We start from the raw sequence: 115343 nt of genomic DNA on the forward strand, positions 1-115343 counted from the left end.
CCTCCCGTTTCACATAGCCGGGTCAGCATGAGACGAATCGCGCCCATCCAAACCGGTTTGGATAATCCGAATAGTCTTCATGATTGACGCTATGTCAATCAGTGATGTTGCAAATAGACGAAATTCTGTGCATCCTACGTTTCGGCTTGCCCCACTACAGCAAAGCCGCTGGACAAATTTGAAACCGGTTTGGCGACCCTTATGAAGCTAAGAGAACTCTCAACCCATCTGGGACTTTCGCCCACAACCGTTTCTCGGGCATTGGCCGGTTATCCCGAAGTCAGCGCCAAAACCCGTGCCCGTGTGGAAGCCGCAGCAGCGCAACACGGGTATCAGCCTGACAAACGGGCAAGGGCTCTGGCGACAGGCCGTTCTTTTGCGATCGGACATATCCTTTCCAGTCATCACAAAGAGGAGCTGGTAAACCCGATTTCCGGCGATTTTATTGGTGGCATTACAGAACGAAGTGCCGATTTCGGCTACAGCCTGTCCCTTACCATCGTTAAACCAGACCAGGAAACAACGACATTTCGTAAGATGAAATCTGAAGGGGCCGTTGACGGTATTGTCCTACAGTTGCCACGTAAGAATGATAGCAGGATCGCCTTGATGCAGGAAATTGGCATGCCTTTTGTCATGCATGGACGCGCAACGGGCATCGTGGCCCCCTACCCTTGGGTTGATGTAAACAATACCCGCGCCTTCCACCGCGCAACCACATTTCTGATAGATCTGGGCCATCGCCATATTGCGCTGATCAATGGTGACGAGACAGTGGACTACGCCGTTCGCCGTCGCGCTGGCTATCATACCGCCTTGTCTGCCGCAGATATCGCGATGGATACAGCCATGATGACAAGCGGGCCTATGACCGAAGAAAACGGTCACGCGGCGGTTAGCATGATGTTGAAAAATGCGGTTCCGCCCACCGCTCTGGTCGTTTCATCCATCACACAAGCCATCGGCGCACGGCGTGCAATTCAGGAAGCCGGGCTTGTCATGGGGCGCGACATATCGATCGTCGCTTATGACGACGATCTGTCTTATCTGGGCAACCGACAGGAAGTACCCGTTTTTACCGCCGTAAGATCATCTGTCAGAGAGGCAGGCAAGACGATCGCGGAAATGCTGATCCACCAAATAGAATCCCCGCAAGGCGAAATACGTGACCGATTGCTTGAGGCCGAATTGGTCGTCGGTACATCCACCGGACCAGCCCCACAACGCGCTTAGGATTAAGGGGTGTATCCCCTTGACGCAAGTAATGTGAATTGCTACCTATGATGCATGGAAAAGAGCAAATCAGCATCCCCCGACTTTAGTGTTCGCGACTTCTTTAAGCGCTTTCCTGATGATGAAGCCTGCCTTGAGCATATCTTCAACGTCCGCTTTGGTGAGCGTCACGTATGCCGCGCTTGTGGTGTTGAAAGCAGCTTTCACCGCATGGGTGAGCGCCGCGCATGGGCATGTGCCTCATGTGGCGATCACGTCTACCCAACAGCAGGCACTATCTTTCAGGATACGCGCACACCGCTTCAATCATGGTTCTACGCAATCTATCTGTTCGTTTCGACACGTCACGGCGTTTCCGGCAAAGAACTCCAGCGCCAACTGGGCGTGACTTACAAAACCGCATGGCGGATCGGCAACAAAATCCGCGAGCAGATGAGCAAGCACGACGCTCAGGCGATCCTGTCAGGTCACGTTGAGATTGACGAAGCTTATGTTGGGGGCAAGCGTGGCCGTGGTACTGCTGGCAAAACTATCGTCATGGGGTTCAAACAGCGCGGCGGCAATCTTGTGACTGAGATTATCCCGAATGTGAAAATGAACACGCTGCGCGAGCAAACGCTCAAGCACGTTGAGGCTGGCACAACAGTTTCAACGGACGAACTGCTTTCCTATGGCTTACTGAAAATGGAAGGCTACACTCACGTTGCTGTTAAGCACGGTCAAAAGCAGTGGGCGATATATGACTATGAGACGCAGCAGCTTCACCACACAAACCACGTGGAAAGCTTCTGGCGTCACTTCAAGCACTCGATTCGCGGGACGCACGTTTCAATTTCGCAAAAGTGGATGAAGCGCTATTTGGATGAATTCACTTTTCGGGCGAACCACCGGAATGAGGTGAACCTGATGCTTGATCGTCTTGTAGCGGCGTTTTGATAACAGTTGAGGCGGTTTCATCAAAAGCCGCCTCGCTGATCGGAGCAACTCCACGAGTCTCTTCTTGCGCGATAAACTCTTGTAATCGCCCACTTTCTATAGCTTCTGATAAAGATAACACGCTGGAATCACTCCTAGAATCTTGACTTGAAACCGATTGTAGCATAGAAGCACCGACACCAGTCAACGGTATGGACCCGCGACTGGTGTCTGCTCTTATCCCTTATGGAAGGGGACAGGGTGGTGTCATATCCCCCAACGGGGCTGCACATTACGGGTGCTTCGAAGTCTCCCCGTAATCTGGATACTCTCTAAGGGCATATCGCCTCCAGAAAGTCTCCCCGCAGCTTCCAGTGCGGGGTCTGGCCTGCGGCGCGCAGGAAATTCAGAAGCCCCAATTGGCGCTTCTATCGTTTGAAGAGGCTGCAACCTCTCCGGTGAACCGTTGAAACCCTGATCAGAGATGGTCAGGGTTTTCATTCTACAGCCCTCAATTTAGGCTTATCTTCAGGACCGGATTTTGCATCAAGGAGGCGATCACGGTTGGCAAAATAAGTCTTCCAGCTTGAGGGATATGGCCTCCTCGCCAGAAAGTCCTTCCTGCGGTTGGCCAGCGATTGCAAGCCAATTGGCTCCTCACCATCCCTTTCAAAAAGTTTGCAAATCTCTTCATACACTTCAGGAATTTTACGGCCTTCGTCTGCCACTAGACGTGTTGCCAGCAACCACATCTCTTCAGTGATTTTTGGTGGCTTGCCGTAGTGCGCGCCCCGCGCTTGCGTTTGCGCAATGCCTTTCTTCATATTCTCTTTGTGCATCTTCGCGTCACGGGCGTTTGCGCCATCAACGGCGCGCTCAAATTTCTGCGCTTCAGATTCGGAATACCACTCGCGCAAACCCCATTCACCCATACCGGTATGGATGATGTCACCTAGCTTCGTGCTTCGACGCCTCAAGGCAGTGATAACTGTATTGCGCGGGCTTTGTGATTCCGGAACTACGCCATGCAATTCCATTGCGTCCAATATCTGGTTGACAGTCATAGGTTCTCGGCGGGGCTGCAAGCTAAGTACTTTGTGGACAACCGCTGGGTACGCTAGGCCTTCGAAGCCTTCAGAAACGCCTGACGATGCCGTATCGGCGCTTGCGGAATCGTCAACGCCGCCTAGCGCAAACGATCCAAAGCCCTCCAAGGCCTCTTTCCTGGCGTTAATCGCCGCATCCAACTGCGATAGCCTTTGACGCGCGAAATCAGCAAACGCATCACGCTCACTCACCATCTGCTGCAAAATTCCATCACTTGAAGGACTGCTCATCGCCCGATTCCTATTGGCTTTGAACCCTACTTAGCGACTCATTTTAAGGCGTGCAAGAGGTTTTTACTTTTGCCTTTTTGCCTCAAGGTGATGCACCCACCACATAACCCTTGGATAGCGAACCCCAATGTATTGATTATTATAGGGTAAAACAAACAATCTAATATAAAGCTACCTTCAGTAAACTTGCGTCAAGGGGATACATCTCGGAAATTATGTCTCTATGATGATGAACCGCCACTTTTGTTTAACCTTCGCGCCGATCCCAACGAACGCATCAATCGGGCCGATGACCCAGCTTGCGCCGACGTTCTGCAGGACCGCATGGGCCGGCTAACCTGCAACTGGGATCCCGCAAAGATCGCTGCACGGATGCAGGCGCGCCGGGTTGAAAAGGACTTGTTGGCCAACTGGGCTCGGCGGACCCGACCCGAAGAAACCTATATTTGGCAGTTTCCCCCAGGCACGAACCAAATCGAATAGCGACGGTTAGCCTCGCCCTTTTTATTCCCATCAGGACCCGGCGCTATGGTTGGAAAAGCGTGACAGCTTGCCGCACCGCAGAATTTTCTTTAGTGAGTGCCGCACACAATTGGGGAATCGCATGTATCGCGTCTGGAACTTCGTCACCAACTATTCAATTTTGTTGATTCTTGGTGCTCTGATCGCCCTGATTTGGGCCAATATTGACGCCACAAGCTACCATCACTTCGTCGAGTTTGAGATCTTTCACCATTCTATTGTGGGGCATGCTCATTATGATGCGAATGGTCAGGTGGAATATCGCAGCCTGACGCTGCATTATCTGGTTAATGACGTGCTGATGGCCTTCTTTTTTGCGATTGCCGCCAAAGAGGTCTGGGAAGCCGTCATTCTGAAAAATGGCTCACTACGCGGGAAAAAAGCGGCGACACCGCTTGTGGCCACGCTGGGCGGTATGATCGGCCCAATTTCGGTCTACTTAGGGATTGCGTATTTCCTTGGCTCTGACACCTATGACGCGGTGGCCAATGGCTGGGCGATCCCAACGGCCACGGATATCGCATTCAGCTATCTGGTTGGACGTCTGGTTTTTGGCGCCGGTCATCCGGCTGTGCGTTTTTTGCTGCTGCTGGCCATCGCAGATGACGCTGCAGGTTTGATCATCCTTGCCATTTTCTACCCTTCTGGCGAATTGCAACCGCAATGGCTGCTTTTGTCGGTCGGTGCGGCCATCGCCGTATTTTACCTGTTCAATAGGCTCCCCCGCCAGCTTGACCGCGGCAATCAGGACCGTCCAAAGTCCACATGGGTGCGCCAGAAGCTGTCTTTCTGGCCCTATCTGATCGCCGGTTGCCTCAGCTGGTTTGGTTTCCAAGAGGCGGGCATTCACCCCGCACTGGGTCTTTTGCCGATTGTGCCAACGATCCCACATGCGGACCGCGCGTTTGGTATCTTTGCAGAAGCCGAACAATATCTCACGGATCTGCTGAACCATATCGAACACAAGCTAAAGCACTTTGTTGAAGTCATTCTTTTCTTTTTCGGCCTTCTGAATGCCGGCGTTGAGTTTTCGTCCATCGGTTCGCCAACATGGTTGGTCCTGGCCGGTCTGATTATCGGGAAGCCTTTCGGTGTCTTACTGTTTGGATGGTTTGCGGCCAAACCGCTAGGGCTCGGGTTGCCAGCAGGTATGCGCGTGATCGACCTGTTCGTTATCGGCTGCGTTGCTGCGATTGGCTTTACCGTATCGCTGTTCATCGCCGCCGTCGCCTTCGATGCCAATACAATGTTAGGCGAAATCGGCGTACAGGATGCCGCGAAAATGGGTGCTCTCCTAAGCTTCTTCGCCGCTGTCTTGTCAATTGTCGCAGGCAAGCTGACCCGGGTCCAAAAGCAGCATAACTGACCTGCTGCAGGGCAAATCACGCTATAATCATGCCGTATTTTTTCGGTATTGGCCTATAAACAGCTATTTATGGTAGGGTATTAACCATTACCTGCCATAAGCGCGGTGAAGTGGGTGCGAGGTAAGAACAGGTCAGATGCTGGAATTCGCGGAAGTCAGCAAATCGTTTTGGACCGGCACGCAGCGCAAGGTGATCCTTGATCGCGTTTCTTTTCGCGTGGAGATTGGAAATTCGCTGGGCATTCTCGCCCCAAATGGCACCGGCAAGACCACGTTGATCAACATGATGGCCGGACTTGAAAAGCCTGACGAAGGTACGATCACGCGTAAAAGCAAAATATCCTTTCCCTTAGGCTTTATGGGCGGCGTGATTGCCAAGCTAAGTGCGGTCGAAAACAGCCGTTATATCGCCCGTCTGTATGGTTTGGACCCCGACTATGTTGAGGCATTCTGCCGTTGGCTATGCGACATCGAAGAATATTTCGAAATGCCCGTGGGCACCTATTCCAGCGGGATGCGGCAGCGGTTTTCCTTTGCGCTGCTGCTTGCGCTTGATTTTGATATCTACCTGATCGACGAAGGCATGCCTGGCGCGACGGATGTTGAATTCAACCGCAAAGCGGGGGAAATATTGCGTGATCGCCTGGAAAGGACCACCGTGATCATCGTATCGCATCAGGCCGCCACGCTGGAACGATTTGCCCGCTCAGCGGCCGTATTGCGCAATGGACAATTGCATATGTTTGACACCTTGGAAGAAGCGAAGCAGCTCTATGACTACGAAACCCAGGGTTAAAAAGTTCCGCATCAGACGCGGAAATGCGAGCGAGACGCCACAGGTCTCGGAAAGTGCGCCCAAGTCGCCGTCACGTCCTGAAATGCTCGAGGCGATCAGCAAAGAGGGGCTGACAGGCCGCCAATTGCGCATGGCCCGCCGCGTCGCCCAGAAAAACGGGCTTGAGGTTTCGTCTGATTTTGATGCCGTTCTCAAACTGCGCGAGGCGGGGATCGACCCGTTTCAACGCAACTCCGTGCTGGAACTGGTCAAACCGGGCGAAGTAAAGCCAACTGCCCGCGTCCAATTGCCAGAAACCACGGATGATGCGGCCAAGGTGCTGGCGCCTGTTGGCCAGCCGCGCAAACCTGGCACGCATGTTTCCGAAATTCGGCGCATTCAACGCGAAATCGCGCAGCGCCGCCGCCGTAAACTAGCGCTTTTGTTCACGCGCCTTTCGATCTTTGTGTTTTTGCCAACATTCCTGATGGGCTGGTATTTCTACACGATGGCGACCCCAATGTATGCCACCAAATCCGAAATCGTGATCCAACAGGCCCAATCCCAAGGCGCGCAAGCCGGCGGGCTCAGCACCTTGTTTCAGGGCACATCGATAGCGACCCAGCAAGACAGTATCGCCGTGCAGTCTTACCTGGCCTCGCGCGAGGCGATGTTGCGCCTGGATGCGGATCACGGGTTCAAGGCGCATTTCAGCGACCCGAACATCGACGCGGTCCAGCGCCTTCCTGAAGGGGCAACAAATGAGGACGCATTCGATCTTTATACCGATCATGTCCGGATCAGCTATGACCCTAGCGAAGGCATCATTCGGATGGAGGTGATCGCCGTCGATGCGGACAAAAGCTATGATTTTTCACAAGCTCTTATCGGTTACGCCGAAGAGCAGGTTGATCAATTGACCAGCCGTCTGCGAACCGACCAGATGCGCGGTGCCTTGGCAAGTTACGAAGACGCCCAACGCCGCCGTGAAGAGGCCTTGGCGACCTGGTTGGCGATCCAGCAAGAGACCGAGCAAATTGACCCAGTGCGCGAGACATCCGCGCAGCTTAGCCGCATCAGCACTTTGCAGGCCGACCGTGACCGGCTTGAGGGGATTTTACGCGCCCGCCTGAACGCCGAAGTGCCCAGTGAAGTACAGGTACAGTCGTTGCGCGATCAAATCGCGATTATCGACACACAGATTGATCAGCTGCGGCAGGAAATGATTGGTGTCGAAGACGGGCAGCTTTCGCTTGCGGCCCGCAACACAGAGCTACGCATGGCCGAAGAAAACTATAACTTCCAGACCATCATGGTTCAGCAGGCGCTGACCCAGATGGAAACAGCACGGATCGAAGCGAACCGGCAGGTGCGCTACCTGTCCCAAAGCGTCCGGCCGATCGCCCCCGATGAGGCGACCTATCCACGGGCCTTTGAGAATACGCTTTTATCCTTTCTTATATTTTCGGGAATATATCTGATGATCTCTTTGACCGCCTCCATCCTACGCGAACAGGTAAGCTCTTAATGCATGAAATCGATATCGGCGCCCTGCGCGTCAGCAATGACAACCCGCTTTTGTTGATTGCCGGGCCTTGCCAGCTGGAAAGCATGGATCACGCCCAAATGATCGCGGGCCGGATGGCTGAGATTTGTGCGACCCATGGCGCGCAATTCATATTCAAAGGCAGCTACGACAAGGCCAATCGCACCTCGATCGGCGGCAAGCGCGGCCTGGGGATGGATGAGGGCCTAAAAGTCATGCAGGGGATCAAAGACAGTATCGGATGCCCGGTACTGACAGATGTGCATGCGCCCGAACAATGCAAAACCGTGGCCGAAATCTGTGACGTCATGCAAATCCCGGCATTCCTATGCCGCCAAACCGATCTGCTTCTGGCCGCTGGCGAAACGGGGGCTGTCATCAACATCAAAAAGGGCCAGTTCCTCGCCCCGTGGGACATGCCCAATGTCGTTGCAAAGATCGAAAGCACCGGAAATAAGCGCATTCTTCTGACAGAACGCGGCGCCTCTTTTGGATATAATACGCTAGTTGCCGATATGCGATCTTTGCCGACTATGGCGAAAACAGGCTATCCGGTCGTGATGGATGCAACCCATTCAGTACAGCAGCCAGGCGGACAGGGCGGATCATCCGGCGGACAACGGGAATTTGCACCGGTGATGGCCCGTGCTGCGGTCTCTCTTGGCATTGCTGCAGTGTTTATCGAAACACATGAGGCGCCTGATACCGCACCATCAGACGGACCAAATATGATCCCGCTCGATCAAATGGACGCCCTTGTCAAAAGCCTGATGGGCTTTGATGCATTGGCCAAAGCCGATCCATTGCGGGTCTGACATTCGGGGGTTTTCCTAACGCAGACATCGCCCTAGGATCGGCAAAACTGCTTGTTTAGGTCCTATTTCATGCGCTGCTTTGTCTTCCTGTTGTCGCTTATCCTCGCCTTTTCTGCCCCCGCGATGGCGCAAGAGGCAACCGGGACCATCGCTACCGAAAACTCCACCGCACAAGATGCCGCAATTGCGATCCGTATGCGGGACATCTTAGCCGCGCTGGGCGGCTACGGCGATGTGACCGTCATGGTAAACGAAGGTGTCGTCACGTTGCGCGGCACCACCACTTCGACCACAGACGCTCTCGCGCTTGATGCCCTCGCCGCACGAATCGAAGGGGTGGTTGCCGTACGCAACCAGGTGAGCGAAACAACCGACCTTGCGGAACGGCTGGACCCGGCGCTTGACCGCTTCCGCGCGCGCTTCGATCAATTCATTCTTTTTCTGCCGTTGGCCTTGATCGCCGCAACCGTCTTTGCAGTGATCGTCTTTATTGGCTTCGCGATTGCGCGGATGCGCAGGCCATGGGAACGGTTGGCGCCCAATCAGTTCATCGCCGAAATCTACAGACAGTTGGTGCGCATCGCCTTCGTAATCTTTGGCATTGTCATCGCCTTGGACATTCTGAACGCGACCGCTTTGCTTGGCACGATCCTAGGCGCGGCGGGGATTATCGGCCTGGCATTGGGGTTCGCTGTCCGGGACACAGTTGAGAATTTCATCGCATCGGTCATGCTGTCATTTCGCCAACCCTTTCGCCCCAATGACACAGTGGAAATCAACGGAGACCAAGGCAAGGTGATCCGTCTAACCAGCCGAGCTACGATTCTGTTGTCTTTTGATGGAAACCATATCCGCATCCCCAACGCGACCGTCTTCAAAAGCCGCATCATCAACTATAGCCAAAACGTCGAGCGGCGTTTCAAATTCAGCATCGTCATAGACCGTGACGCGGATTTGCAGGCAACACGGAACCTTGTCGAAAACACCGTTCAAGCCTTGCCCTTTATTTTGACAGAACCAGCAGCACAAACATGGATCGAAAACCTTCATGCAGCTGGTGTTGAGCTCGTCGTCACCGGTTGGATCGACCAGAATGAAACCTCTCCGGTCCGGGCAAAAGGCGAGGCGCTGCGTCAGGTCAAACTGGCCATCCAAGGCGCAGGAGTCAGTATTCCAGATGCCACACAATCCATCCTGCTTACCCGTGATATCGTCCGGCCTGACCCTGTAGAAAGCACGAAAGTTGATGCAGTTGATGCAAGTGAGGACGCGTCGCTTGAGCGGATTGTCTCTGCCGAACGCGATATGGATATGACCGAAGACCTGTTACGCGAAGACGGCCTGAAGGAATGAGCGATTTCTTTGTAATCAGGGCTTGAAACACTGGCCCCTTCGCAGTATTCAGCGCCTCGCTGCTGGGATGTAGCCAAGTGGTAAGGCAACTGTTTTTGGTACAGTGTACCGTAGGTTCGAATCCTACCATCCCAGCCAGTATTTCCTCTTTTGTGCCGTCCGGCGTGAATCGCAACTTGTCCGGCGAGACTTGTAACTTTTGGCGGGTAATCAATCACACAAACGAGCCAGAGCCTCAAATGTTCAAGCCGATCTGATGTCCCATTTTATGTGACAACGGACAGGCGGCTTGTTTTTGATGTTGCCTTATCATGAATATCTGTTTCATTTTAGGAAAGTCAGTGGGGATTCGTTTGGCGAAGATTTGTTGAGTGCCCGTTGTCTGCAGTATCGATATTGAATGGACCATTAATGCGGTATTCTGGACTGAAGGTCATACGGGAAGCGGTGACCGGCCACAAAGGCTGGCGCCCAGCGTGGAGGGATCCTGAACCGGCAGATTACTATGATCTTGTAATAGTTGGTGGCGGCGGGCACGGACTTGCGACAGCGCACTACCTCGCCAAAGAATTTGGACAGGCTCGGGTCGCGGTGATCGAAAAAGGTTGGATTGGCGGCGGCAACGTTGGCCGTAACACCACAATCATCAGGTCCAATTATCTGTTGGATGGCAATGAGCCATTCTATGAGATGTCTCTCAAATTGTGGGAAGGTTTGGAACAAGATCTCAACTACAACGCGATGGTCAGCCAGCGGGGTATATTGAACCTGATCCATTCGGACAATCAACGGGATGCCTTTATTCGTCGCGGCAATGCGATGATCTTGAACGGTGCAGATGCCGATATGCTGAGCACCCAAGACATCAAGAAACGTTACCCCTTTCTGAATACGCAAGATGCACGCTTTCCAATTAAGGGCGGGCTGGCGCAGCATCGAGGCGGAACCGTACGCCATGATGCCGTCGCCTGGGGCTATGCCCGTAGCGCGGACAGTCGCGGCGTCGACATTATTCAGAATTGTGAGGTTACCGGATTTCGCATTGCGAATGGCGTTTGCACAGGTGTTGAAACGACCCGTGGGTTCATCGGCGCGGGCAAGGTTGGCTGTGCGGTTGCGGGCAATTCCAGCCGCCTGATGCGCCTTGCCAACATGCGCCTGCCAATCGAGAGCCATGTTCTGCAGGCCTTCGTGTCGGAAGGCTTAAAGCCGGTTCTGCCTGGGGTGATCACCTTCGGGGCTGGGCATTTTTATTGCAGCCAGTCCGACAAGGGGGGATTGGTCTTTGGCGGCGACATTGACGGCTACAATTCCTACGCCCAAAGGGGTAATTTGCCTGTGGTCGAAGACGTCTGCGAAGGTGCAATGGCAATTTTCCCGATGCTCGGGCGGGCGCGGCTTTTGCGTATGTGGGGCGGCATCATGGATATGTCGATGGACGGATCTCCGATCATCGACAAGACCCACATTGACGGGCTCTATTTTAACGGGGGGTGGTGTTACGGCGGCTTTAAGGCAACGCCGGCGAGTGGTTTTGCCTTTGCGCATCTGCTCGCCACGGACAGGCCCCATGAAACGGCAACCGCCTATCGATTTGACCGGTTCGAACAGGGCCGGATGATTGATGAAAAAGGGATGGGCAATCAGCCTAATTTACACTGATGATGATTGATCACCCCTTGCTTGGGCCCCGTGACAGCGCTGAATTTACCTATTTGGGGGACGCACGATTGATCGAACGCCCTTCTCCTGACGCTGAAGATGCTGCCACCGCATTCTATGACTATGCGTACCTGCGTGACAATCCTGCCGGTTGGCACCGTGAATTGTGGTTCCACGAAGCAGGCGATAGGTCCTGGCTGGTTGTAACGCGCAACACGATGACCCATGAAATTGCCAAGGTAGAACTTGCTGCGGATGTGGCCCGGGAAAAAGGGCGGTCGACATGAGCCAGAAGAACCGGATCGACGGCGGCCAAATAGACCGCAATACCGACGTCCAATTCACCTTTGACGGACGGTCCTATCGAGGACATGCCGGTGATACGCTTGCCTCTGCCTTATTGGCGAATGGTGTGAGGTTGATGGGGCGCAGTTTCAAATACCACCGCCCCCGCGGCCCTTTGACGTCTGGCTCAGAAGAGCCAAACGCTTTGGTGCACCTGCGTAGCGGCGCGCGCAAAGAACCCAACACTCGCGCCACAACCGCGGAACTATTCGAGGGGCTGACCGCCACGAGCCAAAACAAGTTGGGATCCCTGTCTTTCGATCTGCTGGCGGTGAACGACTGGCTTTCAAACTTTCTGACCGCCGGATTTTACTACAAGACATTCATGTGGCCCGCTGCGTTTTGGGAAAAGCTCTATGAGCCGATCATTCGCCGTGCGGCGGGCCTTGGGGCGCTATCATTGGAAGACGACCCCGACGTCTATGACAAAGGATTCCTGCACTGCGATCTTCTTGTCATCGGTGCCGGGCCGTCTGGTCTTATGGCAGCATTGGTCGCGGCGCGCAGTGGTGCAGATGTGATCCTTGCGGATGAAGATTTCCGCATGGGGGGGCGTCTGAATAGCGAGACCTATGAGATTGACGACATGTCTGGCGCAGATTGGGCGGCGGCCACGGTCGCAGAGTTGGCCAATATGCCCAATGTGCGCGTGATGGCGCGCACCACTGTGATCGGCGCATTTGATCATGGGATATATGGTGCCGTCGAACGGGTCAGCGACCATATCAGCACGCCGGAGGTCGGCAAGCCGCGCCAGATTCTATGGCGTATCTACACTCAGAAAACAGTGCTGGCGGCGGGTGCCATTGAACGACCGATTGCATTTAACAACAACGACCGGCCCGGCATTATGACGGCAAGCGCCCTGCGTAGCTATGCCAATCGGTTCGGCGTTGCCGTGGATAGACGCACGGCGATTTTCACAAACAATGATGACGGTCATCGCAGCGCAGCGGACCTGCATGCCAAGGGCGTCAAGGTCATTGTGATTGATCCGCGCACGGATGCGCCCCGATCAATGGCGTACGAAGTTTTGGCGGGTGCGCAGGTGATCGACACGATGGGGCGACTTGGGCTGACCTTCGTAAATGTTCGGCTTGCAGACGGCACGGAGCGCACGATTGAATGCGGTGCCTTGGGCGTTTCCGGCGGCTGGAACCCCAATGTCCATATGACCTGCCATCAGCGGGGGCGCCCTGTTTGGGATAATGCGCTTGCGGCCTTTGTGCCGGATACTGTGCCAACGGGCATGCATGTTGCGGGTGCGGCTGGAGGAGATTTTTCGACAGCTGCGGCCCTAGCGGGCGGTGCAAAGGCCGCGCGCCTTGCATTGGGTCTTGGGAGGCGGCTTTCCAAGATGCCGGTCGCAGAAGATGCAGCGATCAACATCACGCCCTTCTGGTACGTTCAAGGGGCCAGCCGTGCTTGGCTGGACCAGCAAAACGATGTGACGGTGAAGGACGTCAAATTGAGCCATCAGGAAGGGTTCAAATCGGTCGAGCATTTGAAACGCTACACCACCCTGGGCATGGCGACGGACCAAGGAAAGACGTCAAATATTGGCGGTCTGGCGATCATGGCGGAGCTTACGGGGAAAGACATCCCGCAGGTCGGAACGACCATGTTCCGCCCCCCTACACACCCGTTGCAATCGGCGCGTTTGGCGGACGCCATCGGGGGCAAGAGTTCCACCCCAAACGCCTGACGCCGTCCCATGCGTGGGCCAAAGAGCAAGGCGCAGTCTTTGTGGAAGTTGGCAATTGGATGCGCGCTCAGTGGTTTCCAAGACCAGGCGAGACGACATGGCGTGAAAGCGTGGACCGAGAGGTGCTTGCAACACGTGGGTCCGTTGGGGTCTGTGATGTGACGACACTTGGCAAAATCGATGTCCAAGGCGGGGATGCTGCGACGTTCCTGAATTTGATCTACTGCAATGGTTTCGCAAAACTTCCCGTTGGCAAGACCCGCTATGGGCTGATGTTGCGCGAGGACGGGATCGCCATGGACGACGGGACAGCGGCCCGATTGGCCGAGGACCATTTTGTCGTCACGACCACCACGGCCAATGCGACATCTGTGTATCGGCATATGGAATTTGTCCGCCAGTGTTTGGCCCCTGATTTGGATATTCAACTGATCTCAACCACCGAAAGCTGGGCGCAATATGCGGTGGCTGGCCCTAACGCCCGGCGGGTGTTGGAAAAGATCGTAGATCAGGACATATCCAACGATACATTTCCGTTTATGGCCTGTGCCAACATCACTGTCTGCGGGGGCTTGCGCGCGCGCCTGTTTCGCATTTCGTTTAGTGGTGAACTGGCCTTCGAGATTGCCGTTCCCACAGCTTATGGCGACGCGCTGATACGGCGGATCATGTCAGTGGGTGAAGCATTCGGCATCACCCCATATGGTACCGAGGCGCTTGGTGTGATGCGCATCGAAAAGGGGCATGCCGCCGGGAACGAGTTAAACGGGACCACCACGGCGGCCAATCTTGGGATGGGTCGGATGGTGAGCACCAAGAAAGACAGTATTGGTGCGGTGCTGTCACGGCGCAACGGCTTGAACACGTCAGATGATCTGCGCGCGGTCGGGCTGAAACCTCTTGATCCTCAGGACCTTGTGCCCGCTGGTGCGCATCTGATGAACTCCGACGGTCCAGTGAATGCGGCACACGATCAGGGATATGTCACATCGGCGTGCTATTCACCGAACCTGGGCCATTATATCGCGCTGGCCTTTCTGAAAGACGGCAACAATCGGATCGGGGATACAATGCGCCTTGTCAGCCCCTTGACCGGTGTCGACGTCGCGGTCGAAGTTTGCAGCCCCCATTTCATTGATCCCGAAGGGGAGCGGCTTCGTGCATGATCTGACACCAACACCTGCATTGGGGGTTGCTCCTCAAACCATCGGCACCGTGAAGATTACAGAAAACACAAATGTCGCGCTGGCCTCTGTTGCGGCGCGAAACGGTACGGCGCAGACCTGCGCCAAAATCCTCAAATCCATGCTGGGGCAAGTTCCAGACATCAGCAAAGCGGCTTTTCATAATTCAGAGGTCGGGTTTTGGATAGGGGCTGACCAATGGATGATGGGTGCCCCGATGGACACACATGAAGACCTCTCTGATCGGCTAAAATCAAAGTTTGGCGCAGCGGCATCTATTACCGAACAATCGGGGGGGTGGGTCGTTATTGATGTGGTTGGTAAACACATGCCCGATATGTGCGAAATCCTGTGCAATATCCCTATTCGCAAGATGGTCGCAGGGGACGTTCAACGCACGATGGTCCATAAACACAGCTGCTTTGTTATCAAACACCAAGCCTCCTATCATATTCGGGTTATCGGGCCGCGTTCATCCGCCGGATCGTTATATGATGCACTGATCACAGCTGCGACTTCAGTGGCATAACGTGCAATCCTTGACCTGCCATATCGGGGCTTGTTGTACTCGCCCTACTCCATCCACGGGACCTCTGGGACTTGACCGTCCATTTGAGACGACTAGAACCCAAAAGATGCATAAAGAGTGAATATCAACGCTATGGCCAAGATCCCACTGTCCCAAGACCCCCACCGCGCCAGTGAGGTTCGCGAAAAAGTCCTAGAAGTCGCGATTGGCCGCGTTGTACGTGCTCAGCGACGCAAGCAGAATATCACCGTCGCCGATTTGTCCGAAACAACAGGTCTGTCGATCGGCATGCTGTCGAAAATCGAAAATGGTAACACTTCTCCGTCTTTGACAACGCTTCAGACACTGGCAAACGCGCTGTCTGTGCCGATCACCTCATTCTTTCGCGGTTTTGAAGAAGTCCGCACCGCCGTGCACACGAAGGCCGGTGAAGGCGTTGAACTTGAACGCGAAGGGACACGGGCGAACCACCAGTACAACCTTTTGGGTCACATTGGATCAAACACAAGCGGGGTGATCGTGGAGCCGTATATGATCACTCTCTCAGAAAAATCCGACGTTTTCCCGGCCTTTCAACACGGCGGAATTGAAACAATTTACATGCTTGAAGGCGAGATAGACTATCTCCACGGCGATACGGTTTATCCGCTGAAGCCTGGCGATACGCTGTTTTTTGACGCGGATGCGCCGCACGGGCCGAAAGTGCTGGTCAAGCTTCCCGCGCGTTTTCTGTCTATCATCAGCTACCCACAAAGCACCTGAGGATCAGGGCACGAACGGAGGCTCGGTCTCCGGCTCTGGGAAGATTCCAGGGCTTGTTGGGAGCCCGTCATCGAATTTCGACAGATAGTCCAACATCATCGGACGATTGTCGATAAACCCCTTATAAGTGGCCAGTTCGTCCGGCAGATCGCGGATCACGCGGTGCAGACGGCGGCCCCATTTCGGCATCGTCATCAAGTCTTGAAAGCTGCACAGGTAGCATCTGATCGGAAACGCCAGACCGTTGGAACGTGGCAAACGATAGAAGGTCTGTAGCTCCACGCGCAGGTGCTGTTTGGCCCCAATGTTTTCGGGCGTCAGGGTCGTTTTTTGAATGCCCCATTTGTGGTAGTTTTCGGGTGAGGTATCCAAAAGCGGGTTGACTGTCATGGTCCAGTTGAGCCGCCGCGCAGGTGCGCCTTGTTGTATGTTGAGCAGGAACTTGAGCGCGCGTTTGAAAATCCCCATCTCATGGGCCATTGGAACCGGCGCGTGCCATTCGAAGAAATTCATGCCGATGTCAAAATCAAGCGACCAATCCGCCTGCGTTGTGATCATACCGGCATCCATCCACAGGTTGTTTTCGCGTTGATCTAAGACCGCAAAATCACCCTGGCTTTGGCGCGTGATGTATTCCATTGGACCATAGGGCAGCGTCGTTTCGTCCAGAAAAGTGAAGGTGTCATCAATGCCGAGGGGTTTGTTCACCCAACGCCATGTGTCACCATTTCGGTGCAGTTCAAACAGATCAGGATAGTCTTCAGATTTGCTGACCATGATCAATTCCAGCAGGTCCCAGCCTGCCAAGGTCATATGAGGCAGCGACTGGCAGCGTAGGGGGTCATCATCCAGCACCTTGGCACGGTCGCGCATTTCAGACACGTAATGTTCGTCCACATCAAAGCGTTTTTCATAGACTGACCCCTCCGGCCCGCCGCGATGTTGTTCCATGTTCACGGAGTACATGTAGCTGTCTTCATGGAAGGGGAACGGAAACCGTTTGATCGCCCATTCAGAATTGTAGAACGAATAATCGTCGCGGAAGGTTTCATCGTTGAATTGCAGTGTCATAGGTCAAGCTCCAGATTTGAGCCGATGAAACGGCTCACACAGGGCATAATTTTCTGCCCGCTCGATTGGTCAGCTTCATCGAGCCAATGATCACGATGAACGAATTCACCTGTGGCCGAGACGACAGCGGTTTCGCACTGACCGCAGGACCCACCACGGCACATGAAAGGCGCCTTGACCCCCACCCGCTCGATGGCTTCCAGCAGGCTTTCGTGTTCGCCCACCGTGATGGTTTTGTCAGACTTGCACAGGTGAACCTCGAACGGAGCACCGGGCGCGGGCGCCGTGAATTCTTCGGAATGGACATGCGCATCAGGCCAGCCCATGCCAGCGGCCGTATCATGCACCCAGCCGATCATGCCAGATGGCCCGCAAACATAGGCGTGGGTCCCAAGCGGTTGCCCATCCAACAAAGCAGCCAGCGGGATCGCTTGCTTTTTTTCATCATAATAAATGTGCACTTTGTTCGGGTACTTCGCCGTTAGCATATCGACATAAGACCCCAGCGCCTTTGACCGGACACTGTAGTGCAGCTCCCAGTTTCCGTTTGACTGCTCTAACTGGCCGATCATCGCCAAAAACGGTGTTATGCCGATACCACCGGCAAAGAAGAGGTGTTTCTTGGCGCGCAGATCGAGGCTGAACAGGTTCACCGGATAGGTGATCGTCATGGCATCACCCTCTGCCACCTGGGTGTGCATAAACACCGACCCACCGCGCCCGTTGTCTTCCCTCCGCACGGAAATGGCATAGGTCGACAGATCGGCCGGATCAGACATTAGCGAATACGGGTTCAACCGCGTCCGATCCGCGTCTTTCATCGTAACAACCGTGTGCGCGCCGCCAGAAAACGGCGGGAAGTCAGCCCCATCTGGTCGAGTGAATTCAAAGCGGCAGACCTGTTCGGTGACAGGTACAATCGCGCTGACGATTACGGAAATTTCTTCTGCTCCAGCCTTTGCCTTTTGGGGTGCGCTCATTCGTAAATCCCCTTGCTCTCCGGTACATTTCCGGGATCTTCGGCATCCACGCAGACGGCCTGATACGCGGCCAAGCGGCGGGAATAATGATCCCGCACAAAAAGGTTCAACCCGCAATGGCTACAGACGAATGGATCGGTTTCCACATCTTCAGTGAAGCCTTTGCAATGGACACATTGCATCCGCCGTGCCGTGGACCCCCGATGTTCCGTCTGAATAGATCCAAACGGCACTCCCGCCTGAATGGCCTCGTTCAAGGCCTGCCCCATCAGGCTTTCGGTACCTGACAGATAAAGCTGCAGGCCCATCTTCGCGTCGCTCAGTACCCGCTTGATGCGCAAAAGCGCGGCATCATAACTCGGTCCTTCGTAAAATTGGGCTGGGGAGAGGGCCTGTAATTTTTCGGCGTAGTCCGTCCCGCGGCTGATGAAAATGATATGCGCTTTGACCATCAGATCCGGCGTTGCGACGTCGATGATCGCCTCTGCCCCCTGCGCATCCGCGATGAAAAGATGCGCAGGCCCCGTGCGCGGTTCGAGAGTTCCCCAAACAGGGCGGCTTTGGATGCTGGGTGGAAAATCAAATTTAGACATACCGCCCCCTACTTAGCCCTTCGCCGTCCGGATCGATTTATCTTTGTCGTAGAACGGCATTTCCTCAGCCGTCGCAGGAAGTTCGGTTCCGTCCGGCTGTTTCACCACCAAGGGCGTTCCTGGAACAGCGGCATCTGGCGCAATCCGCGCGATCGCAACGGAATAGCCATTAAGTTCGGAGGACAGACCATAAGTGACGACGCCGATATCTTCGCCATCGCGCAGAACGCGCGCGTGCATTTCCATCTGGTCCATGCTGTCGGTCAGCTTCACGCCGTAGATCTTGAACCGCTCTTTGCCCTTTGCAGCATAGTGGTTTTCAGCCCCAACGAAGCCCTCTTTGCCCGGCGATACGGTGAAATCGAGGCCCAGTTCCCAAAGCGTGTCACCGCAGGGTTCATCGTCAAAGGGGAAGGTTTCCGAGTTATCGCCCGGGTAGAACAACAGATAGCTTTCGATGCGCAACATATCGAGCGTGCTAAACTGCACAGGGCGCACGCCCATGTCTTTGCCAGCCTCCAGAATGGAGTCCCAAAGATGCACGGCGTCTTTTGCGCGGCAGAAAATTTCGTACCCGCGTTCACCGGTATAACCTGTTCGCGAAATCATAACGTCGCGGCCATAGAGACGGGTTTGGACAATGCCAAAATAGGCCAGATCACGGATGCTTGGAATTTCTTGTGCGAGCAGATCAACGGCGACCGGACCTTGCAGCGACATATCATGCAAATCATCGTCGAACAAAATTTCGCAGTTCTTACCTGCCGCCGCTGCGGCCAGTTGTTCCATACCTGTGCCGGTGCCATGTACGACAAGCCAGGAATTCACGGCGATGTGGTAGATGATGCAATCGTCAATGAACTTGCCTTCACTGTTGAGAATGGACGCATAGGTCGACCGACCCGGTGCGATTTTTTCAACGTTGCGCGTGGTGACGCGGTCAATCACATAGGCCGCATCAGCCCCGACCACATGTACTTTCTTAAGCCCAGACACATCCATAAGGCCCGCCTTGGTGCGGATTGCCTCATAATCGGCTTTCGCGCGTTCTGGCGTATGATCATAGAACCAAGCGGTTCCCATGCCATTCCAGTCTTCCAATTCGCCACCGATTTCTGCGTGGCGGTGTGCGAGCGCGGACGTTCTCCAAAGAATAGCCATTTCGTGTCCTTTGTCGGTATTTGTTTGACCAGATTGAGACTCAGGCGGCGCTTGAAATCAAGACTGTCAGTCAAAATAGTTTCCTTACAGGCAAAAGGGCCTGCATAGCAGGCCCCAATGCTTCATTTTTCAGCGTCTTCTTACTTATACTTCGCGTATTTCGCTGCTTCTGCCTTTTGCCCAACCGCCAGAGCGACAATGCAAATCACGATCGATAAGACGGTGAACAGACCCGGCAGCGCGGTTCCGTAGCCCATGAAGATGGGGCCAGACACGCCGTCCCAAGTCGCGTTTTCAAATGGAAATCCCATTGGTTTTCTCCTTGTTGATCTTCTGGTTTAGGTTGCAGCAGGGGCAGACACAGGTGTGCCCTCTGGATAGGCCTGAGCCGGCACTTTAACCGTGTCCAAACCTGCGAGCTCTGCGGCTTCTGGAACACGCAGCATGTCAAACATCTTCAGAATGAAGGATGTGAGATAACCCGTCCCAAGGCCCAGAGCGATGAAGACAACACAGCCCACGAACTGACCAACAAGGCTAATTGTTGGTGCATCCGCACCACCGAGTGCTGGGTAGCCAGCTGCTGTCACACCAAGGATCAACATGCCGTAGATGCCGATTGTACCGTGAACGGTGACGGCACCAACAGCATCATCGATCCCGAATTTCTCGAGAACCCCAGCCGCAGGTTTCAGAAGAAGCCCAGCACCAACTGCGATGATGAACGTCAGACCCGGCCAGTACAAATCTACGCCTGATGCAACGGAAATGATCCCAGCCAAGGCGCCAGACATCATCCAGAATGGGTCTTTCGTTGCAACCCATGCGCCGATGATACCGCCACCAATCGCCATCAGAACGTTGAACGCCAATGCGCCAAGATTTGTTGGTGTGCCATAGATCGTGGAGTAGTTACCGCCCCATGACCATGCTTCACCGCCAACGACAACGCAGCCCATCAAAAAGCCCCAGAAACCGACGATGATGATCATCAGGCCTGTGGCAGTCAGTGGCATGTTGTGACCTGGCAGGTCATTGGCGGTGCCGTCTTCGTTGAATTTCCCGATCCGCGGACCAAGGTTGATAAGAACACCCAAAGCAAAGAAGGCAGCGACAGCGTGCACCAGTCCGGCGGCACCAAAGTCGTGAACACCCCACTGCTGAACCAACCAACCATCAGCATGCCAAGCCCAAGCGGCCGCAACCGTCCAGCTAAAGCCCCCCAGTACGATGGCACAAATGACAAAGCCCACTGTCTGGATGCGCTCAATCACAGCACCAGACATGATAGAGGCCGTCGTGGCGGCAAAGAGTGCAAACGCACCCCAGAACACGCCGTCGATCTGATCTTCAGTGTTTGGCCCCATGTAGGCTGCGCTTTCACCCCAACCCCATGCGATGGCGTTAGCATATGCGGCACCCGAAATCCCGTTTGGCCCCTCAGAGAATGTAAGACCTGTTGGGAAACCCCAATAGACCCACCACCCAAAGAAGTAGAACGCCGGAATCACAAATGCGAAGGCGAGGATGTTTTTCACACCGGACGACAACGCATTCTTGGCGCGTGATGCACCCATCTCATAGGCCAAAAAGCCCGCGTGAATGATGATCATGAGTGGGATGGTTAAGTAATAGTAAAGCTCCGCGAACATGGTGTTCGTCAGATTACCTTTCGTTTCTATTGCGGCGACCTGCGCTGCTAATTCTGCAAGTTGTTCTTCCACGGTTTTTCCCCAGCTGGTGAATGTTGCTCTTTGTCGGCCCCTTCGAATCTGGGCCGCTCCCAAAAATGAACCATGGAGGATGAGTTCTGGCTAGAACTTTTTGCCTGATGTGAAAATTTGTTTCCCAGTAGTTGATCAGCCTGAAACGGGGTGTTAGCGTCAGATTCGATCAACCTGCGGTGTGCAGACCAATTATTGAGGATATCTAAATGTGTGGAATTGTTGGGTTGTTTCTGAAGGACAAAGCGCTTGAGCCGCAACTTGGTGCGATGCTCACGAAAATGCTTGTGACGATGACGGATCGCGGACCAGACAGTGCGGGTATCGCAATTTATGCAAATAATTCAGATGGTAAGTCTAAAATTGTTGTTCAATCTGATGAACCAGAAACGGATTTCGAAGGTTTCGAATTAGCTTTGAGCACCGCGCTAGACGCGCCTGTTTCCGTAAAGATTACTGATACGCACGCGATCGTTTCTATGCCGGAAGACAAGCTTCAGAACGCACCTAAGGCGATTACAGCTGTGAATCCTGCGCTGCGCATGATGAGCCGGGGCGACACACTGGAAATCTACAAGGAGGTTGGATTGCCCAAAGATGTAGCAGCCCGCTTTGAGATTGAGCAGATGGTGGGAAGTCATGGGATAGGTCACACGCGTATGGCGACAGAATCAGCCGTCACAACCATGGGTGCCCATCCGTTCAATACGGGCGATGATCAATGCCTTGTTCACAACGGGTCTTTGTCCAATCATGCCAGCCTGCGCCGCAAACTGCGCCGTCAAGGGATCCATATTGAGACCGACAACGATACCGAGGTCGGCGCAGCCTACCTGACGTGGAAAATGAACAACGGTGCGACCCTGGGCGAAGCGCTTCAAAGCAGCCTCGATGACCTTGATGGTTTCTTCACTTTCGTTGTTGGTACCAAGGATGGTTTTGGCGTCGTGCGTGATCCTATTGCATGTAAACCTGCGGTGATGGCCGAGACAGACCAATATGTCGCCTTTGGTTCAGAATATCGCGCCCTGGTCGATTTGCCTGGCATCGAAACTGCCCGCGTTTGGGAGCCTGAACCCGCCACGGTTTATTTCTGGAGCCATTCCCATCAGCCCACGCAAGAGAAAGCTGCCTGAATGCAAACACTAGATTTGGCTGCAATCGAGCTGCGCGAGATGAATGCAACCCTCCATTCTCAGGCTGAGACGACCAATCAAACTGCATGGGAAATTGTGAACCCCAAAGGAGCCCATGCCATCGCCTGTGGCATCGATGCCCCAATTGAGGTCACTGTCAAAGGGTCCACGGGGTATTACTGCGCGGGCATGAATAAGCAGGCAACGATCAACATCAAGGGGTCCGCCGGTCCGGGCGTTGCAGAGAATATGATGAGCGGAAAGGTCGTCATTGAAGGGGACGCGAGCCAATACGCTGGGGCGACCGGTCATGGTGGCCTTCTGGTGATCAAAGGTAATGCGTCGTCACGATGCGGGATTTCGATGAAGGGCATTGATATCGTCGTCCATGGCAACATTGGCCACATGTCCGCATTCATGGCGCAATCGGGAAATCTGGTTGTCTGCGGCGATGCAGGCGAAGCCTTAGGCGATAGTCTTTACGAGGCACGTCTGTTCGTGCGCGGGTCTGTCAAATCGCTTGGGGCGGATTGCATCGAAAAAGAGATGCGTCCTGAACACCTCGCGATCCTTGCTGACCTACTGGAACAGGCAGATGCAGACGCCGAACCCGAAGAGTTCAAACGCTACGGATCAGCGCGCCAGCTCTACACCTTCAAAATTGACAACGCCTACTGAGGATCAGCCATGACCGACACTACCAACGGCGCGCCTCGCACGGCACCAATTCAATCCGCAACATTTTCAAACCCTGTAAATGCCGAAATTCGCCGTGCCGCTGCGACCGGTATCTATGATATCCGAGGCGGCGGTGCGAAACGCAAACTTCCGCATTTTGATGACTTACTTTTCTTAGGTGCGTCGATTTCACGTTATCCTTTGGAAGGATACCGCGAAAAATGCGGAACTTCGGTGACCTTGGGCACGCGGTTTGCAAAGAACCCTATCGAATTGGATATCCCGATTACAATTGCGGGTATGTCTTTCGGCGCGCTTTCTGGCGGGGCTAAAGAAGCTCTCGGTCGTGGTGCCACGCTTGCCGGGACATCGACCACAACAGGCGATGGCGGTATGACCAACGAAGAACGCGGACACTCCAACAAGCTGGTCTATCAGTACCTGCCATCGCGTTATGGCATGAACCCCGATGATTTGCGCCGTGCGGATGCCATCGAAATTGTTGTCGGCCAAGGTGCGAAGCCAGGCGGCGGCGGTATGTTGCTGGGTCAAAAGATAAGCGACCGTGTCGCTGAAATGCGCAATCTTCCAAAAGGTATCGACCAACGGTCAGCTTGTCGTCACCCTGACTGGACCGGCCCTGATGATCTTGAGATCAAGATACTCGAATTGCGGGAAATCACGGGTTGGAAAGTGCCAATTTATATCAAGGTCGGCGGTGCGCGGCCCTACTTTGACACCACGCTTGCCGTGAAGGCGGGGGCAGATGTCGTTGTTCTTGACGGCATGCAAGGCGGAACAGCGGCGACACAAGACGTTTTTATCGAAAACGTTGGCCAGCCGATTTTGGCGTGTATTCGCGAAGCCGTTCGCGCCCTGCAAGACCTTGGCCTTCATCGTGAGGTCCAGCTTGTTGTATCGGGCGGCATCCGAACAGGAGCCGATGTCGCCAAGGCGATGGCCATGGGGGCGGATGCTGTTGCTATTGGCACCGCAGCGCTTATCGCGCTGGGTGACAATGACCCGAAATGGGAAGCCGACTATAACGCGCTCGGCACCACTGCCGGTGCCTATGATGATTGGCACGAGGGCAAAGACCCTGCCGGTATCACCACCCAGGACCCCGAATTGATGAAACGGTTCGATCCCATTGAGGGTGGCCGGCGCTTGAATAACTACCTGCGGGTTATGACGTTGGAGGCGCAGACCATCGCGCGAGCCTGCGGGAAAAGCCACCTTCATAACCTTGAGCCCGAAGACCTTTGCGCGTTGACGCTAGAAGCTGCCGCAATGGCAAAAATACCGCTCGCGGGTACCGATTGGTACCCTGGCAAGCCGGGCACTTCTTATTGATCAACGCACGGGCGCACGCCCCACCCCTTTGACCCAAAACAGGGAACCTTCCAATGACCACAGATCTCGCCAAATTCGCGGCCGATAACGACGTCAAATATTTCATGATCAGCTTCACCGATTTGTTCGGCGGGCAACGTGCCAAATTGGTTCCCGCGCGGGCCATCGCGGAAATGCAAGAAGACGGCGCTGGCTTTGCTGGCTTTGCCACATGGTTGGACCTGACACCGGCGCATCCAGACATGCTGGCGGTGCCCGACCCAGAGGCCGCGATCATCCTGCCATGGAACCGCGAAATTGCTTGGGTTCCAGCCAATTGCGTTATGGAAGGCGAACCGGTCGCCCAGGCCCCGCGCAACGTCTTGCGCAAACTGATAGATGAGGCCGCTAAAGAAAGCATGCGCGTCAAGACAGGAATTGAGGCAGAATTCTTTTTGCTGACCCCAGATGGGGAAGAAATCAGCGACCCCTTCGATACTGCGGCCAAGCCATGTTATGATCAGCAAGCCTTCATGCGCCGCCTCGATGTGATCCAAGAAATCAGTGATCACATGTTGGAACTTGGGTGGAACCCCTACCAAAACGACCATGAAGACGCCAACGGTCAGTGGGAAATGAACTGGGATTTCGACGACGCACTTGCGACAGCCGACAAACACAGTTTCTTCAAGTTCATGGTCAAGACGGTCGCCGAGAAACATGGCTATCGGGCCACGTTTATGCCCAAACCTGTGGAAGGTCTGACAGGCAACGGTTGTCACGCCCATATCTCGGTTTGGAATCTTGACGGCAACGAAAATATCTTCGCGATGGCGCCAAACGACAGCAGCCAAACCGCAGAACTTGGCCTGTCTGAAAAAGGGAGTAATTTCCTTGGCGGCATTATGAAACACGCCAGCGCACTGCCCGCGATCACCAACCCGACAATCAACAGCTACAAGCGGATCAACGCACCGCGCACAACGTCCGGCGCGACTTGGGCCCCAAATACGGTGACATGGACGGGCAACAATCGCACACATATGGTGCGTGTACCCGGACCCGGGCGGTTCGAATTGCGCCTGCCCGATGGCGCGGTGAACCCTTATTTGTTGCAGGCCGTGATTATCGCCGCAGGCCTATCGGGCATCCAAAGTCAGGCTGATCCGGGCAAACGCCATGACATCGATATGTACGCCGAAGGCCACAAAGTGCGCGGTGCCCCAAAGCTGCCGCTGAACATGCTCGATGCCTTGCGCGCCTTTGACAAAGACAAAGATCTGAAGACCGCCATGGGTGACGAATTTTCCGCATCCTTCATCAAGATGAAGATGGAAGAATGGAACAGTTTCGTCGGTCACTTCAGCGCATGGGAAAAACAAAACACGTTGGACATCTAAATTACCCAATCCTTAACCAACTCTGGGCCGCTTTCCCCTTCGCGGCCCTTTTTTTATCGAGAGGCCAATCATTGCGTGATCGGATTTGGCTACGCCCAAAACGAAGGCCATTTAGCCAAACGTCGCGATTGACCTCACCAACGAAAGCCCGAGCAACTGCGCGGCGCAGCAACAGAAGAATGCACCCCACTGCACCCCCAAATACAGCAAAGGCAAAGGCCGCAGTGGCCCAGAAAGGACGTTGTGCAATCAGGTTGTGATAGCTTTGCGGCATTTGCGCGACACAGTCATCCTTGAAGTTGAGGCACCCCATGACGCTCCACAGCAGCCCCATCGCGGCGACCGACCAATAGCTCCACGTTGGTTTTTCATCCTCTTTCCTTTGCTTAGCGAATTCGCTTGCAAAAATGCTTAACTTTTGTTCACCTGCAAGAATAAATATTGACTTAAAGTGATGATCGCGTTGGTATTTAGCAAACGGATAAAGGATTCTCAGATGCCCAAACGCATTGCTATTCTTGGTGCAGGCCCATCCGGGCTTGCCCAACTGCGCGCTTTTCAATCTGCTCAGGCCAAGGGCGAAGAAATTCCCGAAATCGTCTGCTTTGAAAAACAATCTGATTGGGGCGGTCTTTGGAATTACACATGGCGCACAGGTTTGGATCAATATGGAGAGCCGGTGCATGGATCCATGTATCGCTACCTTTGGTCCAATGGCCCGAAAGAAGGTTTGGAATTCGCGGACTATTCATTTGAAGAACACTTTGGCAAACAGATCGCATCTTATCCGCCGCGAGCCGTATTATTCGACTATATTCAGGGTCGGGTTGAAAAGGCTGGCGTGCGGGATTGGATCAGGTTTGAAACCGCCGTGCGTTGGGTCAAGAAGGATGGCGACAAGTTTCTGGTCACCGTCTGCAACTTGCCCGAAGACAACACCTATACCGAAGAATTCGACCATGTGATTGTGTGTACCGGTCACTTTAGCACACCAAATGTGCCGCACTTTGATGGCTTTGAATCCTTCAAAGGGCGGGTTCTTCATGCCCATGATTTCCGCGATGCCATGGAATTCAAGGATAAGGATATCCTGATCGTCGGTACATCCTATTCGGCCGAAGACATCGGATCGCAGTGTTGGAAATATGGTGCCCAGTCGATCACCGTAAGCCACCGCACCGCAGCCATGGGCTATGACTGGCCTGACAATTGGGCCGAGGTTCCGTTGTTGACCCATGTGGACGGCAACACGGCCTATTTCAAAGATGGAACGTCCAAAGACGTTGATGCTGTGATCTTGTGCACAGGCTACAAACATCATTTCCCCTTCCTGCCCGATGACCTGCGCCTCAAAACGGCCAACCGTCTGGCGGCAGCAGACCTCTATAAGGGTGTCGCCTATGTTCATGAACCTGCTCTGTTCTATATCGGGATGCAGGACCAATGGTTCACGTTCAATATGTTCGATGCGCAGGCATGGTATGTGCGCGATGTGATTATGGGCCGCATTGCCCTTCCCGACGCCGCAGCGATGAAGGCCGATGTGGAAGACCGCGTCGCGCGCGAAGATGCCGGTGAGGACGATTATGACGCGATCTGGTATCAGGGGGACTACGTGAAGGAACTGATCGACGAAACCGATTACCCCTCCTTTGACGTTGAAGGCGCGTGCCAAGCCTTTAAGGAATGGAAAGGTCACAAAAAGAAGGGCATCATGACCTTCCGCGACAATGGCTATAAATCTGTCATCACCGGCACCACGGCACCCAAACACCATACCCCATGGAAGGACGCGCTGGATGATAGCCTAGAGGTCTACTTGCAAAACTGACGAACCCAAAACCTGCGTGACAACCGCTGATCGCCCCTGCATCATGGCGGCGATCCCGCGCCTCTTTCAGGTGCGGCTCATCCTCCATGACACCTTGGTTCCAATGACCGAACAATCCTAACAGGACCCCCAATGAGCAACTATGCCCTTACCGTGACATGCCCTTCCAAACGGGGCATCGTCGCAGCAATCGCCAGCTATCTTTCCGAAAACGGATGCAATATTTCAGACAGCGCCCAGTTCGATGACAAAGAGACTGGCAATTTCTTTATGCGCATCAGTTTTGAAACCGAAACAGATACGGTCCTTGCGACCTTGTCAGATGGGTTCGCATCCACGGCACAACCCTTCGATATGACCTATGACTTCCATGATGAGACCGCGAAAATGAAAGTCGTGATCATGGTGTCACGCTTTGGGCACTGCCTCAACGATCTGCTGTACCGGCAGCGGATCGGCGCCCTGCCGATTGACATCGTTGCGGTTATCTCAAACCACATGGACTACCAGAAAGTCGTGGTGAACAATGACATTCCGTTCCATTGCATCAAAGTCACAAAAGAGAACAAACCGGACGCGGAAAGCCGGATCATGGACGTGGTCGAAGACACCGGTGCAGAATTGATCGTGCTTGCGCGCTATATGCAAATCCTATCCGATCAAATGTGCCAGAAAATGTCCGGCAAAATCATCAACATTCACCACTCATTCTTGCCGTCATTTAAGGGGGCCAACCCGTACAAGCAGGCGTTCCAACGCGGGGTGAAATTGATCGGGGCAACGTCCCATTACGTGACCGCGGATCTAGACGAAGGCCCGATCATCGAGCAAGACATCGTGCGCGTCACCCATGCCCAATCGCCCGAAGATTATGTGTCATTGGGGCGCGATGTGGAAAGTCAGGTCCTTGCGCGGGCGATCCATGCCCATATCCATCGGCGTGTTTTTCTGAACGGGAACAAAACGGTGGTGTTCCCTGCGTCTCCGGGATCCTTCGCATCTGAACGGATGGGGTGATGCAAAAACGTCCGCGACTAAGATCGCGGACGTTCTTTCTTGGGATCAAAGGCCGCAAGATCGGGGCGGATCACAGCGGGAAGCCGTTTTTGGTGCCCATCCAGTTTTCCGATCTCAACCTGCGTTCCAACCTCGGCATGGGCGACATCAATCCGCGCCATAGCAATGTTCTGACCCAGTAAGGGTGAGCGCATCGAAGAAGTGACCTCACCAATCTGCGCGCGACCAATATGAATGGGGTCGCCATGGCCCACTTCAACTTCGCTCGCAATATTAAGACCGACAAGTTTTTTCATCGGATGATCTTTCCGACGGATCAACGCATCGCGGCCCATAAAGTCATCAGGCTTTGATTTCAGCGGAACGGTAAAGCCAATGCCAGCTTCAAAGGGGTCCGTCTGATCGGAAAAATCATAACCCGCGAATATTAACCCCGCTTCAATCCGCACCATATCCAAAGCTTCCAGCCCCATAGGACGTAGGCCATAAGCCTGCCCAACGCTCCAAATGGCATCAAAAACCTCTTCGCAGTGTTTAGGGTGACACATGACCTCATAGCCCAACTCCCCCGTGTAACCGGTTCGCGAAATTACAAAGGGCGTTCCGGCCTCATTGCGCAGACGCGCGGGGGAAAACCGGAACCATGCCAACTGATCGAACTCAGGGTTATGCGGCGCGGTCCATACCAATTCACGCAGCAGATCACGGGACTTTGGCCCCTGCACAGCGACGTTGTGCAATTGATCCGTGGACGAGCGCACGAGAACCTTTAGACTTAGTTTTTCTGCCTGTTCACGGATCCATTCGCCGCCATAGTCGCTGCCCCCGATCCAACGGAAATTGTCCCGGCCCAGACGAAACACGGTGCCATCATCGATCATCCCGCCGTGTTCGTAACACATCGCGGTATAGACAACCCCGCCAATGGGGAGCGTTTTCATGTTTCGGGTAAAGACGTATTGGCACAACGCCTCCGCGTCGGGACCCGTGATCTCGAATTTGCGCAGCGGCGACAAATCCATAATGGCCGCATCGTTGCGGCATGCGTGGTACTCTGCAATCGGGCCCGCATCGGCAAAACAATTTGCCAACCAATAGCCGTTGTATTCGACAAAGTTGCGTGTGTGCTGCGCGAAACGTGTATGGAAACCGGTTTGCTTGGTCATCTTTGGCTCCGAATTGGGGGTCGTGCGGGTCGCAATAGCGCGTTGAAATGTTTCTTTTCCGGAGTAGGTGCGAACATGAATATCCGTCGGGTTCCATCCGTTGGCAGCGGTTGTGTCGTCTGGGCAGGCGCTGCTTACGCAAACGATGTCCGTGAGCGCCCGCAGCAGCACATAATCCCCGGGCCGCGACCAAGGTTCATCGGTATACATGACCCCATGATCATCAATGCCGGTGTTGAAGAAGAAGTTGATCGCCATCCATCCGGGCCTGCCGCTGATACCATATGGGGCAAGGGCGCTGTTGAAATTGTCTGAACAATTTGGGTGGCCGGGGTAGCCGATGTCGTCATAGTATTTGGCGGCACATGCCATCGCAAAAGCATCATGGCGACCGCATGTATCTTGGACCACTTCAACAAGTGGTACCATTTCCTGATCGTAGTATTTCGCATGTAGACCGGGCATCGGATAGGCATGACCCATCAATGTTCGCGTGGTCGTGACATCCAGCGCGTGTTCAATGCCTTTGTCTAATTTACGAGCGCTAAAACACTCGAAATCGGTGCATTGCCGGCCATCTACATCAAGGATCTGGATGTAGTCGCCCGCCTTAACAAAATAGGATTCAGCGGTTTGCGTATGAACGCGGATGTCTTGCAACGGGTCCGCCAAGGGTGTGGGTAATTCAAAACTGACATGTCGTTTGATCTTGGAACGTTTCACCACAACGGTGAGCGGGGTCGCCGTATTCTGAAGCTCAATATCCATTTCACCGCCAGGTGCCGCTATGATTACGCAGCCATCGCGGTCGGCTTTGAACGTTTCTTTTGTCTTGGCCGGCGTCGTTCTCTCAAACAGATGAACTGCGCCCGGGCTTGTCAGATCGATTTTGCGAGCATCAAGCCCCATGCGAAGCCCACGCAGGGATTGATCATCATGTTGAAGCAACGCCTGCAGGCCGATCGCGGGTCCCTGCCCTGTTACGCCAAAAATGTCGGGCGCTACTGCACCTTTTGCATCGCAAACCACAATCTCGCAAAGTTGGCCGCCTTCATCATTGGCAATTGTGAACTCATCCCCCGCAAACACAGGCACAAGGACAGCGCCGCAGCCGTGCACGACATATTGCTCAGAACCGGGTGGGAGCGAAAAAACGCGCGGCTCGTAAATAGCGCTCGGCTTTGGCGGACCAGGCTGCACCTTCAGATATTCGTCTCGCATCACCCACCCGGCTTGTTGCATATATGGAATAAATATTTAACATGAAGAATATAATCGATTGCGAGACCTCGCAAATACATTCGTCAGGATGCACGTGGAAATTCACATTATTTCTTTGCCAAACCGGTCTGGCCCGGGGAAAGGCCATGAGGCTATGCCCCGATGTCTTTGATCTTAGGGTTGATTGCGGCGGCTTGCTGGGGACTGCACGATTTTTGCATCCGGTTGACCAGCCAATCAACACCGATCAGCGCGGCCATGATTGCTGTTATGATATTTGGGCTCCTCTTTCAAACGACGCTTTTGGTCGCCACGAGCAATTACACACCGCTACCGCCAAACAGTTTTGCCCAAATATTATTTGCAGGTGTATCCTTTGCGGCCGCAAATTGTGGTCTATACGTTGCCTTCCAGCGCGGTCCGGTCTGGCTCGCGGCTCCCTTGGTGGCCTGTTTCTGTGTCTTTTCCGTTGGTATCGCGATGTTTGGCGGTGCTACAGTGTCTGTCGGGCAACTGACGGCAGTCGGGGTTATTCTCTGCGGGATTACAATGATCGCAGTCCTCGCGGATCGGGATGACGACCACGAAACCAGCTATTTTTGGACGATCGTAAGCGCACTTATCTGTGCGGCAGCCTTTGCAAGCACGTTCCATTTTGGTCAAAGCGCGACAGAGCTGACCAACGGTCTTGTTTCCGCAATCATAACTCGAATCGTCGCGATCGGGGTGTTGCTGACTGGGTTCTGGACACTGCGTTTGCCGCTTTGGCCCGCAGTCAGTTCACTTGGTGCATTTGCCGTTATGGGCGTTCTAGACGGCGTCGCAATCTTCTCGATCATGTCTGCGGGCAATCACCCTAATCCGGAATATGCGTCCGTCACGACGGCGATGTATGGGTTGCCAACAATCTGGCTTGCGGCATTCTTTTTGAAGGAACGTATCAACGCGGTTCAGTGGTTGGGGTGTCTGATAGCGTTTTTCGGGGTCGGGTATCTGTCGTTGTAAGGCGATGTTACTTTATTTGGGTTGCTTCGCAATCGTAAGTCGGATCAGAGACCTGTTGTTTGTGGGCGCACCTCTTCTGCGAGCTCAGCGGATTGAAGGAAACCGCTATTTCGGCAGACCATACTGCCCCCTTACCGATCACGTACGCGACTTCGACCCCGTCAAGTGTTGTCGAAGCTGAATGGAACGCCTTGAAGCCGGGCATTGGGTGCGTCAGCCATTTGATAAATCGTTGATCTTGTTCCACCATATTGTTGGATACTTGGATCAAACCTATTGATTTTGGTCACCGGGCCTATCCGGTGCCGCTAAACCTGTTCTCTGTGGGCCAGGAGCGTTTGAATGCATATTCCCCGCTTGAACGCGAACGGCTCACCAATTCCATCATTAAGCTCTATGACTTTGTACTTGGCTCTCTGCCGGCATGACCGCTAAGCAAAGCGTTGTGTTCCGCTATGTCACCCGGCTGATGTTCCACATCCCGGATGCCACCACGCACAGTGAAAAACCGTATTGACCGCCTTGGGGCTCATTCCAGACTTTCGCCGCAAAGTGCTCGGATGGCGGCTATGCGGGACAAAGTGCGAATTCGCTGCACAAGGTATCAATGGCTACTTGCCAAGATTTCTATCACACAGGGTTTGCCCAACGTTCTGCATGAATTTCTCTCATTCCATCATCAATTGGCTGCATTGCTGCGGCTAAAACTTTTCGGAATACACTAGGGTCATCAGCCAGAGCATCGTAGACAAAGCTTGGGTACACTGTCTCCCAAAAATTTGTATCAGGAAGCGTTTTTTCCAATTTAGTATCATACGGTTTTCCTAGCATTTTAGAAGTCCAGAAATAGACATCATTGATGGGTTCGCCGCTGCTCAAACGATGTGCTTTTTCTAGTTTTTTGCGGGTCAAAGGTCGTACAGGGATTGCTGTAAGGTATCCAGAGTTAACACCTGTGCGCTGCATCTGACGTTTCAATTCCATTGGATAGAATTCGGCGTCTGGTCCGAGACAGCTTTGGTCCAGAACCGTCTGAGCGGCTACGAAAACGTTGGCGAGATCGCGAACGTTGCTGTTGGTCAATTTTACACTGTCCGGCGAAATTTCAATTGCCGAGATATCCATTTGAACATCCGGCGAATAACCTTCTTTGTAACCATGGATATTCACGGAGTGTGCGATACCATAGCGCTCCAACAAACTGGCCCCTTGACCATATGTGGACATTTGTAGATGCGAAAAAATGACACCCTTTGAGCCACTTCTCCTAGCTGGGCTGTCCCAATCCTTCATATCTGCATCATATCCAGATCGACACAGGTTAACGGCTAGAAGCCTCAACCCTTCACAAAGGAATTCCTTTCCAACCTCGTCAAGGAGGGCATCAAAACGGATATCATCTAACAAGTTCTGGCTCTTTCAGTTTTCTTCTTTGGTTGGGTGTATGGCCGTTAGCCTTGACTTTTTTTGGCGAGATAACAGACATTCGCCGCTACGCTGAATTTTAGCAAATTGAGCTCAAAGCGGACCTGCAGCAGCGCAGCAGGTCGCAATTCGGCCCAATGCAAGCATCGAGGACCGCTTTGCCGGACAAAACGGACCTCAGGCCCCCGCGAGTCAATGTCCGCATTCACACATTGCCTATTAGATTGCATTTGGGTGCGCGCCTCGTTGTACTCGTGCATATTGCCTCACAAGCCAATGCCCCAATACGGAGTAAAGACCATGGATCCCAGAGATGAAGCAGCGAAAGACTACGATGCAATTGCGTCAGAGCTCGATAGGGCAGCAGAGCATGCACGCGTGGCTGCAAACCATTTAAGAGATCGAAATATTCCTTCATCTGGCGCACATACGGTCGCACTCATGGGCCATCTTGAAGTCGTCAAGGAATTGCTGGCAACCCGTACAAAATGCGCTGCGCGTTTCGCGAAACTGCCGTAACACGCCCCTGGGGTATAGCCGCCATTGGCCCTCACATTGCGAGGGTCCAATTTTCATTATTCGGTGAGCTGGAAGACCTATGCGACGCTACCTGCCACCAGTGACCCGAATTCTCTCTCCCATGATGTTCGCGTTGGCCTCGGAGGAAAGAAAAACCACGAGATTTGCGACGCTCTGCGGGGATGACAGTCCACCTGAAGGCCTCTTAGTTCGCTCGCCTTCACGCACCTCATCGGGAAGAAAGTTCTTTGTGCCTTCCATCAAGGTCAGGCTAGGCAAAACGGTATTAATCAGCATGCGCTTGGACCCAAAGTCCCGCTGAAGGCTTACTGTCATTCCATGCAAGGCCGCCTTTGCTGTCGAGTAGAGTGCCGAGCCTGCCATCCCGTCTTCTGCGATGTTGGAAGCGATGTTTACGACCCATCCAGGCCCATAAGTGTGAAGATACCGGGCTCAAAAGCCGATTGGATGCAATTGCTTGCAACTTTCGCCAGATCGTCGGCGTGGAGATATCTAATCCATGTCTCGGGAGCGGACGGAGACACAAAGATACATTTCTCCAAGATACCACCGAAGACCTCGGGTCAAGCGTCGCAGTACAGCTTCACCTGACCAGACTTTCACGGCGAATGCTTGATCCATGCATCATTGAACTCACCTCCACACAGCCATACTTGGACCGCCACTTGTAGAAACCCGCATCGGCTCAGAATCTATCAATACATAGGCCGCCATGGCCAAAGCCTATATACCCATACCCCATTCATCAAAGTCAAAGATCAACAAAAACAACCGCTTGCACAGCGATTTCAAGATGTCCTCATTTGGGTTTCCAGCGAATTGAGATAATGAAAATAGGCAGGCAATCGTGATTTCATTTTGCAAAAACATGACCTGCGGTGCGATCTGTGCGTGAGGCAGCTTACCAAACGTGTTTTGCAACAAAACAATCCGCCGACCGACATCCATACGATGCTTGGCTTCAAGATCGATCAACTTTCGGGACACGCCCATCGCCATGCGAAGGTGCCAATATCCATTGGCGTTTAGTTCATGGTCACTCATCACCTGGAGGAAAGCGTCCGTAAATTCTTCCAGTGTTACATCGCCCTGCAAGTTATCAATAAGCTGATCCAAAGCCGCCAGGCTCTGACCAAGCCATCTTTGATAAAGCTCGTAGTAAATCGCCTCTTTATTTGGGAAAAACCGATAGATTGTCCCCACACTGACACCTGACTGGGCCGCGATGGACTTGGTTCCAACTGATTGCAATGGATCGGACGCCAACATCTCGAGTGTCGTGTTCAAGATACGGTCAACTTTCTCTTGTGACCTGGGCTGTTGGGCCAATTTGCGGCGCGCCACTTTGGTGGGTGTGGGATCAGTCAAGGTCATCAACTCTTTGGTAAGGTTAGAAAATGGTTAGTACCGATATGGGCAACTATCATGTCTCAGCAGAGCTGCTCAAATGTGTTAACCGTTATTAGACCAGAATTGCGCAATGTACTTGCGCGATTTTGGCAGGTTTTTGATCAATTCAAGTTTTCGAAACATGTCAGTAGGCAAGCGTTCTGCTGCAAACCAAACAAAGGCTTCGGGGTTTTGCGAAACGGCATCATGCGCAGCGTCAACAAAATCGAGACCGCTTTCCGCGCCGACCCATTGCAACGCAAAGTTCGGGTGCTCTGGAATTGGATAATCTGTAGCACCACTACTGCTGTACAACATCACTCTGGCCCAAGCGTGGTCGGGCAACGTTGCCAGAATGCGCGCAATAGCAGGAAAAGCTGTTTCATCACCACAAATGACAAGTTGATCAACGTCAAGTGTGCCGCCGCCTCCGGGCCCGATGATTGCGACGCGATCTTCTGCTTTGATAGTCTTTGCCCAGGGCGTCATCCGTCCACCCTCATGCATGAAAATATCGACTGAAAGCGTTCCCTTATCATTGGATTGTTCGCGGACCGTGTAGACCGGACGGTGAAGTTCATGTTCACCCTTTGGCCAGACGGTTGCACCGCTGGGGCTAAGTGTCGGCCACACAGGTTCGGCGCAGCCTTTGGGAGGCAAGACAAAACGAAAATGGATGGCGCTATCACCGAAGTGCATCAGACGCTCTGGTCGCAGGATCACCCTATGGAAATCTGTTGAGATTGCCCGGACCTCGATCACTTCAGCGAACTGAAAATTGGGGGGGAACTGGTCAGCTAAGATATTGTCTGACCAGCGCATGGTTTCCTGCAGGTCAGGCATGTAGTGTATCAGGTGCTCAACCAGTCCGTCGCGGACAATGTGCAGGCTGTCTGCATCCGGTGCTTTGATCATCAGGCGAAGCCCATCGTCCTGATTTTCGATACCAAACACACCAAATTCGGTTTGGATCAGCAGGCGGCTTTCGGTCTGTTCCTTGATGGGCAGCCCGTGTTCTTCTGCTTCGTGCAGGATCAATCCTTGCATCGCCGCAAAGGAAAGGTTCGGCAGAACGGTATCGGCTGTCACATCCGCCACTTTGTGCTCAGTTTGCGATGACATGAGGCAATCCGGTATGAGGGTCTGATATGATGCTGGATGCAAGGCCATAGACCTTTTCCATGTTCTCTTCAGTCACAAGTTCCGATGGCGCACCTGAAAACAGGATATCCCCATCCTTCAAGGCGATCAAATTGTCCGAAAAACGGGTTGCAAGATTGATGTCATGTAAGACCATTACGACAGTCAGCTGCGATGTTTGCTGCAAGTTGCGGATCAGTTTCAAGATTTCGATCTGATTGACCAAATCCAAATATGTCGTCGGCTCATCAAGAAGTAGAATATTAGTGTCTTGCGCCAAGGCCAGGGCGATCCAAGCCCGTTGCCGTTGCCCCCCAGACAATGTGCTTAGCTGATGATCCGCAAGATCGGTCAGCCCAACTTGCGCAATGGACCGGCTGACAATTTCCTGGTCTTTCGTAGACCATTGTTGCAACGGATTTTGATGCGGTGTTCGCCCGTTTCTGACAAGATCCGCGACGGTCATACCTTGCGGAGAGGTTGTCGATTGCGGGAGCAGCGCGACCTGCCGCGCGACCGATTTTGTATCTTGTTTGTGGATGGCTTTCCCATCCAGCAAAGCAGCTCCCGCGGATGGTGACAGCAACCGCGACAAACACTTTAGAAGGGTAGATTTCCCACAGGCGTTTGATCCGATGATACTGGTCACTTTGCCATCAGGAATAGCCGCTGACACATCCGTCAGCACAGGTGTCTTATCGTACCGCAGGGATAGGTTTTCGGTTGTTAGTCGTGCGCTCATATGCGTCGCTTTCGGCTTTCTAATATCAAGATCCAGATCAGCACTGGGGCCCCAAAGAGGGAGGTGAAAATACCTGCGGGTAAGACCAGCCCACCGGGCAAAGACCCGGCAATGGCATCGGCGATCAAAGTGACGAGTGCCCCGATCAAACCGGCCGTTAGCAGACTGGGGCGCGGTGCTTTGTTCAAGCCATGCGCGATTGGGCCCGCAACAAAGGCGACAAAGGGTAATGGTCCCGCCGTCCCAACAGCCACGGCGACCAAGCCCAATGCAAGAATAAGCGAGATGATCCGCGTGATGTTGACTGAGATACCCAGAACGGTCGCTGTGTCTTCGCCCAATGCGAGCCGCGCAAGATGAAATTGGCGCCAAAAGGCCAAAGGCCCCAAAATAAGCAGCCCGATCCAGACAAGCGTAACATCGTTCCAATCCCGCGCCTCTAAGGAGCCGACCAACCATTTAGCGATCTCGGCGGCGCGCGTTATGTCGAACGAGGTCATCAGTAAGTCATTGAAAACGCTGACTGTCATGCTGACGCCAATGCCGATCAAAACCAGCTGCCCCGGCGCAATGGATTTGTTCCAACTGAGTGCCATCACCGCCGTCGCAACAACGATCCCACCGAACATCGCCCCCAGAAAGACAACGCCTGCCGAACCCGTCAGAATGACTGCGGCAATCGCGCCGGTACTTGCGCCTGCGCTAAAGCCAATAATATCGGGCGATGCCAGCGGGTTGCGTAAAACGGTTTGTATCATCTCGCCCGCAAGACCAAAGGCCAGCCCGACCCCGATTGCCACCAGCACTCTGGGCGCGCGGTGATCCAGAATGATCATACTGGTGATCGGATCAGCCTGGCCCTGAACAGCCGCGAAGACGTCTGAAATGGACACGGGGTAGCTTCCGCCCACCAGCTTTTGAAACGCGATCAAAAGGATCGCGAGCACGAGGCTTATATTGATCAAAACCAGCCGCCGCGGCGGACGGGCAGATAGAGGCCCCAATTTGATTGCTATGGTGGTCATACCGCGGCCCTCCACCTTGTCTTGACCAAGACAACCAAGGTTGGCCCACCTATGAGTGCGATCAAAACCCCTGCTTCAACCTCTCGCCCGGTCCAGATGACACGGCCCAAGACATCGGCAGTTATCGCCAGCAACGCGCCTGCCAAAGCAGACGCCATGACCAATCTGGGCACGCTGCCCCCAACAAAGGGACGGACAAGATGAGGCACGATAAGACCGATAAAGGCAATAGGACCGGCAAGTGACACGGTCGTGCCGCACAGTAAAACGACTGATACGACACATAGCAAACGAACCAACCAGACCTTAACGCCAAGGGCGGCTGCGGCCTCTTCGCCTAAAACCAGCGGCCCCAGCATTCCGGCAGTCAGGAACGCCAGTGGAAACCCGATAAAGTAAGCTGGCAACACGGCCATCAGATCGGTCGACGATATGCCGGTGAATCCCCCCAGCGCCCAGAACCGAAACACATCCAACGACTCGCGGCTGAGGATGAGAATTGCCCAAGTCAACGACACAAACAGCGCGTTCAAAGCAGCGCCGGCCAATAAAAGCCGCGTCGGATCAGGCCCGTTTCGTCCAGCAGCCCCGCCCAAAAACAAAACCACTGCTGCAGCAATCGCACACCCTATAAGAGCAGGTGCAATCAACGCCTGCTGCAACGTCAGTCCAAGACCCCAGATTGAAATGACGACGCCAATCGCGGCCCCGCCGTTAATGCCCAAAAGACCAGGATCGGCCAATGGATTGCGGGTCATGGTCTGCATCAATGCGCCAGCAACACCAAGCGCCGCGCCGCCAAGGCACGCTGTCAGCGCCCTTGGCAACCGCAATTGAAGGATCGTCACGTGATCGGGGTCATTGGCGTCAAAGGCGCTAAGCGCTGCAAAGACCGTATGCCAGCTGATGTCGCGCAGACCAAGTCGTAGCGACAGCAAAACCAGCAACATGCCAACAACCAGGCTAAGGGTCATCTTCAGGGTAAATCGCAAAGCAAGTTGTTTCATTGCGTCGGGCCCGCCATCGCCTCGGCCCAACCGGGGACCTGTGTTGACAGATCGCCATCAATTGCTGCGTCGATAAGTGGAACCAAACGGTCAAGTGCATAGGGTAGCGACAGTGGGCTTGAATGATTTAAGGCAGCTGTCAGATCATAGTCGGCGAATACCTCGCGGCCCTCGCGAACAGCCCGCATGCTCGATCGCAGCGGGATGGCAGACAGCGCGGCGTTTAGATTGGGGCTGTGTGCCCAGATCAACACATCGGTGTCGATCGCGGCGATCGCTTCGTCCGGGATCCTGATGAAATTTGGATCAAAGCCCGCCATGGCGTCCACAGCGGGTGGCAGTTGCAAGCCGATATCCTTCAAAAACCGACCGCGCAGATCAGAAGATCCGAACGCGCTCACGCGCGATGGCAACACCATAACGGCTGTTTTGTCATGCCACTCCGGGAAAGCAGACTGCACACGCTCAAAGCGGGCTTCTAGCGCGGCAATGACCTCGCTGGCCTGATCTTCCTTGTCCAGCGCGATCCCAAGCTGTGCTGTCATGTCTTGCCAAGAGGCACTGAACGCAGAGGCACCGGCAGGATGCGGCACGGTTGGGGCGATCTGTGACAGCAGCCGATACTCGGCCTCGGTCATGCCGGACCATTGACCAACGATCAGGTCAGGTGAAAGCAGCGCAATTTGTTCGATATCGATCCCGCCATAAAGCAATACCGGCTCGGCATCACCCAGCGCCTCTTCGGCCCAGGGCCAGACACCGAATTCACCAGTGCCGTACCAATATCGCAGGGCAATCGGACGGGTGCCCAAAGCAAGCAAGAAGTCATGTCCAATGTAGGAAAGCGACACAACACGTTGGGGGGTGCCGCTGATTTCTGTCGTTCCGTAAGCATGATCAATCTGACGCGCATCAGCCAAAGCGGCCGATGCGGAGCAGAACAAGATCATAAATGCCGAAACAAGGCCAATGCGCATTTAGAACGTCCGACGTGCGGTCAGGCTGATCTCGCGACCTTCGCCGTAAACGCAGCCGCCCGAGAAGCTGTCCAGCGCGTTTCCGAACAACGCAGGGTTGGCATGACAATATCCGACATATTCCTTATCGGCCAAGTTCCGGGCGGCGGCGGTAAATGTCCAATCATCGACACCATACGAAATTGAGCCATCAACAAGCGTGACAGCTTCCATTTCGTACGTATTCGCGGCGTCCGAGAAGCGCTCTCCGGAATGGCGTAGACCCAAACCAACAGACAGACCGTCAATCTGCTGCAGCTCATATTGTGCAAACAAGCCAGCAGCAAATTCAGGGACCCGTGCAACGTCATTGCCTTCATAGAACGTATCTTCGGTCACTTCGGCATCGGTGTAAGTGGCACTGCCAAAAAGACTCAGACCATTTCCAAAATCATGCGTCACTTCGATTTCAAGACCTTTAGAGCGGACCTCACCGATTTGCTCGACGAACCGTGTGTCTGTCTGGTCTGTCACCAATACATCGCTTTTTGTGATGTCGAAATAGGCAATATTTGTGGCTGTAGCACCATTTGCAGAAGCAAATTTTAAACCCGCTTCAAATGATAGCCCGCGTTCGACCTCCAAGGCACTACCATCTTCGGTCACACCGTCCAGCGGAAGGCTAAAGGAGTTAGACACAGCACCATAGGCCAGCACATCAGGGGTTACCCGATATCCCAATGCAAGATTTGCAGATGTAACGCTGTCCTCGATTTCATAACCAAACTCAGTGACTGTTGTATCCAAGCCGGTATTAAAACCATCGATTTCATAATCTACAAAGTCCTGACGAATACCCCCCGACAGAACAGCCTGGCCGCCAAAATCCGCGCGCCCATTCAGATAAACACCGGTCTGTTGTAATTCGACCTGACGGCTGTTCGGCAGATCAGTTGGAAGACTACCGGCCAAGTAAGTTGTGACCTCACCAGTCAGTAGATTTCGCTCGCCGGTATATCCAAGACTGGAGTCGATATCACTACTCAGTGTGAAGTGATCGACACCGGCAATGATCTGACCATCGACATTTGCCGTGGAAAATTCATAGCTCAGCGCATTGTCGGCGCTAAATTGTTCCGTCGTTTGATCAACCGTAAATTTGGTCATGATGCCGGTATCCACATCACTGGGATCACCAACCGGCGCTCCCAAAATGTAGCTTATATTGACAAAAGCAGTGGCGTATTCCGTATCCATATCCCAATCATTTTGGGATGCGCGGGCACGGCTGATCAGGCTCAACTGATTTGTGAAATAATGCTCTAGCTCATAGCCGACATAGTTTTGCTGGGTTTCGATATCATTGGCGTCTGGATTCGCAGTATAAAGGTCACGGTCCCAGGTGCCGTTGGCGTTGTCTTGATAGGATCCATACTCGGGCACGTTGATGTAAACATCCCCGACCTGATCCTCTTGATACTGGCCGTAGAACGTGACGCTGGTGTCATCTGACGCCTCATAGGTCAGCGAGGGCGCGATATATATTCTGCCCGTTTCCACTTCGTCATAGTTGGTTCCAAACTGATTGAACAACGCGACCAAACGATAGGCCACGGCGTCCGAAACGGGGCCAGTTGTATCCACAGCCACTTCACCGCCACCGTCTGATTTGGTTGTCAAACGCGCCTCACCACCTTGGGTGAATTCAGGCCGTTTTGAAACGCCATTGATCAAACCACCGGGTTGATTGGCGCCATACAAATCCGAGGTTGGGCCGCGCAAAATATTGATACTTTCCAAGCCAAACGTCTCAGTCCGCCACGCCGCGAAATCGACGGCGCGCAGCGGCAATGCATCGCGATATTTACCGCTTTGCTGGACTTCAAAACCGCGCAACGAGAATTCGTCATAACGATCATCCCGGCCATATGTTTCGGTCGAAATACCTGGGCTGTAAGACGCCGCTTCCTCCAAGGTACGGGCACCCTGGGCTTCAAACAATTCGCTGGGCAATATGGTCACTGAGCGCGGTAGATCCTCGGGGTTCACCGGCAGGCGCGATCCAGCTGTGTTCGCAGCTTCCACACCTGTGACAGCTTCGCCGCCGTCATTGATCGCTTGCAAGACGATTGTACCAAGGAAAACGTCTCCGGTCTCATCGGTTGTTTGCGCCAGTGCGCCGACCGGCACAAGACAGGTCGACGCTGCAAGCGCCAGTTTCAAATCAAGAAATTTGGACATGTAACGATGTTCCTACGCTGAAAGGAGCGCCAAAGCGTCCTGCGGTATCATTCATATGGCTGGGAAGGGGATACTCACCTGGCGGGTTTGGCGCGGTCGATAATATGAACTTTTTTTCACGTCAACTTAAAATCAGTCGACTGAACTGCACAGCAAAGTGATTTGGGAACTATAAGCGCTCATTGGTACTCGCCCCTTTGATCAGGTTGTTGATCCTGATAAGGACGCGGATAGTGATCACGGATGTAACGCTGGGGCACCAAAAGACAGGGCGCGGGCGTCCAGTCACTCATTTTGCAGGGTGCGTTAGAGGCGGGTCGGAGAAGCCGCCGCACAATTCATTACACAAAATCAAAAATATGGAGGATATTTTGGTGCCCAGGAGAGGACTCGAACCTCCACGTCCATACAGACACTAGCACCTGAAGCTAGCGCGTCTACCAATTCCGCCACCTGGGCAGGTGTCGTGAGGCCGCGATGTAAGCGGGGTTTGTGTTCGTGTCAATCCGATTCCGCGGGAAATCGTCGCGGTTGATGTAATCACCTGCTTTGCGCTTGTCTGGTGGGGGGCGGGCAGGTACACCAAGGCCGGTATCGAAAGAGGTGCAGCCATGTCTCAGCTAGTTACAATCTTCGGCGGTTCCGGCTTTGTCGGGCGTTATATTGCCCGCCGTATGGCCAAAGAAGGTTGGCGCGTGCGTGTCGCGGTGCGCAACGTGAATGAGGCCATGTTTGTGCGCCCTTACGGTGTCGTTGGACAGGTCGAGCCTGTGTTTTGCAATATCCGCGATGACGCGAGTGTTGCTGCTGTCACCGATGGTGCAGATGTGGTCGTCAATTGCGTCGGCGTTCTTGATGAGACCGGCAAAAATACATTTGATGCGGTGCAGGCCGAAGGGGCAACACGGATTGCCCGGATCGCCGCGCAGATGGAGATCAACCGGATGGTGCATATCTCGGCCATTGGCGCAAATCCCGCCGCCGAGAGCGCATATGCGCAGACCAAAGCCGAAGGTGAGGCTGGCGTCCTGGCACATCAGCCCGATGCAGTTATCCTGCGCCCCTCGATCATTTTTGGGCATGAAGATCAATTCTTTAACCGCTTTGCCGGGATGACCAGATTCGGGCCTGCGCTCCCTGTTGTTGGTGGATCAACCCGGTTTCAGCCGGTTTACGTCGATGATGTAGCTGCCGCAGCCGTGCAGGGCATTTTGGGGCACGCGAAACCCGGACTGTATGAGCTTGGCGGGCCGGATGTACTGACCTTCCGCGAAATGATGCAAAAGATGCTTGGCGTGATCCGCAAACGCCGCATGATCATCAACATCCCGTTTTGGGCGGCGGGTATCATGGCCTCATGCTTTGGCATTGCGCGCGCATTGTCTTTTGGGCTGATCAAAGGGCCATTGACCAAGGATCAGGTGATCAATCTTGCCGTTGATAACGTCGTGGCCGACGGCGCTAAGGGATTTGGCGACCTTGGCATAACCCCAACCGCGATGGACGTTGTACTGCCCGACTACCTGTGGCGCTTCCGCCCGTCTGGCCAGTATGACGCAATCAAAGAATCGGCCAAGAACCTGAAAGCTTAACTATAGGCGATCCCCAGCAGGATAATGCCAAGCACGACCCTGTAGATCACATAGGGCGTGAAGCTGACGGATTGCAGCAGACGCATCATCAGCGTCAAAGCAAGCAGCGCAGCGGCGCAAGACATTGCAACCACAATGGCGATGTCCTTGAGCATACTCGCATCCGCTGTCCCTGCCACGTCAAGCCCGATCAGCGTGCCCGATGCAATAATCGTCGGGATCGACATCAGCATAGACAGGCGCGCGGCATCGGCTCTTGTGTATCCCAGCATGCGCCCTGCCGTGATGGTGATCCCAGAACGTGACGTGCCAGGGATAAGCGCCAACGCCTGCCAGCCGCCCATATAGAGCGCGTCTTTCAACGTCCATTCGTCGGTGGTTTTCACCGTTGGTCCTTTTTGGTCGCTCCAATATAGAAGAATGCCAAATCCCAGCATGGTCCAGCCGATCAACGCCATGCTGCGCAAGTGATCTGACAAACCCGTCAATTTCAGGAATAGTCCGAACAAAATCACCGGGACCGTCGCGATGATCAGACCAAGCGCGAGCGCGGCGCCAGGCGTGTCTGCTTTGCCGCGGATCAACCGAAGACCGCCGAAAAATGCGATACGCACATCGGCCCAGAAATAGAAGACCACCGCGATCAGCGTCCCGATATGGGCGGCGACGTCGATGATTTGACCCTGATCTTCAAGCCCCGTCAAATTGGGCAGCAAAATCAGATGGCCTGACGATGAGATCGGTAAAAACTCGGTCACGCCCTGGATTAATGCAATCAATAGAAGAGTAAAAAGGCTCATATCCGCCGCGCTGTTTGATTCGGTGTGATCAACCTAAACCGTTAGGATTCAGGGGGAAGCGCATTTTTAGGTCACGAACCGGACCTAAAAATCACCAAAAATCATCAAATCCGGATTGATCCAGAGTATCTTTCTGACATATAGGTCAGTATTACTGCCTTTTCATTTCCGAAGCAGCGATTTAAAAGGCGGCTCGCCTCGCCAAACGGGAGAATTAGCCATGGCCGGTCAAAAGATGCTGAAGTTTACCGCCGTTAGCCGTGAGATGCCACAAAAGCGTCCGCCGAACCTACGTAAAGAAGATTTTGGCGAGATTTACGCAGAGTTCGCACGCGAAAAAGCCGCCGAGCAAGCCAGCCGTTGCAGCCAATGTGGTGTGCCTTACTGCCAATCCCATTGCCCGCTGCACAATAACATCCCCGATTGGCTGCGCCTGACCGCCGAGGGCCGCCTGCAAGAGGCTTATGAGATCAGCCAAGCGACAAACACATTCCCTGAAATCTGCGGTCGCATCTGCCCGCAAGACCGCCTTTGCGAAGGGAACTGCGTGATCGAACAATCTGGCCATGGCACTGTGACCATCGGCTCGGTTGAAAAATACATCACCGATACGGCCTTTGAAGAAGGCTGGGTCAAACCTATCAAACCACATGCCGAACGCAGCGAAAGCGTAGGTATCATCGGCGCGGGCCCTGGTGGTCTGGCGGCGGCGGACATGCTGCGCCGTCAGGGCGTACAGGTCACCGTTTACGATCGCTACGATCGCGGCGGCGGCCTGCTGACCTATGGTATCCCAGGCTTTAAGCTGGAAAAAGACGTGGTCATGCAGCGTATGGCCCAGCTGGAACAGGGCGGCGTGCAATTTGTCCTGAATTGCAATGTGGGCGAGGATCTATCTTTCGACGCCATCCGCGGCAAGCATGACGCCGTTCTGATTGCCACAGGTGTCTATAAAACAAGGGATCTACCCGATTCAGGTGCAGATGGCATCGTTAACGCCATCGATTATCTGACAGCCAGCAACCGCAAAAGCTTTGGCGATGACGTGCCCGAGTTTGAAAGCGGTGAACTGAACGCCGAAGGCAAGCGCATTGTTGTCATCGGCGGCGGTGATACCGCGATGGACTGTGTCCGCACCGCTATTCGGCAGGGCGCCAGCAGCGTGAAATGCCTATATCGCCGCGACCGTGCCAATATGCCCGGCTCGCAGCGTGAAGTGCAAAATGCCGAAGAAGAAGGTGTCGAATTTGTCTGGCTCGCGGCTCCGAATGGGTTTGATGGCGATCCGGTCACCGGTGTGAAGGTGCAAAAGATGCGCCTTGGTGCGCCGGACGCCACTGGCCGCCAAGCCCCCGAAGTAATCGAGGGCGCAGATTATGTGGAAGATGCCGATCTTGTCATCAAAGCTTTGGGTTTTGAACCCGAAGACCTGCCTGCCCTTTGGGGGGTTGAGGGACTTGAAGTGACCCGCTGGGGCACGATCAAGGCGGATTTCCAAACCGGTGCGACCAGCCTCGAAGGCGTTTACGCCGCCGGGGATATCGTGCGCGGCGCGTCTTTGGTTGTCTGGGCCATCCGTGATGGCCGCGATGCCTCAACCGCTATCCTGGAATATCTTGGCCAGGCCGCAACCGTCGCGGCAGAGTGATATTTTCCGCGTACAGAACCTGTACATACACTGTACATACGCGCCGCAAACCGTCTGAATGCCTACGTCAACACCACTGACCTGAAGGGTTAAGAAATGATGAAGCCACTGATGATCCTCGCCGCCATGAGTTTGGCCACACCTGTCGCTGCACAGCAAAGCTTTGCCGCGCCCGAAGGCTGCGAAGCCAGACTGACCGTTCAGCATCGGGGCTGCCTTTTGGTCAATGTCTGGAGCTGCGAGGCGGACAATCCCGGCGATCAGTGGCTTGCCGTGATTGGCCAGGGTGGTTTGTTCAGTGTCCAGCGTGTGGACGACGAGTTTCAGTGGGTTGAATCATTCAAGGTCACTGGCAATGAAGCCCTGCAGCTACCGGCCTCTGACCCGGCTTCGCTGACCGAGCTGTTCGATGCCCAGGTCGACACATGGGACTTTGTGATCGAAACCCCCGAGGGCGACGAGCGCCATGTCGGCTTTGACATGTTGACCGGCGAAACCACGACCATTGATGGCGAGCTGCTGCTGAACACCGAATATGCGGGCCGGACCTTGGATGCCGATGGCAATGAGTTGGACAACGGCAGCGGCCGCCAATTTGTCAGCGAAACCCATCGTCTGTTCTTTTTCGGCGAAAGCTGGGATGCTGCGACCCCTGATCAGATCACGGATATGTCCCCGGTTGAGTTTATCTATCCCGGCGAGGCTGGCTTTTTCTCGGACACGCCAAAGTTCGAATGCAACCAGATTGAGACGGGGTATCAGCCATGAGATATCTTGCCGCCCTTCTTTGCCTTGCCGGCCCCGCCACCGCGCAATCTGGCGCGCCTGTCTTTTCGGTGCCCGGTGGTTGTGACGTCTATCTGACCGTCCAAATCGAAAGCTGCTCGGTCTCGCATTATTTTACCTGCGAAGGTGATCCTGCGGGCCATCAGCGCAGCGTGCGTCTGGATGAACAAGGCCTGACTTACGTTGGCGAGATTGACGGCGAAACCCAGTGGATCAACAGCTTTCACGTTGTGACCGGCCACCGCGAGCGGCTGGAAAGCGAACCGGTTGAACCTGCCTCATTTTCTGAACTGCTTGAAAAAGGCATTGATGATTTCGATTTCCGCACATTGTCGGACGAAATCGGGGAAACACGCTATGTCGGGCAGGATACGCTGACCGGTCGTCAGATTACGATTGATGGCGTCACGCTGGATGAAACCACCTATGACATTACGGCCTATGACCCTGCGGGCAATGAGATCTGGTCGGCCCAAGGTAATGAGTTCATCAGCCGCGAATGGAACCGCTTCTTTCCCGGCACCGGTACGGTCACGACCTCTGGCGGGACAACCGCGCGTTCAGATCGCCCGGTCGAATTCATCTTCCCCGGCGAGCCCGGTTTTCTAAGCAGCCAGCCCAAGCATGGCTGCGGGATTGCGGTGTCGTGATCAAGGGTCGTTGCCTCTGTGGGGCCGTCACGGTGAAGGTCGCAAGTCAGCCGGCAGGCTGGGTTGGTGCATGCCATTGCCGCATGTGTCAGCGCTGGTCGGGCGCGCTTTTCATGTGCTTTCCCGCACCAGAAGCAGATGTAACTGTGGATGGCCCGGTGCGCATCTATGCCTCATCCGATTTTGCCGAGCGTGCCTTTTGCGCGACCTGCGGATCCCATCTGTGGATGCGTGACAAGAATACGCCTGGAACGAATTACGAATTGATGCCTGGACTGTTTGACGACGCAGCCGGGTGGTCACTGCGATCAGAAGTCTACGCAGATCAAGCCATGAAGGCAGTTGACCTGCGCGGGGATCACCCTTGCGCTACGGCTGCAGAATACGAAGCAAAACACCCGCATGTTGAGGGAGGATTATCATGACAACCTATGACGAAAACTGGGTCGCCGCCGAAGAAGCAAAACGTCAGTGGATGGCCGAGAATGGTCTGTACGCGCATGATGATGAGCATTCCTCATGCGGTGTTGGTCTTGTTGTTGCCATTGATGGCGCAGCTTCCCGCGATGTTGTGGAAAAAGGTATCAATGCCCTGAAAGCCATTTGGCACCGTGGTGCTGTCGATGCGGACGGCAAAACCGGCGATGGCGCCGGTATTCACGTGCAGATCCCCGTCCCGTTCTTTGAGGATCAAATCCGCCGTACCGGCCATGAGCCCACAACCGGCGAGCTGATTGCCGTGGGTCAGGTGTTCCTGCCCCGCACCGATTTTGGTGCCCAAGAACGCTGCCGGACGATTGTCGAATCCGAGGTGCTGCGCATGGGGCATTATATCTATGGCTGGCGCCACGTGCCTGTCAGTACGGATTGTCTGGGTGAAAAGGCCAACGCCACCCGTCCCGAGATTGAGCAAATCCTGATCCGCTGTGAAAAGGACATGGATGAGGAACAGTTCGAGCGCGAGCTGTACATCATCCGCCGCCGGATTGAAAAAGCCGCCACCGCTGCGGGCATCGGCGGCATGTATGTCTGTTCGCTATCCTGCCGTTCGATCATCTATAAAGGTATGATGCTGGCTGAACAGGTGGCTGAGTTCTATCCGGACCTGATGGATGAGCGTTTTGAGAGCGCTTTTGCCATCTATCACCAGCGCTATTCGACCAACACATTCCCGCAATGGTCCTTGGCCCAGCCGTTCCGCATGCTCGCCCATAACGGCGAGATCAACACGCTGAAAGGCAACGTCAATTGGATGCGCAGCCATGAAATCCGCATGGCCTCGGGCGCGTTTGGCGACAAGGCCGAGGATATCAAGCCGATCATTCCCGCTGGAGCATCGGATTCCAGTGCGCTGGATTCCGTGTTTGAGGTTCTGGTTCGCGCGGGCCGGAATGCGCCGATGGCCAAAACCATGATGGTCCCCGAAGCCTGGTCTAAGCAAGCCGTTGAAATGCCTGCCGCCTGGCAGAACATGTACAGCTATTGCAATGCTGTGATGGAGCCATGGGACGGCCCCGCCGCCCTTGCCATGACCGATGGCCGCTGGGTCTGCGGCGGTTTGGATCGGAACGGCCTGCGCCCCTTGCGCTATGTGGTCACCGGTGACGGTCTGCTGATTGCAGGCTCTGAGGTTGGCATGGTCCCGATCGATGAAGCGACTGTTGTTGAAAAGGGCGCACTTGGCCCCGGCCAGATGATCGCTGTCGACATGGTCGAAGGCAAATTGTTCCACGACACCGAACTGAAAGACCAATTGGCCGCCGCCCAGCCCTTTGGCGACTGGGTCGGCAAGGTTGTTGATCTGAATACGATGCTGAAAAGCGTGACCGAAGATGCCAAGTTCGACGGCGATGAACTGCGCAAGCGGCAGGTTGCGGCAGGCTATACGATTGAAGAACTGGAACAGGTTCTGGCCCCGATGGCCGAAGACGGTAAGGAAATGATCGCCTCGATGGGCGATGATACCCCCTCGGCCGTGCTGTCAAAAACCTATCGTCCGCTATCGCATTTCTTCCGTCAGAACTTTAGCCAGGTGACAAACCCGCCGATTGACAGCCTGCGTGAAAGCCGCGTGATGTCGCTCAAAACCCGGTTTGGGAACCTCAAGAACGTGCTGGATGAAGACAGCTCGCAAACTGAAATTCTGGTGCTGGACAGCCCCTTTGTGGGCAATGCCGCCTTTGACGCGATGGTTGCCCAGTTCGGCGAAAGCGTTGCGATCATCGATTGTACCTTTGCCCCGGGCCAAGGTGCGCTAAGCGCCGGTTTGGAACGTATCCGCGCCGAGGCCGAAGATGCCGTCCGTTCGGGTGCCGGTCACCTTGTTCTGACGGACGAAAACCAATCTGCGGATCAGGTCGCCATGCCCATGATCCTGGCCACATCGGCAGTGCATTCGGGGCTGACCAAGCAAGGTTTGCGTACTTTCTGTTCGATGAATGTCCGTTCAGCCGAATGCGTTGATCCGCATTACTTTGCCGTTCTGATCGGCTGCGGTGCCACCACGGTGAACGCTTACCTGGCGCAGGATTCCATCGCAGATCGCATTCGCCGCGGTCTGATCGAAGGCAGTTTGACGGAAGCCGTGCAGCGCTACCGCGCGGCTGTGGACGCGGGCCTGCTGAAAATCATGTCCAAGATGGGCATTTCGGTGCTGTCATCCTATCGCGGCGGTCTGAACTTTGAGGCTGTGGGCCTGTCCCGTGCGATGGTCGCCGAATATTTCCCCGGCATGCATTCACGCATTTCCGGCATCGGCGTCAGCGGCATCCAATCCAAGCTGGAAGAGGTTCATGCCAAAGGCTGGACCGGGGCATCTGACATTTTGCCAATTGGCGGCTTTTACAAGGCCCGCCGGTCGGGTGAAAAGCACGCTTGGGAAGCCCAGACCATGCATATGATGCAGGCAGCCTGCAACAAGGCCTCTTACGCATTGTGGCAGCAATATTCCAAGTCGATGCAATCAAACCCGCCAATCCATTTGCGTGACCTTTTGGCGATGAAGCCTTTGGGCAAGCCGGTTCCGATTGAAGAGGTGGAAAGCATTACCGCGATCCGCAAGCGCTTTGTCACGCCGGGCATGTCGCTTGGCGCGCTGTCGCCCGAGGCGCACCGCACCCTGTCTATCGCGATGAACCGCATTGGCGCGAAATCCGACAGTGGCGAAGGTGGCGAAAGCCCGGATGATTTCACACCGGAACCAAATGGTGACAACGCATCTGCGAAGATCAAGCAGGTCGCGTCGGGTCGTTTTGGCGTAACGGCGGAATATCTGCTGGCTTGCGAAGAGCTTGAGATCAAGGTCGCCCAGGGTGCCAAACCCGGTGAGGGTGGTCAGCTGCCCGGCATGAAGGTCACCGACCTGATTGCCAAGCTGCGCCATTCGACCAAGGGCGTGACGCTGATTTCGCCACCGCCGCACCACGATATCTATTCCATCGAGGATCTGGCCCAGCTGATCTATGACCTTAAGCAGATCAACCCGATCTGTAAGGTCACGGTGAAACTGGTCGCATCTTCCGGTGTTGGCACGATTGCCGCTGGTGTGGCCAAGGCCAAGGCGGATGTGATCCTTGTGTCCGGTCATAATGGCGGCACCGGTGCCTCGCCCGGGACGTCGATCAAATATGCCGGATTGCCATGGGAAATGGGTCTGACCGAGGCCCATCAGGTGCTTGCCATGAATAACCTGCGCGAGCGCGTGACGCTGCGCACTGATGGAGGTTTGCGGACAGGCCGCGATATTGTCATGGCCGCGATGTTGGGTGCCGAGGAATACGGTATCGGCACCGCCGCCCTGATTGCGATGGGCTGCATCATGGTCCGCCAGTGTCAGTCGAACACCTGCCCTGTGGGTGTCTGTACCCAAGACGAAGCCCTGCGCGACAAGTTCACCGGCAATGCCGATAAGGTCGTCAATCTGATCACCTTCTATGCCACCGAAGTCCGCGAGATTCTGGCCAGTATCGGTGCCCGCAGCCTGGATGAGGTGATTGGCCGCGCTGATCTGCTGACGCAGGTTTCGCGTGGGTCGGCCCATCTGGACGATCTGGATCTGAACCCGCTGCTGATTACCGTCGATGGCGCGCATAAGATCACCTATGATCGTGACCGCCCGCGCAATGCCGTGGATGACACGTTAGATGCGCAGATCGTGCAGGATGCCGCCCGCTTCCTGAATGATGGTGAGAAAATGCAGCTGGATTATGCTGTGCAAAACACACTGCGGACCATTGGAACGCGGACCTCTTCGCATATCGTGCAGCAATTTGGCATGCGCAATGCGTTGCAGCCTGATCACCTAACGGTCAAGCTGCGGGGCAGCGCGGGTCAATCGCTGGGTGCCTTTGCAGCGCCGGGTCTTAAGCTTGAGGTCTCGGGCGATGCCAATGACTATGTGGGCAAAGGTCTGTCGGGGGGCACAATTGTTGTGCGTCCACCGATGGTCAGCCCCCTGGTTGCCTCGGACAACACGATCATCGGGAACACGGTGCTTTACGGTGCGACTGACGGTTATCTTTTTGCCGCTGGCCGTGCGGGCGAACGCTTTGCTGTGCGCAATTCGGGCGCCACGGTTGTGATCGAGGGCTGCGGCACCAATGGTTGTGAATATATGACCGGCGGTGTCGCTGTGATCCTGGGTGAGATCGGGGCCAACTTTGGTGCCGGGATGACCGGCGGTATGGCCTATCTGTATGATCCAGACGGGCTAGCGCCCGAGCTGATGAATATGGAGACCCTTGTCGTCAATCCGGTGACCGTCGCCCATTGGCATGACCAGCTGAAGGGCCTGGTTGAGCGCCATGCCGCGGAAACAGGCAGTCGCAAGGCCGCCGACCTGTTGCAACATTGGGACATAGAGAAGGATAACTTCTTGCAAGTTTGCCCCAAGGAAATGCTGGTGCACCTGCCTCATCCGCTAAGTATCGAAGAAACGGCGATCCCCGCCGAGTAATAAAAACCCCGCCTTTTGGCGGGGTTTTCTTTTTGCATCAATGTATTGGGCGGCCGCACGCCCAAAGCCGCCCGATTTTCACGACAGGTTACACCCGGACCCGAAAGGGGAAAAATTGCGCGTTTGCGTATTCCCGCTTTGGGGAAAATACCGTGCTCTTTCCCTCTGAAAACATGGCGCGCTTGTTGTCATTTCCTTTCGTATTGGCGGCATCCCCGCCTTATGTGAAAGGACGACCAAATGAAAAAATTGGCAATTATCGTAGCATCGACCGCTCTTGCTGGTTTCGCAGGCGCATCCGCCCAAGCGCAAAGCACAGCATTCGAAAATCAGGATGCAGCCAGCGATGCTGTTGAAAACCTCGAAGAGCAAATCCGCGACGATCGTGACCGTGATCTTGAGCGGTTTGGCAATAGTGGACGTCGGATTGGATCTTATGGCTCGCTTTCGGCGCGGGCGACCAGCACCAACGATGACGAAGATGATGTCGTCGATCTGGGCATTGGCCTGCGGTTTGGCACATATGACGGCCTGAACGGCTATGACCTGTCGCTAAGCTACAACTATGGCGAAGCCGACGACGAAGAGACCCAGAACAACCTTCTGGCTGGTTTTGATTACCGCCGTGATTTGTCCAGCAACCTATTCGCCTTTGGTAAAGCAGACGTTACTTTTGACGGGCTGGCCGATGAAATTGGCGAATACGAATCTGACGTGTTTGTTGGGGCCGGTCTGGGTTACCGCATCTTCAATGATGCCGAGCGTCAGTGGTCTGTGCAGGCTGGTCCCGGTTACCGCGTGGCCCAGTTGGTTGACGAGGACGAGGTGCGCGAAGCCGCTGCCAGCCTGTCATCGAACTATTTCCAAAGCCTGAGCCAAACCAGCTACATCACCAATGACACTGATGTCATTGCATCAGAAGAAAGCGTTTTGGTGAATAACGAGCTGGCGCTAAGCGTGTCGATGACGGATGCGCTTGCTCTGCGCACCAGCCTGACCACGGCGTTTAACGACGCTACCGATGATGGTCTGGATGATGCCCGGAACACATTCGGCGTTTCTGTCGTGTATAACTTCCGTTAAGCACCGACTGATCCCAAAAAAGGGCGCGCCATCTGGTGCGCCCTTTGCCATTGGCGCATCAGTCCTCGCGCTTTCGCGCCGAAATCGGCGAAGCTTCTTGACGCTTTGACCCTCTCCATGGCTTATGGGGACGATGGCAGAGCGTAAGAAAACGGCAAAAAAACCGGCACGCAAACCGGCGGCCAAGAAACGGACCACAAAGAAAAAACGCCCGGGGCTATTGACCCGGATTTCGGTTTTTCTGCGCCGTTTGCTCTGGGGTGCCGTGTTTTCTGCGCTTGGTTTTGTGCTGATTGCGACCTTGATCTACGCCCTGATCGCCCCACCAACGACACCCTATATGTTCGGCGAAGGGCGGCGTTTGGGCGGCGTGACCCAAACCTGGGTCGATATGGAACAGATCGCCCCCGTCATGGCCCGCTCGGCGGTCGCGGCCGAGGATGCAAATTTCTGCCTGCATTGGGGCCTTGATGTAAACGCGATCCGTAATGCTGTGGAAAGCGGGCGCGGCGGGGCCTCGACCATTTCTCAGCAGGTCGTCAAGAATGTCTATCTGTGGCATGGCCGCAGTTGGCTGCGCAAAGCGATTGAGGCGCTCTGGACCCCGCTGACCGAAGCTGCGTGGAGCAAAAGACGCATCCTTGAGATTTATCTGAACGTCGCAGAGTTTGATGAAGGCGTCTTTGGCGTGCAGGCTGCTGCCCGTCACTATTTTGGTGTGGATGCAGCCGATCTGTCGGCAGTACAGGCCGCCCGCCTAGCCGCGATCCTACCTTCGCCCAAGAACCGCTCTGCCTCAAACCCTAGTCAATTCACCCGCAACCGCGCCCGCCAGATCATGAGCGGGGCTGCAACCATTGCAGCGGATGGGCGCGCGGATTGCTTTGAAACCTGACCTGCCCATTGATACAAACCGCCCGTTGCTGCATTGAAGTGTAAACCCTAGCCCAAGAGCCCGTGATGAACACGTTGTATCATTATCCGTTATCCCCGTTTTCCCGCAAAGTCCGCCTGTGTCTGGCCGAAAAGAAGATCGAGGTTGGGCTGGTCGAAGAACGTTATTGGGAAAAAGCCCCGGATTTTTTGCGGCGTAATCCTGCAGGCCAGGTGCCCGTGCTGAAAATGGGCAGCCGGACGATGTCTGACAGCGTCGCCATCTGTGAATATATCGACGAAACCCACCCCACCCCTGCGCTTTTGCCCAAAAACGCCGAGGCCCGCTGCGAGGCCCGCCGCTTGGTCGGTTGGTTTGATGATAAGTTCTATCATGAGGTCACCACGAAACTGACGGGCGAGCGTGTCTTTCGCAAAGTCATGGGCACCGGCTATCCCGATAGCACCAATGTCAAAGCGGGCGCCAAGGCGATCAAGTATCACCTTGATTACATGGCCTATCTTCTTGAAGACCGCCGTTGGCTTGCCGGCAATGATATGACCATGGCCGATTTTGCCGCAGCCGCGCAGCTGTCCTGTCTGGATTACACCAGCGATGTGGATTGGAACCGCCACGAATCCGTCAAGGATTGGTACGCCAAGATCAAATCGCGCCCGGCCTTCCGATCGATCCTTGCCGATGAAGTGCCCGGCTTTCAGCCTGCTGCGCATTATGCCGATCTTGATTTTTGATCTGACACTGCTGCCGGTCCGATGACCGACAAGCACGATCTGATCGCCTTCGCGACAGAGGCCGGATTTGCCAAGGTTGGGTTCTGCCGCCCTGATAGCGTGCCCGAAATCGCCGCGCGCCTGGCCGCCTTTGTGGATGCCGGGATGCATGGTCAGATGGCCTGGATGGCCGAGCGCATGCATTGGCGCGGCGATCCTGCAGCGCTGTGGCCTGCGGCGAAAACGGTTATCATGCTGGCCGAGCCTTACACCCCGACCCATGATCCAATGACGGTTCTTGGCCAACCCGACCGCGCCGCGATCAGCGTCTATGCCCAGGGGCGCGATTACCATGACATCGTCAAAAAACGCCTCAAACGGGTGGGCCGCTGGCTGATTGATCAGGTCCCAGGCGCCGAGATCAAAGTATTTGTCGATACCGCCCCTGTCATGGAAAAGCCGCTGGCCCAGGCCGCCGGGCTTGGATGGCAAGGCAAGCACACCAATCTGCTGGGTCGCGATTTAGGGTCTTGGTTCTTTCTCGGTGCCATTTTCACCACCGTTGATTTCCCCCCCGACGACGCCGAGATCAGCCATTGCGGGTCATGTACTGCCTGTTTGGATATATGCCCCACCGCCGCCTTTCCGGCGCCTTATCAACTCGATGCCCGCCGCTGCATTTCCTATTTGACCATCGAACATAAGGGCCCGGTGGATGAAACGCTGCGCGCCCGGATGGGCAATCGCATCTATGGCTGCGATGATTGTCTGGCCGTTTGCCCTTGGAACAAATTTGCCCAAGACGGCCGCGATGCCCGCTTTGCCGCCCGCGACGATCTGCAAGCCCCCCCATTGGCCGAACTTGCCGCGCTGGATGATCCCGGTTTTCGCAACCGCTTTTCAGGCTCGCCTATCAAGCGCATTGGCCGGGATCGCTTTGTGCGCAATGTGGCTTATGCCATTGGCAATTCGGGCGACCCCGCATTGCTGGGCGCAGTCTCACCTTTGGTTGATGATCCTGATACGGCAGTGGCAGACGCCGCGCGTTGGGCTATCTTGCGATTGCAGGAGGTAGCCCCATGATCCGAATTCTTGCCCTGATGATGTTTCCCGTCGCCGCATTTGCGCAGGTCGAACAAGGCCCACCCAATGCCGATTTCACGCCTGCTTTTCCCCAGCAGGTCCGCGCTCCGGCCTTGCCGGCGACCAATGTCAGCGTATCGGTCTTTGCCGATGATCTGGAAAACCCTTGGGGTATCGCGCCCTTGGGCAATGGCCAGTTTTTAGTGACCGAGCGTCCCGGCCGGTTACGTCTGATCAATGCGGATGGCACGGTCAGTACCCCTTTGCCGGGCTTGTCGGATATCGCCGATGAGGGCCAGGGCGGCTTATTGGATATTGCCGCCTCGCCCCGGTTCGCGCAGGACCGCATGATTTTCTGGACCTATGCCAAGCCAGTGCGCGGCGGTCTGGTGACCGCTGCAGCCCGCGGTGTTCTGAATGCCGATGGGCAGATCAGCGATGTTGCCGATATTTTTGTGCAGGATAACCCTGCCCGCAATGGCCGCCATTTTGGCAGTCGCATTATCCCGATGGCTGACGGCACGGTGTGGATCACAACAGGTGATCGCGGTGCGGGGGATGGCGGTACGCTGGTACAGGATGTTGAGACGACCCATGGTAAGGTTGTCCGCGTCAATGCCGATGGCTCTGCCCCTTCGGACAATCCATTTGTCGGGCGGGCGGGCAATGATCTGGTTTGGTCATTGGGCCATCGCAATATGCAAGGCGCGGCCATTGGCCCCGGCGGGCTTTGGACGATTGAGCATGGACCACGCGGCGGCGATGAGCTGAACCAACCCCAAGCCGGGCGTAATTACGGCTGGCCCGTTGTCAGCTATGGAATCAATTATCGCGGATCGGATGTGGGCGATGGGCTGGCCCGCGCCACAGGGTTTGAAGAGCCCGTCTATTACTGGGATCCTGTCATCGCCCCTGGTGGGATGATGTTTTACGATGGCCCCTATGCCGATTGGCAGGGTGATCTGTTGATTGCATCCTTGAACCCCGGCGCGCTGGTCCGCTTGAAACTAGAAGGTGGACGCGTTGTGGGTGAAGAGCGTTTGCTAACCGATATAGGCCGCGTCCGCGATGTTGAGGTTCTGGATGATGGATCCGTGCTGATCCTGACAGATTCCGGGCGCGGGCAGGTTCTGCGCATCACGCCCGGATAGGCCAGACTTAATTTGCGGGTGCTGCCTTGCGCGCTGCTGCGAAAGAAATCAGGCGGCGGCTTTTTTCATCCCAGAGGTCCAGACTGGCACATTTGAAGCTTTGCATGATGGTCATGCGGCTGATGTCGACCAGTTCGTTGTGATCGCGCAGCACCTCGGTCAGCCGGTAAAACGGAATGCGGCTATACAGGTGATGGACGTGATGAATGCCGATATTGGCTGTGAACCAGCGCAAGATCGGAGGCAGATCGTAGTGCGAGCTGCCGTAAAGTGCAGACTCATGCAATTGCCAATCCTCACGTTGGTCCCAATGGGTCGTTTCGAATTGGTGCTGGACGTAAAACAGCCAAACCCCGATCGATGCAGCGATCAAGGTGGTGGGCAAAAAGACCAAGAACAGGGCCTGTAACCCGCCAAAATAGACAATTGTACCCAGAATGGCGGCGATGGCCGCATTCGTGCCCATCGCACTGATCCAATATTCCCGCCCTTGTTTCATAAAGCCCAGCGGCAACCGGTTTTGCAAAATGAACAGATAGGTTGGCCCCAGCCCAAACATGACAAGCGGGTGCCGATATGCGCGGTAAAGCAGGCGTCCAAAGGCCGTGCGCTGGTGATATTCTTCGACCGTTAAGGTCATCACGTCACCAATGCCCCGATGATCAAGGTCACCCGCATGGCTGTGATGGATCGAATGGCTGCGCCGCCAAACATCGTAAGGGGTCAGCGTCACGACGCCTAGGGCCCGCCCGACCCAATCGCTGACATTGCGATTCCCAAAAAACGATCCATGACCGCAATCATGCTGGATGCAAAACAGGCGCAACAAAAACAGCCCGTTCAATGCCGAAATCAAGAAAGCGGCCAGATAGCTGTAATCAGCGACCCAACAGGCCAAAACCCATAAAACAACAAATGGAATCAGGCTAACCCCCAATTCAAAGCTGCTGCGAAGGCTGTTTGGTTCACGGTATTTCGCCAAGACCCGTACCCAATCGCGCGGCGTCATGTTTGTTCTCTCGGGGGATTTTTCCTGCATGAAACTCTTCTTATTCTGGTTTGGTATGAGATGCCTTAACGACATCCGGTAAACACCGAAAGAGGCTTCATTGTGTTAACCATGCGGCGTAGGCTGCCCAAAAAGAGGAAAACCTGCATGCAGCCGCTTCGTGGCATTCTGTTCAAGATCCTTTCGGTCTGCATGTTCATGGGCATGGCAAGTCTGATCAAAGCCGCATCGATTGAGGTGCCACCGGGCCAAGCCGTTTTTTTCCGGTCATTTTTTGCGCTTCCGATCATCTTTGGCTGGCTGGCGATGCGCGGCGATTTGCGCAATGGCTGGAAGACGCAGAAACCGATGGGTCATGTCTGGCGCGGCCTGGTCGGCACCTGTGCAATGGGGCTGGGATTTACCGGCCTTGGCTTACTGCCTTTGCCCGAAGTCACGGCCATCGGCTACGCCGCGCCGCTGCTGGTCGTCATCTTCGCGGCCATGTTTCTGAATGAAGAGGTGCGCGCCTTTCGTCTGTCCGCCGTGGCAATGGGTATGATCGGGGTCCTGATCGTTTTGTCCCCGCGCCTGTCGGTCGGGACAGGTTTGAACGTATCTGAGACATTGGGCGCCGTTGTTGTCCTCATGGGTGCCGTAATGGCTGCATTGGCGCAGGTCTTCGTGCGCAAGATGGTCGCGACTGAGACGACCGCCGCCATCGTCTTTTGGTTCACGATCACCTCAACAGTGATGTCGCTTTTCACGCTGCCCTGGGGCTGGGTTCTGCCCAGCTGGACCATGGCCGGACTGCTGATCATGGCAGGCTTGCTGGGCGGTCTGGGGCAAATTTTTCTGACCTCAAGCTATCGCTATGCAGATGCATCGCTGGTCGCCCCTTTTGATTACACCTCAATGATCCTGGCGTTGACGATTGGCTATTTCATCTTTGACGAAGCCCCATCGGCGACCATGTTATTTGGCGCCGGTATCGTCATTGCCGCAGGTGTTTTGATCATCTGGCGCGAACGGCGCCTGGGCCTGCAACGCGCCGAGCAGCGCAAGGCGACCGGGAATATTGGGGCCTAGTTAAAGCCCCTGCTCGGGTCGTTTGGCCGGTGTCAAACGCGCGCTCAGCGCGGCGAGTGTCCGCCGGATGCCCGGCGCAGATGGCGGCACTTGTAGGCCAAGTTGCGCATAGATTGGCCAAAGGTGGCGGGCATTGTCAGGCGACAGGCTGGGCGGCAAAAGCCGGGCCGCGCCACCTACCGGGTCAAGAAACCGTTTGGGAACCGAAAAAGGCAACGAGCCAGGCGGGCGCGCTGCGATCTTTTGGTTGATCCGCACCAATTGGCGGGGGTCAATGTCACGTTTGTCCACAGCAAGCTGATGATCGCGATAATAGCCCGCATCCCAATTGATCAAGAGCTGGGCGAATATGTCAGACGGCTCTGGCGCGGTGGGCAATGGGCGTGGCAGGTCAAGATAATGCCCCGGATCACTGCGATAAAACGCATGAACCGCGACGGCAAAATCGCATTGGGGCTGGTTAATCATCCAAGAGATCAGACCATCATGCTGCGGCCCTTTGCAACGCCGGATCGTATCCAGCCACAGCTCTTGCGGGGCGGATTTCAAAACGCGTTGCAATGCTGTTTCGGCCTTGGTTGGGGCGCGATGGGGGCTGGTGGCTTGGTTCATCGGCAGCTTAATTTGCCCATAGCAGGGCAAGAACTTTCCTTATCGGCGCGTGGATTGCTACCTAGGATTGTATATCGCGCGATGTGTCAAAATACTGTCGGGGCGACGAAAAATGATTCAACGGGCAATTTTTCCCTGAATCTGTTACAATTCCGCATCGGAAATGGAGGAGAAAATGGGCAAACATATTCTTGACCGACCGCAGATCGCATCACGCAATTGGCTGGGGCGGGCTGTTGCCATCGAACGGGCAGAACACCCGGACCCCACCAGCCTGAGCCTACAGCGCCGCAAACGCCATATCAGGCGATCCGCCCGATCACTGCACTACCTTCGCTTTGCGCGCAGGCAGGACGTCTAAGAAAAAAGGGGCCAGCGCTGGCCCCTTTATGCTGATTGCGACGGATTAACTGCGCACCAGCTTTTCGTATTCATCCGAGATGTCGCGGGTCATCGCGCCAACTTCGAAATTATAGTCCCCGATTTGACCGACCGGCGTCACCTCAGCGGCGGTGCCGGTCAGCCAGCATTGCTGGAAACCTTCCAGCTCTTCGGGCATGATCACGCGCTCATGCACTTTGATCTGGTGCTGTTCGAGCATGCCAATGACGGTTTGTCGGGTGATCCCGTTAAGGAACGCATCGGCAATAGGTGTATGCACTTCGCCATCTTTGACAAAGAAGATATTGGCGCCGGTCGCCTCGGCCACATATCCGCGATAATCAAACATCATCGCATCCGAACAACCTTTTGCCTCGGCTGCATGTTTGGACATGGTTGCAATCATATAAAGACCGGCGGCCTTGGCCTGCGAAGGGGCGGTTTCCGGGCTGGGGCGTTTCCATTTGGCGATGTCCAGCTTGGCGCCTTTCATCTTGGCGTCACCATAGTAATTGCCCCACTCCCAACAGGCGACCGCCATATGAACCGGGTTCTTGGCAGAGGCGACACCCATATCCTCGCCCGCGCCGCGCCAGGCAACAGCGCGCACATAGGCATCCGTCAGCCCGTTGGCGTCAAGCGCGGCCTGTTTGGCCGCTTCGATTTCATCAACCGTGTAAGGAATATCAAAATCGATCAGCTTGCCTGACGTGATCAGACGTTCGGAATGTTCGCGGGATTTGAAGATGTTACCGGAATAGCAACGCTCGCCCTCAAAAACGGACGAGGCGTAGTGCATCGCGTGGGTCAGGATGTGCACATTGGCGCTGCGCCAGTCGACCAGCTGGCCGTCCATCCAGATTGTCCCGTCTCTGTCGTCATAAGCGCCAGCCATATTCGCACTCCTAAATTTTGCATTTATTACGTAGGTAGGTCCGTTTCGGACATAATATTACGCAATTTCTGCAAATCGCTAACAGTTGATTCTTGGAATGTCAACAAAGCTGACGTATTGTGACCGGAAGAGTGAGGAGACAATCGATGAGCGACGGCTTGCAGCCACAAATGGGGCAAAGCCTGCTTTTTCTGACGGACGAACAGTTGCGCAAGGGGATTGAGGCGATGTTTTTCGCCTATCGCGGGTTCACGGCGGACCCCGATCGCATCCTGTCGCAAAAGGCTTATGGGCGGGCGCACCACCGCGCGATCCATTTTATCCATCGCAGTCCAGGCACAACGGTCAATAACCTTCTGTCTATCCTCGGGGTCACGAAACAATCGCTCAACCGCGTCTTGCGCACGTTGATCGAGGACGGTCTGGTGAAAAGCACCGTTGGCACGCGTGATAAACGCGAACGCCATTTGCACCTGACCGAAGAAGGTGCAGCGCTGGAACGCGCCTTGTCTGATGCCCAACGCGACAGGATGCGCGCCGCTTACCGCGCCGCCGGTCCTGCTGCAGTTGCCGGGTTCAGGCAAGTACTTGAAGCCATGATGGATGACGAGACCCGCCATCATTACGAGGCGATGAAGGATAAAGTTGAATGAATTCTGATGATGCACATTTGTTGATTGTTGACGATGACGAACGGATCCGCGGCCTTTTACAAAAATTCCTGATGCGATCTGGCTTTCTTGTCAGCACCGCCCGGGATGCGGCCCATGCAAGGCGGGTCCTTTCGGGGCTGGAATTTGATCTGATCGTGCTGGATGTGATGATGCCGGGCGAAGACGGTATGGCGCTTTGCCGGGATCTGCGCAAAACGATCACAACCCCGATCATGCTGCTGACCGCCAAAGGCGACACCGACGACCGGATCACCGGGCTTGAGGCTGGGGCCGATGATTATCTGGCCAAACCCTTTGAGCCCAAGGAACTGCTACTGCGGATCAACGCGATCCTGCGCCGCGTCCCGAATGCAGAACCCGCGGTCGTGCTGCCCAAAGTGCTGAACCTTGGCCCTGTGCGCTATGACATTGAGCGCGGCGAGATGTGGCAGGGCGATCAACTGGTCCGATTGACAGCCACCGAAAGCCAACTGATGCGCATCTTCTCAGGTTGCCCGGGCGAGGCTGTGACACGGGCACGTCTGGTCGAAGAGCTCAGCCGCTCTGGCGGGCAAACCCAGGAACGGGCTGTCGATGTACAAATCACCCGTCTGCGGCGCAAAATCGAGGCCGACCCAAAGCAGCCGCGCTATCTGCAAACAGTACGCGGCGCAGGATATATGCTGGCGCCTGAGTAAGCGGGTGCATCCGGCTGGGTGTTCACTTCAGACCGGTGAAAGACTGGTTTGAGCCCAGACACACCGATGCTGCACTCTGCATGAATGTCCGGTTCAACATAAAAGAATGGTGAACGTTGAAAAGCAACGAGTTCACAGACCTCTTTTGATGAAAGGATATTGCTTTGGGGGATTCAGCGCACGTTTTTGAGCGTAAAATCACTCACATTGCCTTGACGAAGATCAGCAGTTTTTGTCGGGCTCATCTCGAGCCGCGACCGTTTCAAAAACTGGTGTGTTTCAAACAATATGAGACCCCAAAGAACCGCAAAAATTGGTTCGGAGCCAAACAACGACATTAGTAGCTGCGGCCCCTTTACCAACCCAAAAAATGGCGAAACCATTGTGCCCGCGACAATGGACACACAAAACGTTATGTTAACCGCCCCTACACAAGCACGGGCGACGCCCAAAGCACCGGGACCACCCATCCAATTTCGGCACAGAAACAACCCACAAACAGTCATCAAACAGCCCAGCGAAACGATCCCAATGTCGCGCCACATAGGGCCGACTAGAGCGTCTCCCGCATGATTTACCAACGCGAACGTCAAGCCAGCCGACGCCGCGATGACTGCATAATAGGCGATCATGATTCCTTGCCGCGATTTATCAGAGCGATTGCTTTTGAATGATTGTGCTAACATCTGAATGTCCCCTGAATGATGTCGCGGCGCATTGGTTAACAGAAGGTTAACGGAATTTATCGGAATTCCGCGCGCAACGCAACAAAGCAGGAAAGGCAAGCCAGAAACTTGTATTATTTTAATATCACTCGCTCTTTGGCTTAGTGGCCTGATCCCGTTGCACGAGGCAAAACAGGATCTATACCAGCGCCATAAAATTACCTGAATTGAGTAGGAGTATTTTCGACGAAGAGGAAACGACATGATACTGAAGATTATTGGTGTAGCCTTCATTTTATGGGGCATCGCTGACCTAGTCGTTGGCCTGCAGGGCGGTGATATTTGGACTTACGTGAACTATAGGTTACCGGATACAATCTCAGAATATTCGCCCTACGTTGCGATGTTGATCGGTGCAGTGATCTTCGCCTTGAGCGGAGGCAGAAAAACACCACAGCGTTTCTAGTCAAATAGAGAGGTGTTGCGCGCAGCGGCTCTGGATCTCTAAATTGCTTACAAATCCGCGTCTAAGCAGCCATTAGGCGAAGCGGAAACGAAAGCTAACTCTGTCCCGCAGAGCAGTTAATTGAACCATTGCGACGCCGCCCCCCTTCAAAGCCAGCGCCAACCAACATGATTAAGGGCACCCGGTGCCGCCGATCCCGTCATGGCTGATCGCCTCGTCCTGCGTGCAGGTCGGCATGACAATGGGTGCGGCCAAGACGGGCGCGATCAGGGCCTCTTCTGAAAGACCATTTTCCTCTGTCGCCATCCGCGTCTCAGGCGGTATGCTGCATGCTCCCAGCAAGAACATCAGGCAAAACACATGTCTTTTCATCGGCTTTTGTCCTGCTGACTGTAGAAATACCCGCCCGCCCGAAACCTAGAACGCACCTGATCGGCTGGCAATGACCTGGCCGCTTTCTTCATCTCTGCCGCTCGGGCGCTGAGCTCTTTGAGCAGCGCCATTTGCGCCGTATCATGGATCGCCTTGAGCTGCTTAACCTGTTCATCGGTCAAGGCGGTGTAATCAACCGCGCGTTCAAAATGCGGTGGCGTTTGGCCCAGCACATTGTCGGTGGCCGCGTCAAAATGATCGCCCAGGTTTTCGGTCAGATAGGCCAGTTGATCTTCGGACCCTTGCAGTGGCTGATAAGACGCCTGCAACAGCCGCACATGCTGCGTCTCGGTGTCGACCGACACAGCGCCAACCGCCGCAAGCGCATCAAGCATCGTGCGCGGGTGGATGTCTTTGCGCACCATATGGGCAAGCGCTTCGAACGAAGGGGCATCCCCGTTTTTAGGCAGGTCTTGCCCGGCATATTCAGGTTCGGTCTGCCACAGGGCCAAGAGCCGGGCCAGGTGGTGCGTGCGCGGCTCAGGCGCTGGCAGCGCACGCAGCCGGGCGATGTCGCGCCGTTGCAATCCCGTCAAAACGGACAGTCGGCTATCCGTCGACTTTCCGTCGGACATCTGCCGAGCCGCGTCGACGTAATGCGCCTTAAGCCGTTCAGACAGCTCTGGGAATTGCACCCCTCTGGCCACCATCAGGCGGGCAAGTGGGGCCAGCAGTCTATCGAGCAAATCAATCATAATGTGCTTTTTGCACATTTTTGTTGACAGGTCCATCGATTTCAAAATATGTGCAAATTACACATTTATGGAGATCGCCATGCAATTCACACCAAAAACCTTGTTGATGCTTGGTCCGTTAGCCGTGGTTGCCGCCTGTTCGGCGCCCTCATACGGACCGCCGCCCGTGTCCGTCTTGGAGGAGTCCGCGATTAACGCACCGGTAGCTGCCCCTGAGGTTCTGGCCGCCCCCGTCCTTGTCGATTCGGCGCCTTCGGTCATCGAACGGCGTATCGTAAAGCCGGCACCGGCACCGACCCCACAAGTCAGTGCAGGTGTGCTGACTGCAGGGGACATCGATGACACGCTGAACCTCGCCCGATTCCTGCGCTATCAAGATGAAGCATCTGAAACGCTTGGGTGGCGCGCGGCTGCCTTGGACGCGCCGATAATGGCCCAATTGCGCGGTCCCTCAGGCGCACCCGCACCCGGCGTGCGGTTCACCCTGCGCAAGCCCGGCGAAGCTGACCCTTTCTATGATGGCTATTCCGGTGTCGACGGGCGGATCACTGTCTTTCCTCGCGCCTTGGGTGCGGGACGCCCACGCCAAATCGAATTGCACGCCTTCCCTGAGGCAGGTGGCCCCGCGGTAGCAGCCCAACTGCAAACAGGTACGGGCCGTCAAGTCGTTACACTGCCCAGCGAAAACGCGTGGTCCCCTGATTTCATGGATCTCGTCTTTGTTATCGATGCAACAGGCAGCATGGGCGATGAGCTAAAGTGGCTGTCCGAGGAGATCGGTCAAATCTCACGTGCAGCCCGGACGGCGGCGCCGGGCGTCGATATCCGCTATGGGCTGGTTGTGTACAGATCGCCAGGTGATCCCCAGCCGGTTCGCAACTACGGATTTACCAACAACATAAACCAATTCACAAGCTGGGTCGCTGCACAGAATGCCTGGGGCGGTGCTGGTGGGCCAGAGATGGTCGCCCATGCGCTGGATGAGGCAGTGCAACTGAACTGGCGGCGCGGAAAGGGCGAGCGGTTACTGTTTCAGATCGGGGATGAGCCACCGCGCGCGTGGCATGCAGGGCGATACTATAGTGCCGCCGAGACGGCAGCGGCGAATGGCATTCAGGTCTTCGGCCTGGCCGCCAGCGGCACCGAGGCCAGCCTGGAATATCTGATGCGCCAAGGCTCCGTGATGACCGGCGGGCGCTATCTGTTCCTGACCGATGACAGCGGCGTCGGGCTGTCCCATGCCGAGCCGACGATCTCGTGCTATCAGGTGACCCGCCTCAATGATCTGATGATCCGGGTGTTGAGGTCCGAGCTAAGCGGTCGCCGGGTTGAGGCCCCCGCTGCGGATGTGATCCGCGAAGTCGGCAGCTATCAGGGCGGTATCTGCCGCGACTAAGCGCCCAATACGGTTGTGCTTGATCCGGAAATTGGGTCACATACCCCCATGACAACCGCATTGATTTCGCATGATGATTGCCTGGGCCACGTCACCCCGCCCGGCCACCCCGAACAAGTGGCGCGCCTGGATGCTGTTCTGGGCGCGCTTGAAGGAATGGAGCTGCACCGCGTCAAAGCGCCCATGGCCGCTGAAGACGATCTGTTGCGCGCCCATCCCAAAGCGCATATCGACGCCATCAAGGCCGCCGCCCCGGATGAAGGCTGGCGTTCGCTGGATGCCGATACGCATATGTCCGTGGGCAGTCTGCAAGCGGCCTATCGCGCGGCGGGCGGGGCTGTGCGGGCCGTCGATCTGGTGATGGGGGGCGAGGCACAAAATGCCTTTGCCGCCGTTCGCCCCCCCGGCCACCATGCAGAGCGCGAGACGGCGATGGGCTTTTGCTTGTTCGGCAGCATTGCGATTGCGGCCAAATATGCGCTGGATCACCACGGGCTGGCCCGGGTGGCCATCGTTGATTTTGATGTCCATCATGGCAACGGCACGCAGGACCTGGTCGAAGATGACGCGCGTATTCTGTTTTGTTCCACCCACCAATCGCCGCTTTATCCCGGCACCGGTGCGGCCCATGAAACGGGTGTTGGCAATGTGCTGAATGTGCCTCTGCCCGGCGGGACAGGCTCAAAGGGCTTCCGTGACGCTTATGAGCAGGTCGTCCTGCCGCGCGTTGATGCGTTTTCTCCTGAAATACTGCTGATTTCGGCTGGATTTGATGCACATCGCGATGATCCATTGGCGGGCATGGAACTGACAACCGAAGATTTCGCCTGGGTGACGGGCAAGCTTTGCGATCTGGCGGATCGCCATTGCAAAGGCCGGGTGGTATCGGCTCTCGAAGGGGGTTATGACTTGCCCGCGCTGGGCGCATCCGCTGCCGCCCATGTGAAGATTTTGGAGGAAAGAGGCCGATGAGCGACGTGGATCAGATGAGCTTTGAAGACGCGATCAAAGAGCTGGAAACGGTTGTTGGCCAGCTGGAACGAGGCGATGTGGCCTTGGACGAAAGCATCGCGCTGTATGAGCGCGGCGCGGCTTTAAAAGCACGCTGCGAAACCAAGCTGAAAGAAGCCGAAGAAAAAGTCGCCAAGATCACCCTAGGCGAAGGCGGAGAGCCGAAGGGGACGGCGCCGCTGGATGGCTGACCTGCAAGCTGCGTTAGCCGATGCGCGCGACATCGTCGCAAATGTCATCGATGCCCAACCCAGCTTTGGCCCCGCACCGCTCGATGATGCAATGCGCTACGCGCTTGAAGGCGGCAAGGGACTGCGGGCGTTTCTGGTTCTCGAAGGTGCCGGACTGCACGGGCCCGAACACCGACTAAGAGCAGGTCATGCTGCGGCGGCGATTGAGTGCATTCATGCCTATTCGCTGATCCATGATGACTTACCTTGTATGGATGATGATGACCTGCGGCGCGGGCGACCGACGGTCCATAAAAAATGGGACGAAGCTACCGCAGTACTGGCCGGGGATGCTCTGCAAACTGCGGCATTCGGGTTGATCGCGGGCGCTGCACTTCGCGATGATGTGACTGTACGGCTTATGGAGAGCCTTTCGATTGCGGCCGGGTATATGGTGTCGGGGCAAATGCTGGACATGATGGCAGAGCGGTCAGAAACACCACTTTCACTTGCCGAGGCCGAAAGCTTGCAATGGCAAAAAACCGGCGCATTGTTGCATTGGTCAGCCGTAGCAGGCGCTTTGCACACAGATGCGACAACCAAGCATCTTGATGCATATGGTCGCGCGATAGGCCGCGCCTTCCAAATTGCCGATGACATTCTGGATGTGGAGGGTGATGCCGACACTGTCGGCAAAGCTGTTCGTAAGGATGCCAATGCCGGCAAGGCCACATTCGTCTCTCTCCTCGGTCTCGATGGGGCGAAACGCCGCGCCAATGAACTGGTACAAGAGGCCTGCGATGCGTTATCCCCTTACGGCGATGACGCCGAGACGTTGAAAGAAGCCGCCCGATTTGTGATCGCGCGGACGCATTAGGAAGGGTCTGCCATGTCTGACCAACCCATCACCCCAATCCTTGACCGGGTACACACACCTGACGACATGAAAGCCATGTCCGATGCGGAATTGTGCCAACTGGCCAATGAACTGCGCGCCGAGACGATCTCAGCCGTGTCTGAGACCGGTGGGCATTTGGGCGCGGGCCTTGGTGTGGTGGAAATGACAGTCGCCCTGCATGCGGTCTTTGACGCGCCCAAGGACAAGATCATCTGGGATGTGTCCCACCAATGCTACCCCCATAAAATCCTGACCGGGCGGCGCGACCGGATCCGTACTTTGCGCACCGAAGGCGGGCTTAGCGGCTTCACCAAACGCTCTGAAAGCCCCTATGACCCCTTTGGCGCTGCGCATTCCAGCACCTCGATTTCTGCCGCCTTGGGCTTTGCTGTCGCCCGCGATCTAGGCGGCGAAGGGGGCGATGCGATTGCGATTATCGGCGACGGCGCCATGTCGGCGGGCATGGCCTATGAGGCGATGAACAACGCAGGCCATCTGGGTAAGCGGTTGATTGTGATCCTGAACGACAATGAAATGTCGATCGCGCCACCCACCGGGGCGATGTCATCCTACCTGTCGCGGCTTTATGCAGGCGAGCCGTTCCAGGAACTGAAAGCCGCCGCTAAAGGGGCCGTGTCCCTGCTGCCCGAACCCTTCCGCGAAGGGGCGCGGCGGGCCAAGGATATGGTCAAACATATGACCGTTGGCGGAACGCTGTTCGAAGAACTCGGGTTCTCCTATCTCGGCCCGATCGACGGGCACGACATGGAACAACTGCTCTCAGTCCTGCGGACCGTGAAAGAGCGCGCAACAGGGCCGATCCTGATCCATGCGATCACCAAAAAGGGGAAAGGCTACGCCCCGGCAGAGGCCGCGTCAGACAAGGGCCATGCCACCGCGAAATTTGACGTCCTGACAGGCAAGCAAAAGAAAGCGCCCAGCAATGCGCCCTCTTACACCTCTGTTTTTGCAGAGACTTTGGTCAATCTGGCGGCGGATGACCCCAAAATTTGCGCAATCACGGCGGCGATGCCGGATGGGACGGGCCTGAACAAATTCATGGAGCGTTACGCCAGCCGCTGCTTTGACGTGGGCATCGCCGAACAGCACGCAGTGACATTCAGCGCGGGGCTTGCGGCGGGCGGAATGCGCCCGTTCTGCGCGCTCTATTCAACCTTCCTGCAACGCGGCTACGATCAGGTTGTGCATGATGTGGCGATCCAACGGTTACCGGTGCGTTTCGCGATTGATCGGGCGGGACTCGTGGGGGCCGATGGGGCAACCCATGCAGGGTCATTTGACGTGGCCTATCTGGCCAATCTGCCCGGATTTGTGGTGATGGCCGCCGCCGATGAGGCCGAACTGGTACGCATGGTGGCGACGGCTGCCGCCCACGACGAAGGCCCAATTGCCTTCCGCTTCCCGCGCGGCGAAGGTGTGGGGGTTGAAATGCCGGAAAACCCCGCACTTCTGGAAATCGGCAAAGGCCGGATGATCCGCGAGGGGTCACAAGTCGCCATCCTATCTTTCGGAACACGCCTGCAAGAAGCCGAAAAAGCCTGCGAGGCATTGACCGCCAAAGGGATCACCCCCAGCCTGGCCGATGCGCGCTTTGCCAAACCACTCGACCGGGACCTGATCCTGAAACTGGCGGCCACCCATGATGCGTTGATCACGGTTGAGGAAGGCGCGGTCGGGGGCTTTGGGTCGCATGTTGGTCAGTTGTTGGCCGAAGAAGGGGTCTTTGATCAGGGTCTGAAATACCGATCCATGGTGCTACCGGACATCTTCATCGACCAGGCCAGCCCGTCTGCGATGTATGATGTGGCAGGGATGAACGCGGCGCATATCGAAGCAAAAGTGCTGGATGTGCTGAGTGTGGCGACGCTGGAGAAGCGCGCATAGGGTTGAGTGCCTGCAATGCGCCCGCTTTGCCAATTTTCTGTGCTGCAGCTAAAGTCTGCTTATCTAATGTCCACGCAACAATTGTGCCTAACGTACCAGCCATGCAACAAGGTCAGGGATTGACGTCGCGAGAAATGCTGCTGTCAGAGGAGGGTTTGTAGGTGAATAGAGCTCTCAGATACTTCGCTTTCACAGTATTTTGGGCCTCCCCAATAGCGGCCGCTGAAATTGACAGCATCGTCTTAGACTTGACAGCAGATGGATATCTGCGCCTTCAGGATGGAACGGTTATAGTTCCATGGGGCCTGAACATACCGAAAACTGCTTCACTAGAGGAGTTGTTGGTGGGCAAATGGATCAGGTGCCGCACGATCAAAACCATGGAAACTTCGGTCTTGGCAGACTGTCTCATTGCGCCATCTGAACGACAGCCTGACACTGCAAATGAGTACTTAGATATGTTTACGTGGTTGCCACGCATGATGGATGTGACAACAACATGCGACCATCTTGAACTTTATGCCAACCACAGCATTTGGGTACGAGGCATCGGACAGCTCGAATTTGGATGCCGATCTGGTGCCCCATTGCGTGGTGTGGCCCTACGATAACGAAATTAAAGACGTTATGGGCTGCTGTTTAGAAAGGACCGCTTGTTGAATGTTCGCCTAACCGGACATTGGCTCAGCTGCAGCGAAAGCACACTTTGTCCCGCAAACCGGACCTCAACGGTTCTTCCCAGCCCCGTCCAACCGCGCCTCAATCGCGTTCAGTTTGCGCATAACCTCGTCGCGATAGGCGTCTGTTGCAGCGTTCTCTTCGGCTGCATGGGCATCCTGCATTGAGTTCACGATCAAACCCACCAACAAGTTCACTACTGCAAATGTGGTGACCATAATAAAGGGCACAAAGAAGATCCAAGCCTGCGGATAAATCTCCATCACGGGACGAACGATGCCCATGGACCAGCTTTCAAGCGTCATGATCTGAAACAGTGAATAGCCGGATTTACCTAATGTGCCGAACCATTCGGGGAAGCTTTCACCAAACAGCTTGGTCGCCATCACAGCGCCGATATAGAATACGATCCCCATCAACAAAAAGACCGAACCCATGCCAGGCAACGCAGTGACAAACCCTTCGACCACGCGGCGCAGGGACGGCACGACCGACACAACACGCAGCACACGCAAAATGCGCAGCGCCCGCAAGACAGACATTCCATCACTACCTGGCACCAGCGACACGCCAACGATGACAAAATCAAATATGTTCCAACCGCGCCGGAAAAACTGCAGACCTTGTGCGAACATCTTGGCCAACAGTTCGACCACGAAAATCGCAAGGCAGATCTTGTCCAGCATTTCGATCAGTCCGCCGACACGGGCCATAACGCTTTGGGATGTCTCTAGGCCCAATATGACAGCGTTGAAGATAATCACGCCAACCACAAAATTCTGCACGAACTGGGTTTCAAGAATTGCAGCGGTTTTCTGGCGAAGCGTCATAATTTGAACCTTGTTTCGATAATTTGCAGATATGAAATGTTTCGACGAAACAGGCAAGTAGCCAGTCCAACACCGCATCTCTTCAGCAGGAAATAGGTCACAAGGCAGAACGCAAGACTTTGGATTGTGCGTCAGTCGCTGCCGAGTGCTTTCGCCCAAAGAACGGGCTGCTGTGTATAGCTTATGTACAGCGGATGTTTGGGATGGCCGTGTTTGCTAAGCCCCAGACAATGCAGCGTTTTGCCCGTTTCGCGCAACACCTGTTCGGTCATCGGCCCCCGGCCAAGATGCGCGCCATGTGTACCCCAAGCGGCAATAATCACATCTGCCCAAAGCGCGCCTTCTTGCAAAACACGGTCATTATCAGGGCCGATCGGGTCTTTGGCTTTGCGCATCTTATGCGGATCGGTTTCCCGCCAGGCAAAAATATTGGTGACCTGCATCGCCCCGAAGCCCAGCGCCCGGGCGCGCCTTTCGCAGCGTTCGACCGTGGGGTCGTTCTGCACCTCGGTCGCTTTGGACGGGTTCAGCATGACGTACAGCAGCCGCTTACCCGTTTGATCCCATGACCGGCTAAGCGCGTAGCGATAGCGTTCGCAATCGGAATAGATCGCGGTTGAGGGCGCATCGCCCTTGATATGGGTTCGCGTGATCATGATAAACGGCGCGATAAGGCGAAACCCATTTTACGCGACAAAAACGCGCGACGGCTGCATCTCACCGCCGCGATAGGTTCCGACAGCAATGGCTTTTCCATCGTAAGAGGCCCAAACCTCGTCGCCAAATTCGACATCGCTGGCGATCACCGAGGCCGGATTTCCATTACGCAGCTTGGCGACGCTTTCGGCGAGGCAGCGTACCTCAGGAAGATCGGCCAGCCCGACTTCCAGCGGTTTCAGATATTGGTCCAGATCGGGGGTTTTCGCCATGTTATCAATTTGCTCCAGCGTCAACCCGTCGCTGGCCTGAAACGGCCCCGACCAGATGCGACGCAGCGATTTCACATGCGCCTTGCAACCCAGCGCATCGCCCAGATCACGCGCGATGGACCGAACATAGCCACCTTTGCCGCAGGTCATTTCCAAGAGGACATGATCATCATCAGGGCGGTCGATCAGCAGCAACTCTTCAACCCATAACGGCCGTGCAGCAAGGGCCATTTCTTCACCATCCCGGGCCTTTTTATAGGCGCGTTCCCCGTCAATCTTGACGGCCGAAAACTGCGGTGGCACCTGCATGATATCCCCGATGAACGCCGACAATGCTGCTTTGATCGCCTCATCATCAGGGCGCAGATCAGACTGTGCGATCACTTCACCTTCGGCATCATCGGTATTGGTCGCCTGCCCCAGACGGGCCGTAAACTCATAGGCTTTCAGCGCTTCGGTGATGTAGGGAACTGTCTTGGTCGCCTCGCCCAACGCAACGGCCAAAACGCCTGTGGCTTCAGGGTCAAGCGTGCCCGCATGACCCGCCTTCCTGGCATCCATCGCCCAGCGCACCTTGTTCACAACAGCGGTCGAGGTCATCCCGGCAGGTTTGTCCACCACAAGCCAACCAGAAATATCCCGTCCTTTACGTTTGCGCGCCATCTATCCGACCTCTTTGTTTGTCACCGGGCTGCTAATGGTGCCGGTGCGCCGGGTCAAGCCAAGCGTTCCGGAATGACCCTAAGCGAGGCGTGCCCAGAATTTAGCTAAATTCTGGCCTAAAATCCTACCGGATTTTAGCGTCATCGGCTTTCGAGGATCTCAAGGAATGCATCGCCAAACCGTTCCGCGTATTTGTCACCGATCAGCCGCGTCAGGTCATCCATCGTGGCCCCACGTAACTGAGCGACCTTTGCCAGCATTGAGGCTGAGCAGCTCATCGGTTTATCAACACCATGCGGGCCACGGCCCAGCTGGGTCTGCGCCTCAAAGAGCCTATCATAAACGGTTCCGTCATCGCGCCCAGCCAACTTACGGCGCATTGGGTGCATCTCTTCCACTGCACCTGCGATAACCTCAAGAAAATCGCGGCCGTAACTGTCCAGCTTCTTTGCTCCGACACCGCCGATTTGGGCCATCTCATCAAGTGTCAGCGGCCGCTTTTCCGCCATTTCGATCAATGTACGGTCGTTGAAAATGATATAAGCCGGGGCGTTCGCCTGCTCTGCCAGATAGCGCCGCTTCGCCTTCAGCGCCGACAGCAGCGGCGCGTCTTCTTCGCTGACCAACATGCGCACGTTCCGGCCCGGCCCGCGCGCGGCTTTGATCGTATCACGCCGCAAGGTAATCGTCGCCGCGCCGCGCAATATCGGGCGCGCCTTTTCTGTCATCCGCAACGCGCCATGTCGCTCCCTGTCGGGGCGCATCAGGTCATGGCCCATCATCTGCCGGAAAATCGCCTGCCATTGGCGTTTATCGTAATCCTTGCCCACACCGTAGGTCGGCAAGCTGTCATGCCCGCGCTGGCGGATCTTGTCGGTCTCATTGCCCAGCAAAATATCGATCAGATGCCCCGCGCCAAACCATTCCTCCGTGCGCAAAGCGGCCGACAGCGCCATGCGTACAGCGGTCGTCCCATCAAAGACCTCTGCTGGTTTGTCGCAAAGATCGCAATGGCCGCAAGGCGCAGGGTTTTCACCGAAATATTCCAGCAGGTTCTGACGCCGACATTGCAACGCTTCGGCCAGGCCAAGCAACGCATTCAGCCGCCCATGATCGGCGGCGCGGCGCTCTGGTGGGGCGAGCCCTTCGTCGATCTGTTGCCTGCGAAAACGAATATCGTCAGGGCCAAACAGGGTCAGGGTTTCAGCAGGGGCACCATCGCGGCCTGCACGGCCGATTTCCTGATAATAGCCTTCAATCGATTTGGGCAAATCGGCATGCGCGACCCAGCGAATGTCAGGTTTGTCGATCCCCATACCAAAGGCAATGGTTGCACAGACGATCAGCCCATCTTCCTGCTGAAAGCGGCGTTCCACATCACGGCGATCGCCTGTCTCCATCCCGCCATGATAGTGACAGGCAAGATGGCCAGCAGCATCCAAGGCCTTGGCCAGTGTTTCGGTTTTGGCGCGTGTGCCGCAATAGACAATGCCAGATTGACCTTTGCGAGCAGCTGCGAAACTCAGGATCTGGTTGCGCGGTCCGTCTTTGACAGCAAAAGCCAGGTGAATATTCGGGCGGTCAAAGCCGCGCAGAAAGGTCTCTGGCGCAGCCCCGTCAAACAGCTTTTGGACAATCTCTTCGCGGGTTTCGGAATCCGCAGTCGCGGTAAACGCGGCCAATGGCACGTCAAGCATACGGCGCAGATCACCGATACGCAGATAATCGGGCCGAAAATCATGGCCCCATTGGCTGACGCAATGCGCTTCATCGACCGCGATCAGACCCACCCTGGCCCGGCGCAGCATATTCATGGTACCACCCGCCGCCAAACGTTCGGGCGCCATGTAAAGCAGCTTTAGCGCACCGCGCTCAAGCGCCTCCCAAACCGCATCAGTCTCTTCTTGGGTATTGCCAGAGGTCAAAGCCCCCGCTTCCACGCCAGCCTCGCGCAGGCCGCGCACCTGGTCGCGCATCAGGGCAATGAGGGGCGATATAACAACCGTCACGCCATCGCGAACCAAAGCAGGCAATTGAAAACACAAGGATTTCCCACCACCCGTTGGCATGATGGCCAGCGTATTGCGGCCATTTGTGACGGCCTCGACAATCTCTTGTTGGCCCGGACGGAACGCATCAAAGCCAAAGACATCACGTAAAAGCGTGGCAGCGGACATAAATGCGGGGCCTGTTACATGTGTGGGTGTGTTTGCCGGTCACAATTTCATAGGGGGAATCGCGGGACAAGATGTATCTGGCCCGCATAGCAAAAAAGGCCGCTTCCGCGAGGAAGCGACCTTTTCTGGACAGGGAGAATGTTCAGCTGATTAGCTGTTGATGTCGTAGACTTTCGAAGCCACAGCCTGACCGTCGACACTGATCACAGCCAGAACGTCCTTGGAACGTGGGAAACCTACGTCAACGCGTACATCCGTGTTTGCACCAGCGTTCACCATTTCAGTACCGAGCAGTTCGCCCTGTACACCGCGATGGTAGTCATAGATTTCAACAACACCAGCACCTTCGGCGCGGACCAGACCCAGCTCAAGTGTATCATCGGCGTCCAGGGTACGGCCGTTTTCAAAGTAAGAGTCAGCGGCGGCCATAGAACCAGTAGCAGCAACAGCAGCGGCGAGAATGATTGATTTAATAGACATGGTTTTCGTTCCTTTAGATTTTCGTTTCATTTTTTGATTGAGGGTCCTTGGGCCGATCATTTAGCGGCCCAAGGTGAGGGGGGATTAGTTGATGTCGTAGACTTTGGTCACAACGTCTTGACCTTCGATGTTGATGACCGCCAGGACGTCTTGGGTACGTGGGAAGCCAACGTTGACGCGAACATCTGTGTTTGCACCAGCTTGGACTGTCTCTGTGCCCAGCAGCGCACCACGAACACCGGTGTGGAAATCATAGATTTCGACAACGCCGGCACCGTCAGCGCGAACCAGGCCCAGTTCCAGTGTATCGTCACGGTCCAGTGTGCGGCCGTTTTCGAAGTAAGAGTCGGCGGCAGCGAAAGAACCGGTTGTTGCAACTGCAGCGGCGAGGATGATTGTCTTAATAGTCATGGTTTCGTTCCTTTATGTTGTGTGATGCGATCTTGATGACCGCGATTGCTTTGGTTTCGTGTGGTGCGGTGTGAACCGCGGTTGTTTGTATGTGGCGTCTTGGGTGGCGCCGTTTGATGAGGTTAAGATTGGGTATCCGAGCCCATTCGGAAAGGTTTGCGGCGTTCACGAAAATGGTGATCAATGTGATCAGCAATGGTGCTTGACACAGGGATTTGAACGCTAATGGGGCTTATTCGTGCGTTAGCGCACAGAAATGCGCCCCGATATGTGCACAGACTGCCCTTAGGTCACGCGTAATTGGGCATATTCCCTTTCAATCGCTCACAGATTTCAAAGAGGCGCATTTCTGTGAGCAGCCAATATTTCCTTGGCCTCGCGCGGGCGTGAGCTTTCTGACAAGAAATCGAGGGGTTTATTGGTCTCGGCCGAGCGAATCTGCTGCATTGCCAAGACGATCTGAACCCTCTACGCCTGATCTTTCAGGAGGATTCTCAATGGGTGAGATCATTTTGGTCCGGCATGGGCAGGCCAATTCGGCCGCGACTGACGAAGCAGGCTATGACAAACTATCCGACCTGGGCCATCAGCAGGCCCGCTGGTTGGGCAATTATCTGGCAGATCGCGAAAAGCCCTTTGATAAGGTGATCAGCGGCAGCTTGCGCCGCCACAAGGAAACTGCTGCCGGAATCGGCTACGAGACGCCACAGATTGACCCGCGTCTGAACGAAATGGATTACTTCAATCTGGGCCAGGCACTGGAAGATGTGCACGGGATCCCATTTCCCGGCCCCGAAGAATTCGCCGCCCATGCTCCCCAAGTCATGGAGGCCTGGCACCGGGCCGAGATTATGGGCGTGGAAACCTTTGCCTCTTTTGAAACCCGGGTGACAAGTGTGCTGCAAGAAGCCGCGCAGCCCGGAGTGCGGGTGCTTTGCGTCACATCGGGCGGCGTGATCGGCATGATCATCCGGCATCTGCTGAATCTGGACCCAACCCGCATGGCACATGTATTGCTACCGATCATGAATAGCTCACTACACCGCGTGCATGTGATCCCGCAGGGGCCGATCCTGGCCGGTTTCAACGCTATTCCCCATCTGGACCAACCCGATCGGGCCCATGCCGTGACCCATTACTAAAAGACCGCCCCTGGTATGACAGTGACACCTCTCGGCTATCTGTTTTTGGGCTCCGCACTGTTTGGGGTCTTGCTTGCTGTTGGGGTCAGACGTCGTTTTGCTGCAAACGGCAAACCTATTGGCGCGGCGGCAAGTCTGTTTTTCGGATTTGTGCTGGTCACCATTTCAACCCCGTTTGTCATGGGCAGCGCTTGGGGGGGCGTCTCGGTCTATAAAATGATGACGTTTCCCAGATTCGAGGCGACCGTCATTCACTTTGACAGTGAATGGGAAGAAATGACGCGCACGGATTCTGATGGCTTCAGTTATACCGAAGATGTGCTGATGCACACGCCGACCCTGCAATTCGTCGATGACACCGGCCAGACCGTCACGCAACGCGGCAACATCCGCAGCGGAAAAGAACCGGTGATCGGCGATACCGTGACGGTCGGGTACCGGCCCGGCCAGTCGCTTTACGTGATTTCTGTCGCATCGATCGGCTTATTAACCGGGCTGGCGGTGATGATGCTGATCCTGGGTTACATCCTGGCGGAAGTGCTGATGTTCGTTCTGGGCCGAAAATCCAAAAGGCTGAACAAGTTCGGCGGTATATTACTGGGTCATATCATCATTGGCGGCGGGATGCTGGGTATGCTGGCCGGCATGCTTTATGGTGTTTACAGCTATTTTCAGCCGGGCAGTGATATGCCGTTTGGCATTATGCTGCTTTGTCTCTTCTTTAGCCTTGTTTTGGCCCTGGCCTTTACCGGCATGTTCTTTGTCGGGCGAAAGGACCGGAAATAAGGGGGTGTTGGCCTCTGCGCCGCCCAATGCGGCCAGCAGGTCTTGACCATTGCGCGGTTTCCCTAGCGTATGCTGACTTGAACATAGGTTTTCATTCATAAGGATCCGTCTGATGCTCCGCCTCCATTACGCGCCACGTACGATTTCAGTTGCCGTTGCAATTGCTCTGGAAGAGGTCGGCACGGCCTATGACGCAATGCGGGTAGATTTTGCGACAGCCGAGCAAACCAAAGAGGATTATCGCAACATCAATCCCAAAGGCCGGGTGCCAGCGCTGGAAACCCCAGAAGGAATTTTGACCGAGACGGGCGCGCTTTTGGAATATGTGGCACCATCGCTGATCCCTACCGATCCTTTTGCGGCGGCCAAAATGCGCGAATTGATGTGCTACCTGAACGGAACCATGCACCCCCACCACGCCCACGGGCTGCGCGGGGAACGCTGGGCGGATCAAGAAGCGTCCTTTGCCGATATGAAACAAAAGGTGCCAGAGCGTATGGCCGATTGCTGCGCGTATCTCGAAGAACATCTTGCCGCCCTGCCCTTTGCGATCGGCGAAATGCAGGTGCTGTCCGATCCCTATCTTTATGTCGTCCTGACCTGGCTGAAAGGCGATGGGGTCGATATCGAGGATCACCCGCTTTTGGCTGCATTCCAACATCGGATGAACACGCAGCGGTCCGTACAGATCGCATATGAAAAGGGTATGCTTTAGGTCAGACAGTTTCAAATCCCGGCGTATCCAGCCCAGCCCTAAGGTGGCCAGGCAGATACGACGAAACTTTCAGCAGCGGCCAAGACCATCCCATTGCGAGCGGCAGTTTGCAGCGCCCCGCAAATATCAAAAGGCTGATCCGATGTTGTGCCAGTGATCAGCATTGCCGACCCTCGACCCGCTCATAGCATGTCGATGGGGATGTATCGCGTGTGGTAGATTTCCATCCGCCTCTGGGCATTGCATACATCAACCACGCGGAAAATGCCCATTGTGGCGGCTACTGACGCGCTGTACCCTGCCTTTATATTGCGGTCACGCAAGATGTAAGTTGATAGTTCAAAGGCCGTTTCTTGGGGGAGATTACGCAAGGCATTTTGTTTAGCTGCGCTGTTGCGGGCAGATATGCGCCTTCGTTTTATCTAACCCTCGTATACCTTTCGGGAGGCTCCACCGGGCCACAAAAAATAGGATGACATAATGGACGGTACACTTGGCCTCATCTGGCTGCTGACGAGCTTGACAGACATGGCGTTGAATGATTGCCCCAACGGTTGCCTGAAAACCGAAAAGCTAGATCCACAGATATTTTATCAGCTGGGACAACTGCAATCTGATGAATTTCAGAGCGCGAATGAGTTCTACTTTGGTTACGACAGCCATCGTCGACGCGGCCCCTCTCGCCCCACTTATGGCCTTTCAATCACAACTGATGGGGCTGCATGGTTCGGGATCGGCGGGAAATGGAGCAGCCAATACGTCTACGACTCTCCATGGTTCATCGAAACCTCGCTGATGCCTGGTTTTTACAGGCAAGGTGACGGCGCTGATCTTGATGGGATTCTGCAATTTCGAGGGGCACTTGGTATTGGCTATACATTTGACAACGGCAGTAACCTGACGATCGTCTACGACAGCATGTCCAATGCAGATTTTTTCGATGACAGCCCAAGCCGCGAAACGCTTGCCATCCGTTGGACGACCAACTGGGAAGGGCCAAGCCTTCGTTCAAGAATAGGTTGGTGAGAGCGACAGCTGAGAAAGGTGGCCTGGTCTTTCGACAGTATGGCCAAGCGTTTAGGGTCGCTGTTATCGGTCCAATCGGCAATTTGAATTTCTTCCGGACGATGACCCGAAACGCCCGACGTGGCCGACAGGTTCATCCGATGTCTGCCCAGCAAGTCTTGATATCCAATCTACCAAAGGTCTGCTCGTCGGGATCTCATAATTTAGCGGTTTGATCGGATGAGACAGGGCGCGTGGCGCATCCTCCTTTAGATGCACAACGCGACCCGCGCACGCCAAACACGCATCTGGCGCAAGTCTGACCGGTGTCCCTAGCGACCGGGGCCGAGCCCAAGCCGATCCTTGGTTGATGGGTTAAAACCGATCCTACGAGGTGCCGCTAGTACAGATCATCTTCAGCAACAGACGGATCAATGCCCAGCGCGTCCAGCCCGGCCTCTAGGTGATCGGACAGATGCGGCGAGCCTTTGAGATATTCTGAGGTCGGGATTGTCGCCTCTTGGGTCGCGGTGTTGAGTGCGTCGCGCAGGTTTTCAGGTTCAAAACTGCCCCGCCCGACCCAGAACACGGCCACCAAGGCAGCCTGTTCGTCTTCGGCTAATCTGTCGACGAACCCGTCAAATTCGTTCTCGGCGCGGTCCAGCTCGCGCGCCAAAATGATGACTTCGGCGATTTTATCGGATGAGATAGGTAGCATGGTACATCCTCCTTTGAATGTACCATGCAATAGGTTCACACCCCGAACATTGATCTGGCGCAAGTCTGGCCTTGTTACGGACGACCGGGGCCGGGCAAGGCCTCTTCAAGCATTTGAACAGTGACACCAAGCCGTTCGGCGACTTTGGCCAGGTCCGCATCGCGTCCGCCTTCGGCGCGCATCGCCTCTTCCAACGCTGATGCATCTACCCCCAATGCCGCGGCGGCTTGGCTAAAGTCCGGCCGCCCTTGTGCGGCACCGCCCTCGGCCCGGGCGGACCCGATGCCCTGCGCCGCCGTGGTGGTGAAATTGTCCTGCGCGACGACCCCAACCAGACAGGACGGCAGGTTCGGGAAGGTCTCGCTGGCGTGATAATGATAGACGGGTGCGTCACTATCAGCGGTAGGGCCGACATGCCCACCGCAGGCGTCAAGCCCGGCGGGCGTTGTCCCATCAGCCTCAAGCGAGCCATAGATCGCAAACCCATCAAAGGCATATCCAAAAAGGGCCGCCGGATCTTGGGGAACATTTGCGCAGTTTGCCGCGACCTCATCCGTTTCAAAGACAGTGTCGATATCGGTCGCTGTGGCATGCCAGTGGAACCAGCCGCCGGGGTCAACATGGCCGCCGCAGGTATCCAGTGCCGGCATATGGCCCCGGTCCAGCACAGAGGGCGCATCCGCAAAGATCGGCACGCCATCGACCCCAAGTCCGACTTTGGCCACGGTCCCCAAGGGCGTCGGCGTGTCGGCCATCACCGGGTTCATCGGGATCAGAACCGTCATAGAGACGCTTTCATCGACCGAGCCTGAGATACATTCATTTGGCGCGGTTGGCCCCTCGACCCGGATATCAAAGACGTTCACGGTGCCGTTTTCGTCAAAGAAGACATAGCCCTGATCGGCGAGCATTTGCAGATAGTCTGCATCGATCCGATAAAGACCGGGATTTTCGCCGTCCCAATCCCAGATGCCGCCAACATCACCCGTTGTGGCCGGGCAGAATGGGCCAATTTCAAGATCGTCGGGCAGGTATTTGACGACATATTCCACACATTGCGCCGGATCGCCGTTTTCCAGCGTGCAGTCAACGATCTGGGGTGTTTCCAGCAAAGCATTGGCCGCGACACTATCCGTGTCACTATGCGCCAGCGCGAGCCCGGGGCCCGCAAGGGCGGCAATCAACGTAACGAGGCTGTTTTTGGTGCGTGCGCTCATATCGCTCTCTCCTGCTATAGGCATATTGAACGGCCCAGAGAGACGTTTCCGTCGGTGGGCGTGCACGTTTGCCATGGGACTGGGCAAAGAACCTATGATTATTTCGTGTAACAATCCTGGTACGCTACATAAGCTTCAGTATCTTCTCCCAGTTCCTTCATCACCGCATTGAGTCCCCCAGTGTTGGAAAGGGAACGCGCGACGTGGGGGTCAAGCCCCGCAGCAAGGGCCTCTTCTTGAATTTGCTTTACCGCATCCACAACGCGCCACTGCGCGCGCAATCGACCGGAAGGCGTTTTGGCGCGCTCTGCAGATTGGCCCGCCTTCCAGCGGGCCTGCTGGATCGTCTTTGCCCAACGATCCATATTTTTCAGATCGAGTGCGGTCTGTTCAAAATTCTCTTCTTCGAACATGTCATCAAGGTCAGACGGAGAGTATTTTCGCAAGCCACATGATCGCGCATGTACCGCCTGATCATCATAGTCGGTACAATAGAACTGGATTGCCGCAGGTTCGTTGTCTGGAAGCGGCCACAGATGCAGCGAAGCTTTAAAGTTCCGCCCGAATAATGACCTGTCTGGATCAATGCCGAAGCTCTTGATGTAGCGGGTCATGATTGGCCGGTTAAAGCGCGCGGTGATTTGCCTTGACTGGTACAGCGCGCAATCTTCAAACGGCTCTGGCTTGCCTTCCTCATGCCATTCCCAACGGTGTTTTTCAAAGCCGATCGTTGTGAAGGCCTTTCGAAGCACGTATTTACCTTGACGGATTTTCAGCCCGTGATGCTGTCGTCGTGCGGTTTCCATGATGCTGTCAAAAGTTATCAGTTTGGCCGAAGGTAAAACACGCGCAAGGTCTGCCGGAAATTCGGGGCGGGTAATGCCGTCCAAGGGGTGCTCAACCACGGTCAGGTCTGGCGCCTCAGCTGGCGACCAGATCAACGTGCCATTAAACTTCGGGCAACCGGGGGGATCGTTGGGACGTTTTTCGCCGGATTGCGCACGCCTTTGCATTTCGGACAGCCACATCAGTGGTGGCATCCGTTCCCCGTGCGTTCGACCGATTGCGAATTCACGGGCGCGTACAACACCGGCGATCAGCGGGGCAAGCTTTTCAAACGGCCCGGGCACAATTGTCAGGCTGAGATGCTTTTCCCAGGGTTCCATGTGTGTGGGTTCAAACGTCATTGCGGGTTGGCGAAATTTCATATGATCGCTTACTTTATCTGTCGTATTGGATTTGTCAGCCCGATGGGGCGCGCGAAGACCAGCCTAGTCATTTCCCAAAACAAAAAAACCCCGCCATCACCAGGATGGCGGGGATAAAGTTAGTGCATGCGGTCCTTTCCACCATGGAAAGGGATGCCGCATACACCGGCGGTATCAACGTTGGGAATGCGTCTTGACTGTGACAGTCAGTGCTTTGCCATCTCAGAGCGGATCTGCTGACGCAGCAGATCAATGGGCACTTTTTGCCCGTCGCGTTTAAATTGCCAATAGGTCCAGCCATTGCAGCTGGGCGCGCCTTCCAGATGGGCGCCGACCTGATGGATTGATCCTTTGATATCGTCACCGATCAACGTGCCATCAGCACGGACCTTTGCCTTGTGACGGCCATTCATGCTCCAAAGCTCTTCACCCGGGCGCAGCAGGCCCCGTTCAACCAGCACGCCAAAGGCCACCCGCGGCTCGGCCCGTTTGGACTGGCTGACCTCAAGCGCTTCAGTGTCGAATTTCCGGGTATTCGCGATCCGCTTTTCGGCGACCTTGCGATAGGCCTCTTCACGCTCGATCCCGATGAAATCCCGGCCCAGCATTTTGGCCACAGCCCCGGTGGTGCCGGTGCCAAAGAAGGGATCAAGAACCACGTCGCCAGGATTTGTGGTGGCCACCAAAACACGGTGGAGCAGCGACTGTGGTTTCTGGGTTGGGTGTGCTTTTTCGCCGGCGTCGTTTTTCAGGCGTTCATGTCCGGTGCAAATGGGCAGAACCCAGTCGGACCGCATCTGAACGCCTTCGTTCAACGCTTTGAGTGCTTCGTAATTAAATGTGTATTTGCTGGCTTCTTCTTTGGAGGCCCAGATCAGGGTCTCATGTGCGTTGGTCAGCCGTTTGCCCCGGAAATTGGGCATGGGATTGGATTTGCGCCAGACCACGTCATTGAGGATCCAGAAGCCTTGGTTCTGCAGCTCGGCGCCCATGCGGAACACGTTATGATAACTGCCAATGACCCAGATGGCGCCGTTTGGTTTCAGCAACCGGCGGGCTGCTGCCAACCATTCGCGGGTGAATTTGTCGTAAACTTTGAAACTGTCAAACTGGTCCCAGGCGTCATCGACCGCGTCGACCTTGGAATTATCCGGGCGATGCAGATCGCCTTTCAGCTGCAGGTTATAGGGCGGATCTGCAAAAATCAGATCGACAGAACCTGCAGGCAGGCTGTTCATGACCTCGATACAGTCACCATCCACAATCGTATTGAGCGGGAGCGCTTGCGCCCCCTTCACTTTGGTCTTGGTCGTCATCACTTGCCTCATAGCCCGGCGGGTTATCCCGCTCATTTGCTTGGCTCTAATGTGAGTCAGAGTGGATTCGCTGTCAAAAGCTTTATTGAATCAATCACTTATACTTTTATCTTGATACAAGATGTTGTGTATCGGCTTGAACGAACGTCTATGGTGGGGTGTGACGCCAAACTGCTCAAGGCCCAATTTATGTTGGGCTGTGGGGTATCCGGCGTTCTTTTCCCACCCATAACCCGGGAACTGTTGCGCCAAATCCACCATGTGTCGGTCGCGCCACACTTTTGCGACGATGGAAGCGGCCGCAATCGACAGGCTCCGCCCGTCCCCCTTCACGATGGTCTCGGCGGAAATCGTCAGATCACGGGGGATCATGTTGCCATCGATCAGCGCGTGATCGGCGGTTTGCCGTAATCCCTGAACGGCCCGAACCATCGCGATGTGCGACGCGCGCAGGATATTATGGGTGTCGATCTCTACTACGCTGGCTTGGGCAATGGCCACATCTGCCTTGGCCATGATCTGGTCAAACAGGGCATCACGCTTTTTCGCAGTCAGCTTCTTACTGTCATTGAGACCGTCAGGCAGATTATCTGGGTCAAGGATCACAGCGGCAGCACAGACCGGGCCAGCAAGCGGTCCGCGCCCGACTTCATCAACCCCGGCAATAAACAGGTATCCTTTGGCCTTAGCGGCCTGCTCAAAACTGAAATCGGGTTTGTTCATGCGCCGCTTGTGACCAGTAAGGCGGGGGGCTTGCAAGAAAAAAGGGGCAGAGAGCCATGTCCATCCTCTCTGCCCCCGGTGGTGCTATATGGTCATTGAGAGGCCTAGCACCAGTTTGCGCGGCAACCGGGGCAAGTGGCCGCGCATCTGCACGGCGCCTTAGTTGCGCCGATCCGAAACAAATCCACGTTCGCGCAGGCAAACCGGATCAAAACCCGTTCTTGGGCCATTGCTGCTATAGACCCGGACCTCGCATCGCTCGGGCAGGCTGTTTACATGGCGATAGTTCCGCTCAAGGCAGCGCTGGCCATACATGCGCTGCACACCAAAGCGGGTTTCGACACGGCGCAGACAATCGGCGGGCAAAACGCGGCGGCTACGCTGGGTATTGGAATTCAGGCGGGACCAGTCATTGTCGCGATTGATCCCGTTCCAGCTATTGCCATGTTGGACAGGTGTTGCCGCGCTATCGTCGCTGTTCTCAAGGGCCGAGCCGATAACGGCGACCGCAGCCAGGCCGATCAGCAATTTGCCGACATCTTCGCGATCAAGACCATTGGCCGCCGCAGGTGTTGCTGTGGCCAGGGACAATGCGGTGACGGCTGTTATAACTGATTTTAGCATCGGGTGATCCTTTCAAGTGACGCCCAAACGGGGCCTCGTGACGTTGATGAAAGGAGTTTCCCCAATAAATTTGCAGCCAAGCAATAACGAGGGATGGTTATGGCATGACAAGCGCGATAACATGGGGCGTTATTGAATATCATCTTATCCTCGGGTCAGATTATGATCATGAAAAATCTTTGTTCCGCATTTCTGTTGATTTGGCTCAGCGCCGGTATGGCCCATGCGGCCTGCTACGCTGATTACAAGGCCAAGCAAGATAATCCGCTACGGCTGCATTACGGTGTTGTGCGGCTGCCTGGTGAATGCAGCGTACGCGCCGCCGAAAACCTGTTGCGCTCTGCTCTGTCCCGTGATGGCTGGCAATTGTTGAACGTTGTCGGCGTCTTTGAAGATGACGGTCTGGCTCAGAGAAGGGACAGCGCTGGTGAATACTTCCTCCGCTACTGAAGCGCGCGAAATCGGCAATAAAATTGTTGTGGCAGGGATTGGGGCAATTGTCCTGATCCTTGCCATTGCTGCTGTGCTCTTGTTCATCAACCTGCCGGATGCGAACGCGTTCAACATGCGGGTCGAACGGCTGTTTATCGAAAATGACACGCTGACCGGCAATGCCGAAATCAAACTGCTTGAGATCCTCGCCGGATCGGGCACCGCGTTTTCGGATACGCTGGCCTCTTATCGGTTCGTGATTTTCGTGCTGCTGATCTTTGCGACGGCACTGCTTATCGCCGCTGTGGCCTTTCTGGTGATGCTGATCGCGCTGAACCGCCGGATGGGACGGATTGAACGGCAAGGGATTGAGGTGAACTCATTGACGATCAGCCGCGACCAACGGGCCGTCTATCTGAATGATTTCGAATTCAAGCTGACCGATGCCGCGATTGAAACCCTGTCTGTTCTTGCCGAAGCGCGGATGGATGACGAGGTCCTGACAGGCGCCGAGATCGAAGGTGTGATCTCAGGGCGTAGCGCGGCAGATTGCGACGAGGCAGCAGGTGCCACCCGGATCAAGCGGCTGCGCGATACGCTTGGCAACCAGATGATGAGCGAACTTTTGGTCAAGAACATCGCCCGCAAAGGCTATGTGCTGGCCATCGACAAAGACGTCATCCGGATGGTCTGACAGTCTGGCGATAGCTCAATCGCTGATTCCACAAATTACGTGTTCTTAAATCGTTTACGCAACTTAAAGGCGATATCCTCGCCTGCAGTTAACTTTTTGCTAACTTTTTCCGCGATTGCCTCTGGTTTGGAAAAAATTTGCCAAAATTTGCGCACAATTCCGCATGCATATGACCAGACGTAAACAGTAATTTCCGGGATTGATGACCCGCCAGTGCGCGCACAGACGGCAATCCATACCCCCGGATAGGAGTAAATTATGAGCAATATGTGGAATGGCACCGCAATGGGGGTGCTTGCGCTGGTCGGAGCCCTCGCAATGTCGACATCGGCAACAGCACAGGAAGTGACCCTAAGATCCAGCGATGGTACCGTGAACATGAGCGGTAACTTCATCGATTTTGTTGACAATTCTTATGTCATCGCAACAGCACTTGGTGAATTGCGTGTTTCGGCAAGCCGGGTGAACTGCGAAGGCGCGGCCTGCCCTGATCTTGGTGGCGGCGATGCTGACGTGAAAATCGGTGGGTCTGACACTGTTGGTCTTGGTCTGATGCCACTTCTTCTGGAAGGGTATGCCGGGTCCATCGGCGCGGCCGCAGACATCCTGAACACAGGGAATGGCGATGATGTCCTGGCCGAGCTGATCGGCGATGAAGGTTTCGGCGAAGAGCTAGGCTCGATCCTTGTGTCTTCCACCACATCCGGCGACGGTTTCGCACAATTGCTTGATCAGCAGGTTGAAGTCGGCATGTCATCACGCCGCATTCGCCCGCAAGAAGCGCGCGATCTGCGGGATAGCGGCGCCGGCAACATGGTCAGCCCTTCGCAAGAACATATCGTTGCGGTGGACAGCCTTGTTCTGGTGACCAACCCCGCAAACCCAATCGAAAGCCTGACAGCCGAGCAGGTTCGGCAAATCTATTCCGGCCAGATCACGAACTGGTCCGCAGTTGGTGGGCCCAATCTGCCGATCACTGTTGTCTCCCGTGCAGAAGGATCTGGTACGCGGGCCGTTTTTGAAGATCGTATCTTCGGCGAAAGCGTCGCGGCGCTCCCAGCTGGCGCGGTGATCGTTTCAACAAACAGCGATGCTTCTCAGGTTGTGAACACAACCGAAGGCGCGATTTCCTATGTCGGCTACGCCTTCCAGCGCGGCGCCAATGCGCTGACATTCGTCAACGAATGCGGCATCGAAACAACGCCTGACGCGTTCTCGGCCCGGACCGAGGAATACGCATTGCAGCGCCGTCTGTATCTCTATTCGCGTGAAGACACGCTCAGCGATGATGGGCGTAGTTTCCTTGACTACGCAACATCGGATGCAGCCGACAGCATCATCGGCAAAGCGGGCTTTATCGGTTTCGCCGTTGACCGGCGCGAACAGTCGCTGGAAAGCGACCGTGCACGTTCGCTGCTGGACCCAAATGCCGACGCTTATGAAGCCGGGTTCATGCGCCAGATGCTCAGCCAGATGGTCGACTATGACCGGCTGTCCACAACATTCCGCTTCCGCACAGGTTCAGCCCAGCTGGACGAGCGGGGACGCATCGATAAAGACCGTTTGATCGAGTATCTCGAAACACAGCCTTCCGGCACCGAAATTCTGGTGGTTGGGTTCACTGATACAGTTGGTCAATTTGACGGCAACCTGGCTTTGTCACAGCAACGTGCTGGGCAGGTCGCAAACGAACTGCGCGAAACATCTGGCGGGCGGTTGTCGAATATCGACATCAGCTCTGTCGGTTACGGTGAAATCGCGCCTTCTGGCTGCAACAGCAGCGAAGAAGGGCGCCGGATCAACCGTCGCGTCGAAATCTGGATCAAAGCACCCGCTTAATCCATCCCATCAAGGGGGCTGATGCCCCCTTTTACAAAACTGAACCGCACCGGCGCTGTGTTCAAAAAGCATAGCGCCGGTTCAATCTACGAACACGGCACACCATAAAGAAGGGCTCAAAATGCGAAATTCAACTGTTGATAGAAGAATGCAGACCCCCTTGGGGAAACGCACCCGGACCGCAGCGCGCCGGTTCGTCTCTGTTGCAGCGATAGCATGCGCCCTCTGCACAGGCGCACAGGCCCAAAGCATTGCATCCGATGTTGGGGCCAGCGAACGGATTAACGTAGCCGGTCAGCTGAGTACGCTCAGCCAGCGGATCATCGCATCCGCCTGCAACCTTAATTCCGGCATCTCAGTCCGCGAAAGCCAGGCCGTGCTGCAGGTCTCAGCCGACCAGTTCAGCGTCATCAATGACGCATTGCTATATGGAAACGCCCGCATGGGCATCCTGGGCGAAGAAACACGGTCCAGAACACTGCAGGTCATCGAAGAACTGGACAACGCTTGGGAGCCCCTTCTAGACGAAGCGCGCGCCACACCTGTTGCAGGCAATGACAATGCACGTATCCAATCACTTGCCGAACAAAGCGAGCCCTTGCTCGAAACTGCGAATATCCTGGTGGCCGAGATCACCGGCCAATATGCCGATCCGGTCGCATTGCTGCATGCCGATGCGCTGCTGATCGATCTGGCTGGCCGTCAGCGGATGCTGGCTGCACGCATGTCCAAAGATATCTGTCTGATTGCCTCTGGTATCGCGGTCGATGCTGCAAAGGCGGATCTTGCGGAATCCAGCGCCCTGTTTGGCGATACACTGGCCGCCCTGCGCAACGGCATGCCAAGCGTTGGCGTCCGCCCACCCCCATCGCAAAAGATCGAAGACGGTCTGCAATTCGTTGTTGAAGAGTGGGAAAATATCCAGCCATTCCTGGCCCGCGCCGCAGCCGGCGAAACATTGAACGAGGCAGAGCGTCAACGCGTCTTCTTCGCCTTTCTCGGGATCGAGGCGCGCATGAACAATGTTGTGGTCTCATATGACCAGAACTCAAAACTGGGGCTGTAAATCACCCCAAGCCTGACGAAGGCGCCGCCCCCAAGGGCTGGCGCCTTTTTTCTTAGTTCTACCGGCGCAGCGTTGTGCCAAACTGCAAAACGGGGCTCAGGGCAATGACGGTTTCATCGACCGGTGCATCATCTTGATTGCGAGCGGCGATAATCTGGGCGGCTTTGATCCCGATATCGCGGCGGCAGGCATCCATCGTCGCCAGTTGGCGGGGCAAACCGTCAAGCAGTTCAACGCCATTGAAGGCCGCCAGCCCAATCTGCCCGGGCACATCCATGCCCTTTTCCAGCAAATAAAGCAGACCACCCGCGCCGATCATATCGTTTGAATAATAAAGAAAATCCAGATCAGGGGTCCGGTCAATCATCTTGGCGGTCATCTCGCGGCCCTTGGCAAGGGCCGAACCGCCGGAATAGAATTCCTGATCGGCAATCTCGACCCCGGCCTGCGCCAGGGTGCGGGTGAAGCCTTCAAACCGTTTTCGGGCACGGTGATCCAGCGGCATTTTGGTGCCCATGAACCCGATGCGTTTATACCCGGCTTTGATGATCTCTTCGGCCATGATGCGCCCGGCCCTGCGGTGCGAAATTCCAACGCAGGTGTCCACCGGCTCGCCATCGACATCCATGATCTCAACAACGGGAATGCCCGACCGGCGCAGCATCGCGTCCGAGGCTTCTGAATGCTCAAGCCCCGCGATGATAACCCCGGATGGACGCCAGGACAGCATCTCAAACAGGACCTTTTCTTCCTTTTCCGGCATGTAATCAGTCACGCCCACAACAGGTTGCAGCCCCGTGTCTTCCAGCGTTTCCGAGATACCGGACAGGACTTCGGGAAAGACCATGTTGCTAAGAGACGGAATAATCACAGCCACCAGATTGACCCGCTGCGAGGCCAGGGCGCCTGCAATCTTGTTGGGAACATAGCCAAGCTGCTTGGCCGCATCCTGCACCTTTTGGCGCGTTGCTGCGCTGACATCGCCCTTGTTGCGAAGCACCCGGCTCACGGTCATTTCACTGACCCCAGACGCCTCGGACACATCGCGAAGCGTCAATGGCCGCTTGATATTACTACTCACAAAAAGATCCCGTCTGCTTTTTGCCGGATGTTAACGACCGCCACGCGCCTTGGCCAGAGGATGTAGAACCGGGCAGAAAGGGCGTGCAACGCGCGCGACGTTCGGCGGCAAAAACGGGCCTTGGTGTATGTACAGGTTCTGTACGCATTCTGTACGGGCGACATATCGCCCGTAGCCCTGTCAAATAAGGGATTAACACCAGTTTCGCAGCGCGTGACGGGACTGCCCGTTAAACCGCGACTTTACGGCTTTCATCCAGATAAATTTCCCGCAACCGGGCAGCCACCGGGCCGGGTGTTCCCGCACCAATCGCGGTGCCATCAATCTCAACCACGGGCATCACAAATGTACTGGCTGAGGTGATAAAGGCCTCATCCGCCTCTTGCGCCTCGGCGATGGTAAAGCTGCGCTCTTCGACCTTCATCTGCGCTTCTTTGGCGAAACGCAAAACGGCAGCGCGGGTGATCCCATGCAGAATTTCATTGCCAAGGTGGCGCGTGATGATCGTGTTGTTTTTAATGATATAGGCGTTGTTTGACGTGCCTTCGGTGACCGCCCCATCCTCAATCATCCAGGCATCATCTGCACCTGCCGCCTTGGCCATCATCTTGCCCATCGACGGGTAGAGCAGCTGCACCGTTTTGATATCACGGCGCGCCCAGCGCTGATCTTCGATTGAGATCACCTTGATCCCTTTTTTCGCGGCCGGATTATCGGACAATCCTGGTTTGTTCTGGGTGAACAAAACAACAGTCGGGGCAGTGGTTTCAGGGTCTGGGAAGGCAAAGTCGCGATCATCCGGGGCACCGCGGGTGATCTGCAGATAGACCAAGCCTTTGTCGATCTCATTGAGCCGCACCAATTCGCGGTGAATGTCCAAAAGGTCCGGCAGACACGCTGGCTGCGGCATGTCCAGCTCGGACAATGACCGCTCTAACCGTTTGGCATGACCCGCAAAATCGATCAGCTTCCCATCCAGTACCGACGTGACTTCGTACACGCCATCGGCCATCAGAAATCCACGATCAAAGACCGAGATTTTCGCCTCTGCCTCGGGAAGGTACGCGCCGTTAACGTAAACTGTACGAGTCATATGTTTAGCTCCTGCTGCGGATGTTTTTAGGTAAGTCGGCGGAAATGGGTGCGACGTCAAGCGAACAGTTGGCAGGTTTCAGCGCCCATATGCACAGGATCAGGCTGCGATGCAGGCAAAGTTACCACGGTTTATCCCCACAAAGCCGCATCTGGCGGATGGACCCCTTGCGCATCAAAAACCAAAGGCGGGTCCCGGTCTTCGGCCAGCAAAAGCGGCCCATCAAGATCGGTGAAGGCCACCCCTTGCGCCAGTAGCGTCGCAGGTGCCATGGCAAGGGACGATCCAACCATGCAGCCGACCATGATCCCGTAGCCCGCTGCCGCTGCCTCGCGCTTCAGCGCCAGCGCTTCGGTCAGCCCGCCTGCCTTGTCCAGCTTGATGTTGACCAGGTCATATTTGCCTTTCAACCCAGGAAGACTGACGCGATCATGGCAGCTTTCATCGGCGCAGACCGGCAGTGGGCGCGCGATCTCGCCCAGCATGTCATCCTCGCCTGCGGGCAAAGGCTGTTCAACCATCTGCACCCCCAGCCGGATCAGATGGGGGGCAAGATCGGCGTAGACCTCGGCGGTCCACCCTTCATTGGCATCGACGATGATCCGCGCATCTGGCGCACCGCGGCGGACCGCCTCAAGCCGGGGCATATCATCAGGCGTGCCGAGCTTAATCTTGAGCAAGGGGCGATGCGCATTGGCGGCGGCCTGCGCCTGCATCGCATAGGGCGTATCAAGCGACAGCGTATAGGCCGTGACTTCCGGGCCCGGCTTGGCCATGTCCAGCAAATCCCAGATCCGTTTGCCCGCCTGTTTCGCCTCAAAATCCCAGAGGGCGCAATCGACCGCATTGCGGGCAGCCCCAGCGGGCAGCAGCGTTTGCAAGGCCGTGCGCGTCAGATCTGCCGGTAGCCCTTCGATCTGGGCCGTGACACTGTCCATCGTTTCATCATAGCGGGCATAGGGCACGCATTCACCACGGCCGATCTCGTTCACGGTGACGGTCAAAACATCCGCCTGCATGCGTGAGCCGCGGCTGATCGTAAACGCCTGCGCCAGCCGGAAGACGTCATGTTGCACTTCAATGGTCATCGGCCCGACCCTATAGCGCCAAGATCGCGTCCACCAGACGCCCGGCCCCCTGCCGGTAGGTGTCGACCGTGGGCAGACCCATCCGGTCCTCTACTTCCGCCAGATAGGCAAGCGCTTCGTCCTCGCTCATGTGCTGGGTGTTGACCGAAATACCGGCCACCTTGCAGGCGGGGTTTGCAATATGCGCCATGGCCAGGCCGCTATCACGCAGCGCCTCAAGGCTCGGCAAATCATATTCGGGCAGGCCGCGCATATGGGTGCGCGTTGGCTCATGGGCCAGGATCAGCGCGTCGGGCTGGCCGCCATGGATCAGCGCCATGGTCACGCCGGAATAAGAGACGTGAAACAGGCTGCCCTGCCCTTCGATATGATCCCAGTGATCCGGGTCATTGTCAGGGGTCAGATATTCGACAGCACCAGCCATAAAATCAGCGATCACCGCATCCAAAGGCACGCCGCCACCGGTGATCAGAATGCCAGTCTGACCCGTGGGGCGGAACGTGGATTTCAGGCCCCGCTTTTGCATCTCAGCGTCCATGGCCATGCCGGTATACATCTTGCCCACCGAACAATCGGTGCCGATGGCCAGACACCGCTTGCCGGTCCGCTTCTTGCCATTCGCGATCGGATAGGCGACCGAGGGGATGCGCACATCAAACAGGGTGCGACCATTCACGCGGGCTGCGGCGACCAGCTCATCCTCGTCGCGTAAAAGATTGTGCAGACCCGAGGCAATATCAAAACCCATTTGCAATGCTTCCACGAGCACCTTTTTCCAAGCATCCGAAATGACACCGCCACGATTGGCCACGCCGATCACAAGCGTTTTGGCGCCAGCCGCTTTGGCATCGGCAAGCGACATATCGGTGATCCCAAGATCAGCGCCGCAGCCTTCCATGCGAAATTGGCCAACGGCGTTTTCGGGGCGCCAGTCTTTGATACCTTGGGCCACCTTGGCTGCAAGTTGGTCGGGGGCATCGCCAAGAAAGAGAAGATAAGGGGTCTGGATCATCGCTGGGCTCCGGGCAGGGGGGAATCGTGATAGGTGGACGATATCGGGCGCGTGGTGGAAATTCTGCCGCAGATTAGCTGGGTTCACCACAATATTATGGTGTATTTTTGCGCATTATGAGCATTTATTCGAATAATATTCGACGAGAACCCGATATGTCGTAAAACCGCTATGACGCACAAAAAAACCCGGGCGCGGACGCCCGGGTTTCTATCAGTTTATGTGGCTGGGATTAGCCCTTAGCAAATTCAGGATAGGCTTCCATCCCAAGCTCGGACATATCCAGGCCATCGATCTCGGCCTGCTCTGAGACGCGGATGCCCATGACACCTTTCAGCACGACCCAGACAACAAGGCTGACCACGAAGGTGAAGCCGCCGATGGCCACGAAGCCGATGAACTGCGTGACAAAGCTGGCGTCTGCGTAGACTGGCACAACGATTGTGCCCCAGAAACCGGCAACCATGTGGACCGAGATCGCGCCAACAACGTCATCGATTTTCAGCTTGTCCAGGAAAGGCACAGCGAAGACGACGATGATACCGCCAACAGCACCGATCCACAGAGCGCCGAACAGATCAGGCTCAAGCGGGCTGGCTGTAATCGAAACCAGACCGGCCAAAGCGCCGTTCAGCACCATCGTCAGGTCAGGCTTTTTGTACAGGACGGATGTCATGACCAAGGCAGCAATCGCACCAGCTGCAGCGGCCATGTTGGTGTTAGCAAAGATACGGCCAACGTCGGTGATATCGCCAACAGTACCAGCTGCCAGCTGCGAACCGCCGTTGAAGCCAAACCAACCCATCCACAGGATGAATGTACCCAAAGTGGCCAGCGCAAGGTTCGAGCCTGGCATCGGAATAACCATGCCGTCTTTATACTTGCCGATACGCGCGCCAAGGACGATCGCACCTGCCAGAGCTGCGAACCCACCAGCTGCGTGCACAACAGTCGAGCCAGCGAAGTCATAGAAGCCCATTTCAGACAGGAAGCCACCGCCCCACTGCCAGCTCGCGCCGATTGGGTAGATCAGACCAGTCAATATCACAGTAAAGATCAGGAACGGCCACAGCTTGATACGCTCAGCCAATGTGCCTGACACGATCGACGCTGTTGTCGCGCAGAACATCAACTGAAAGAAGAAGTCAGATGCAACTGAAGCATAGTCGAGCGCTGCGTCTGCAGCATCAAGGCCTACGGGCTCAAGCGATGTGATTGCGAAAGTTCCAAAGAAACCCTCAGCAATCCAGGCATCGCCTGGGTACATCAGGTTGAAACCAACCAGCCAGTACATGATGGCTGACAGCGAGAACAGCGCGACGTTCTTTGTCAGCTGTGTCGTCACGTTTTTGGAACGCACCAAACCTGCTTCAAGCATCGCAAAGCCGGCGGCCATCCAGAATACCAAGAAACCGCCCACAAGGAACAGCAAGGTTGTCATGATATACGGGCCGATCTCGTCAAAGCCCGGCGCGGCATCCTGCGCCATGGCCAACGACGGCAGCAGGGTCAGCGCCGCGCCAGCAATAAGGAGTTTATTCAGTTTCATAGTTTTGTCCCTCGTTACGCTATTTACAGCGCGTCATCATTGGTCTCGCCGGTCCGCACCCGCAGGGCGCTTTCCACGTCGAGAACGAATACCTTGCCGTCACCGATTTTCTCGGTTTTGGCGGTGGAAGCGATGGTTGATACAACCTGGTCAGCCATGCTGTCTTGCACGACGATCTCAAGTTTGACCTTCGGCACGAAATTCACAGCGTATTCCGCCCCGCGATAAATTTCCGTGTGACCAGATTGCGAGCCGAAGCCCTTGATTTCAGACACCATCATGCCGCGCACACCGACTGAGGTCAGCGCTTCGCGCACCTCTTCGAGCTTAAACGGCTTGATTGTTGCAATGATGAGTTTCACGTTCTTCCCCTTGCAATTTTCACTACCAGTCCTTTTTGCATAAGACTTTCTTGCAATCGCAGACAAACCGCGTCCCCCCGCGCGGAGCAAGGTTACCGCACCTTCCAAATGCCGTTTCTGTAGGCATGTATGCACAATTTTTGCACAAATAAGCATATTCGCCCAAATATTAATCAGTATAAAAACCTGATATGAGCGACTCATCGCGCTCTACATTCTTAACGGGACAGGCTATGATGCCAAAAAACAGACGCAACAGTCAGTCGAGCGGAACATGAGTGGAAATGGCAAGAAACGGTCGCCTTTGGTGGCCGAACGGCGCTATCCGGCCAATGCAACGGCCAAGAAGAAGCCTGCCCCCAAGAAAAAGCCCAAACCGGCCCCCCGCCGCAAGGCGGCTCCCAAAAAGCGTGCCAAGCCGACGGGCCTGCTGGGCTGGATCTTTTTGCCGATCCGCTGGACCATCCGCATCATGTGGGCCTTTGCTTGGCGCGTCAGTCTTGTGACCGGTCTGATCATCGCGGGCTTCTCGCTTTATTTCGCAAGCCAGATGCCCCCTGTCGATGAATTGCTTGATGGCCGTGCCCGTGGTTCTGTCACGATGACTGATCTGCGCGGTGATATCTTTGCATGGCGTGGTGATCAGTTCGGCGGCAAGATCACGACTGAAACCGTGTCCCCCCACCTGCGCAATGCCGTTATCGCCAGTGAGGACAAACGCTTTTACCGTCACTTTGGCATTTCCCCGCGCGGCATTGCCTCGGCCGTTCGCATCAATCTGCGCGCCGGGCGCGGCCCCTTGTCCGGCAATGGCGGATCGACCCTGACCCAGCAGACAGCCAAGCTGCTTTGCCTTGGTGTGCCTTTTGATCCGTCCCAGTGGGAAGATGAGGCCGCGTACGAGAATGACTGCCGCCAAGGATCCCTTTGGCGCAAAGCCCGCGAGGCTGTTTATGCCGTCGGTATGGAAATCGCCTATACCAAGGACGAAATCCTGACCATCTATCTGAACCGCGCCTATCTTGGCGCCGGTGCCCGCGGGTTTGAGGCCGCAGCCCAACGGTATTTCAGTAGCTCTGCTGCGGAATTGAACCCACAGCAGGCCGCAATGATGTCAGGTCTGCTGCCCGCCCCGTCCCGCTACGCCCCGACCCGCAATCTACAGCGCGCCCAGGATCGTGCTGCGACCGTGCTGCGCCTGATGGAGGAACAGGGCTATCTGACCGCCGCTGAGGCCGCAGAGGCCCAGGCCAACCCGGCCACCCTATCTGCCACCGCCCGCGCCAATACCGCCACGTTCTTTGCCGATTGGGTCATGCGCAGCACCCCGGCCTTCCTGACCAGCGAAACCACCGAAGACGTCATGATCCGCACCACATTGGACAAGGACATTCAGGCCGCTGCTGAGGAAGCCATGCTGAGCGTCTTTGAAAACCAAGTGCGCGAAGGGTCTGAGGCCCAGGCCGCGATTGTGGTCATGTCCGCCGATGGCGCCGTCCGTGCAATGGTGGGCGGCCGCAATCTGGGGGAAACCGGTGCTTTCAACCGTGCCACCCAGGCCCAGCGCCAAACAGGGTCATCGTTCAAACCATTTATCTATGCCACCGCGCTTGATCTTGGCATGTCCCCCTATGCGATGATTGATGATGCGCCAATTTGCTGGTCCCGTCGTGGATCGGCTGATTGGTGTCCCTCAAATTACGACCGCGAATTTGTTGGCCCGGTCTCATTGATCGACGCGTTGAAAGCCAGCCGCAATATCCCCGCGATTGTCCTGTCCGAGGATGTCGGCCGCGAGCTGGTTCGCAATGTCGCTACCGGTTTTGGTATCGATAGCGATCTGGCCGCCGGGCCCGCCCTTGCCTTGGGAGTGTCAGAAAGCAACCTGCTTGAGATGACCGGCGCCTATGCCGGTATCTTGAACGGCGGTTCCGCAGTGGTGCCCTATGGCCTGACCGATCTGCGCTTTCAGGGCGACACCGAGTCCCTTGTGGATACCACCGGCACCGGGATCGGCGAGCGCATCATTCAGGAACGCGCCGCGCGTGAATTGACCTGGATGATGACAAAAGTTGTCGAAGAGGGCACGGGCAGACGCGCCCGTATCGATGGCTGGCAAATCGCTGGCAAAAGCGGCACAACCAATTCATCGCGGGATGCCTGGTTTATCGGCTTTACGGGCGACTATGTCACCGGTGTTTGGATGGGCTATGATGATAACAGCCCGCTGACCGGCGTCACGGGCGGCGGTCTGCCCGCCACGATCTGGCATGAAACCATGGTACGGGTGTTGGAAGGCAAAACGCCAACCCCCTTGCCCATGTCCATCCCCGAACAGCCAGCCACAGCAGGCGTGCTGCAAAGTGACGGCGGGGTGATCGCAGATGGTGAGATTTTGAACCTGCTTAGCACGATCCTAAGCGATGCGGCCGCGCAAAACTAAGCCGGAGGGGTGCGCCTAATACTCGCCCTCTTCGCAGCGGTCATAATGAAAGGCGTAGCCATCCCAGATCATGTAGATGCCGGTCTTTTCGGCGTCGCTCATGAGGATGGCGCGTTCCGTCCAGGTCGTGCTTTCATCCGAGCATTCCATATAGAACATCGTGGCATCCATATCGTTGATATCGACCGGGCGAGCCATGATGCACGCAACCTCGACCCCATAAAATATGCTCTCTTCGATCTTTAACGATCCGCCATCGACACCAACCAAAGAGCATTCGGAATGTTCGGTCTGCTTATAGACGCCGTCAAATGTATCCGCCGTAACGGCCCCCGACACCAGACCAACAGCAAGCGAAAGTGAGATTAAGATAGGTCGCATCCCCCATCATTGCGGCGATTCTGCAATCTGATCAATCTTTTATCGGAACACCCAGGCGCGCTGAGAGGCTATTAACCATGATCATTTATGCTATATCGGGTCGCGTGAGGCAAAGACCGTTGGGGGCGCCCGTAATTTATGTCTGATGAAATGACAGCCAAAGGTCGGGCAGAACTGCGTGAAGCCCGCCGCGAAAGCCGCGCCCTTTACTGGGTCGTGGGTATCTTCAGCTTTTTCGTGAACCTGCTGATGCTGACCGGGCCGCTTTATATGCTGAACGTCTATGATCGTGTGCTAAGCTCGCGGTCGTTTGAGACTTTGATGACCCTTTCGGTGCTGGTGGCCTTTCTTTACGGGATGATGGGCATCCTTGATTTCGTGCGCGGCCGGGTTATGGCCCGGGTCGGTGCCCGCTTTCAGGCCCGGATGGACAGGCGCGTTTTTGGCGCCGCGTTACAGGCAACCACATTGAACCGGGCCCCCAAAGAGGCCGCAACCGGTCTGCGTGATCTTGAGGCGGTGCAGCGCCTGATTACGTCGCCTGCTTTGATGGCGGTCTTTGATCTGCCTTGGGCACCCCTATTTTTTCTGGGTATCTTCATTTTCCACCCGCTTTTGGGCCTTCTGGCCGTTGTTGGTGCTGCGATCTTGTTGATCATCGCTATTCTGAACCAGTTCACCACACGCAAGTCCCTTGAAGCAGCCAATGCCGCCAGCTTTGCCTCTGAACAACTGGGCGCCCAGATCCGCAATGAAAGCGAGATGGTCCATTCGCTGGGTATGCGAAATGCCGCCTTTGACAGGTGGCAGGTCGCGCGTGGCGCGTCCCTGGATGCGACCATTAAATCTGCCGATACCGCAGGTACTTTCACGGCCAGCACAAAGTCATTCCGCCTCTTCCTGCAATCGGCCATGCTGGGTGTTGGCGCCTATCTTGTCCTGACCGATCAGCTATCGCCCGGTGCGATGATTGCTGGGTCCATTTTGCTGGGTCGCGCGCTGGCCCCGCTTGAAATGATTGTCGGACAATGGCCCGTCTTTCAACGTGGCCGCGAAGGCTGGCGTAAACTATCGGTATTGTTGGGACATATCCCACCCGAGGCGCCGCGCACCGCGTTACCCCAACCCAAAGCGCGGCTGGTCGCCGAGCAAGTCACGGTCGTGCCCCCGGGTGAGCAGCAGGCCGCCCTGCGCCTGATCAGCTTTGATATCAAACCAGGCCAGGCGGTCGGCGTTATTGGTACGTCCGGCGCGGGGAAATCCACATTGGCCCGCGTGCTGACCGGCGTTTGGCGGCCCGCGGCGGGCAAGGTCCGATTGGATGGTGCTGCGCTTGATCAATATGATCCGGATGTTCTGGGCCAGCATATCGGCTATCTGCCGCAGCGGGTGCAGCTGTTTGACGGTACGATCAAAGAGAACATAGCGCGGATGTCGATGACCCCCGATGATGCTGCCGTCGTCGCCGCCGCCCAAAAGGCTGCCGCGCATGACATGATCCTGAATCTGCCCGATGGCTATGACACCCGGGTGTCGGCCAGCACGGGGCGTCTGTCCGGCGGGCAGATACAGCGGATCGGCCTGGCCCGTGCGATGTATGGTGATCCGGTCGTTCTGGTTCTGGATGAGCCGAATTCGAACCTCGATAATGACGGATCAATTGCCCTGAACAAAGCGATCAAAACGCTGAAATCCGAAGGCAAAATTGTCTTTATCATGGCCCACCGACCCGCTGCCATACAGGAATGCGATACTTTGCTGGTCATTGAAAACGGCGCCCGGCGCGCCTTTGGGCCCAAGGATGATGTTTTAGCTGAGATGGTCAAAAACCACTCTGAAATCAAACGCAACGCAGGCAAAGCGGGGGGTGTGCAATGACCCAGACACCCCAGCAACGCTGGTCGGCCAGCCGCCATCTGTTTATCGGCCTTCTGACATTGACCGTACTGGTCGGCGGATTTGGCACATGGGCCGTCACCGCCCAGATCACCGGGGCGCTGATCACTTCTGGCCAGATTGAAGTCGATCGCAACCGCCAGATTGTACAGCATCCCGACGGCGGCGTGGTCGACGAGATCCTGGTTGATGAGGGCGACAGCGTCGCTACTGGCGACCTGCTGCTGCGCCTTGACCCGACTGTGCTGCAATCAGAACTGGCCGTCGTCGAAGGGCAGCTTTTCGAGCTGGTCGCCCGGCGCGGGCGGCTTGAGGCCGAGCGCGACGGTGCAGATCATGTGACCTATGATCCGATATTGCTTGAAGCCAGCAACCGCGATATCGCCGCCCTGATGGCCGGGCAGGACCGGCTGTTTGAGGCGCGGCTTGAAAGCAATCTCCGATCAGCTGAGCAGCTCACGCAGCAGCGCGCGCAGATCGCCAGTCAATTGGCGGGCATTCAGGCCCAACAAACCGCCCTGGCCACGCAGCGCGACCTGATCGCACAAGAATTGCTGGATCAGCAAAGCCTGTTAGACCGGGGCCTGGCCCAAGCCAGCCGGGTTCTGGCCTTACAGCGTGAACAAGCCAGCCTTTTGGGCCGCGCCGGCGAACTAACCGCCCAAGCCGCCCAAGCCGCCGAGCGGATGACCGAGATTGAGATTCAGATCCTTGGCCTTTCGTCCACACGCCGCGAAGATGCAATTTCGACCCTGCGTGACCTGCAATATAATGAGCTGGAGCTTTCAGAACGTCGCCGTACCCTGACCCGCCAGCTTGACCGTTTGGATATCCGCGCCCCGGTTTCGGGCATCGTTTACGGGCTGCAGGTCTTTGCCCAGCAATCGGTGATCCTGCCAGCTGATCCGGTGCTGTTTCTGATCCCACAAGATCGGCCTCTGGTCATCGCTACACAGGTTGAGATTATCGACATTGATCAGATTTTCTTGGGCCAAGAGGTCACTTTGCGTTTTTCCGCCTTTGACCAACGGCGCACACCGGAATTAAAGGGCAAGGTCACGCTTATTTCCGCAGATGCGTTCGAGAACGAAAATTCCGGGCAGTCCTATTATCGGGCCGAGGTGCAGCTGGACCCCGGTGAGATTGATCGTCTGCCCTCGGACATGACGCTGATCCCGGGCATGCCGGTTGAAGCATTTGTTCGGACCGCTGACCGCACGCCGATGAATTTTCTGATCAAACCCTTGTCGGATTATTTCGCAAAGGCCTTCCGCGAGTCCTGATTGCACCCTGGCGCGCGTCCCGTTAGCGTCCGGTCAAACGACAGGAGAAATGCAATGTCTGCGATTGAAACCAAACTGGCTGAACTTGGCGTCACCCTGCCCGATATCGGCGCGGCCCCCAAAGCGGCGGGCAATTATCTACCCTTCGTCACAGTGGACGGGATGGTCTATGTGTCAGGGCAAATCAGCCAGGATGAAAATGGCCCCGTCAAAGGTGTCGTGGGTGATACGTTCACCCTTGAACAAGGGGCAGAAGCAGCAAAGCTTTGCGCCATTTCGCTGCTGACCCAACTGAAAGTCGCATGTGATGGCGATATCGACCGGCTGGTCCGGGTGGTCAAACTGACCGGCTTTGTCAATTCGACCCCGGATTTCGTAGATCAGCCGCGCGTGATCAATGGTGCGTCAGATTTCTTTGTCGCAGCTCTTGGCGACAAAGGTCGCCATGCCCGTGCAGCCGTCAGCGCGGCAAGCCTTCCGCTGGGTGTTGCTGTCGAAATCGAAGCGATCTTTCAGATCAAATGAGCCTGCCACCCGCCTTTTTTGCCCGCCCGATCACGCATCGTGCCTTGCATGACCGCAAATCCGGGCGGGTGGAAAACAGTCTTGCCGCGATCAAGGCAGCCATCGCTGCCGGGTATGGCATTGAGATTGATCTGCAATTGTCCAGCGACGGGCATGCCATGGTCTTTCACGATGACACGCTTGACCGGCTGACGGCCGAGGCCGGACCGGTGCGTCACAAGACCCGCGCAGCGCTGGAAGCCATTCCGCTAACCGATGATACCGGCACGATCCCAGCCCTTGAAACCGTTTTGGAAGTAGTCGACGGACAAGTGCCGCTGCTGATTGAAATCAAGGATCAGGACGGGGCCATGGGCCCAAATGTCGGCCCGCTTGAGCAAGCGACATGCGATGCATTGCGCGGTTATGTTGGCGACGTTGCCCTGATGTCATTCAATCCCCATAGCGTGGCCGCTTGTGCCAAATTCGCCCCGGATATCCCGCGCGGCATCACCACATCCAGCTATCTTGCACAATTCTGGCCCGAAGTGCCCGAAGAAACCCGCGACATCCTGCGCGAGATCCCCGATTACGACAGGGTGGGCGCCTGTTTCATCAGCCATGAAGCCACTGACCTGCGGCGCCCGCGTGTTGCGGCACTAAAATCCCAGGGTGCCCATATTCTTTGCTGGACGATCAGATCCTCGCAGGCCGAGGCAGCCGCACGGCAAATCGTTGATAATGTCACCTTTGAAGGATATCTGGCTTGACCTCGCCGCTTGGGCGCACAAGTTGCACGATATGAGCGACGCAGCTATCGACATTTCTGCCTTTCCCAGCATCAGCGGGATCGATCCTGCCGATTGGGACGCCTGCGCCTGCCCCGAAGCGGCAAAAGGCCGGGCCATTGATCCATTCACCACGCATCGGTTTCTAACCGCGCTTGAAGAAAGCGGATCGGTCGGGCCTGGCACGGGCTGGCAGCCGCGGTATTTGCAAGCCAGGCAAGACGATCAGGTCATCGCGGTCGCCCCGCTTTATGCCAAAGGCCATAGCCAAGGCGAATACATCTTTGATCATAATTGGGCCCATGCCTATGAAAACGCGGGCGCGCGGTATTACCCTAAATTGCAGATTGCCGTCCCCTTTACCCCTGCGACAGGGCGCCGGTTTCTGACACGCCCCGGCTTTGAAACCGTGGGCATGTCTGCATTGGTGCAAGGGGCGGTGCAAATTGCCGCCGACAATGATCTGTCATCCGTACATGCCACATTTTGCACCGAGGCCGAAGCCATCGCAGGGGCTGAAATGGGCCTGCTGGCCCGTACGTCGCAGCAGTTTCATTGGGTCAATGATGGTTATGCGGATTTTGATGCTTTCTTGGGCTCACTCTCAAGCCGAAAGCGCAAGAATATGCGCAAGGAACGCGTCACCGCGAACAGTTTCGGCGGCGAGATTATTGAGCTAACGGGCGATGATATACAGCCTGCCCATTGGGATGCGTTCTGGCAGTTTTATCAAGACACAGGCGCGCGCAAATGGGGCACGCCTTATTTGACACGCGACTTTTTTGACCGGGCCCATCAAACGCTAAGAGACGAAATGCTGATGGTGCTTGCACTGCGCGACGGGCAGCCCATTGCCGGGGCGTTGAACTTTATCGGGCGCGATACGCTTTTTGGCCGCTATTGGGGCTGTACCGAACATCACCCCTGCCTGCATTTTGAACTGTGTTACTATCGCGCAATCGATTTTGCGATCCGCCATGGGCTGGAAAAGGTCGAAGCGGGCGCGCAAGGCGAACACAAGCTGGCCCGGGGTTATCTGCCTGTGCCAACCCATTCGTTGCATTGGTTTGGCGATCCGGGTTTTCGGGACGCCGTGGCCAGATATCTTGAGGCCGAGCGCGATGCGATCGACCATGAAATCGAGGTGCTCACCAGCTACGGGCCCTTCCGAAAAACCGAAATGGAGGAACAGCAATGACGGAAAAACTGACGGATTCTGAACGGGTGGAACAGATCGATCCGCTGCTTGCCAATGGTTGGGCCATGACCGATGGGCGCGATGCGATCCACAAGACATTTGTGTTCAAAAATTTTGTTGAAGCCTTTGGTTTCATGACCCGCGCGGCCATCTGGGCCGAGAAATGGAACCACCACCCCGAATGGTCGAATGTCTACAAAAGCGTGGATGTGACCTTGACCACGCATGATGCAGATGGCCTAAGCGCGCTGGACGCCAAACTTGGCGCAAAACTGGATACACTGGCAGGGGGCTAACTTGGACGACTTACTCAACACCGAAATCATGGGCGGCAAGACGCTGTCTGATTTGCTGACACTCGAATTCCTGGCATCGGCTGCGGGCAGCGTGCTGGCGGCCTTTGCGATCATTTTGGTCGGTTTCATCGTTGGCGGCTGGGCGCGGCGGCGGCTGGTGCGGCTGGGCGAGTCTTACGAACATCTGGACATCACATTGTTCAACTTCCTGGGCAACGTTGCGCGCTACATCGTCATCGTCTTTGCCTTTTTGTTTGTGCTGAACACATTCGGTATCCAGACGACATCATTCGTCGCCGTGATCGGTGCCGCCGGTCTGGCCATCGGTTTGGCATTGCAGGGCACATTGTCCAATGTTGCCGCCGGCGTGATGATTGTCTTCTTTCGCCCCGTCAAAATGGGTGATTTTGTCGAAGTGAATGGGCAGATGGGCACCGTCAAGGACGTGACGCTGAACTTCATTGAAATCGCGTCGCCTGCGAATGTGCAGATCATCATCCCCAATAGCGAAGTTTGGGGGAACACGATCATCAACTATTCCAGCTACGATACACGGCGCGCTGAATGGACATTTGGGGTGGGCTATGGGGCCAATCTGAAGACCGCTGAAGAGACGATCCGCAATACGATTATGGCCGACCCACGCGCAAAATCGGACCCTGAGCCGTTTATTCAGGTCAATAACCTGGGCGACAGCTCGGTCGATTTTCTGGTGCGGGTGTGGTGCGATAGTGGCGATTACTTTGCCTTCCAGGCCGATATGAAACGGCAGGTCAAAGAAGCGCTTGATACGGCCGGGATAGATATTCCTTTCCCGACACGCACCGTCGTTCAGGTCGAAGGCTAAAGACAGGCGCGGGTTTCGGTGCGGCCAAAGCGCATCGAAACCCCCATCATTGTGCCGTTATTCCATTGCTTCAAGCAATGTTTCCCCGGCAGAGATATCACATTCGCCGGGGTTTGATTCCGCATTCAGGATCGTCACGACCCCGTTGTCGACAAGCATCGAATAGCGCTTGGACCGGTTCACAAAACCCACTGGCGGCGCACTGAAATTCATGCCGATCGCTGTGGTAAATTCACTTTCCGCATCGGCCAGCATGGTGATGCCGGTTTCGATGGCGCGGGTGCTGTCGCCCCAGGCCTTCATCACGAACGGATCATTAACAGCCACGCAGATGATCTCATCCACGCCTTTGGCCTTGAAGTCATCAATCGTGATCATGAAGCTAGGCACATGCGCGGTCGAACATGTGCCGGTATAGGCCCCCGGTAGCCCAAAGATCACGACTTTACGGTTTTCCAGCTTATCAGCCAACGCGACCTGCTTTGGTCCATCCTCGTCCATCTGCAGCAATGTTGCTTGCGGCAACGTGTCGCCTTTTTTGATCGTCATTTCATTAGCCCCTGTTCGCAATTGTGTCTGGTGACGCTTCCCATATAGAGTTCAGCAAAACAAGAGGCTACTCACGCAAAGGAAACTCCTCATGACCCATGTTGTCGTCGCCGGTGCCGGGCAAGCCGGTGCCTCGGTTGTGGCAAAACTGCGCAGTGATGGCTTTGACGGACAAATCACGCTGATTGGGGCAGAACCGGTTCCACCCTATCAACGCCCCCCGCTTTCAAAGGCTTATCTGCTTGGGGAAATGGCGGAAGAGCGGCTCTATCTGCGTCCGCAGACCTATTATGAGGACAATGACATCGTGCTGCGTCTGAATACCCGGGTTGTGGCGATTGACCCGGCGGCAAAGCAGGTCACGCTGAATGATGACACGCAGCTGGCTTATGATGATCTGGTTCTGACACTCGGCGCACATCCGCGCACGCTACCTGCCGAAATCGGCGGAATGCTGGATGGTGTCTTTGCGGTGCGTGATCTTGCCGATGCAGATGCGATGGCCCCGGCCTTTGCAGCCGGAAAGCATGTGCTGATTATTGGCGGCGGGTATATCGGGCTTGAGGCTGCGGCGGTCGCATCAAAGCTGGGGCTGCAGGTAACCCTTGTGGAAATGGCCGACCGTATCCTGCAACGCGTGGCGGCCCCCGAAACGTCGGACTATTTCCGGGCGCTGCACCGCGAACATGGCGTTGATATTCGCGAAGGCGTGGGCCTTGATCATCTGATCGGTGATGATCACGTCACCGGCGCGAAACTGACCGATGGCACCGAATTGCAAATCGACTTTGCCATCGTCGGCGTCGGGATCAACCCAGCGAGTATCCTGGCCGATAGCGCCGGGCTGGCGGTTGCAAATGGCATTGTGACCGACAGCCATGGCCGCAGCTCACACCCGCATATCTGGGCGGCGGGCGATTGCGCGACTTGCCTGTTTGAGGGTGCGCAGGTCCGGTTGGAAAGCGTCGGCAATGCAATTGATCAGGCCGAGGCTGTCGCCAAGAACATCATGGGTGCCGACGCCCCCTATCAGCCAAAACCGTGGTTCTGGTCAGATCAATATGATTGCAAGCTGCAGATTGCTGGGCTGAATATCGGCTATACCGATGTCTATATCCGCCCCGGCGGCGCGCCAGGCGTCCAGTCCAATTGGTATTACAAAGGCGCCAGCCTGATCGCGGTTGATGCCATGAATGATCCGCGCAATTACATGATCGGCAAGCGCCTGATTGAGGCAGGGCGGAGCCCAGACCCCGCCGCGATTATGGATCCCGCCACCGATATGAAAGCGCTTTTGAAACCGTGAGGATCATTGGCGGCACCCATCGCGGCACCGCATTGGTTGCGGTGGGCAAGGGCGACCATGCCGCGCATCTGCGCCCCACGACGGACCGGGTGCGCGAAAGCCTTTTCAACATGCTGCAAGGTGGCCGATTTGATGATCCGATCAACGGATCGCGTGTACTTGATCTGTTTGCGGGGACCGGCGCCCTGGGGCTTGAGGCGCTGTCGCGCGGTGCGGCCCATATCACATTCGTCGATAGCGGACGCGCCGCACAAAAGCTGATCCGCGGGAACATCAGTAAGCTGCGCAGGCAGGATGACACAACGCTTCTGGGCATCGATGCCAAAGCACTGCCCGACGGCGTACCTTGCGATCTGATCTTTCTTGATCCGCCTTACGGCCAAAACCTGGGCGCGCCAGTTCTGGATGCCGCCCGGGCCAAGGGGTGGATTGGTACAGACGCCCTGATTGTCTGGGAAGAAAGCCGCGCTCAGATCGCGCCGCCGGGTTTTGTCAGCCTTGATCAACGCCGTTATGGCGATACTTGGATAAGTCTTTTGCGCTATGAACCCTGAACTTGTGATTTTTGATTGCGACGGCGTGCTGGTCGACACCGAGAACCTGACCTGCCGGGTGATTTCCCTGAACCTGAACCGGCACGGGTTTGCCATTACGCCAGAGGATACCCATACGCTTTTTGCCGGGGGTACAATCGCCTCTGCCGGGGCCGAGGCCGTGCGGCGCGGTGCCAGCCTGCCTGCCGACTGGGTCGATCAGATGTACACAGAAATCTTCGATGCGCTGCGTCAAGGTGTGGACGTCATCGACGGTGTCACAGAACTAATTGATCTGCTGGCCCAAAACGGTGTTGCGATGGCCATCGCCTCAAACGGACCAGTGGCGAAGATGGAAATCACATTGCGCCCCTCGGGCCTTTGGGATGCTTTCGCCGGGCGGATTTATTCGGGTCATGACCATACACCCAAACCCGCGCCAGATATGCTGTTGCGGATCATGGAAGACGCCGAGGTCAGCGCAGCACAGACAGTCATGATTGACGATATGCCCAGTGGGTGCCAGGCCGCGCGGGCCGCTGGCATCACGTGTTTTGGCTATGTGGCTGACGGCGATCCGGCCCGTATTGATGGGACAGGGGCGATCCCTGCCCCATCGATGACTGCTATCATCAATGCACTGAAATTGCGCTGATGGGTCAAATCAGATAGTCTGCGGCTATGACCGATGTGGCAGGCTTTCCCAGCAAATTGCAGATGGACGCACCCAAAACAGCGACCGTGAAACTGCCTGCCCCGGTCCCGTTCTCAGCGCCAGTTTTGGTCAGCGATTGCGCCACGCCGATTGCAGGGGAAACCGTGCTCAAACTGCTGTGGAACCGGTTGGATTGCAAATCAGATGACGATTGAAGTCTCTGACAACCTGCAATTTGACCCGACGGAAACGCTTTGCCCAGACGTATAAGCGCAAGGCACAACCATAACGGATGACCAAACAGCCAGGGGGCACCTATGAAACGATCTATCTTGCGGACAACAACCCTTTTCCTGCCTTTTCTAGGCCTACCAGCAATGGCCGCAGCGGATGAAGCACGCCTGGCCGAGATCGCGACTTTCTTTTCTGAGGCCAACGTGATCGCAGGCCCTGATCTTGTCGATTGCACATTGTCCGGCGGGGCCGAGACAACCTGTTTTCGGATCACGGTTGCCCCGACACCGCCAACACATGAGACCGGCCCATGGTGCCCTACGAATATCAGCGACGGCCCAGAGGCGGGCGGCATCTGGTTCTATGATGGCGAAACGGTGGATGTTGATGGCGATTTCATCGCGAATTTGGCCACGCTTTATGGCGATACGAATTGGCAACTCTTTGATCAGGACACCGGGGACATTCGCTTTACCGGCACGCTTGAAGCCTGCGAAGCCGCCGCCCGCCCGGACGTTGACCCCGAATATCAAAACCACTGCGTCCAATGCCTGCCAGAATACATGCCCGATGACGCCAGCCTGACCTATGTGATCCCGCTGGAACCTGTGTTATCAGACACGCCTGCCCGGACCAATCAGGCAGGATCGGGCATTGCGTTTAACGGCGGCCGTCTTGACGGCCCCGCCCCGGTCGATGCGATCTTGGGGGCATATACGATTGCCGCATTCGACGATTGCGGCGGCCATGTGAACCCTCATGTGGGTTATCACTATCACGCCGTCACCGATTGCCTGGATGAAAGCCCAAATAGCTCTGGTCCGATCACCACCGAAGAAATCACCGCCACAGGCCAAGGGCCGCAGATTGGGATCGCGATGGATGGCTTTCAGATCTTCGGCCACCACATGGCCGATGGTAGCGACCCGGTCGGGTTGGATGCCTGCAACGGACATGCAAGCGATGATCTAGACTATCATTATCATGCCGGGGCCGCAGGATCGAACGCTATCCTTGGATGCCTGACCGCCCAGACAGGATGCACGCTTGCCGATCCAAATGGCACTTGCGATGCGTCGCAAAGGCCGCGGCGCCCATAACGACGCTTGTGCATCAGACAAACAAAAAGGCGCGGCAGGTCTCTCTGCCGCGCCTTTTATTTCAGATTATTCGCGTCTTAACGCAGACGCTGCCCATTGGCCAAAACATGACCTTCAGCATTGATTTCCAGCTTGGATTCCAGACGGTCATCGCCAGTTGAGCGTGCAAACATGCCCATCATCATGCGCGGCGCCATCAAATCCTGCTCGGCAATCAGGCCCATGGCAACAAGGTTGTCCATCAACCCGTTGATGCCGCTTCCCTCGATGACCACATCCCCTTCTGGCTTTGGCAGCGGGGCAAAGGTGGTCATATCGCTGCTGTCAAAGGTGAATTCACCAACGCCGGTCACAGCTGCGCCTGCAACACTGACATTCAACCGATCCAACGAAACAGATTCCAATTCAAACGGCATATCGTTTGAATAGATCAGGTCTTCGGGGTTCAGCATGTCGATCAATGGTTTCGCAAGACCAGAAATGGCAAACTGAACGGTCGCAGGATCGCGGGGCAGGACGGTGCCTGGGTCAAACAAGTTCCAAACCAAATCATTCAGCGTCAGATCGACCAAATCGAGGCTGAGACCAAATTCACGTGCTTCCTCGGACTTAGACAAAGGCATTTCGAAAGCGACACCGTACTGGGCCAAGCCGACTTCAACCGGGAATGGCAGCTGGCTTGCGGTGACATTCACAGCGAGGTCATTGAGCGCAACATCATAAGAAATCCCATCATTTGAGAAATCCATATCCAAAGTCGTCTCGCCATTGCTCGCGGATCCGGCGAGCTGATCGCCATCGACATCAATGTCAAAAATGCCGGCCATATTGTCGACCGCGTAGTTGATGCGATAGGACAGGCCATCCGCAAATGCAGCCTCTGGATTTTCCATATCAAAATCGAGCGGCACAACCGCCTGACCCTCCATGTTAAACCCTTCATATTTGCCGCTGATCGTGACGTATTCACCATCACTTTCGGGGATTGCCACATCGACCAACAAATCAAGCGAGGCCATCGAACCCTCAAAATCGACGGTGCGCATGTCGTTGACCTGCATGTTGTAGACGCTTCGCACATCATTGGCCACGAAACGCGCATCGGCGGTAAAGGTTTCATCACCTTCCGTAATGTCGACCAACGCAAAGGTATAAGTGTCAGCGCGCAAATCATAGCTAAGCGCGCCAGGATCACCGCTGACAATCATTTCAAAGCCGGTTTGGCTCACTTCGAAATTTACTTCGAGGCCGAAATCATCCTTTAGTGACGCTGGAAAGCTGTCTTCCATCGTGACAGCAACCGAACCATCACCCTGCTCAACGAATGTGACATCACCCAGGTCAATGTCGATAGTAACATCTTCATCAGAGAAATTGACGACCAGATCGCTGACGGTCAGCGTATCACCAGACTGATTTTCACCGCCGATAGACACAGCATCTTCGCCATAAATGGCGATCTGGGCTTTCCAATCTTCCCAAACCTCAGCGGCGGTCACATCAGCCTGTGCCGCACCACCTGCAATCAATGCAGCGCCACAAACGGCACCTTTTAATCCGGCTGAATATTTCATTAAAAAATCCCTTTCGTTATGTCTCTTTCACCGCTCCCCCCTGACCCGTATCATGGCCCAAAGAGAGTCCTATCAAACCATTAGATAGCGACAGGAAACCTGAATCGAAAGGGACCGGCATGAAAAAGATTGATATGGTGGGGAAAACCGTACTTATCACCGGCGCAAGTCGCGGGATCGGTGCCGCCGCTGCGCGGGCCTTTGCCGATGCGGGGGCGAATGTTGCGCTGGTCGCGCGCGGCACCGACGAGATTGCGCAAATCGCAGGCGAAATTGGTCCGAACGCTTTGGCCATTCCATGCGATGTTTCGCGCTTTGCCGAAGTCGAAAAAGCCATCGCCGCGACCGCCCAGACCTTTGGTGGGCTTGATGTGCTGATTAACAATGCAGGCGCCATCGACCCGATCGGGCATCTGGTGCAGACCGACCCCGAAGCCTGGGGGCGAACGATCGATATCAACCTCAAAGGGGTGATGTATGGCATGCGTGCCGCCATGCCAGGCATGATTGCGCAGGGGCATGGGACGATTATCAATATTTCATCGGGTGCAGCACATGGACCCGTGGAAGGTTGGACCGCATATTGCAGCTCAAAGGCGGGGGCATTCATGTTGACCCGTGCCGCCGATCTGGAAGCCCGCGAAAAAGGGTTGCGCGTATTGGGCTTGTCGCCCGGCACAGTGGCCACCCAGATGCAGCGCGATATCAAAGCATCCGGGATCAACCCGGTCAGCCAATTGGATTGGTCCGTCCACATCCCGCCCGAATGGCCAGCACAGGCCCTGCTATGGATGTGCACGCCCGAGGCCGATGCGTTTCTGGGACAAGATGTTAGCCTGCGCGATGAAGATATTCGGGCCAAGGTCGGCCTATCGTGATCAGTTACGAAAGAGATGGGGATCTTTGGATCGTCACCATCAACCGCCCCGAAAAGGCAGGCGCCCTAAGCCGGAAAATGCTGGGCGATCTGGCCGACATTGTCGAAAACGCAACCACCTGCAAGGCCTTGATCCTGACCGGCACAGGCAAGGTTTTTAGCGCAGGCGCCGATCTGGACGAAGCTTATGCCGGGCTTGCCACCGATCCTCTTTGGGAGCGGGTGTCATCGGCTGTTGCCGCTGTGCCGGGGCTGACAATCGCTGCGCTGAACGGGACTGTGGCAGGCGGGGCGTTTGGAATGACCCTGGCTTGCGATTTGCGGATTGCAGTGCCGGGCGCGCAGTTCTTTTACCCTGTGATGCGGCTTGGCTTTCGGCCGCCACCCTCCGATCCAAAGCGGTTGAAGGCACTGATCGGCCCGTCCCGGGCAAAGATGATCCTGACGGCCGGGCAAAGGATCAGCGCCCAGCAAGCCGCGGACTGGGGGCTGATCGACCGCATGGTGCCCAAGGATATTGTGCAGGAGGCCAAGCTGCTTGCCAAAGACGCCCTGAACGCCGAGCTGTCCCATATTAACGGCATCAAACAGATGATCTGAACCGGGCCGGTTGTCCTTTGCCCAGTTTGACGACAAAAAAGGGATACCAGAACGGGGTGGATACGCATGGAAGAAGACCTGCCATTGATTGAACAAGCCAGAGCCGCATTCGATCAAGGGGTGCAACTGGCCCAAGAATGGCTGTTGTCGCCCGCTGCATGGTCGCAATTCGGGCTGTTGATCGGGGCATATCTGCTGGCGCGGATCGCAAACCGAATGCTCGAAGCGCGCCTGACAAATATTTTGACACCGCCAGAGGACAGCACATCTGCTTTCGCATCCGCACGGCGCTTTGTGCTGATCTTCATCCCATTGCTACTGCCGCTTTTGGCCTATGGTTTCACCGCGATGGGCGAGGCCGTCACGCGGTCAATCTTTGGCTCAGGCGCTGTAATCGCCTTTGGGAAACGGGTCTTTTTGTTCCTGGCGGCGCGGGCGCTGGCCAAACATATCATCACCGACCCTTTCCTGAAATTGCTTGGTAAATTCGTTTTGGTGCCGGTTGCGGCACTTTATGCGTTAGGCTTTCTGGACCAGGTCCTGATCGCGCTGGACGCGACACGCGTTAGCTTGGGGAATATCAATTTCTCGGTCTTGGCGATTATACGCGGCGTGATCGCAGGCAGCGTGCTGTTCTGGCTTGGCCAATGGTCCAACTCGCAATCTGCAGCCTATATTGAAAAACAGCCGATGCGGCCTGCTATCCGACAATTGACGGCCAAAGCATCTGAGTTCGCGATCTTCGGCCTGGCCTTCCTGCTATTGACGAACATCATGGGGATCAGCCTCAGCTCGCTCGCGATTATCGGGGGTGCTGTGGGTGTGGGGCTCGGGTTTGGTCTGCAAAAGATCGCGTCAAACTTTATCTCGGGCGTGATCCTTTTGATTGAAGGGCAGGCAACCGTTGGGGACTATGTCGAACTGGACGGCGGCGAGGCAGGGACAATCATCAAGATGACCGCCCGCGCCACAATTCTTGAGACATTCGACGGGCGCTGGATCGTTGTTCCAAATGAGGATTTCATCACAACGCGGGTGGTCAATTATTCCGACGCTGGATCGGCCAACCGGTTAGAGGTGCCGTTCTCAGTCAGTTACGACACCGATATCAACAAAATCCCCGCCATTATCGAAGCCGCCGTGGCAACCCACCCCGGTGTACTATCAGAGCCAGAAAAGCCCGATTGCGAATTGCGTGGGTTCGGCGATAGCGGGATCGATTTTGGTGTCGAGTTCTGGGTGGAAGGCATTGATGACGGCAAGAACAAATTTGCCTCCGATGTGCTGTTCCTGATCTGGAATGCAC

Annotated in this window: 109 protein-coding genes, 2 tRNA genes and 2 pseudogenes (1 of these 113 running past the window's edge); 66 read left to right on the forward strand and 47 right to left on the reverse strand. The window is 55.7% G+C overall.

The window, feature by feature from the left end; translation table 11 throughout:
* Positions 1-201 precede the first annotated feature (201 nt).
* Together AABB29_RS04370 and AABB29_RS04375 are read left to right on the forward strand one after the other, a co-directional pair.
* A complete protein-coding gene (locus tag AABB29_RS04370; RefSeq protein WP_341368106.1) occupies positions 202-1233 on the forward strand; it encodes a substrate-binding domain-containing protein in 1032 nt (343 codons plus the stop codon).
* Positions 1234-1287: 54 nt separating this feature from the next.
* Positions 1288-2169, forward strand: coding sequence for an IS1595 family transposase (locus AABB29_RS04375; protein WP_341368105.1), 882 nt, complete (start codon positions 1288-1290; stop codon positions 2167-2169).
* 476 nt (positions 2170-2645) lie between these two features.
* On the opposite strand, the gene AABB29_RS04380 is transcribed toward AABB29_RS04375, so the two are convergent.
* Positions 2646-3485 carry a hypothetical protein gene (locus tag AABB29_RS04380; RefSeq protein ID WP_341368104.1) on the reverse strand — a complete coding sequence of 280 codons (840 nt, stop codon included), beginning with the start codon at positions 3483-3485 and terminating at the stop codon, positions 2646-2648.
* Between the two features lie 604 nt (positions 3486-4089).
* Here AABB29_RS04380 and AABB29_RS04385 point away from each other — a divergent pair.
* The 11 genes and pseudogenes from AABB29_RS04385 (at position 4090) to AABB29_RS04435 (ending at position 16049) form a co-directional block, all read left to right on the forward strand.
* Positions 4090-5373: a Na+/H+ antiporter NhaA gene (locus tag AABB29_RS04385; RefSeq protein ID WP_341368103.1), complete on the forward strand. Its 1284-nt coding sequence runs from the start codon at positions 4090-4092 to the stop codon at positions 5371-5373.
* A 136-nt stretch (positions 5374-5509) separates the two neighbouring features.
* Positions 5510-6169 carry an ATP-binding cassette domain-containing protein gene (locus AABB29_RS04390; protein WP_341368102.1) on the forward strand — a complete coding sequence of 220 codons (660 nt, stop codon included), beginning with the start codon at positions 5510-5512 and terminating at the stop codon, positions 6167-6169.
* The gene (locus AABB29_RS04395) at positions 6147-7676 is read left to right on the forward strand and encodes a capsule biosynthesis protein (RefSeq protein ID WP_341368101.1); all 1530 of its coding nucleotides are present in this window, start codon (positions 6147-6149) and stop codon (positions 7674-7676) included. Before AABB29_RS04390 ends, AABB29_RS04395 begins: the two co-directional genes overlap by 23 nt.
* Positions 7676-8509, forward strand: a complete 834-nt coding sequence (gene kdsA, locus AABB29_RS04400; RefSeq protein ID WP_341368100.1) for a 3-deoxy-8-phosphooctulonate synthase — start codon at positions 7676-7678, stop codon at positions 8507-8509. Before AABB29_RS04395 ends, kdsA begins: the two co-directional genes overlap by 1 nt.
* 69 nt (positions 8510-8578) lie before the next feature.
* A complete protein-coding gene (locus AABB29_RS04405; RefSeq protein ID WP_341368099.1) occupies positions 8579-9862 on the forward strand; it encodes a mechanosensitive ion channel domain-containing protein in 1284 nt (427 codons plus the stop codon).
* A gap of 63 nt (positions 9863-9925) precedes the next feature.
* A tRNA-Gln gene (locus tag AABB29_RS04410) sits at positions 9926-10000 on the forward strand.
* A gap of 273 nt (positions 10001-10273) precedes the next feature.
* Positions 10274-11524: a sarcosine oxidase subunit beta family protein gene (locus AABB29_RS04415; protein ID WP_341368098.1), complete on the forward strand. Its 1251-nt coding sequence runs from the start codon at positions 10274-10276 to the stop codon at positions 11522-11524.
* Positions 11524-11811, forward strand: a complete 288-nt coding sequence (locus AABB29_RS04420) for a sarcosine oxidase subunit delta (RefSeq protein ID WP_341368097.1) — start codon at positions 11524-11526, stop codon at positions 11809-11811. Before AABB29_RS04415 ends, AABB29_RS04420 begins: the two co-directional genes overlap by 1 nt.
* Positions 11808-14740 (forward strand): annotated as a pseudogene (locus AABB29_RS04425) (sarcosine oxidase subunit alpha family protein). The gene AABB29_RS04420 and the pseudogene AABB29_RS04425 overlap by 4 nt, the downstream one beginning before the upstream one ends.
* Complete coding sequence (locus tag AABB29_RS04430; protein WP_373636794.1) at positions 14733-15287, forward strand: sarcosine oxidase subunit gamma; 555 nt, start codon at positions 14733-14735, stop codon at positions 15285-15287. The pseudogene AABB29_RS04425 and the gene AABB29_RS04430 overlap by 8 nt, the downstream one beginning before the upstream one ends.
* Positions 15288-15419: 132 nt before the next feature.
* The gene (locus AABB29_RS04435) at positions 15420-16049 is read left to right on the forward strand and encodes an XRE family transcriptional regulator (protein WP_341369003.1); all 630 of its coding nucleotides are present in this window, start codon (positions 15420-15422) and stop codon (positions 16047-16049) included.
* Positions 16050-16052: 3 nt separating this feature from the next.
* On the opposite strand, the gene AABB29_RS04440 is transcribed toward AABB29_RS04435, so the two are convergent.
* The 6 genes from AABB29_RS04440 to AABB29_RS04465 form a co-directional block, all read right to left on the reverse strand.
* On the reverse strand, positions 16053-17120 hold the full coding sequence (locus tag AABB29_RS04440) for a DUF3445 domain-containing protein (RefSeq protein WP_341368096.1): 1068 nt from the start codon (positions 17118-17120) through the stop codon (positions 16053-16055).
* The gene (locus AABB29_RS04445) at positions 17117-18100 is read right to left on the reverse strand and encodes a PDR/VanB family oxidoreductase (protein ID WP_341368095.1); all 984 of its coding nucleotides are present in this window, start codon (positions 18098-18100) and stop codon (positions 17117-17119) included. The genes AABB29_RS04440 and AABB29_RS04445 overlap by 4 nt, the downstream gene beginning before the upstream one ends.
* Complete coding sequence (locus AABB29_RS04450; RefSeq protein WP_341368094.1) at positions 18097-18693, reverse strand: dimethylamine monooxygenase subunit DmmA family protein; 597 nt, start codon at positions 18691-18693, stop codon at positions 18097-18099. The genes AABB29_RS04445 and AABB29_RS04450 overlap by 4 nt, the downstream gene beginning before the upstream one ends.
* Positions 18694-18705: 12 nt before the next feature.
* Positions 18706-19854 carry an aminomethyltransferase family protein gene (locus AABB29_RS04455; RefSeq protein ID WP_341368093.1) on the reverse strand — a complete coding sequence of 383 codons (1149 nt, stop codon included), beginning with the start codon at positions 19852-19854 and terminating at the stop codon, positions 18706-18708.
* A gap of 140 nt (positions 19855-19994) precedes the next feature.
* Positions 19995-20165 carry a hypothetical protein gene (locus tag AABB29_RS04460; protein ID WP_341368092.1) on the reverse strand — a complete coding sequence of 57 codons (171 nt, stop codon included), beginning with the start codon at positions 20163-20165 and terminating at the stop codon, positions 19995-19997.
* A gap of 27 nt (positions 20166-20192) precedes the next feature.
* The gene (locus AABB29_RS04465) at positions 20193-21578 is read right to left on the reverse strand and encodes an ammonium transporter (protein WP_341368091.1); all 1386 of its coding nucleotides are present in this window, start codon (positions 21576-21578) and stop codon (positions 20193-20195) included.
* Between the two features lie 209 nt (positions 21579-21787).
* Here AABB29_RS04465 and AABB29_RS04470 point away from each other — a divergent pair, with 209 nt between their 5' ends.
* From AABB29_RS04470 to glnT, 4 genes are read left to right on the forward strand one after another with little or no spacing between them, the layout of a single operon-like run.
* Positions 21788-22714, forward strand: coding sequence for a glutamine amidotransferase family protein (locus AABB29_RS04470; protein ID WP_341368090.1), 927 nt, complete (start codon positions 21788-21790; stop codon positions 22712-22714).
* A complete protein-coding gene (locus AABB29_RS04475; protein WP_341368089.1) occupies positions 22715-23392 on the forward strand; it encodes a GXGXG domain-containing protein in 678 nt (225 codons plus the stop codon). It abuts the gene before it with no gap.
* A 9-nt stretch (positions 23393-23401) separates the two neighbouring features.
* Positions 23402-24745, forward strand: a complete 1344-nt coding sequence (locus AABB29_RS04480) for an FMN-binding glutamate synthase family protein (RefSeq protein ID WP_341368088.1) — start codon at positions 23402-23404, stop codon at positions 24743-24745.
* Positions 24746-24798: 53 nt separating this feature from the next.
* Positions 24799-26124 (forward strand): type III glutamate--ammonia ligase, encoded by a 1326-nt coding sequence (gene glnT / locus AABB29_RS04485; protein WP_341368087.1) that lies wholly within the window; start codon positions 24799-24801, stop codon positions 26122-26124.
* Position 26125: 1 nt separating this feature from the next.
* On the opposite strand, the gene AABB29_RS04490 is transcribed toward glnT, so the two are convergent.
* Entirely contained in the window at positions 26126-26671 is a 546-nt protein-coding gene (locus AABB29_RS04490; protein ID WP_341368086.1) for a hypothetical protein, read from the reverse strand.
* On the opposite strand from AABB29_RS04490, the gene AABB29_RS04495 reads away from it, so the two are divergent.
* Entirely contained in the window at positions 26621-27955 is a 1335-nt protein-coding gene (locus AABB29_RS04495; RefSeq protein ID WP_341368085.1) for an NAD(P)/FAD-dependent oxidoreductase, read from the forward strand. The genes AABB29_RS04490 and AABB29_RS04495 overlap by 51 nt on opposite strands.
* 132 nt (positions 27956-28087) lie before the next feature.
* Positions 28088-28972 carry a formyltetrahydrofolate deformylase gene (gene purU, locus AABB29_RS04500; RefSeq protein ID WP_341368084.1) on the forward strand — a complete coding sequence of 295 codons (885 nt, stop codon included), beginning with the start codon at positions 28088-28090 and terminating at the stop codon, positions 28970-28972.
* 17 nt (positions 28973-28989) lie between these two features.
* Here purU and AABB29_RS04505 read toward each other — a convergent pair whose 3' ends face one another.
* Positions 28990-31359 (reverse strand): DUF1989 domain-containing protein, encoded by a 2370-nt coding sequence (locus tag AABB29_RS04505; protein WP_373636795.1) that lies wholly within the window; start codon positions 31357-31359, stop codon positions 28990-28992.
* A 162-nt stretch (positions 31360-31521) separates the two neighbouring features.
* Between AABB29_RS04505 and AABB29_RS04510 the strand changes: the two genes are divergently transcribed.
* Positions 31522-32364 carry a DMT family transporter gene (locus AABB29_RS04510; protein ID WP_341368082.1) on the forward strand — a complete coding sequence of 281 codons (843 nt, stop codon included), beginning with the start codon at positions 31522-31524 and terminating at the stop codon, positions 32362-32364.
* Between the two features lie 630 nt (positions 32365-32994).
* Here AABB29_RS04510 and AABB29_RS04515 read toward each other — a convergent pair.
* Positions 32995-33771 carry a hypothetical protein gene (locus tag AABB29_RS04515; protein WP_341368081.1) on the reverse strand — a complete coding sequence of 259 codons (777 nt, stop codon included), beginning with the start codon at positions 33769-33771 and terminating at the stop codon, positions 32995-32997.
* A 318-nt stretch (positions 33772-34089) separates the two neighbouring features.
* On the opposite strand from AABB29_RS04515, the gene AABB29_RS04520 reads away from it, so the two are divergent.
* On the forward strand, positions 34090-34308 hold the full coding sequence (locus tag AABB29_RS04520) for a hypothetical protein (RefSeq protein ID WP_341368080.1): 219 nt from the start codon (positions 34090-34092) through the stop codon (positions 34306-34308).
* An 87-nt stretch (positions 34309-34395) separates the two neighbouring features.
* Here the strand turns inward: AABB29_RS04520 and AABB29_RS04525 are convergent.
* The 9 genes and pseudogenes from AABB29_RS04525 to AABB29_RS04565 form a co-directional block, all read right to left on the reverse strand.
* A pseudogene (locus AABB29_RS04525) lies at positions 34396-34734 on the reverse strand (SDR family oxidoreductase); the annotation flags it as partial.
* A gap of 318 nt (positions 34735-35052) precedes the next feature.
* Entirely contained in the window at positions 35053-35658 is a 606-nt protein-coding gene (locus tag AABB29_RS04530; RefSeq protein ID WP_341368079.1) for a TetR/AcrR family transcriptional regulator, read from the reverse strand.
* A gap of 123 nt (positions 35659-35781) precedes the next feature.
* Positions 35782-36840 carry a siderophore-interacting protein gene (locus AABB29_RS04535; protein WP_373636796.1) on the reverse strand — a complete coding sequence of 353 codons (1059 nt, stop codon included), beginning with the start codon at positions 36838-36840 and terminating at the stop codon, positions 35782-35784.
* On the reverse strand, positions 36824-37600 hold the full coding sequence (locus AABB29_RS04540; RefSeq protein ID WP_373636797.1) for an ABC transporter ATP-binding protein: 777 nt from the start codon (positions 37598-37600) through the stop codon (positions 36824-36826). Before AABB29_RS04540 ends, AABB29_RS04535 begins: the two co-directional genes overlap by 17 nt.
* Positions 37597-38625 carry an iron chelate uptake ABC transporter family permease subunit gene (locus AABB29_RS04545; RefSeq protein WP_341368074.1) on the reverse strand — a complete coding sequence of 343 codons (1029 nt, stop codon included), beginning with the start codon at positions 38623-38625 and terminating at the stop codon, positions 37597-37599. The genes AABB29_RS04540 and AABB29_RS04545 overlap by 4 nt, the downstream gene beginning before the upstream one ends.
* Positions 38622-39632 (reverse strand): iron ABC transporter permease, encoded by a 1011-nt coding sequence (locus tag AABB29_RS04550; protein ID WP_341368073.1) that lies wholly within the window; start codon positions 39630-39632, stop codon positions 38622-38624. Before AABB29_RS04550 ends, AABB29_RS04545 begins: the two co-directional genes overlap by 4 nt.
* Positions 39629-40609 carry an iron-siderophore ABC transporter substrate-binding protein gene (locus tag AABB29_RS04555; protein WP_341368072.1) on the reverse strand — a complete coding sequence of 327 codons (981 nt, stop codon included), beginning with the start codon at positions 40607-40609 and terminating at the stop codon, positions 39629-39631. Before AABB29_RS04555 ends, AABB29_RS04550 begins: the two co-directional genes overlap by 4 nt.
* Positions 40610-42829, reverse strand: a complete 2220-nt coding sequence (locus tag AABB29_RS04560; protein WP_341368071.1) for a TonB-dependent siderophore receptor — start codon at positions 42827-42829, stop codon at positions 40610-40612. It lies immediately after the preceding gene.
* A 372-nt stretch (positions 42830-43201) separates the two neighbouring features.
* A tRNA-Leu gene (locus AABB29_RS04565) sits at positions 43202-43288 on the reverse strand.
* A 152-nt stretch (positions 43289-43440) separates the two neighbouring features.
* Here AABB29_RS04565 and AABB29_RS04570 point away from each other — a divergent pair.
* Positions 43441-44421, forward strand: coding sequence for a complex I NDUFA9 subunit family protein (locus AABB29_RS04570; RefSeq protein ID WP_341368070.1), 981 nt, complete (start codon positions 43441-43443; stop codon positions 44419-44421).
* Here the strand turns inward: AABB29_RS04570 and AABB29_RS04575 are convergent.
* Positions 44418-45221: an undecaprenyl-diphosphate phosphatase gene (locus AABB29_RS04575; protein WP_341368069.1), complete on the reverse strand. Its 804-nt coding sequence runs from the start codon at positions 45219-45221 to the stop codon at positions 44418-44420. The genes AABB29_RS04570 and AABB29_RS04575 overlap by 4 nt on opposite strands.
* A gap of 220 nt (positions 45222-45441) precedes the next feature.
* Between AABB29_RS04575 and AABB29_RS04580 the strand changes: the two genes are divergently transcribed.
* The 10 genes from AABB29_RS04580 to AABB29_RS04625 all read left to right on the forward strand — a co-directional run bounded on the left by AABB29_RS04580 (position 45442) and on the right by AABB29_RS04625 (position 58181).
* Positions 45442-46869 (forward strand): NAD(P)-dependent oxidoreductase, encoded by a 1428-nt coding sequence (locus AABB29_RS04580; protein WP_341368068.1) that lies wholly within the window; start codon positions 45442-45444, stop codon positions 46867-46869.
* Positions 46870-46965: 96 nt separating this feature from the next.
* Positions 46966-47637 carry a hypothetical protein gene (locus AABB29_RS04585; protein ID WP_341368067.1) on the forward strand — a complete coding sequence of 224 codons (672 nt, stop codon included), beginning with the start codon at positions 46966-46968 and terminating at the stop codon, positions 47635-47637.
* A complete protein-coding gene (locus tag AABB29_RS04590; RefSeq protein ID WP_341368066.1) occupies positions 47634-48305 on the forward strand; it encodes a hypothetical protein in 672 nt (223 codons plus the stop codon). The genes AABB29_RS04585 and AABB29_RS04590 overlap by 4 nt, the downstream gene beginning before the upstream one ends.
* Positions 48306-48337: 32 nt before the next feature.
* Entirely contained in the window at positions 48338-48730 is a 393-nt protein-coding gene (locus AABB29_RS04595) for a GFA family protein (RefSeq protein ID WP_373636798.1), read from the forward strand.
* A complete protein-coding gene (gltB, locus tag AABB29_RS04600; protein ID WP_341368064.1) occupies positions 48727-53259 on the forward strand; it encodes a glutamate synthase large subunit in 4533 nt (1510 codons plus the stop codon). The genes AABB29_RS04595 and gltB overlap by 4 nt, the downstream gene beginning before the upstream one ends.
* A gap of 240 nt (positions 53260-53499) precedes the next feature.
* Positions 53500-54342: a DUF481 domain-containing protein gene (locus tag AABB29_RS04605; protein ID WP_341368063.1), complete on the forward strand. Its 843-nt coding sequence runs from the start codon at positions 53500-53502 to the stop codon at positions 54340-54342.
* Positions 54343-54475: 133 nt separating this feature from the next.
* Positions 54476-55237 carry a monofunctional biosynthetic peptidoglycan transglycosylase gene (mtgA, locus tag AABB29_RS04610; RefSeq protein WP_341368062.1) on the forward strand — a complete coding sequence of 254 codons (762 nt, stop codon included), beginning with the start codon at positions 54476-54478 and terminating at the stop codon, positions 55235-55237.
* A 65-nt stretch (positions 55238-55302) separates the two neighbouring features.
* On the forward strand, positions 55303-55968 hold the full coding sequence (locus AABB29_RS04615) for a glutathione S-transferase family protein (protein WP_341368061.1): 666 nt from the start codon (positions 55303-55305) through the stop codon (positions 55966-55968).
* A 21-nt stretch (positions 55969-55989) separates the two neighbouring features.
* The gene (queG, locus tag AABB29_RS04620; RefSeq protein WP_373636799.1) at positions 55990-57030 is read left to right on the forward strand and encodes a tRNA epoxyqueuosine(34) reductase QueG; all 1041 of its coding nucleotides are present in this window, start codon (positions 55990-55992) and stop codon (positions 57028-57030) included.
* Positions 57027-58181: a PQQ-dependent sugar dehydrogenase gene (locus AABB29_RS04625; RefSeq protein ID WP_341368060.1), complete on the forward strand. Its 1155-nt coding sequence runs from the start codon at positions 57027-57029 to the stop codon at positions 58179-58181. The genes queG and AABB29_RS04625 overlap by 4 nt, the downstream gene beginning before the upstream one ends.
* 7 nt (positions 58182-58188) lie before the next feature.
* Here the strand turns inward: AABB29_RS04625 and AABB29_RS04630 are convergent, their stop codons facing one another.
* Positions 58189-59220 (reverse strand): fatty acid desaturase, encoded by a 1032-nt coding sequence (locus AABB29_RS04630; protein ID WP_341368059.1) that lies wholly within the window; start codon positions 59218-59220, stop codon positions 58189-58191.
* A gap of 117 nt (positions 59221-59337) precedes the next feature.
* Here AABB29_RS04630 and AABB29_RS04635 point away from each other — a divergent pair, with 117 nt between their 5' ends.
* The gene (locus AABB29_RS04635) at positions 59338-60258 is read left to right on the forward strand and encodes a DMT family transporter (RefSeq protein WP_341368058.1); all 921 of its coding nucleotides are present in this window, start codon (positions 59338-59340) and stop codon (positions 60256-60258) included.
* Here AABB29_RS04635 and AABB29_RS04640 read toward each other — a convergent pair whose 3' ends face one another.
* Positions 60259-60900, reverse strand: coding sequence for a hypothetical protein (locus AABB29_RS04640; protein ID WP_341368057.1), 642 nt, complete (start codon positions 60898-60900; stop codon positions 60259-60261).
* 145 nt (positions 60901-61045) lie between these two features.
* Between AABB29_RS04640 and AABB29_RS04645 the strand changes: the two genes are divergently transcribed.
* Positions 61046-61231, forward strand: coding sequence for a hypothetical protein (locus AABB29_RS04645; RefSeq protein ID WP_341368056.1), 186 nt, complete (start codon positions 61046-61048; stop codon positions 61229-61231).
* Between the two features lie 45 nt (positions 61232-61276).
* On the opposite strand, the gene AABB29_RS04650 is transcribed toward AABB29_RS04645, so the two are convergent.
* Positions 61277-62146: a branched-chain amino acid aminotransferase gene (locus AABB29_RS04650; RefSeq protein ID WP_341368055.1), complete on the reverse strand. Its 870-nt coding sequence runs from the start codon at positions 62144-62146 to the stop codon at positions 61277-61279.
* Between the two features lie 146 nt (positions 62147-62292).
* Between AABB29_RS04650 and AABB29_RS04655 the strand changes: the two genes are divergently transcribed.
* Both AABB29_RS04655 and AABB29_RS04660 read left to right on the forward strand, forming a co-directional pair.
* Entirely contained in the window at positions 62293-62799 is a 507-nt protein-coding gene (locus AABB29_RS04655; protein ID WP_341368054.1) for a MarR family transcriptional regulator, read from the forward strand.
* On the forward strand, positions 62796-63497 hold the full coding sequence (locus AABB29_RS04660; RefSeq protein ID WP_341368053.1) for a response regulator: 702 nt from the start codon (positions 62796-62798) through the stop codon (positions 63495-63497). Before AABB29_RS04655 ends, AABB29_RS04660 begins: the two co-directional genes overlap by 4 nt.
* A gap of 173 nt (positions 63498-63670) precedes the next feature.
* On the opposite strand, the gene AABB29_RS04665 is transcribed toward AABB29_RS04660, so the two are convergent.
* Positions 63671-64129, reverse strand: a complete 459-nt coding sequence (locus AABB29_RS04665; protein WP_373636800.1) for a hypothetical protein — start codon at positions 64127-64129, stop codon at positions 63671-63673.
* Positions 64130-64424: 295 nt separating this feature from the next.
* Here AABB29_RS04665 and AABB29_RS04670 point away from each other — a divergent pair, with 295 nt between their 5' ends.
* Positions 64425-64628, forward strand: coding sequence for a hypothetical protein (locus AABB29_RS04670; protein ID WP_341368051.1), 204 nt, complete (start codon positions 64425-64427; stop codon positions 64626-64628).
* Positions 64629-64799: 171 nt separating this feature from the next.
* Here the strand turns inward: AABB29_RS04670 and AABB29_RS04675 are convergent, their stop codons facing one another.
* Positions 64800-65000: a hypothetical protein gene (locus AABB29_RS04675; protein ID WP_341368050.1), complete on the reverse strand. Its 201-nt coding sequence runs from the start codon at positions 64998-65000 to the stop codon at positions 64800-64802.
* Positions 64997-65755: a DUF6502 family protein gene (locus tag AABB29_RS04680; protein ID WP_341368049.1), complete on the reverse strand. Its 759-nt coding sequence runs from the start codon at positions 65753-65755 to the stop codon at positions 64997-64999. Before AABB29_RS04680 ends, AABB29_RS04675 begins: the two co-directional genes overlap by 4 nt.
* Positions 65756-65834: 79 nt before the next feature.
* Here AABB29_RS04680 and AABB29_RS04685 point away from each other — a divergent pair, with 79 nt between their 5' ends.
* Genes AABB29_RS04685 through dxs form a run of 5 tightly spaced genes read left to right on the forward strand, consistent with a single transcriptional unit; the run spans position 65835 to position 71135 of the window.
* Complete coding sequence (locus AABB29_RS04685) at positions 65835-67151, forward strand: vWA domain-containing protein (RefSeq protein ID WP_341368048.1); 1317 nt, start codon at positions 65835-65837, stop codon at positions 67149-67151.
* A 48-nt stretch (positions 67152-67199) separates the two neighbouring features.
* Positions 67200-68123 carry a histone deacetylase family protein gene (locus AABB29_RS04690; protein ID WP_341368047.1) on the forward strand — a complete coding sequence of 308 codons (924 nt, stop codon included), beginning with the start codon at positions 67200-67202 and terminating at the stop codon, positions 68121-68123.
* Positions 68120-68353 carry an exodeoxyribonuclease VII small subunit gene (locus AABB29_RS04695; protein WP_341368046.1) on the forward strand — a complete coding sequence of 78 codons (234 nt, stop codon included), beginning with the start codon at positions 68120-68122 and terminating at the stop codon, positions 68351-68353. Before AABB29_RS04690 ends, AABB29_RS04695 begins: the two co-directional genes overlap by 4 nt.
* Positions 68346-69209, forward strand: coding sequence for a polyprenyl synthetase family protein (locus AABB29_RS04700; protein WP_341368045.1), 864 nt, complete (start codon positions 68346-68348; stop codon positions 69207-69209). The genes AABB29_RS04695 and AABB29_RS04700 overlap by 8 nt, the downstream gene beginning before the upstream one ends.
* A 12-nt stretch (positions 69210-69221) precedes the next feature.
* Complete coding sequence (gene dxs / locus AABB29_RS04705; protein WP_341368044.1) at positions 69222-71135, forward strand: 1-deoxy-D-xylulose-5-phosphate synthase; 1914 nt, start codon at positions 69222-69224, stop codon at positions 71133-71135.
* A 725-nt stretch (positions 71136-71860) separates the two neighbouring features.
* Here the strand turns inward: dxs and AABB29_RS04710 are convergent.
* From AABB29_RS04710 to AABB29_RS04735, 6 genes are all read right to left on the reverse strand, one after another.
* On the reverse strand, positions 71861-72643 hold the full coding sequence (locus tag AABB29_RS04710; protein ID WP_341368043.1) for an ion transporter: 783 nt from the start codon (positions 72641-72643) through the stop codon (positions 71861-71863).
* Between the two features lie 131 nt (positions 72644-72774).
* The gene (locus AABB29_RS04715) at positions 72775-73299 is read right to left on the reverse strand and encodes a DUF1643 domain-containing protein (RefSeq protein WP_341368042.1); all 525 of its coding nucleotides are present in this window, start codon (positions 73297-73299) and stop codon (positions 72775-72777) included.
* Between the two features lie 30 nt (positions 73300-73329).
* Positions 73330-74235, reverse strand: coding sequence for a tRNA pseudouridine(55) synthase TruB (truB, locus tag AABB29_RS04720; protein ID WP_341368041.1), 906 nt, complete (start codon positions 74233-74235; stop codon positions 73330-73332).
* Between the two features lie 140 nt (positions 74236-74375).
* Positions 74376-76412 carry a DNA helicase RecQ gene (recQ, locus tag AABB29_RS04725; RefSeq protein WP_373636801.1) on the reverse strand — a complete coding sequence of 679 codons (2037 nt, stop codon included), beginning with the start codon at positions 76410-76412 and terminating at the stop codon, positions 74376-74378.
* A gap of 150 nt (positions 76413-76562) precedes the next feature.
* Entirely contained in the window at positions 76563-76892 is a 330-nt protein-coding gene (locus AABB29_RS04730; RefSeq protein ID WP_341368040.1) for a hypothetical protein, read from the reverse strand.
* 84 nt (positions 76893-76976) lie between these two features.
* Positions 76977-77303, reverse strand: a complete 327-nt coding sequence (locus AABB29_RS04735; protein ID WP_341368039.1) for a hypothetical protein — start codon at positions 77301-77303, stop codon at positions 76977-76979.
* 497 nt (positions 77304-77800) lie between these two features.
* Here AABB29_RS04735 and AABB29_RS04740 point away from each other — a divergent pair, with 497 nt between their 5' ends.
* The 4 genes from AABB29_RS04740 to AABB29_RS04755 all read left to right on the forward strand — a co-directional run bounded on the left by AABB29_RS04740 (position 77801) and on the right by AABB29_RS04755 (position 80972).
* Positions 77801-78445, forward strand: coding sequence for a histidine phosphatase family protein (locus tag AABB29_RS04740; protein WP_341368038.1), 645 nt, complete (start codon positions 77801-77803; stop codon positions 78443-78445).
* A 15-nt stretch (positions 78446-78460) separates the two neighbouring features.
* Entirely contained in the window at positions 78461-79231 is a 771-nt protein-coding gene (locus AABB29_RS04745; RefSeq protein ID WP_341368037.1) for a hypothetical protein, read from the forward strand.
* 112 nt (positions 79232-79343) lie between these two features.
* Positions 79344-79946, forward strand: coding sequence for a glutathione S-transferase family protein (locus AABB29_RS04750; protein ID WP_341368036.1), 603 nt, complete (start codon positions 79344-79346; stop codon positions 79944-79946).
* A 480-nt stretch (positions 79947-80426) separates the two neighbouring features.
* Complete coding sequence (locus tag AABB29_RS04755; RefSeq protein ID WP_341368035.1) at positions 80427-80972, forward strand: acyloxyacyl hydrolase; 546 nt, start codon at positions 80427-80429, stop codon at positions 80970-80972.
* A gap of 379 nt (positions 80973-81351) precedes the next feature.
* On the opposite strand, the gene AABB29_RS04760 is transcribed toward AABB29_RS04755, so the two are convergent.
* The 6 genes from AABB29_RS04760 to AABB29_RS04785 form a co-directional block, all read right to left on the reverse strand.
* Positions 81352-81669, reverse strand: coding sequence for a DUF3775 domain-containing protein (locus AABB29_RS04760; protein WP_341368034.1), 318 nt, complete (start codon positions 81667-81669; stop codon positions 81352-81354).
* Between the two features lie 74 nt (positions 81670-81743).
* Complete coding sequence (locus AABB29_RS04765; RefSeq protein WP_341368033.1) at positions 81744-82886, reverse strand: YHYH protein; 1143 nt, start codon at positions 82884-82886, stop codon at positions 81744-81746.
* Between the two features lie 98 nt (positions 82887-82984).
* Positions 82985-83776, reverse strand: coding sequence for a hypothetical protein (locus AABB29_RS04770; protein WP_341368032.1), 792 nt, complete (start codon positions 83774-83776; stop codon positions 82985-82987).
* A 524-nt stretch (positions 83777-84300) separates the two neighbouring features.
* Positions 84301-85410: a site-specific DNA-methyltransferase gene (locus tag AABB29_RS04775; RefSeq protein ID WP_341368031.1), complete on the reverse strand. Its 1110-nt coding sequence runs from the start codon at positions 85408-85410 to the stop codon at positions 84301-84303.
* Between the two features lie 90 nt (positions 85411-85500).
* The gene (locus tag AABB29_RS04780; RefSeq protein ID WP_341368030.1) at positions 85501-86133 is read right to left on the reverse strand and encodes a ribonuclease HII; all 633 of its coding nucleotides are present in this window, start codon (positions 86131-86133) and stop codon (positions 85501-85503) included.
* 159 nt (positions 86134-86292) lie between these two features.
* Positions 86293-86757, reverse strand: coding sequence for a hypothetical protein (locus AABB29_RS04785; protein WP_341368029.1), 465 nt, complete (start codon positions 86755-86757; stop codon positions 86293-86295).
* A 168-nt stretch (positions 86758-86925) separates the two neighbouring features.
* On the opposite strand from AABB29_RS04785, the gene AABB29_RS04790 reads away from it, so the two are divergent.
* The 4 genes from AABB29_RS04790 to AABB29_RS04805 all read left to right on the forward strand — a co-directional run bounded on the left by AABB29_RS04790 (position 86926) and on the right by AABB29_RS04805 (position 90788).
* Complete coding sequence (locus tag AABB29_RS04790; RefSeq protein ID WP_341368028.1) at positions 86926-87207, forward strand: hypothetical protein; 282 nt, start codon at positions 86926-86928, stop codon at positions 87205-87207.
* Positions 87152-87883: a hypothetical protein gene (locus tag AABB29_RS04795; RefSeq protein ID WP_341368027.1), complete on the forward strand. Its 732-nt coding sequence runs from the start codon at positions 87152-87154 to the stop codon at positions 87881-87883. Before AABB29_RS04790 ends, AABB29_RS04795 begins: the two co-directional genes overlap by 56 nt.
* A 258-nt stretch (positions 87884-88141) precedes the next feature.
* Positions 88142-89722 carry a phosphate ABC transporter substrate-binding/OmpA family protein gene (locus tag AABB29_RS04800; RefSeq protein ID WP_341368026.1) on the forward strand — a complete coding sequence of 527 codons (1581 nt, stop codon included), beginning with the start codon at positions 88142-88144 and terminating at the stop codon, positions 89720-89722.
* 148 nt (positions 89723-89870) lie between these two features.
* Entirely contained in the window at positions 89871-90788 is a 918-nt protein-coding gene (locus AABB29_RS04805; RefSeq protein WP_341368025.1) for a type IV pili methyl-accepting chemotaxis transducer N-terminal domain-containing protein, read from the forward strand.
* A gap of 58 nt (positions 90789-90846) precedes the next feature.
* On the opposite strand, the gene AABB29_RS04810 is transcribed toward AABB29_RS04805, so the two are convergent.
* From AABB29_RS04810 to AABB29_RS04835, 6 genes are all read right to left on the reverse strand, one after another.
* A complete protein-coding gene (locus tag AABB29_RS04810) occupies positions 90847-91869 on the reverse strand; it encodes a LacI family DNA-binding transcriptional regulator (protein ID WP_341368024.1) in 1023 nt (340 codons plus the stop codon).
* A gap of 229 nt (positions 91870-92098) precedes the next feature.
* Positions 92099-92962 (reverse strand): D-amino-acid transaminase, encoded by an 864-nt coding sequence (locus tag AABB29_RS04815; protein ID WP_341368023.1) that lies wholly within the window; start codon positions 92960-92962, stop codon positions 92099-92101.
* A 131-nt stretch (positions 92963-93093) separates the two neighbouring features.
* Positions 93094-94050: an N-acetyl-D-Glu racemase DgcA gene (gene dgcA, locus AABB29_RS04820; RefSeq protein ID WP_373636802.1), complete on the reverse strand. Its 957-nt coding sequence runs from the start codon at positions 94048-94050 to the stop codon at positions 93094-93096.
* Positions 94051-94060: 10 nt separating this feature from the next.
* The gene (gene dgcN / locus AABB29_RS04825) at positions 94061-95062 is read right to left on the reverse strand and encodes an N-acetyltransferase DgcN (RefSeq protein WP_341368022.1); all 1002 of its coding nucleotides are present in this window, start codon (positions 95060-95062) and stop codon (positions 94061-94063) included.
* A 232-nt stretch (positions 95063-95294) separates the two neighbouring features.
* Positions 95295-96611 (reverse strand): ammonium transporter, encoded by a 1317-nt coding sequence (gene amt, locus AABB29_RS04830; protein ID WP_341368021.1) that lies wholly within the window; start codon positions 96609-96611, stop codon positions 95295-95297.
* A gap of 23 nt (positions 96612-96634) precedes the next feature.
* Entirely contained in the window at positions 96635-96973 is a 339-nt protein-coding gene (locus AABB29_RS04835) for a P-II family nitrogen regulator (RefSeq protein ID WP_341368020.1), read from the reverse strand.
* A 274-nt stretch (positions 96974-97247) separates the two neighbouring features.
* On the opposite strand from AABB29_RS04835, the gene AABB29_RS04840 reads away from it, so the two are divergent.
* Entirely contained in the window at positions 97248-99416 is a 2169-nt protein-coding gene (locus tag AABB29_RS04840; RefSeq protein ID WP_341368019.1) for a PBP1A family penicillin-binding protein, read from the forward strand.
* A gap of 15 nt (positions 99417-99431) precedes the next feature.
* Here the strand turns inward: AABB29_RS04840 and AABB29_RS04845 are convergent, their stop codons facing one another.
* Entirely contained in the window at positions 99432-99797 is a 366-nt protein-coding gene (locus tag AABB29_RS04845; RefSeq protein ID WP_341368018.1) for a hypothetical protein, read from the reverse strand.
* A 138-nt stretch (positions 99798-99935) separates the two neighbouring features.
* Between AABB29_RS04845 and AABB29_RS04850 the strand changes: the two genes are divergently transcribed.
* The 7 genes from AABB29_RS04850 to AABB29_RS04880 are packed head-to-tail and all read left to right on the forward strand — an operon-like array spanning position 99936 to position 106609.
* On the forward strand, positions 99936-101675 hold the full coding sequence (locus AABB29_RS04850; RefSeq protein ID WP_341368017.1) for a type I secretion system permease/ATPase: 1740 nt from the start codon (positions 99936-99938) through the stop codon (positions 101673-101675).
* Positions 101672-102976 carry an HlyD family type I secretion periplasmic adaptor subunit gene (locus AABB29_RS04855; protein ID WP_341368016.1) on the forward strand — a complete coding sequence of 435 codons (1305 nt, stop codon included), beginning with the start codon at positions 101672-101674 and terminating at the stop codon, positions 102974-102976. Before AABB29_RS04850 ends, AABB29_RS04855 begins: the two co-directional genes overlap by 4 nt.
* Before the next feature lie 54 nt (positions 102977-103030).
* Positions 103031-103501 carry a RidA family protein gene (locus AABB29_RS04860; protein WP_341368015.1) on the forward strand — a complete coding sequence of 157 codons (471 nt, stop codon included), beginning with the start codon at positions 103031-103033 and terminating at the stop codon, positions 103499-103501.
* A complete protein-coding gene (locus AABB29_RS04865) occupies positions 103498-104250 on the forward strand; it encodes a glycerophosphodiester phosphodiesterase family protein (protein ID WP_341368014.1) in 753 nt (250 codons plus the stop codon). The genes AABB29_RS04860 and AABB29_RS04865 overlap by 4 nt, the downstream gene beginning before the upstream one ends.
* A gap of 31 nt (positions 104251-104281) precedes the next feature.
* On the forward strand, positions 104282-105466 hold the full coding sequence (locus AABB29_RS04870; RefSeq protein ID WP_341368013.1) for a GNAT family N-acetyltransferase: 1185 nt from the start codon (positions 104282-104284) through the stop codon (positions 105464-105466).
* Positions 105463-105762, forward strand: a complete 300-nt coding sequence (locus tag AABB29_RS04875; protein ID WP_341368012.1) for a 4a-hydroxytetrahydrobiopterin dehydratase — start codon at positions 105463-105465, stop codon at positions 105760-105762. The genes AABB29_RS04870 and AABB29_RS04875 overlap by 4 nt, the downstream gene beginning before the upstream one ends.
* A gap of 1 nt (position 105763) precedes the next feature.
* Positions 105764-106609 carry a mechanosensitive ion channel domain-containing protein gene (locus AABB29_RS04880; protein ID WP_341368011.1) on the forward strand — a complete coding sequence of 282 codons (846 nt, stop codon included), beginning with the start codon at positions 105764-105766 and terminating at the stop codon, positions 106607-106609.
* 57 nt (positions 106610-106666) lie between these two features.
* Here the strand turns inward: AABB29_RS04880 and AABB29_RS04885 are convergent, their stop codons facing one another.
* Entirely contained in the window at positions 106667-107158 is a 492-nt protein-coding gene (locus AABB29_RS04885; protein ID WP_341368010.1) for a peroxiredoxin, read from the reverse strand.
* Between the two features lie 91 nt (positions 107159-107249).
* On the opposite strand from AABB29_RS04885, the gene AABB29_RS04890 reads away from it, so the two are divergent.
* The 5 genes from AABB29_RS04890 (at position 107250) to AABB29_RS04910 (ending at position 110986) form a co-directional block, all read left to right on the forward strand.
* Positions 107250-108464: an FAD-dependent oxidoreductase gene (locus AABB29_RS04890; protein ID WP_341368009.1), complete on the forward strand. Its 1215-nt coding sequence runs from the start codon at positions 107250-107252 to the stop codon at positions 108462-108464.
* A complete protein-coding gene (rsmD, locus tag AABB29_RS04895) occupies positions 108461-109018 on the forward strand; it encodes a 16S rRNA (guanine(966)-N(2))-methyltransferase RsmD (protein WP_341368008.1) in 558 nt (185 codons plus the stop codon). The genes AABB29_RS04890 and rsmD overlap by 4 nt, the downstream gene beginning before the upstream one ends.
* Positions 109008-109652: an HAD family phosphatase gene (locus AABB29_RS04900; protein ID WP_341368007.1), complete on the forward strand. Its 645-nt coding sequence runs from the start codon at positions 109008-109010 to the stop codon at positions 109650-109652. The genes rsmD and AABB29_RS04900 overlap by 11 nt, the downstream gene beginning before the upstream one ends.
* 26 nt (positions 109653-109678) lie before the next feature.
* On the forward strand, positions 109679-109867 hold the full coding sequence (locus tag AABB29_RS04905) for a hypothetical protein (protein WP_341368006.1): 189 nt from the start codon (positions 109679-109681) through the stop codon (positions 109865-109867).
* Positions 109868-109969: 102 nt separating this feature from the next.
* Positions 109970-110986, forward strand: coding sequence for a YHYH protein (locus AABB29_RS04910; protein WP_341368005.1), 1017 nt, complete (start codon positions 109970-109972; stop codon positions 110984-110986).
* Positions 110987-111063: 77 nt separating this feature from the next.
* Here the strand turns inward: AABB29_RS04910 and AABB29_RS04915 are convergent, their stop codons facing one another.
* Positions 111064-112560: a DUF2125 domain-containing protein gene (locus AABB29_RS04915; protein ID WP_341368004.1), complete on the reverse strand. Its 1497-nt coding sequence runs from the start codon at positions 112558-112560 to the stop codon at positions 111064-111066.
* Positions 112561-112679: 119 nt separating this feature from the next.
* Here AABB29_RS04915 and AABB29_RS04920 point away from each other — a divergent pair, with 119 nt between their 5' ends.
* The 3 genes from AABB29_RS04920 to AABB29_RS04930 form a co-directional block, all read left to right on the forward strand.
* A complete protein-coding gene (locus AABB29_RS04920) occupies positions 112680-113438 on the forward strand; it encodes an SDR family oxidoreductase (protein WP_341368003.1) in 759 nt (252 codons plus the stop codon).
* On the forward strand, positions 113435-114037 hold the full coding sequence (locus tag AABB29_RS04925; protein WP_341368002.1) for an enoyl-CoA hydratase/isomerase family protein: 603 nt from the start codon (positions 113435-113437) through the stop codon (positions 114035-114037). Before AABB29_RS04920 ends, AABB29_RS04925 begins: the two co-directional genes overlap by 4 nt.
* Positions 114038-114103: 66 nt before the next feature.
* A protein-coding gene (locus AABB29_RS04930) for a mechanosensitive ion channel domain-containing protein (RefSeq protein WP_341368001.1) crosses the window boundary here: on the forward strand, positions 114104-115343 show its 5' portion. 71 nt of this gene lie beyond the right edge of the window; 1240 of the gene's 1311 nt are visible here — the first part of the coding sequence; its start codon is at positions 114104-114106; its stop codon lies off the right edge, out of view.

The organism is Yoonia sp. BS5-3 (assembly GCF_038069655.2).
Taxonomy (GTDB): domain Bacteria; phylum Pseudomonadota; class Alphaproteobacteria; order Rhodobacterales; family Rhodobacteraceae; genus Yoonia; species Yoonia phaeophyticola.

Coding starts and splice junctions, on each gene's coding strand:
- AABB29_RS04370 (WP_341368106.1), top strand. CDS start 202: ATGAAGCTAAGAGAACTCTCAACCCATCTGGGACTTTCGCCCACAACC.
- AABB29_RS04375 (WP_341368105.1), top strand. CDS start 1,288: ATGGAAAAGAGCAAATCAGCATCCCCCGACTTTAGTGTTCGCGACTTC.
- AABB29_RS04380 (WP_341368104.1), bottom strand. CDS start 3,485: ATGAGCAGTCCTTCAAGTGATGGAATTTTGCAGCAGATGGTGAGTGAG.
- AABB29_RS04385 (WP_341368103.1), top strand. CDS start 4,090: ATGTATCGCGTCTGGAACTTCGTCACCAACTATTCAATTTTGTTGATT.
- AABB29_RS04390 (WP_341368102.1), top strand. CDS start 5,510: ATGCTGGAATTCGCGGAAGTCAGCAAATCGTTTTGGACCGGCACGCAG.
- AABB29_RS04395 (WP_341368101.1), top strand. CDS start 6,147: ATGACTACGAAACCCAGGGTTAAAAAGTTCCGCATCAGACGCGGAAAT.
- kdsA (WP_341368100.1), top strand. CDS start 7,676: ATGCATGAAATCGATATCGGCGCCCTGCGCGTCAGCAATGACAACCCG.
- AABB29_RS04405 (WP_341368099.1), top strand. CDS start 8,579: ATGCGCTGCTTTGTCTTCCTGTTGTCGCTTATCCTCGCCTTTTCTGCC.
- AABB29_RS04415 (WP_341368098.1), top strand. CDS start 10,274: ATGCGGTATTCTGGACTGAAGGTCATACGGGAAGCGGTGACCGGCCAC.
- AABB29_RS04420 (WP_341368097.1), top strand. CDS start 11,524: ATGATGATTGATCACCCCTTGCTTGGGCCCCGTGACAGCGCTGAATTT.
- AABB29_RS04435 (WP_341369003.1), top strand. CDS start 15,420: ATGGCCAAGATCCCACTGTCCCAAGACCCCCACCGCGCCAGTGAGGTT.
- AABB29_RS04440 (WP_341368096.1), bottom strand. CDS start 17,120: ATGACACTGCAATTCAACGATGAAACCTTCCGCGACGATTATTCGTTC.
- AABB29_RS04445 (WP_341368095.1), bottom strand. CDS start 18,100: ATGAGCGCACCCCAAAAGGCAAAGGCTGGAGCAGAAGAAATTTCCGTA.
- AABB29_RS04450 (WP_341368094.1), bottom strand. CDS start 18,693: ATGTCTAAATTTGATTTTCCACCCAGCATCCAAAGCCGCCCTGTTTGG.
- AABB29_RS04455 (WP_341368093.1), bottom strand. CDS start 19,854: ATGGCTATTCTTTGGAGAACGTCCGCGCTCGCACACCGCCACGCAGAA.
- AABB29_RS04460 (WP_341368092.1), bottom strand. CDS start 20,165: ATGGGATTTCCATTTGAAAACGCGACTTGGGACGGCGTGTCTGGCCCC.
- AABB29_RS04470 (WP_341368090.1), top strand. CDS start 21,788: ATGTGTGGAATTGTTGGGTTGTTTCTGAAGGACAAAGCGCTTGAGCCG.
- AABB29_RS04475 (WP_341368089.1), top strand. CDS start 22,715: ATGCAAACACTAGATTTGGCTGCAATCGAGCTGCGCGAGATGAATGCA.
- AABB29_RS04480 (WP_341368088.1), top strand. CDS start 23,402: ATGACCGACACTACCAACGGCGCGCCTCGCACGGCACCAATTCAATCC.
- glnT (WP_341368087.1), top strand. CDS start 24,799: ATGACCACAGATCTCGCCAAATTCGCGGCCGATAACGACGTCAAATAT.
- AABB29_RS04495 (WP_341368085.1), top strand. CDS start 26,621: ATGCCCAAACGCATTGCTATTCTTGGTGCAGGCCCATCCGGGCTTGCC.
- purU (WP_341368084.1), top strand. CDS start 28,088: ATGAGCAACTATGCCCTTACCGTGACATGCCCTTCCAAACGGGGCATC.
- AABB29_RS04505 (WP_373636795.1), bottom strand. CDS start 31,359: ATGCGAGACGAATATCTGAAGGTGCAGCCTGGTCCGCCAAAGCCGAGC.
- AABB29_RS04510 (WP_341368082.1), top strand. CDS start 31,522: ATGTCTTTGATCTTAGGGTTGATTGCGGCGGCTTGCTGGGGACTGCAC.
- AABB29_RS04520 (WP_341368080.1), top strand. CDS start 34,090: ATGGATCCCAGAGATGAAGCAGCGAAAGACTACGATGCAATTGCGTCA.
- AABB29_RS04535 (WP_373636796.1), bottom strand. CDS start 36,840: ATGTCATCGCAAACTGAGCACAAAGTGGCGGATGTGACAGCCGATACC.
- AABB29_RS04540 (WP_373636797.1), bottom strand. CDS start 37,600: ATGAGCGCACGACTAACAACCGAAAACCTATCCCTGCGGTACGATAAG.
- AABB29_RS04545 (WP_341368074.1), bottom strand. CDS start 38,625: ATGACCACCATAGCAATCAAATTGGGGCCTCTATCTGCCCGTCCGCCG.
- AABB29_RS04550 (WP_341368073.1), bottom strand. CDS start 39,632: ATGAAACAACTTGCTTTGCGATTTACCCTGAAGATGACCCTTAGCCTG.
- AABB29_RS04555 (WP_341368072.1), bottom strand. CDS start 40,609: ATGCGCATTGGCCTTGTTTCGGCATTTATGATCTTGTTCTGCTCCGCA.
- AABB29_RS04560 (WP_341368071.1), bottom strand. CDS start 42,829: ATGTCCAAATTTCTTGATTTGAAACTGGCGCTTGCAGCGTCGACCTGT.
- AABB29_RS04570 (WP_341368070.1), top strand. CDS start 43,441: ATGTCTCAGCTAGTTACAATCTTCGGCGGTTCCGGCTTTGTCGGGCGT.
- AABB29_RS04575 (WP_341368069.1), bottom strand. CDS start 45,221: ATGAGCCTTTTTACTCTTCTATTGATTGCATTAATCCAGGGCGTGACC.
- AABB29_RS04580 (WP_341368068.1), top strand. CDS start 45,442: ATGGCCGGTCAAAAGATGCTGAAGTTTACCGCCGTTAGCCGTGAGATG.
- AABB29_RS04585 (WP_341368067.1), top strand. CDS start 46,966: ATGATGAAGCCACTGATGATCCTCGCCGCCATGAGTTTGGCCACACCT.
- AABB29_RS04590 (WP_341368066.1), top strand. CDS start 47,634: ATGAGATATCTTGCCGCCCTTCTTTGCCTTGCCGGCCCCGCCACCGCG.
- gltB (WP_341368064.1), top strand. CDS start 48,727: ATGACAACCTATGACGAAAACTGGGTCGCCGCCGAAGAAGCAAAACGT.
- AABB29_RS04605 (WP_341368063.1), top strand. CDS start 53,500: ATGAAAAAATTGGCAATTATCGTAGCATCGACCGCTCTTGCTGGTTTC.
- mtgA (WP_341368062.1), top strand. CDS start 54,476: ATGGCAGAGCGTAAGAAAACGGCAAAAAAACCGGCACGCAAACCGGCG.
- AABB29_RS04615 (WP_341368061.1), top strand. CDS start 55,303: ATGAACACGTTGTATCATTATCCGTTATCCCCGTTTTCCCGCAAAGTC.
- queG (WP_373636799.1), top strand. CDS start 55,990: ATGACCGACAAGCACGATCTGATCGCCTTCGCGACAGAGGCCGGATTT.
- AABB29_RS04625 (WP_341368060.1), top strand. CDS start 57,027: ATGATCCGAATTCTTGCCCTGATGATGTTTCCCGTCGCCGCATTTGCG.
- AABB29_RS04630 (WP_341368059.1), bottom strand. CDS start 59,220: ATGCAGGAAAAATCCCCCGAGAGAACAAACATGACGCCGCGCGATTGG.
- AABB29_RS04635 (WP_341368058.1), top strand. CDS start 59,338: ATGCAGCCGCTTCGTGGCATTCTGTTCAAGATCCTTTCGGTCTGCATG.
- AABB29_RS04645 (WP_341368056.1), top strand. CDS start 61,046: ATGGGCAAACATATTCTTGACCGACCGCAGATCGCATCACGCAATTGG.
- AABB29_RS04650 (WP_341368055.1), bottom strand. CDS start 62,146: ATGGCTGGCGCTTATGACGACAGAGACGGGACAATCTGGATGGACGGC.
- AABB29_RS04655 (WP_341368054.1), top strand. CDS start 62,293: ATGAGCGACGGCTTGCAGCCACAAATGGGGCAAAGCCTGCTTTTTCTG.
- AABB29_RS04660 (WP_341368053.1), top strand. CDS start 62,796: ATGAATTCTGATGATGCACATTTGTTGATTGTTGACGATGACGAACGG.
- AABB29_RS04665 (WP_373636800.1), bottom strand. CDS start 64,129: ATGATCGCCTATTATGCAGTCATCGCGGCGTCGGCTGGCTTGACGTTC.
- AABB29_RS04670 (WP_341368051.1), top strand. CDS start 64,425: ATGATACTGAAGATTATTGGTGTAGCCTTCATTTTATGGGGCATCGCT.
- AABB29_RS04675 (WP_341368050.1), bottom strand. CDS start 65,000: ATGAAAAGACATGTGTTTTGCCTGATGTTCTTGCTGGGAGCATGCAGC.
- AABB29_RS04680 (WP_341368049.1), bottom strand. CDS start 65,755: ATGATTGATTTGCTCGATAGACTGCTGGCCCCACTTGCCCGCCTGATG.
- AABB29_RS04685 (WP_341368048.1), top strand. CDS start 65,835: ATGCAATTCACACCAAAAACCTTGTTGATGCTTGGTCCGTTAGCCGTG.
- AABB29_RS04690 (WP_341368047.1), top strand. CDS start 67,200: ATGACAACCGCATTGATTTCGCATGATGATTGCCTGGGCCACGTCACC.
- AABB29_RS04695 (WP_341368046.1), top strand. CDS start 68,120: ATGAGCGACGTGGATCAGATGAGCTTTGAAGACGCGATCAAAGAGCTG.
- AABB29_RS04700 (WP_341368045.1), top strand. CDS start 68,346: ATGGCTGACCTGCAAGCTGCGTTAGCCGATGCGCGCGACATCGTCGCA.
- dxs (WP_341368044.1), top strand. CDS start 69,222: ATGTCTGACCAACCCATCACCCCAATCCTTGACCGGGTACACACACCT.
- AABB29_RS04710 (WP_341368043.1), bottom strand. CDS start 72,643: ATGACGCTTCGCCAGAAAACCGCTGCAATTCTTGAAACCCAGTTCGTG.
- AABB29_RS04715 (WP_341368042.1), bottom strand. CDS start 73,299: ATGATCACGCGAACCCATATCAAGGGCGATGCGCCCTCAACCGCGATC.
- truB (WP_341368041.1), bottom strand. CDS start 74,235: ATGGCGCGCAAACGTAAAGGACGGGATATTTCTGGTTGGCTTGTGGTG.
- recQ (WP_373636801.1), bottom strand. CDS start 76,412: ATGTCCGCTGCCACGCTTTTACGTGATGTCTTTGGCTTTGATGCGTTC.
- AABB29_RS04730 (WP_341368040.1), bottom strand. CDS start 76,892: ATGTCTATTAAATCAATCATTCTCGCCGCTGCTGTTGCTGCTACTGGT.
- AABB29_RS04735 (WP_341368039.1), bottom strand. CDS start 77,303: ATGACTATTAAGACAATCATCCTCGCCGCTGCAGTTGCAACAACCGGT.
- AABB29_RS04740 (WP_341368038.1), top strand. CDS start 77,801: ATGGGTGAGATCATTTTGGTCCGGCATGGGCAGGCCAATTCGGCCGCG.
- AABB29_RS04745 (WP_341368037.1), top strand. CDS start 78,461: ATGACAGTGACACCTCTCGGCTATCTGTTTTTGGGCTCCGCACTGTTT.
- AABB29_RS04750 (WP_341368036.1), top strand. CDS start 79,344: ATGCTCCGCCTCCATTACGCGCCACGTACGATTTCAGTTGCCGTTGCA.
- AABB29_RS04755 (WP_341368035.1), top strand. CDS start 80,427: ATGGACGGTACACTTGGCCTCATCTGGCTGCTGACGAGCTTGACAGAC.
- AABB29_RS04760 (WP_341368034.1), bottom strand. CDS start 81,669: ATGCTACCTATCTCATCCGATAAAATCGCCGAAGTCATCATTTTGGCG.
- AABB29_RS04765 (WP_341368033.1), bottom strand. CDS start 82,886: ATGAGCGCACGCACCAAAAACAGCCTCGTTACGTTGATTGCCGCCCTT.
- AABB29_RS04775 (WP_341368031.1), bottom strand. CDS start 85,410: ATGACGACCAAGACCAAAGTGAAGGGGGCGCAAGCGCTCCCGCTCAAT.
- AABB29_RS04780 (WP_341368030.1), bottom strand. CDS start 86,133: ATGAACAAACCCGATTTCAGTTTTGAGCAGGCCGCTAAGGCCAAAGGA.
- AABB29_RS04785 (WP_341368029.1), bottom strand. CDS start 86,757: ATGCTAAAATCAGTTATAACAGCCGTCACCGCATTGTCCCTGGCCACA.
- AABB29_RS04790 (WP_341368028.1), top strand. CDS start 86,926: ATGAAAAATCTTTGTTCCGCATTTCTGTTGATTTGGCTCAGCGCCGGT.
- AABB29_RS04795 (WP_341368027.1), top strand. CDS start 87,152: ATGACGGTCTGGCTCAGAGAAGGGACAGCGCTGGTGAATACTTCCTCC.
- AABB29_RS04800 (WP_341368026.1), top strand. CDS start 88,142: ATGAGCAATATGTGGAATGGCACCGCAATGGGGGTGCTTGCGCTGGTC.
- AABB29_RS04805 (WP_341368025.1), top strand. CDS start 89,871: ATGCAGACCCCCTTGGGGAAACGCACCCGGACCGCAGCGCGCCGGTTC.
- AABB29_RS04815 (WP_341368023.1), bottom strand. CDS start 92,962: ATGACTCGTACAGTTTACGTTAACGGCGCGTACCTTCCCGAGGCAGAG.
- dgcA (WP_373636802.1), bottom strand. CDS start 94,050: ATGACCATTGAAGTGCAACATGACGTCTTCCGGCTGGCGCAGGCGTTT.
- dgcN (WP_341368022.1), bottom strand. CDS start 95,062: ATGATCCAGACCCCTTATCTTCTCTTTCTTGGCGATGCCCCCGACCAA.
- amt (WP_341368021.1), bottom strand. CDS start 96,611: ATGAAACTGAATAAACTCCTTATTGCTGGCGCGGCGCTGACCCTGCTG.
- AABB29_RS04840 (WP_341368019.1), top strand. CDS start 97,248: ATGAGTGGAAATGGCAAGAAACGGTCGCCTTTGGTGGCCGAACGGCGC.
- AABB29_RS04845 (WP_341368018.1), bottom strand. CDS start 99,797: ATGCGACCTATCTTAATCTCACTTTCGCTTGCTGTTGGTCTGGTGTCG.
- AABB29_RS04850 (WP_341368017.1), top strand. CDS start 99,936: ATGTCTGATGAAATGACAGCCAAAGGTCGGGCAGAACTGCGTGAAGCC.
- AABB29_RS04855 (WP_341368016.1), top strand. CDS start 101,672: ATGACCCAGACACCCCAGCAACGCTGGTCGGCCAGCCGCCATCTGTTT.
- AABB29_RS04860 (WP_341368015.1), top strand. CDS start 103,031: ATGTCTGCGATTGAAACCAAACTGGCTGAACTTGGCGTCACCCTGCCC.
- AABB29_RS04865 (WP_341368014.1), top strand. CDS start 103,498: ATGAGCCTGCCACCCGCCTTTTTTGCCCGCCCGATCACGCATCGTGCC.
- AABB29_RS04870 (WP_341368013.1), top strand. CDS start 104,282: ATGAGCGACGCAGCTATCGACATTTCTGCCTTTCCCAGCATCAGCGGG.
- AABB29_RS04875 (WP_341368012.1), top strand. CDS start 105,463: ATGACGGAAAAACTGACGGATTCTGAACGGGTGGAACAGATCGATCCG.
- AABB29_RS04885 (WP_341368010.1), bottom strand. CDS start 107,158: ATGACGATCAAAAAAGGCGACACGTTGCCGCAAGCAACATTGCTGCAG.
- AABB29_RS04890 (WP_341368009.1), top strand. CDS start 107,250: ATGACCCATGTTGTCGTCGCCGGTGCCGGGCAAGCCGGTGCCTCGGTT.
- AABB29_RS04900 (WP_341368007.1), top strand. CDS start 109,008: ATGAACCCTGAACTTGTGATTTTTGATTGCGACGGCGTGCTGGTCGAC.
- AABB29_RS04905 (WP_341368006.1), top strand. CDS start 109,679: ATGACCGATGTGGCAGGCTTTCCCAGCAAATTGCAGATGGACGCACCC.
- AABB29_RS04910 (WP_341368005.1), top strand. CDS start 109,970: ATGAAACGATCTATCTTGCGGACAACAACCCTTTTCCTGCCTTTTCTA.
- AABB29_RS04915 (WP_341368004.1), bottom strand. CDS start 112,560: ATGAAATATTCAGCCGGATTAAAAGGTGCCGTTTGTGGCGCTGCATTG.
- AABB29_RS04920 (WP_341368003.1), top strand. CDS start 112,680: ATGAAAAAGATTGATATGGTGGGGAAAACCGTACTTATCACCGGCGCA.